The 115343-nt window shown below is 33.8% G+C and carries 119 protein-coding genes, 1 tRNA gene and 1 pseudogene (1 of these 121 running past the window's edge); 39 read left to right on the forward strand and 82 right to left on the reverse strand.

Annotated elements, in window-relative coordinates:
* The first annotated feature begins 402 nt into the window (after positions 1 to 402).
* Positions 403 to 1221: a protein-glutamine gamma-glutamyltransferase gene (locus tag JM172_RS04695; protein WP_250886516.1), complete on the forward strand. Its 819-nt coding sequence runs from the start codon at positions 403 to 405 to the stop codon at positions 1219 to 1221.
* Between the two features lie 124 nt (positions 1222 to 1345).
* On the opposite strand, the gene JM172_RS04700 is transcribed toward JM172_RS04695, so the two are convergent.
* From JM172_RS04700 to JM172_RS04715, 4 genes are all read right to left on the reverse strand, one after another.
* Complete coding sequence (locus JM172_RS04700; RefSeq protein WP_214480944.1) at positions 1346 to 2242, reverse strand: DMT family transporter; 897 nt, start codon at positions 2240 to 2242, stop codon at positions 1346 to 1348.
* Between the two features lie 457 nt (positions 2243 to 2699).
* The gene (locus JM172_RS04705; protein ID WP_214480945.1) at positions 2700 to 4853 is read right to left on the reverse strand and encodes a beta-propeller domain-containing protein; all 2154 of its coding nucleotides are present in this window, start codon (positions 4851 to 4853) and stop codon (positions 2700 to 2702) included.
* 78 nt (positions 4854 to 4931) lie between these two features.
* Complete coding sequence (locus tag JM172_RS04710) at positions 4932 to 6515, reverse strand: aminotransferase class V-fold PLP-dependent enzyme (RefSeq protein WP_214480946.1); 1584 nt, start codon at positions 6513 to 6515, stop codon at positions 4932 to 4934.
* Positions 6516 to 6604: 89 nt separating this feature from the next.
* Positions 6605 to 7174, reverse strand: a complete 570-nt coding sequence (locus tag JM172_RS04715; RefSeq protein WP_214480947.1) for a glycerol-3-phosphate acyltransferase — start codon at positions 7172 to 7174, stop codon at positions 6605 to 6607.
* Between the two features lie 317 nt (positions 7175 to 7491).
* Here JM172_RS04715 and JM172_RS04720 point away from each other — a divergent pair, with 317 nt between their 5' ends.
* On the forward strand, positions 7492 to 8169 hold the full coding sequence (locus tag JM172_RS04720) for an MgtC/SapB family protein (protein ID WP_214480948.1): 678 nt from the start codon (positions 7492 to 7494) through the stop codon (positions 8167 to 8169).
* A gap of 59 nt (positions 8170 to 8228) precedes the next feature.
* Positions 8229 to 8301: transfer RNA gene (locus tag JM172_RS04725), tRNA-Ala, on the forward strand.
* 364 nt (positions 8302 to 8665) lie between these two features.
* Here JM172_RS04725 and JM172_RS04730 read toward each other — a convergent pair.
* Genes JM172_RS04730 through JM172_RS04740 form a run of 3 tightly spaced genes read right to left on the reverse strand, consistent with a single transcriptional unit; the run spans position 8666 to position 9575 of the window.
* Positions 8666 to 8902 carry a hypothetical protein gene (locus JM172_RS04730; protein ID WP_214480949.1) on the reverse strand — a complete coding sequence of 79 codons (237 nt, stop codon included), beginning with the start codon at positions 8900 to 8902 and terminating at the stop codon, positions 8666 to 8668.
* A gap of 47 nt (positions 8903 to 8949) precedes the next feature.
* Positions 8950 to 9324 (reverse strand): hypothetical protein, encoded by a 375-nt coding sequence (locus JM172_RS04735; RefSeq protein WP_214480950.1) that lies wholly within the window; start codon positions 9322 to 9324, stop codon positions 8950 to 8952.
* Positions 9324 to 9575, reverse strand: a complete 252-nt coding sequence (locus tag JM172_RS04740) for a hypothetical protein (protein WP_214480951.1) — start codon at positions 9573 to 9575, stop codon at positions 9324 to 9326. The genes JM172_RS04735 and JM172_RS04740 overlap by 1 nt, the downstream gene beginning before the upstream one ends.
* Positions 9576 to 9755: 180 nt before the next feature.
* On the opposite strand from JM172_RS04740, the gene JM172_RS04745 reads away from it, so the two are divergent.
* Positions 9756 to 9989 (forward strand): helix-turn-helix domain-containing protein, encoded by a 234-nt coding sequence (locus JM172_RS04745; protein WP_352222911.1) that lies wholly within the window; start codon positions 9756 to 9758, stop codon positions 9987 to 9989.
* Positions 9990 to 10059: 70 nt separating this feature from the next.
* Here JM172_RS04745 and JM172_RS04750 read toward each other — a convergent pair whose 3' ends face one another.
* From JM172_RS04750 to JM172_RS04770, 5 genes are all read right to left on the reverse strand, one after another.
* Complete coding sequence (locus JM172_RS04750) at positions 10060 to 10224, reverse strand: hypothetical protein (RefSeq protein ID WP_214480952.1); 165 nt, start codon at positions 10222 to 10224, stop codon at positions 10060 to 10062.
* A gap of 24 nt (positions 10225 to 10248) precedes the next feature.
* Entirely contained in the window at positions 10249 to 11430 is a 1182-nt protein-coding gene (locus JM172_RS04755; protein ID WP_214480953.1) for an AimR family lysis-lysogeny pheromone receptor, read from the reverse strand.
* A 339-nt stretch (positions 11431 to 11769) separates the two neighbouring features.
* Positions 11770 to 12192: a hypothetical protein gene (locus tag JM172_RS04760; RefSeq protein WP_214480954.1), complete on the reverse strand. Its 423-nt coding sequence runs from the start codon at positions 12190 to 12192 to the stop codon at positions 11770 to 11772.
* 17 nt (positions 12193 to 12209) lie between these two features.
* Positions 12210 to 12809, reverse strand: a complete 600-nt coding sequence (locus JM172_RS04765) for a replication-relaxation family protein (RefSeq protein ID WP_250886518.1) — start codon at positions 12807 to 12809, stop codon at positions 12210 to 12212.
* Complete coding sequence (locus tag JM172_RS04770) at positions 12742 to 14016, reverse strand: FtsK/SpoIIIE domain-containing protein (protein WP_214480955.1); 1275 nt, start codon at positions 14014 to 14016, stop codon at positions 12742 to 12744. The genes JM172_RS04765 and JM172_RS04770 overlap by 68 nt, the downstream gene beginning before the upstream one ends.
* A 167-nt stretch (positions 14017 to 14183) precedes the next feature.
* Here JM172_RS04770 and JM172_RS04775 point away from each other — a divergent pair, with 167 nt between their 5' ends.
* Positions 14184 to 14501, forward strand: a complete 318-nt coding sequence (locus JM172_RS04775; protein ID WP_352222914.1) for a transcriptional regulator — start codon at positions 14184 to 14186, stop codon at positions 14499 to 14501.
* 28 nt (positions 14502 to 14529) lie between these two features.
* Here the strand turns inward: JM172_RS04775 and JM172_RS04780 are convergent, their stop codons facing one another.
* The 3 genes from JM172_RS04780 to JM172_RS04790 are packed head-to-tail and all read right to left on the reverse strand — an operon-like array spanning position 14530 to position 16546.
* Complete coding sequence (locus JM172_RS04780; protein WP_214480956.1) at positions 14530 to 15402, reverse strand: FRG domain-containing protein; 873 nt, start codon at positions 15400 to 15402, stop codon at positions 14530 to 14532.
* Entirely contained in the window at positions 15384 to 15908 is a 525-nt protein-coding gene (locus JM172_RS04785; protein WP_250886519.1) for a GNAT family N-acetyltransferase, read from the reverse strand. Before JM172_RS04785 ends, JM172_RS04780 begins: the two co-directional genes overlap by 19 nt.
* A 2-nt stretch (positions 15909 to 15910) precedes the next feature.
* Positions 15911 to 16546, reverse strand: a complete 636-nt coding sequence (locus JM172_RS04790; RefSeq protein WP_214480957.1) for a hypothetical protein — start codon at positions 16544 to 16546, stop codon at positions 15911 to 15913.
* A gap of 158 nt (positions 16547 to 16704) precedes the next feature.
* Between JM172_RS04790 and JM172_RS04795 the strand changes: the two genes are divergently transcribed.
* The 3 genes from JM172_RS04795 to JM172_RS04805 all read left to right on the forward strand — a co-directional run bounded on the left by JM172_RS04795 (position 16705) and on the right by JM172_RS04805 (position 18384).
* Positions 16705 to 16887, forward strand: a complete 183-nt coding sequence (locus tag JM172_RS04795) for a hypothetical protein (RefSeq protein WP_214480958.1) — start codon at positions 16705 to 16707, stop codon at positions 16885 to 16887.
* 129 nt (positions 16888 to 17016) lie between these two features.
* Positions 17017 to 17535: a hypothetical protein gene (locus tag JM172_RS04800; protein ID WP_214480959.1), complete on the forward strand. Its 519-nt coding sequence runs from the start codon at positions 17017 to 17019 to the stop codon at positions 17533 to 17535.
* Positions 17536 to 17550: 15 nt separating this feature from the next.
* A complete protein-coding gene (locus JM172_RS04805) occupies positions 17551 to 18384 on the forward strand; it encodes a YecA family protein (protein WP_214480960.1) in 834 nt (277 codons plus the stop codon).
* A gap of 190 nt (positions 18385 to 18574) precedes the next feature.
* Here the strand turns inward: JM172_RS04805 and JM172_RS04810 are convergent, their stop codons facing one another.
* The 30 genes from JM172_RS04810 to JM172_RS04955 form a co-directional block, all read right to left on the reverse strand.
* Positions 18575 to 18892 carry a hypothetical protein gene (locus JM172_RS04810; protein WP_214480961.1) on the reverse strand — a complete coding sequence of 106 codons (318 nt, stop codon included), beginning with the start codon at positions 18890 to 18892 and terminating at the stop codon, positions 18575 to 18577.
* Positions 18893 to 18984: 92 nt separating this feature from the next.
* Entirely contained in the window at positions 18985 to 19779 is a 795-nt protein-coding gene (locus JM172_RS04815; RefSeq protein WP_214480962.1) for a matrixin family metalloprotease, read from the reverse strand.
* 144 nt (positions 19780 to 19923) lie between these two features.
* Complete coding sequence (locus tag JM172_RS04820) at positions 19924 to 24864, reverse strand: phage tail tape measure protein (RefSeq protein ID WP_214480963.1); 4941 nt, start codon at positions 24862 to 24864, stop codon at positions 19924 to 19926.
* A 50-nt stretch (positions 24865 to 24914) separates the two neighbouring features.
* A complete protein-coding gene (locus JM172_RS04825) occupies positions 24915 to 25094 on the reverse strand; it encodes a hypothetical protein (protein WP_214480964.1) in 180 nt (59 codons plus the stop codon).
* Positions 25095 to 25240: 146 nt separating this feature from the next.
* Positions 25241 to 25627, reverse strand: a complete 387-nt coding sequence (locus tag JM172_RS04830; protein WP_214480965.1) for a hypothetical protein — start codon at positions 25625 to 25627, stop codon at positions 25241 to 25243.
* A gap of 15 nt (positions 25628 to 25642) precedes the next feature.
* Positions 25643 to 26155, reverse strand: coding sequence for a hypothetical protein (locus JM172_RS04835; RefSeq protein ID WP_214480966.1), 513 nt, complete (start codon positions 26153 to 26155; stop codon positions 25643 to 25645).
* 22 nt (positions 26156 to 26177) lie between these two features.
* A complete protein-coding gene (locus JM172_RS04840; protein WP_214480967.1) occupies positions 26178 to 26555 on the reverse strand; it encodes a minor capsid protein in 378 nt (125 codons plus the stop codon).
* Positions 26552 to 27109 (reverse strand): hypothetical protein, encoded by a 558-nt coding sequence (locus JM172_RS04845; protein WP_214480968.1) that lies wholly within the window; start codon positions 27107 to 27109, stop codon positions 26552 to 26554. Before JM172_RS04845 ends, JM172_RS04840 begins: the two co-directional genes overlap by 4 nt.
* Entirely contained in the window at positions 27054 to 27458 is a 405-nt protein-coding gene (locus JM172_RS04850; protein WP_214480969.1) for a hypothetical protein, read from the reverse strand. Before JM172_RS04850 ends, JM172_RS04845 begins: the two co-directional genes overlap by 56 nt.
* A complete protein-coding gene (locus JM172_RS04855) occupies positions 27455 to 27754 on the reverse strand; it encodes a hypothetical protein (protein WP_214480970.1) in 300 nt (99 codons plus the stop codon). The genes JM172_RS04850 and JM172_RS04855 overlap by 4 nt, the downstream gene beginning before the upstream one ends.
* A complete protein-coding gene (locus JM172_RS04860; protein WP_214480971.1) occupies positions 27751 to 28104 on the reverse strand; it encodes a hypothetical protein in 354 nt (117 codons plus the stop codon). The genes JM172_RS04855 and JM172_RS04860 overlap by 4 nt, the downstream gene beginning before the upstream one ends.
* A complete protein-coding gene (locus tag JM172_RS04865; RefSeq protein WP_214480972.1) occupies positions 28082 to 28282 on the reverse strand; it encodes a hypothetical protein in 201 nt (66 codons plus the stop codon). Before JM172_RS04865 ends, JM172_RS04860 begins: the two co-directional genes overlap by 23 nt.
* 1 nt (position 28283) lies before the next feature.
* Positions 28284 to 29258, reverse strand: coding sequence for a major capsid protein (locus JM172_RS04870; protein ID WP_214480973.1), 975 nt, complete (start codon positions 29256 to 29258; stop codon positions 28284 to 28286).
* Between the two features lie 30 nt (positions 29259 to 29288).
* The gene (locus JM172_RS04875) at positions 29289 to 29831 is read right to left on the reverse strand and encodes a hypothetical protein (RefSeq protein WP_214480974.1); all 543 of its coding nucleotides are present in this window, start codon (positions 29829 to 29831) and stop codon (positions 29289 to 29291) included.
* A gap of 58 nt (positions 29832 to 29889) precedes the next feature.
* Complete coding sequence (locus JM172_RS04880) at positions 29890 to 30798, reverse strand: phage minor capsid protein (RefSeq protein ID WP_214480975.1); 909 nt, start codon at positions 30796 to 30798, stop codon at positions 29890 to 29892.
* Entirely contained in the window at positions 30791 to 32152 is a 1362-nt protein-coding gene (locus JM172_RS04885; protein WP_214480976.1) for a phage portal protein, read from the reverse strand. The genes JM172_RS04880 and JM172_RS04885 overlap by 8 nt, the downstream gene beginning before the upstream one ends.
* On the reverse strand, positions 32133 to 33794 hold the full coding sequence (gene terL, locus JM172_RS04890; protein WP_214480977.1) for a phage terminase large subunit: 1662 nt from the start codon (positions 33792 to 33794) through the stop codon (positions 32133 to 32135). The genes JM172_RS04885 and terL overlap by 20 nt, the downstream gene beginning before the upstream one ends.
* 423 nt (positions 33795 to 34217) lie before the next feature.
* Positions 34218 to 34622: a phBC6A51 family helix-turn-helix protein gene (locus JM172_RS04895; RefSeq protein WP_214480978.1), complete on the reverse strand. Its 405-nt coding sequence runs from the start codon at positions 34620 to 34622 to the stop codon at positions 34218 to 34220.
* 200 nt (positions 34623 to 34822) lie between these two features.
* Positions 34823 to 35740 carry a hypothetical protein gene (locus tag JM172_RS04900; protein WP_214480979.1) on the reverse strand — a complete coding sequence of 306 codons (918 nt, stop codon included), beginning with the start codon at positions 35738 to 35740 and terminating at the stop codon, positions 34823 to 34825.
* A gap of 812 nt (positions 35741 to 36552) precedes the next feature.
* The gene (locus JM172_RS04905; RefSeq protein ID WP_214480980.1) at positions 36553 to 36792 is read right to left on the reverse strand and encodes a hypothetical protein; all 240 of its coding nucleotides are present in this window, start codon (positions 36790 to 36792) and stop codon (positions 36553 to 36555) included.
* 58 nt (positions 36793 to 36850) lie between these two features.
* The gene (locus tag JM172_RS04910; RefSeq protein WP_214480981.1) at positions 36851 to 37027 is read right to left on the reverse strand and encodes a hypothetical protein; all 177 of its coding nucleotides are present in this window, start codon (positions 37025 to 37027) and stop codon (positions 36851 to 36853) included.
* A gap of 174 nt (positions 37028 to 37201) precedes the next feature.
* On the reverse strand, positions 37202 to 38050 hold the full coding sequence (locus JM172_RS04915) for a hypothetical protein (RefSeq protein ID WP_214480982.1): 849 nt from the start codon (positions 38048 to 38050) through the stop codon (positions 37202 to 37204).
* 208 nt (positions 38051 to 38258) lie between these two features.
* Positions 38259 to 38555 carry a hypothetical protein gene (locus JM172_RS04920; RefSeq protein WP_214480983.1) on the reverse strand — a complete coding sequence of 99 codons (297 nt, stop codon included), beginning with the start codon at positions 38553 to 38555 and terminating at the stop codon, positions 38259 to 38261.
* Positions 38556 to 38619: 64 nt separating this feature from the next.
* On the reverse strand, positions 38620 to 38919 hold the full coding sequence (locus JM172_RS04925; RefSeq protein WP_214480984.1) for a hypothetical protein: 300 nt from the start codon (positions 38917 to 38919) through the stop codon (positions 38620 to 38622).
* An 82-nt stretch (positions 38920 to 39001) separates the two neighbouring features.
* Positions 39002 to 39214 carry a helix-turn-helix domain-containing protein gene (locus JM172_RS04930; protein ID WP_214480985.1) on the reverse strand — a complete coding sequence of 71 codons (213 nt, stop codon included), beginning with the start codon at positions 39212 to 39214 and terminating at the stop codon, positions 39002 to 39004.
* Positions 39215 to 39555: 341 nt separating this feature from the next.
* Positions 39556 to 42234: a hypothetical protein gene (locus JM172_RS04935; RefSeq protein WP_214480986.1), complete on the reverse strand. Its 2679-nt coding sequence runs from the start codon at positions 42232 to 42234 to the stop codon at positions 39556 to 39558.
* Between the two features lie 383 nt (positions 42235 to 42617).
* A complete protein-coding gene (locus JM172_RS04940) occupies positions 42618 to 44123 on the reverse strand; it encodes a DEAD/DEAH box helicase (protein WP_352222983.1) in 1506 nt (501 codons plus the stop codon).
* 64 nt (positions 44124 to 44187) lie between these two features.
* A complete protein-coding gene (locus JM172_RS04945; RefSeq protein WP_214480988.1) occupies positions 44188 to 44367 on the reverse strand; it encodes a helix-turn-helix domain-containing protein in 180 nt (59 codons plus the stop codon).
* Between the two features lie 113 nt (positions 44368 to 44480).
* Positions 44481 to 44654: a hypothetical protein gene (locus JM172_RS04950; protein WP_214480989.1), complete on the reverse strand. Its 174-nt coding sequence runs from the start codon at positions 44652 to 44654 to the stop codon at positions 44481 to 44483.
* A 58-nt stretch (positions 44655 to 44712) separates the two neighbouring features.
* Entirely contained in the window at positions 44713 to 44895 is a 183-nt protein-coding gene (locus JM172_RS04955; protein WP_214480990.1) for a helix-turn-helix domain-containing protein, read from the reverse strand.
* Positions 44896 to 45067: 172 nt separating this feature from the next.
* Here JM172_RS04955 and JM172_RS04960 point away from each other — a divergent pair, with 172 nt between their 5' ends.
* The 4 genes from JM172_RS04960 to JM172_RS04975 all read left to right on the forward strand — a co-directional run bounded on the left by JM172_RS04960 (position 45068) and on the right by JM172_RS04975 (position 48521).
* Complete coding sequence (locus JM172_RS04960; protein WP_214480991.1) at positions 45068 to 45796, forward strand: helix-turn-helix domain-containing protein; 729 nt, start codon at positions 45068 to 45070, stop codon at positions 45794 to 45796.
* 18 nt (positions 45797 to 45814) lie between these two features.
* A complete protein-coding gene (locus tag JM172_RS04965; protein ID WP_214480992.1) occupies positions 45815 to 46945 on the forward strand; it encodes a site-specific integrase in 1131 nt (376 codons plus the stop codon).
* A gap of 344 nt (positions 46946 to 47289) precedes the next feature.
* The gene (locus tag JM172_RS25085; protein ID WP_352222985.1) at positions 47290 to 47403 is read left to right on the forward strand and encodes a hypothetical protein; all 114 of its coding nucleotides are present in this window, start codon (positions 47290 to 47292) and stop codon (positions 47401 to 47403) included.
* 80 nt (positions 47404 to 47483) lie between these two features.
* Entirely contained in the window at positions 47484 to 48521 is a 1038-nt protein-coding gene (locus tag JM172_RS04975; protein WP_214480994.1) for a cytochrome D1 domain-containing protein, read from the forward strand.
* Positions 48522 to 48775: 254 nt separating this feature from the next.
* Here JM172_RS04975 and JM172_RS04980 read toward each other — a convergent pair whose 3' ends face one another.
* A complete protein-coding gene (locus JM172_RS04980; RefSeq protein WP_214480995.1) occupies positions 48776 to 49162 on the reverse strand; it encodes a hypothetical protein in 387 nt (128 codons plus the stop codon).
* A gap of 512 nt (positions 49163 to 49674) precedes the next feature.
* On the opposite strand from JM172_RS04980, the gene JM172_RS04985 reads away from it, so the two are divergent.
* The 3 genes from JM172_RS04985 to JM172_RS04995 all read left to right on the forward strand — a co-directional run bounded on the left by JM172_RS04985 (position 49675) and on the right by JM172_RS04995 (position 53052).
* Complete coding sequence (locus tag JM172_RS04985) at positions 49675 to 50709, forward strand: cytochrome D1 domain-containing protein (protein WP_214480996.1); 1035 nt, start codon at positions 49675 to 49677, stop codon at positions 50707 to 50709.
* A gap of 336 nt (positions 50710 to 51045) precedes the next feature.
* Positions 51046 to 51585: a YncE family protein gene (locus JM172_RS04990; RefSeq protein WP_214480997.1), complete on the forward strand. Its 540-nt coding sequence runs from the start codon at positions 51046 to 51048 to the stop codon at positions 51583 to 51585.
* Positions 51586 to 51978: 393 nt separating this feature from the next.
* A complete protein-coding gene (locus JM172_RS04995) occupies positions 51979 to 53052 on the forward strand; it encodes a cytochrome D1 domain-containing protein (RefSeq protein ID WP_214480998.1) in 1074 nt (357 codons plus the stop codon).
* Positions 53053 to 53239: 187 nt separating this feature from the next.
* On the opposite strand, the gene JM172_RS05000 is transcribed toward JM172_RS04995, so the two are convergent.
* The 4 genes from JM172_RS05000 to JM172_RS05015 form a co-directional block, all read right to left on the reverse strand.
* Positions 53240 to 55186, reverse strand: a complete 1947-nt coding sequence (locus tag JM172_RS05000; RefSeq protein WP_214480999.1) for an HBL/NHE enterotoxin family protein — start codon at positions 55184 to 55186, stop codon at positions 53240 to 53242.
* Positions 55187 to 55230: 44 nt separating this feature from the next.
* Entirely contained in the window at positions 55231 to 55500 is a 270-nt protein-coding gene (locus JM172_RS05005) for a hypothetical protein (RefSeq protein WP_214481000.1), read from the reverse strand.
* Between the two features lie 107 nt (positions 55501 to 55607).
* The gene (locus JM172_RS05010; protein ID WP_214481001.1) at positions 55608 to 57095 is read right to left on the reverse strand and encodes an HBL/NHE enterotoxin family protein; all 1488 of its coding nucleotides are present in this window, start codon (positions 57093 to 57095) and stop codon (positions 55608 to 55610) included.
* 164 nt (positions 57096 to 57259) lie between these two features.
* A complete protein-coding gene (locus JM172_RS05015; RefSeq protein ID WP_214481002.1) occupies positions 57260 to 58456 on the reverse strand; it encodes an HBL/NHE enterotoxin family protein in 1197 nt (398 codons plus the stop codon).
* Positions 58457 to 58950: 494 nt separating this feature from the next.
* Here JM172_RS05015 and JM172_RS05020 point away from each other — a divergent pair, with 494 nt between their 5' ends.
* The 4 genes from JM172_RS05020 to JM172_RS05035 all read left to right on the forward strand — a co-directional run bounded on the left by JM172_RS05020 (position 58951) and on the right by JM172_RS05035 (position 62116).
* Positions 58951 to 59091 (forward strand): hypothetical protein, encoded by a 141-nt coding sequence (locus JM172_RS05020; RefSeq protein WP_214481003.1) that lies wholly within the window; start codon positions 58951 to 58953, stop codon positions 59089 to 59091.
* Positions 59092 to 59741: 650 nt separating this feature from the next.
* The gene (locus JM172_RS05025; protein WP_214481004.1) at positions 59742 to 60293 is read left to right on the forward strand and encodes an RNA polymerase sigma factor SigV; all 552 of its coding nucleotides are present in this window, start codon (positions 59742 to 59744) and stop codon (positions 60291 to 60293) included.
* Positions 60256 to 61131, forward strand: a complete 876-nt coding sequence (rsiV, locus tag JM172_RS05030) for an anti-sigma-V factor RsiV (RefSeq protein WP_214481005.1) — start codon at positions 60256 to 60258, stop codon at positions 61129 to 61131. Before JM172_RS05025 ends, rsiV begins: the two co-directional genes overlap by 38 nt.
* 232 nt (positions 61132 to 61363) lie before the next feature.
* Positions 61364 to 62116: a GTP pyrophosphokinase gene (locus tag JM172_RS05035; protein ID WP_214481006.1), complete on the forward strand. Its 753-nt coding sequence runs from the start codon at positions 61364 to 61366 to the stop codon at positions 62114 to 62116.
* A 105-nt stretch (positions 62117 to 62221) separates the two neighbouring features.
* On the opposite strand, the gene JM172_RS05040 is transcribed toward JM172_RS05035, so the two are convergent.
* From JM172_RS05040 to JM172_RS05050, 3 genes are all read right to left on the reverse strand, one after another.
* A complete protein-coding gene (locus tag JM172_RS05040; protein ID WP_214481007.1) occupies positions 62222 to 62656 on the reverse strand; it encodes a DUF6526 family protein in 435 nt (144 codons plus the stop codon).
* A 111-nt stretch (positions 62657 to 62767) separates the two neighbouring features.
* Complete coding sequence (locus tag JM172_RS05045; protein WP_214481008.1) at positions 62768 to 63130, reverse strand: VOC family protein; 363 nt, start codon at positions 63128 to 63130, stop codon at positions 62768 to 62770.
* A gap of 257 nt (positions 63131 to 63387) precedes the next feature.
* Positions 63388 to 63567 carry an H-type small acid-soluble spore protein gene (locus JM172_RS05050; protein ID WP_214481009.1) on the reverse strand — a complete coding sequence of 60 codons (180 nt, stop codon included), beginning with the start codon at positions 63565 to 63567 and terminating at the stop codon, positions 63388 to 63390.
* A gap of 278 nt (positions 63568 to 63845) precedes the next feature.
* On the opposite strand from JM172_RS05050, the gene JM172_RS05055 reads away from it, so the two are divergent.
* Together JM172_RS05055 and JM172_RS05060 are read left to right on the forward strand one after the other, a co-directional pair.
* Complete coding sequence (locus JM172_RS05055; protein WP_214481010.1) at positions 63846 to 64079, forward strand: hypothetical protein; 234 nt, start codon at positions 63846 to 63848, stop codon at positions 64077 to 64079.
* A 72-nt stretch (positions 64080 to 64151) separates the two neighbouring features.
* Complete coding sequence (locus JM172_RS05060) at positions 64152 to 65147, forward strand: potassium channel family protein (protein ID WP_320257858.1); 996 nt, start codon at positions 64152 to 64154, stop codon at positions 65145 to 65147.
* Here JM172_RS05060 and JM172_RS05065 read toward each other — a convergent pair.
* The 4 genes from JM172_RS05065 to JM172_RS05080 all read right to left on the reverse strand — a co-directional run bounded on the left by JM172_RS05065 (position 65144) and on the right by JM172_RS05080 (position 70173).
* On the reverse strand, positions 65144 to 65548 hold the full coding sequence (locus JM172_RS05065) for a YugN-like family protein (protein WP_214481011.1): 405 nt from the start codon (positions 65546 to 65548) through the stop codon (positions 65144 to 65146). The two genes, JM172_RS05060 and JM172_RS05065, sit on opposite strands and share 4 nt — an antisense overlap.
* 359 nt (positions 65549 to 65907) lie before the next feature.
* The gene (locus tag JM172_RS05070) at positions 65908 to 67260 is read right to left on the reverse strand and encodes a glucose-6-phosphate isomerase (RefSeq protein ID WP_214481012.1); all 1353 of its coding nucleotides are present in this window, start codon (positions 67258 to 67260) and stop codon (positions 65908 to 65910) included.
* Between the two features lie 983 nt (positions 67261 to 68243).
* Entirely contained in the window at positions 68244 to 68513 is a 270-nt protein-coding gene (locus JM172_RS05075; protein WP_214481013.1) for a hypothetical protein, read from the reverse strand.
* Positions 68514 to 69009: 496 nt separating this feature from the next.
* The gene (locus JM172_RS05080) at positions 69010 to 70173 is read right to left on the reverse strand and encodes an iron-containing alcohol dehydrogenase (protein WP_214481014.1); all 1164 of its coding nucleotides are present in this window, start codon (positions 70171 to 70173) and stop codon (positions 69010 to 69012) included.
* A gap of 776 nt (positions 70174 to 70949) precedes the next feature.
* On the opposite strand from JM172_RS05080, the gene JM172_RS05085 reads away from it, so the two are divergent.
* Positions 70950 to 71183 carry a DUF378 domain-containing protein gene (locus JM172_RS05085; RefSeq protein ID WP_214481015.1) on the forward strand — a complete coding sequence of 78 codons (234 nt, stop codon included), beginning with the start codon at positions 70950 to 70952 and terminating at the stop codon, positions 71181 to 71183.
* A gap of 183 nt (positions 71184 to 71366) precedes the next feature.
* Here JM172_RS05085 and yugI read toward each other — a convergent pair whose 3' ends face one another.
* A complete protein-coding gene (yugI, locus tag JM172_RS05090; RefSeq protein ID WP_214481016.1) occupies positions 71367 to 71765 on the reverse strand; it encodes a S1 domain-containing post-transcriptional regulator GSP13 in 399 nt (132 codons plus the stop codon).
* 333 nt (positions 71766 to 72098) lie between these two features.
* On the opposite strand from yugI, the gene JM172_RS05095 reads away from it, so the two are divergent.
* Positions 72099 to 72458 carry a helix-turn-helix domain-containing protein gene (locus tag JM172_RS05095; protein WP_214481017.1) on the forward strand — a complete coding sequence of 120 codons (360 nt, stop codon included), beginning with the start codon at positions 72099 to 72101 and terminating at the stop codon, positions 72456 to 72458.
* A 208-nt stretch (positions 72459 to 72666) separates the two neighbouring features.
* On the opposite strand, the gene JM172_RS05100 is transcribed toward JM172_RS05095, so the two are convergent.
* The 5 genes from JM172_RS05100 to JM172_RS05120 all read right to left on the reverse strand — a co-directional run bounded on the left by JM172_RS05100 (position 72667) and on the right by JM172_RS05120 (position 77494).
* Positions 72667 to 73833: an aminotransferase gene (locus tag JM172_RS05100; protein ID WP_214481018.1), complete on the reverse strand. Its 1167-nt coding sequence runs from the start codon at positions 73831 to 73833 to the stop codon at positions 72667 to 72669.
* A complete protein-coding gene (locus JM172_RS05105) occupies positions 73830 to 74330 on the reverse strand; it encodes an Lrp/AsnC family transcriptional regulator (RefSeq protein ID WP_214481019.1) in 501 nt (166 codons plus the stop codon). The genes JM172_RS05100 and JM172_RS05105 overlap by 4 nt, the downstream gene beginning before the upstream one ends.
* A 77-nt stretch (positions 74331 to 74407) precedes the next feature.
* Positions 74408 to 75820 carry a sensor histidine kinase gene (locus tag JM172_RS05110; protein WP_352222933.1) on the reverse strand — a complete coding sequence of 471 codons (1413 nt, stop codon included), beginning with the start codon at positions 75818 to 75820 and terminating at the stop codon, positions 74408 to 74410.
* Positions 75821 to 75824: 4 nt separating this feature from the next.
* Positions 75825 to 76511 carry a response regulator transcription factor gene (locus tag JM172_RS05115; protein WP_214481020.1) on the reverse strand — a complete coding sequence of 229 codons (687 nt, stop codon included), beginning with the start codon at positions 76509 to 76511 and terminating at the stop codon, positions 75825 to 75827.
* Complete coding sequence (locus JM172_RS05120) at positions 76508 to 77494, reverse strand: YncE family protein (protein ID WP_214481021.1); 987 nt, start codon at positions 77492 to 77494, stop codon at positions 76508 to 76510. Before JM172_RS05120 ends, JM172_RS05115 begins: the two co-directional genes overlap by 4 nt.
* A 472-nt stretch (positions 77495 to 77966) precedes the next feature.
* Between JM172_RS05120 and JM172_RS05125 the strand changes: the two genes are divergently transcribed.
* Positions 77967 to 79133 (forward strand): MalY/PatB family protein, encoded by a 1167-nt coding sequence (locus tag JM172_RS05125; RefSeq protein ID WP_214481022.1) that lies wholly within the window; start codon positions 77967 to 77969, stop codon positions 79131 to 79133.
* Positions 79134 to 79406: 273 nt separating this feature from the next.
* Here JM172_RS05125 and JM172_RS05130 read toward each other — a convergent pair whose 3' ends face one another.
* From JM172_RS05130 to JM172_RS05140, 3 genes are all read right to left on the reverse strand, one after another.
* Positions 79407 to 79988 (reverse strand): superoxide dismutase family protein, encoded by a 582-nt coding sequence (locus JM172_RS05130; RefSeq protein ID WP_214481023.1) that lies wholly within the window; start codon positions 79986 to 79988, stop codon positions 79407 to 79409.
* 240 nt (positions 79989 to 80228) lie between these two features.
* Positions 80229 to 80429 (reverse strand): hypothetical protein, encoded by a 201-nt coding sequence (locus tag JM172_RS05135; RefSeq protein WP_214481024.1) that lies wholly within the window; start codon positions 80427 to 80429, stop codon positions 80229 to 80231.
* An 18-nt stretch (positions 80430 to 80447) separates the two neighbouring features.
* Complete coding sequence (locus JM172_RS05140) at positions 80448 to 81206, reverse strand: peptidylprolyl isomerase (RefSeq protein ID WP_214481025.1); 759 nt, start codon at positions 81204 to 81206, stop codon at positions 80448 to 80450.
* A 280-nt stretch (positions 81207 to 81486) separates the two neighbouring features.
* Between JM172_RS05140 and kapB the strand changes: the two genes are divergently transcribed.
* The 7 genes from kapB to JM172_RS05175 all read left to right on the forward strand — a co-directional run bounded on the left by kapB (position 81487) and on the right by JM172_RS05175 (position 91585).
* Positions 81487 to 81870: a kinase-associated lipoprotein KapB gene (gene kapB / locus JM172_RS05145; RefSeq protein WP_250886520.1), complete on the forward strand. Its 384-nt coding sequence runs from the start codon at positions 81487 to 81489 to the stop codon at positions 81868 to 81870.
* Between the two features lie 476 nt (positions 81871 to 82346).
* Positions 82347 to 83531, forward strand: coding sequence for an MFS transporter (locus JM172_RS05150; protein ID WP_214481027.1), 1185 nt, complete (start codon positions 82347 to 82349; stop codon positions 83529 to 83531).
* A gap of 358 nt (positions 83532 to 83889) precedes the next feature.
* Positions 83890 to 84324, forward strand: coding sequence for a hypothetical protein (locus tag JM172_RS05155; protein ID WP_214481028.1), 435 nt, complete (start codon positions 83890 to 83892; stop codon positions 84322 to 84324).
* A gap of 34 nt (positions 84325 to 84358) precedes the next feature.
* Positions 84359 to 85687: an ArsB/NhaD family transporter gene (locus JM172_RS05160; protein WP_214481029.1), complete on the forward strand. Its 1329-nt coding sequence runs from the start codon at positions 84359 to 84361 to the stop codon at positions 85685 to 85687.
* Positions 85688 to 86639: 952 nt separating this feature from the next.
* A complete protein-coding gene (locus JM172_RS05165; protein ID WP_214481030.1) occupies positions 86640 to 87311 on the forward strand; it encodes a response regulator transcription factor in 672 nt (223 codons plus the stop codon).
* Complete coding sequence (locus tag JM172_RS05170; protein ID WP_214481031.1) at positions 87308 to 88663, forward strand: sensor histidine kinase; 1356 nt, start codon at positions 87308 to 87310, stop codon at positions 88661 to 88663. The genes JM172_RS05165 and JM172_RS05170 overlap by 4 nt, the downstream gene beginning before the upstream one ends.
* A 399-nt stretch (positions 88664 to 89062) precedes the next feature.
* Entirely contained in the window at positions 89063 to 91585 is a 2523-nt protein-coding gene (locus tag JM172_RS05175) for an EAL domain-containing protein (protein ID WP_214481032.1), read from the forward strand.
* Positions 91586 to 91650: 65 nt separating this feature from the next.
* Here JM172_RS05175 and JM172_RS05180 read toward each other — a convergent pair whose 3' ends face one another.
* The 3 genes from JM172_RS05180 to JM172_RS05190 all read right to left on the reverse strand — a co-directional run bounded on the left by JM172_RS05180 (position 91651) and on the right by JM172_RS05190 (position 95103).
* On the reverse strand, positions 91651 to 92769 hold the full coding sequence (locus JM172_RS05180; protein ID WP_214481033.1) for a hypothetical protein: 1119 nt from the start codon (positions 92767 to 92769) through the stop codon (positions 91651 to 91653).
* Between the two features lie 379 nt (positions 92770 to 93148).
* Positions 93149 to 94654, reverse strand: coding sequence for a leucyl aminopeptidase (locus tag JM172_RS05185; protein WP_214481034.1), 1506 nt, complete (start codon positions 94652 to 94654; stop codon positions 93149 to 93151).
* A 59-nt stretch (positions 94655 to 94713) separates the two neighbouring features.
* A complete protein-coding gene (locus JM172_RS05190; protein ID WP_214481035.1) occupies positions 94714 to 95103 on the reverse strand; it encodes a DUF309 domain-containing protein in 390 nt (129 codons plus the stop codon).
* A 164-nt stretch (positions 95104 to 95267) separates the two neighbouring features.
* Here JM172_RS05190 and JM172_RS05195 point away from each other — a divergent pair, with 164 nt between their 5' ends.
* Entirely contained in the window at positions 95268 to 95747 is a 480-nt protein-coding gene (locus tag JM172_RS05195; protein ID WP_214481036.1) for a divergent PAP2 family protein, read from the forward strand.
* A 179-nt stretch (positions 95748 to 95926) separates the two neighbouring features.
* Here the strand turns inward: JM172_RS05195 and JM172_RS05200 are convergent, their stop codons facing one another.
* From JM172_RS05200 to JM172_RS05220, 5 genes are all read right to left on the reverse strand, one after another.
* The gene (locus JM172_RS05200) at positions 95927 to 96640 is read right to left on the reverse strand and encodes a 3D domain-containing protein (RefSeq protein WP_214481037.1); all 714 of its coding nucleotides are present in this window, start codon (positions 96638 to 96640) and stop codon (positions 95927 to 95929) included.
* Positions 96641 to 96866: 226 nt separating this feature from the next.
* A complete protein-coding gene (locus JM172_RS05205) occupies positions 96867 to 97190 on the reverse strand; it encodes a YuiB family protein (RefSeq protein WP_214481038.1) in 324 nt (107 codons plus the stop codon).
* A 170-nt stretch (positions 97191 to 97360) separates the two neighbouring features.
* Complete coding sequence (locus JM172_RS05210) at positions 97361 to 97480, reverse strand: YuiA family protein (RefSeq protein WP_214481039.1); 120 nt, start codon at positions 97478 to 97480, stop codon at positions 97361 to 97363.
* 224 nt (positions 97481 to 97704) lie between these two features.
* Complete coding sequence (locus JM172_RS05215; RefSeq protein ID WP_214481040.1) at positions 97705 to 98187, reverse strand: NUDIX domain-containing protein; 483 nt, start codon at positions 98185 to 98187, stop codon at positions 97705 to 97707.
* 245 nt (positions 98188 to 98432) lie between these two features.
* Entirely contained in the window at positions 98433 to 99656 is a 1224-nt protein-coding gene (locus JM172_RS05220) for an NAD(P)/FAD-dependent oxidoreductase (protein ID WP_214481041.1), read from the reverse strand.
* A gap of 495 nt (positions 99657 to 100151) precedes the next feature.
* Between JM172_RS05220 and JM172_RS05225 the strand changes: the two genes are divergently transcribed.
* Positions 100152 to 101144: an NAD(P)/FAD-dependent oxidoreductase gene (locus JM172_RS05225; protein ID WP_214481042.1), complete on the forward strand. Its 993-nt coding sequence runs from the start codon at positions 100152 to 100154 to the stop codon at positions 101142 to 101144.
* Between the two features lie 418 nt (positions 101145 to 101562).
* Positions 101563 to 102438, forward strand: coding sequence for a vanadium-dependent haloperoxidase (locus tag JM172_RS05230; RefSeq protein ID WP_214481043.1), 876 nt, complete (start codon positions 101563 to 101565; stop codon positions 102436 to 102438).
* Positions 102439 to 103176: 738 nt separating this feature from the next.
* Here the strand turns inward: JM172_RS05230 and JM172_RS05235 are convergent.
* Positions 103177 to 104886: a glycosyltransferase family 4 protein gene (locus tag JM172_RS05235; RefSeq protein ID WP_214481044.1), complete on the reverse strand. Its 1710-nt coding sequence runs from the start codon at positions 104884 to 104886 to the stop codon at positions 103177 to 103179.
* Positions 104887 to 105043: 157 nt separating this feature from the next.
* On the opposite strand from JM172_RS05235, the gene JM172_RS05240 reads away from it, so the two are divergent.
* Both JM172_RS05240 and JM172_RS05245 read left to right on the forward strand, forming a co-directional pair.
* Complete coding sequence (locus JM172_RS05240; RefSeq protein ID WP_214481045.1) at positions 105044 to 106150, forward strand: tetratricopeptide repeat-containing glycosyltransferase family 2 protein; 1107 nt, start codon at positions 105044 to 105046, stop codon at positions 106148 to 106150.
* 562 nt (positions 106151 to 106712) lie between these two features.
* Positions 106713 to 107303 carry a hypothetical protein gene (locus JM172_RS05245; RefSeq protein ID WP_214481046.1) on the forward strand — a complete coding sequence of 197 codons (591 nt, stop codon included), beginning with the start codon at positions 106713 to 106715 and terminating at the stop codon, positions 107301 to 107303.
* Between the two features lie 490 nt (positions 107304 to 107793).
* Here the strand turns inward: JM172_RS05245 and JM172_RS05250 are convergent, their stop codons facing one another.
* Positions 107794 to 108156 carry a HesB/IscA family protein gene (locus JM172_RS05250; RefSeq protein WP_214481047.1) on the reverse strand — a complete coding sequence of 121 codons (363 nt, stop codon included), beginning with the start codon at positions 108154 to 108156 and terminating at the stop codon, positions 107794 to 107796.
* Between the two features lie 183 nt (positions 108157 to 108339).
* The gene (gene dapF / locus JM172_RS05255) at positions 108340 to 109194 is read right to left on the reverse strand and encodes a diaminopimelate epimerase (protein WP_214481048.1); all 855 of its coding nucleotides are present in this window, start codon (positions 109192 to 109194) and stop codon (positions 108340 to 108342) included.
* Positions 109195 to 109433: 239 nt separating this feature from the next.
* Here dapF and JM172_RS05260 point away from each other — a divergent pair, with 239 nt between their 5' ends.
* Positions 109434 to 110132, forward strand: coding sequence for a DUF2225 domain-containing protein (locus JM172_RS05260; RefSeq protein ID WP_214481049.1), 699 nt, complete (start codon positions 109434 to 109436; stop codon positions 110130 to 110132).
* A gap of 284 nt (positions 110133 to 110416) precedes the next feature.
* Here JM172_RS05260 and JM172_RS05265 read toward each other — a convergent pair whose 3' ends face one another.
* Positions 110417 to 110653: a YuzB family protein gene (locus JM172_RS05265; RefSeq protein WP_214481050.1), complete on the reverse strand. Its 237-nt coding sequence runs from the start codon at positions 110651 to 110653 to the stop codon at positions 110417 to 110419.
* Between the two features lie 248 nt (positions 110654 to 110901).
* Between JM172_RS05265 and JM172_RS05270 the strand changes: the two genes are divergently transcribed.
* Entirely contained in the window at positions 110902 to 111969 is a 1068-nt protein-coding gene (locus JM172_RS05270) for an NAD(P)/FAD-dependent oxidoreductase (RefSeq protein ID WP_214481051.1), read from the forward strand.
* Between the two features lie 274 nt (positions 111970 to 112243).
* Here JM172_RS05270 and JM172_RS05275 read toward each other — a convergent pair whose 3' ends face one another.
* Positions 112244 to 112573: a YuzD family protein gene (locus JM172_RS05275; protein ID WP_214481052.1), complete on the reverse strand. Its 330-nt coding sequence runs from the start codon at positions 112571 to 112573 to the stop codon at positions 112244 to 112246.
* A gap of 53 nt (positions 112574 to 112626) precedes the next feature.
* Between JM172_RS05275 and JM172_RS25610 the strand changes: the two are divergent.
* Positions 112627 to 112974: pseudogene (locus JM172_RS25610) on the forward strand (NifU family protein).
* Between the two features lie 322 nt (positions 112975 to 113296).
* On the opposite strand, the gene thrB reads toward JM172_RS25610, so the two are convergent.
* The 3 genes in view from thrB to JM172_RS05295 are tightly spaced (at most 2 nt apart) and all read right to left on the reverse strand, a layout consistent with a single transcriptional unit that may run on beyond the window.
* On the reverse strand, positions 113297 to 114217 hold the full coding sequence (gene thrB, locus JM172_RS05285) for a homoserine kinase (RefSeq protein WP_214481182.1): 921 nt from the start codon (positions 114215 to 114217) through the stop codon (positions 113297 to 113299).
* 2 nt (positions 114218 to 114219) lie between these two features.
* The gene (thrC, locus tag JM172_RS05290; protein ID WP_214481054.1) at positions 114220 to 115281 is read right to left on the reverse strand and encodes a threonine synthase; all 1062 of its coding nucleotides are present in this window, start codon (positions 115279 to 115281) and stop codon (positions 114220 to 114222) included.
* A protein-coding gene (locus JM172_RS05295; protein WP_214481055.1) for a homoserine dehydrogenase crosses the window boundary here: on the reverse strand, positions 115281 to 115343 show its 3' portion. The gene runs 1236 nt beyond the window's last position; 63 of the gene's 1299 nt are visible here — the last part of the coding sequence; its start codon lies beyond the right edge, outside the window; the stop codon is at positions 115281 to 115283. The genes thrC and JM172_RS05295 overlap by 1 nt, the downstream gene beginning before the upstream one ends.

Here is a 115343-nt window from a genome sequence, read left to right on the forward strand (position 1 = left end):
TTAGGCACGCCGCCAGCGTTCGTCCTGAGCCAGGATCAAACTCTCCAATAAAGTTTGATTGCTCATTTGTTCAAAAATTAACGTTGACGCTTTTGCTTTGTTTAGTTTTCAAAGAACATTGTTCTGTGTTATCGCTCAGAGGCGACTTAATTAATATAACATCTTCAACACTTGAGTGTCAATATGTTTTTTTATTTTTTCTTAAGTAGCTGTTTACTAGCAGCGACAAGAAATAATATATCACGATAATTATCTTAATGCAACATGTTTTTAAAGAAAAAGAATAATGTTTTAAAAAAGTGTAACTCAATTTATAACATTAAATCTTGTAGTAACTATCTTTTTATATCATATATATAATATGTAAGCACTAAAAGCTATTTTGTATAAGGGGGAGATAAAATGATTATTATAAACGATACGCTATTTGACCCAATCGATTTAGATATAAATTATTTCTCTGGTCCACAACAAGAGATCATTAATAAAATGGCTTACTATCCAGAAAGATATGTATATGATAATATTAAACAGTTTCAATTTGAAATACATGTTAGAAGTGAAACTGTTAAAGCAGCAAAAGATTTGTTTGAAAGTGGTGTAAAGTTTGCCACATTTGCAAATTCAAAATGTAATGAAGAGTATTGGGATCTTACAGATATGGGTGCCTTTGAATTAAAAGAAGGAATTAAACCATCGACAGGGATTCGAGATATTTTTAACAACGGGGTAAAATATGCTTTTGAATGTGCAACGGCTATGGTCATAACCTTTTATAAAGCACTATTAGAATCAATTGATGAACAAGATTTCAATAGATTATTTGCGAACCTTACCCTTTATGATTGGCATTACGATAAAGATTTAGGTTTAATAACGAAAGCAGGGAATGACTTTCTACCAGGTGATTGTATTTATTTTAACAACCCAGACTATAATCCTGCTACACCTGAGTGGCAAGGTGAAAACGCGATTGTTCTCGAAGACGATTTATATTTCGGGCATGGGATTGGAATAAAGACTGCTGAAGAAATGATAGAAGCTCTAAATAAAAGAAGGAGAATGGGATCACTCGAGTCTGCATACCTGTTATCTCAAACATCAAGACCTAATTACAAAGCTTTGTCAGTGTATCGAAAAGAAATAAGACTTACTCATTCCATTAACTCATTTAAAATGATTATTGCTAACATAGGTAATAAAAACTATATAATGTTATGACTCTTTTCAATAACTTTGTTGCTATTGTTTTAATACATGTTTATTTCCTCGTAACAAAATCAACAAGCAATGCGAAAACAGCCTTCTCAAATGTACTACAGCTTTTACTTGATATCAAAAACTACTATTTGATTGACTTTCCAAACCTTCTTGCATTGCTTTCTACTATAAAATACGCAATTGCAAAAATGATAATGGCACCACCTATTACTTGTGTCCAAATCACTTGTTCACCTAGAATGAAGTATGCCAAAATTGAGGCTCCTACTGGTTCGAATAAAATACCTATTGAAACAGTTGCCGTACTTAACCACTTTAACGTCCAATTAAAAAGGCTATGTCCAAGCAAGGTTGGAACAATTGCCAACAATAAAAAGTAATACCAATCAGCCGTCGGGTATTGCAATAATGGATAACCTAGTAACACTACATAAATAAATAATGTGATCGTACTCACTCCGTAAACAACAAAAGTATACGTAATGACTGCTAAGCGTTTTCTAGTATACTGACCTAATAACAAATAAGCTGTAACCATAACACACGCAAAGATAGCTAGTATATCTCCAAGCAGTGCACTACTATTTAGTCTTAAATCCCCTATGCTAATAATAAAGCTACCGATAATAGCTAACAAACCAGTCATAAATGCTTTAAATGTTATTCTTTCTTGAAAAAACACCATTGTTCCTACAAATGCAAATAACGGTTGAAGTGATACAAATACAACAGAACTCGCTACAGATGTATACTGCAGAGATTCAAACCAAAGGATAAAATGAAAAGCTAAAAAAATACCTGCTCCAATTGAATATATCCATTCTCGCTTAGACATGAGAGCCATTTCTTTCACATTTTTAATCAAGAAAATTGGCGAAATAAATAGAACTGCAAACAGCATCCTATAAAATGCGATAACAGGTGCCGGTGCTGTAATGACTTTTACGATTACCGCAGAAGTAGAAACAGAAATAACCCCTATAATAAGTGCAGCATAAGGATTTAAGATTAATTTTTTCATAATAATCCTTTCTTAACTTATTGAACAATAAACATAAACTAGACTAGCACACACATATTCCCATTCAATAACTAAAGAGCTAAGCTAAAGGGTCTATACCAAAATTGGTTCAGACCCTCAGCTAACTTATTTTTACTTAACGTTCTTCTCATAAACTTTGTTGCTAATATTATCAAATTGGTACCAAAAAAGTGGTTTTACATGGTTAGTCATTGTTGTACAGTAGAAAAGGTGCCACGAACGCTAGTTGACTACGTGCTTATTTCTTCATATGAAAAACAACAATCACTGCGAAAGCAGCATTACTATACAAACAAGATGAAATATTTTAAGAGCTCAACAATTATAATAGTAGAAAAGATGCACGAACATAAGACATATACGCGCTCATACCATAGAACGAAAAGCAATAATCAATACGAAAAACAGCTTTATTAAAATACTAACTGATCACACACTACTTCACTAGAACCTTATTAATCTCTTCATGCGTACCTAAATTGTGTGCTGTAATGGTTGAAGGGGATAGAGCATATAGAACATTATCAATATAGATAAGTCGGTATATTTCGTTCTCCCAATCTGGGTACAAAATATTATCTTGTTGATGTGTTACCGTTGAATTTAACTGGAAACCATTCTCCAAATCTAAATGATATATATATCCACCTTGAAATGAAAAGATTTGTTCAAATTCACTATCTACTTTGTTATCATAAACTGCAATTGGAAACGCGAATAAGTTCATATCCTTGTTAAATAATAATGCTTTATGGTCATAATTCAATGGTGAGTAAGTTCCCCTACCTCCAATAATTTCTGTGAATTTTTCTTGTGGATTTGTTACATCAGTAATATCGAAAAGTGAAATTTTCACTCCATCTGTTATAACTCTAGGCTCTAAATTCGGATCTTTATTCGCAATGAGTGTAGTATTTTGCCCAAAGCCGATAATATGATTTTCGTCATAAGGATGTAAATAGTTACTGAATCCAGGGATTTTTAATTCTCCCAATACAGCTGGCTTATTAGGATTACTCAAATCGAGAACAAATAATGGATCTACTTGTTTAAATGTGACAACATAAGCTCTGTCATTCATAAACCTAACTGAATAAATTCGCTCACCCATTGCTAAATCCTCTAATGAACCTACTGTGGTCATTTTGTCGTCCAAAACATATAAGTTATTTGAGGACGGGCGTTCATCACTCCACACCTGGCCTGAAGTTGTAGCAATGCGAAAATACCCTTCAGCTTCATCCATAGAAAACTGATTTAATACTGTTCCAGGAACTTCACCATAGCTATAAAACTTTACATCTGAACCATCAATTGAGAATTTATATATTTCAGTACTTTGTGTAAATGTTTCTTCCATGAGCCTTTCGAAATTAGTTATCATCGGAAACTTAGTAACCGCTACATAGAGATTATCCTTAGACATATAGATATTGTGTCCACTACCCAACCAAGTTGTTACTTTCATCTCTTCATCAGGTTTTTTTACATCAAACGTTCCTATCATCATATAATTGGCTTCTTTTGAATCCGGAATATAACTTATTTCATCATAATTCACCATTTGTAAATCATCACTCACAGCTGAATCATAATAACTTGGTCGTAAATCAATTGGCTCCTCATCTTCCATTATCCAATAATGAGGATATTGATTAGCCACGAGATAGATAATTGAATCCACTTTCCTCGCTGTTACATAACTTCCTTCTAAAGAAACTGCTCTCACTTCTATTGGGTTATCACGTTTAGTTATATCATATACATATGCGTTTGTGACCTGCTCTATAGGAGCAATTAAACTCCTTTTTGCTTCCTCATAATATTGTGTACCGTAAGTTGAGCCAATCACAATTAGTTTGTCACCTTCAATAAATAATTGTGAAGGAGAAAACTCCTTGTTAGAAATAGTCGCCACTACCTCCATATCATCCGCTGGAACGGCCTTTGTAATGATCACATCCTGGTTAGAAATATGGTAAATAAATTCTCCATCAGTTTTTACTCTATCCGCCTCATCTACACCTTGTACTTGATTATTCGTTTCTGAATACGAATTGCCTTCTGATAATGTAGATACTTCAGCATCTGCCTTTTCTTCCATAACTGTCATATCTCTGTTCGTTTCATAGAAATCAATAATGTCTTGGAAATATTCATGTAGCTCTTCCTTCGATCCAATTGTAGGGATTTCAGGTATGACTGTGAAAGAAAAGTTCGTATTAGAAGGTAATCGTTTCCCGGACTCTAGAGCAACTTCCGAAGTAATAACAAGTGTATAGTCCCCCTTCACTTCATAGCCGTCTGCTGGAGCAGTAATCGTTAATAGCTTATTATCTTCACTTAACAGTAGACTAACGTCAGCCTTTTTATTCTGGCTATTTTTTATATAGACAGATTGTGAAGAAATGGTTGATTCATCCACTGGTGATGAAAATGAAATTTCCCACATTTTATTTGGTAAGACGACTGATTGTTCATTAAGATCTATTAAGTCACTCGCAATGGCTGGACGAAATTGATAAAAGAACAAGCCAAACAGAAAGCTTAACGCTACTATACAAAAGCTAATTACAGAGAACTTCTTCATTTCTGTTCCACCTTTCTGAAAATTGTCTAAGGGCACCCCTATACTCTCATAACAATAGACGACAGTTGGTGGGAAATGTTACACACAATGGTTAATATGACCTATCCCGTTTTTTAAATGTTTTATCATATTCTCTAGGTCTTGGTCATCATATCTATTCATACAGGCAATTTGTAGCCAATTATTCGCTTTTAAATAGCTACTTTCATAATGAAGATAGTATCCCTGCATATATAATTCATCTCCTATATCGGTAGAAAGCAAGTGCGAGGGAACAACGATTGTCATAATACCTGGTGATGAAAACTCTTCATCTACCAAAATCTTCAAGCCTATGCGCTCCACTTGGGATCGTATGAACGAATATTGTTTACGTATATGAGTGAACTTTTCTAATGTTTCATAGCTATCTAATGCAGTATGAAGTGCATGTAATAAATTGGATGAGTAAGAGAAAGCCACTCCTTCATTTTCGATATAAATACCTAAATCTAAGTATTTCGGAATAAGTGGAGAAGATTTTATTGATTTATTGTGATAGACAAACGATATGCCAGTGTAAGCTCCTAATCCCTTCCCACTTACCCCTGAGGCTAAAAAAACATCCTCCAAATCTACAGGTATGATCCCGACCGTACTTATACAATCTAAACACAGTCTAATATTATGTGTTGTGCTCAGTTCTTTAAGTGCGTCAATATCATTTATCATTCCTGTAGATGTTTCACAATGAACTGCCCATAACCATGAATATTCTGATTGGTGTATTTTTCTTTTAATTTCTTCTGAGCAAAACGGTTCTCCCCACGTTTTTTCTATCATATCAAATTGCAGCCCACATCTATTAGCATGGTCTACTAACCTGTTTCCGAACTCACCATTTACAAGAATTAGCCCTTTTCCTCTGTTTAGCTTTAATTGCATAGCTATCATGTCATTTGCTAGTGTCCCCGTCCCCATTAGCAACTGCACATTCATAGCATTCGTTAAATGACATAGTTTCCCTTTTACTTTACTCAATAATTTATGAAATTCAGTAGATCGATGAGAAATCGGCCTTTCATTTAACGCTTCTGTAACTTCATCTCTAATAGATACAGGTCCGGGTAGAAACGATTTCATTGTCGGCATCAAACGTCCAGCCACTGATTCTTCAAATGTATCTCTAGTTAAATACATCGGTTGGAAATAAGCATCTTCTTTCCCTACGAGCTGTGAAAATGGCTGAAAGCCCAATTGAGCATATAATTTAGCTCTGCGAGTTGTTCCCGATATTACAGCTAGATCATACCCTTTTTTCAAACAATACCTAGCTAATAATTGAGCAATCCCTACAAACACCCGCCCATTACGATACTCTTTTTTTACAGCTAACAACCTTATTTCACATGGAAAAGAAGCATTAACAGGTAACTGTCCTTCTATTTTCCCTATCTTTTTGTCTAATGAAAATGGCCTATTATGTCGCAAAGCAACCATCCCAATTACTTCATCTCGGTGCTTACATATTAGGTATGTATTTTCATCATGAAATTGGTCTACTAATTCCTTTGATGTATTCGAACCATGTTGTGGAATTTCCTCTACAAAAGTTTCATAGTTTAAGGAATGAATTTGATTCAATTCATCAGCGTTTTTTGCAACTTTATAAATGTATCCCATATCCATCAGCTCCGTTTATAAATTATGAGGTTGTTAATAACGGGAAAAATATAATTAACTTTCTTTATCTTGGATCGACACCTTAAGTTTTAATACCTATTTCTCCATTTTAAGGAAATATTATCTCTATGAGCAAAAATAATAATAAAAACAATAAATATTGCAATAACAACACTCAGTATTGAATAATTTAGAAATAACAATATTAGTGGCAACAGAGAAATTGCGCCTAAACCAGCAAGTGTAAAACTACGCATAACTAAATAACAAACGAAAAAGAATATTAACAACAATAAACAAATTAGCTCATCAAACACAATCAATCCACCTAATAATGTTGATATTCCCTTTCCACCCTTGAAACGAAGTGTTATAGGCCAAATATGACCTATTACTACAAGTAGTAGGCAAAGCAATTGAAATTCTAGTGAAAATGACAGCAGTTTTGCAATTCCAACAACAACTGCTCCTTTTAATGCATCACCACAGAACGTAAGAATAAAACCTTTTTTTCCAACTATACGTCCGGTGTTCCGCGCACCAATATTTCCACTTCCATGATCTCGTATATCAACACCTGCGTAAAACTTGGTTACAAAAAGGCCTGTCATGATCGTACCAAGTAAATATGACACAAGACCAAAGATCAAAATATTCATCCAATGCCTCCTAAATAAAATCGTATATTTTATTAATTGGCTCTTTTCGTTAACATTGTTACTATTGTTATTAAATTAGAAATTGTTAAATAGTTTTGTTACTTGAGTCAGCCTTTTGAGTTAGAGTTGCTTCCATGCTTAAGTATTAATACGTTTAACAACAAGCGTTGCGAAAAAAGCCTATTGAATGCTCAATCCCCTAAATAATATCTGAATGATTAGAAAATTCTTATCATTACAAATACTGTACTTGTAAAATATTTTAACATACGAATGTATATTTCTCTTCTAAAATACTTATCTAAAGGTGATGCTTTATGATTGAAACTTCTCATTTGTTACAACTAGGCTTATCCGCCATTTTAGGCTTGATTATAGGTTTAGAGCGGGAACTAAAAAGGAAACCCGTTGGATTAAAGACAAGTCTTGTTATATCTATTGTAAGTTGTTTATTAACGATTGTATCGATTGAATCTGCTTATCAATTTCCAGACAGCAATCGCATCACGATGGACCCATTGCGCTTAGCTGCTCAAATCGTTTCAGGGATTGGCTTTTTAGGTGCTGGTGTTATATTACGGAGAGGAAATGACAGTATTTCAGGATTAACGACAGCTGCAATGATATGGGGAGCTGCTGGCATAGGTATCGCTGTAGGAGCAGGCTTTTATTGGGCAGCAATTGCTGGCGTTATCTTACTCATCATTAGTGTTGAAATCGTACCCATCTTAATAGGCTTACTAGGTCCAAAAAAACTACGTGAAAAAGAAATTCTACTTAAACTCATCGTTCAAGACAATACCCAAGTTTCAAACATACTAACTAACCTTCAACAGGAAGAAATCACACTAAAGCATATTCGGATTAAAGATTCTGAAGAAACTAAGTTGATCCAAATGAAAATAACCGTCGATCAAAAACGCTATACAACAGATGTGTACTATACAGTTCAAAAAATCCCAGGTGTGAGCAGTATTGAAATAGAGAGCTTGTAACGTCACTAAATATGGGTATTGATCTATGTTCAGAATTCATGCTATCATTTTCCATATAAGGGGCATTAGCTTAGCTGGGAGAGCGCTACACTGGCAGTGTAGAGGTCAGCGGTTCGAGCCCGCTATGCTCCATTAACCAGAACCCTTTATATATTAGGGTTCTTTATTATTTTACACTTTGCAAAATAATGATTATTATCTCAGTTGGGAACAAATCGGGAACAAACATATTTAATTTTTTATCGGTAACAGTTGGGAACAAAAGTGATGATTATGTATTAAATTGTTAAGGTATATAAAAAAGCTACCAACAATAGTTAGCAACTTTTTTAACTTCTTGTACATTTAGTTTTAATCTGATAATATTTTCATTGAAATGCTGCAACATTTCAATTTGTGAAACAAGATATATTCCAGAACATCTGACTGAACTATCCATGAACTATTAATGTGGGTAGTTTTTTCTTTATTTATTACATATGTCCTAGAACATTTCTTAAGATTCATCATATACTCCCACAATCTCACTTTCTAAATCATATACTTTCGGTATAGTTACTTTTCCTTTAGAAGAAATGAGCATTAACATCACTTGTTGTATATCAAAATTATTTAAAGCAATTGATGCTTTATCTTTTGCTTCTAAACTGTCCTCTGCTTCTACTTTAAGAGAAATTGGTAACGATATATCAGCATGCACCGTAAATTCTTGTTTGATTTTTGGTTGTGTCATTATGTAACTCCTCCTTTTCTTTTGTAGATTAATAAGACAAAATACACTTACCATTCAAGCATTGAATCAATTATATCAAGCACAAAGTAATTATTATATGTTTCAATGCAAAGTAAATTCATTGATTTTATTTGTTCAGTAATAAATGCTTCTTGTTCCGAAACCCCAATACTTTCATAAGAAACAAACATTTTAATCCCCAATGTATTATCACAAGTGTTTTTATTTATGATTTCAATTTCTTCAACATTCACCTTAACTAATTGTTTTGATTCCTCATCAATAAATTTTAAAGGCTTAATCAAAATGTACTCTGAGTATAAATTTTCGATTGGTTGATGAGATTTTACTGATAAATTTAATTCTCCAATCATTCTGATGACATTCTTTATGCTTAAATGACCATATGTAGATATACTCATTATAAATTTTCTCCTTTTGTATAATTGTGTACATCAACAATCTCAATGCCTGTCTCAGGATCAAGCAACATTAAATCAAAGTCATTCATTCTATTCACTTCTGCTTTAAGCACCTCTCCATTAGCCAATTGGAACGTAACTTTACCGCCAATCAATAAGTCAGGATGTAAATACAATTTCATTTTTTCAGCATTCATGTTTGAATTAATTGAGACATTTAACGCAACATTTCCATTAAGTAGGGTATTCAAATTAGCTCACTCCTTCATATTTATTATATTTAACCACTTTACGCATTTACGATATTTCGTAATTATAAATATATTATAATTTCGTTATTTAGTAATTGCAAGCAAAATAATTACGAAATTGCGAAATTATATAACATAATGTATAATTATAATCATAAACGACTGACAGGAGAGGTTATAGTGGAGATTCAATTAAGAGTAACGCTCGATACGATTTTAAAAGAAAGAGGTATCACTCAAAAAGATTTAATTCAACTTATTAAAGAAAAAACAGGTAAGGATGTAAGAGCTGCATCGATAAGCGAACTATACAATAATCAACGAAAAACTCTTAATAAAGACTTAATTAATTTGATAGCCAATACGTTAGAAATTAAAGAAGTTAATGATTTAATACGTTTTGTAGAGAAATAGAATCCGTCATAAACTTAATAGATGGATTCTATTTTTAATTTTATGAATTCTAAATAGCTAATTTACATTATTACTCTCCACCACTTGAATCTGACTCGACAATCATAATAGATGTCGTAGTAGGTCGTCCACCTCCTGGATCAGCCATATCTTGACTATTAATGTTGGTCAACACAACACTGGCAGTAGAAATGATCAATGTAGCACATGCAATTGAAGCTATTAGTTTTTTCATTTATCTCACCTCCTATTATTAATTTTAACTGATGGATAATAAATTGATAATACATGCTTCTACATTCAACTTTTCAAGCTCCAATATCGGTAGTTTACGAAAATACGTATCACCAGAATTTCTAAAAGCTTTTACCGATTCACAAAAGTCCTCTATATCTTTGGTAATCAATCCTTTAAGGTAATAATGGAATCCTCTTTCATTATCGGTTAATTTATTTATAGGTTCTGATTCTAACAGTTCCATAGCTTTTCTGTTTTGTTTATTATTAATGTAGTAATGAACAACATCATGTATATCAGTTGGATGAGAACTCTTTAAATTCAAATATCTTGGCTGTTTATTCCATAGATTATCTAAAAAGGCCATGCTACGCTCCACATTAATTTGCAGTATTTCCAAACCATCTTGTGACATGTAAAACGCTCTTTGTAAATATCTATTAGCCTTATCAAAGTCCTCAAACATATGTGAATTTCCTTGATGTATGTAAGCCCAGGTTTTAAAAAGTGGTTCTTGAATTTCTTCATTAATTTTATTACAAACATCTCTTGCTAATTGAAGATTATTCATTCGAACATAATATTCTGCTTTGATTAATAGGAATCTAGCATAATAAATATCCCTAATGTACTTTTCTCCAATTTTATAAAAATCTTCATCATTTAATATAGCTACTATGTCAAATGCAATTTCATACTTTTTCTTATCAAGATAGCAATATGCTTTAAAGATAGTTTTAATAATATGCACTTCAAAACATTTATCTTTCAATTCATCAAATTTTTTTAGTGCTTCCAAATAATCGTATTTCCCATTCACATACCTATCATCAATTTGATAAAGTTTCCCCCACTCACGACTCGTAGCATTATTACAATTGATCATTCGTTGAATTAATGCTCTCTTTTCACTTTTAAGTTGATTGACTTCAAGATACTCTAACATGTATCGTGCAGTTTTTTTTGTTGGCTCTATGCTTCTTGCATATTTACATATCAATTCTTTTTCTTCATCTTTATTTGGGAATAATTCTTGTACTAATTTTGTTAATCCAAAAAAATTATCGAACTCTCTACTTTCATCACTTAATACTTTAGTCAAACCTCCTGCCTGTTTATAGTTGGCGATGTTTGCCATCTTCGTTTTGCATCCTCTTCCTTGAGCTTCAATTTCATTTGAGATAGTTTCCTTGAATGTTGGCAAGTTATACACCTCGATATTTGTAAATAAATAGTTATGTTAATTAAAATTTACTAACAATTAACAATTATTTCAATTGTTTCTTTTTGTATTAATATATTGATACAATTTGTTGGATTTAATAGAAAACAGGAGATAATTATAAGATATCTTCTAATTGTGAAGAATTTAATTTTAATTTGATTACCTAATTGTAAATAATTACAAGGTTTTTATTATTTACTTTAAATCCAATATTAGTAAAATGAAATATTGGAATGTTAATTATCTTAAATACTATTTCAAAACAAAGAAAAAAGGCCATCATGACCTTTTCAGTAAATAGTACTTCACTTACTTAATTCACACAGCTTCTCCAACTTGTTTTAATACATTCAATATTAAAGGTGATACTTGAATTAAAATATACCCCAACCCTGCATTTTGAATCATTGTCCAGGCTCTCTCAGCTTTACCAAACATGAACAAAAAACATGCTCCAACAATTACTACACTTGCAACAGGAAAGCTAAGGGCTACTAAAATGTCTACCACAGGATCTAACAAATGTGCGATTGCTGATAGTGTTTGTTCAGACATCCATTCTTTAGCCCCTACTGTTACAGCTTCATGAGAAGTTGCGAATACAGGCTGTGCTATAACTAAAGGTACTGTTACCGAAGTTCCAATTTTTCTAATCAATCTATTTGCTTTCAACTTATTCTTTTCTTTCTTACAACCACTACTCATGAACTCATTAAAACTTATTGTTTGTGTTCTTCTCATAGTTCTTCCTCCCCTTTTCATTTGATGTCATCCAGAGTATAAACAGCAGTTGAAGGAATATCCTTGCATAGTTCATTGAGTTGTTTTCTTCTATATTCAGTTGAAGTTAGCCATATTAATTGAGGAAAGTAACCGAGATACTTTTTTACAGACTGACATTTCATTAACCCATAGTAGTTTTCAATCTTCTTCCTGTTCTCACTCATTTTCTGTGTGAGATCTACCTCAAGAAAATGATACCTCTTTCTTACTTTGAAATATGTGTCACAAATGATAGTGTAAGTACCGTCATATACTTTGATTTCATTTTTCCAATCTGAGGGCATACCAGTATAAATGTAAAAATAGTTACGCATAATCACATGATTTATAAAACTATTTTTCTTACGCTTCTTCTGAGAATTAACATACTCTCTTCCATCCTTATTTAAATAGTAGATTGTGGAGTATTCTTCTCTAAAGCTTGATAAATAATTAGACAACCCTTTAAGTATCCGATTAGTATTTCTAACCGAGCCTAAACGATGAATTATTTGAAGTTGGTCACGATTAAGATAGTCCAGTTTCTTCAAAGACAGCAATATTTTCTCTTCTCTCTCTGTTAATAACTGGTTCAATTATATTCTCCTCCTCAATACAATGTGGTTTAACAGTTTCTTTTATGATTTCAGGAGTGATGAGAGGCGTTTGTAATTCAATTAAGCGTAGGTCTTTATATAAGGCTCTACCTTGTATTTCTGGCAGGTTTTCTGCTCCAGTTTGATCTAATACAACTTTGCTTGCAGTACCTGTATCCAATACAAAACATAACCTTCCTATGCAGTTTCTTTTCACCTGAGAGCTTATAGTCTCTGTCGTTGGATACTGAGTAGTGTAGATCAATCGTAATCCTGCTGCCCTTCCCTTACGTGCTATATCTTTCAATAGTCTTTGGCATTCTTTATCATCAGCAATATCAGCAGCTTCATCAATAATGATGAAATGTCGGTCTTTAAGCCCTGCCTCTTTCACATTTGAATATTCATTTTTCAGCAAGTAGTTTGTAACTTCATCCATTTTCTCAACAGCACATTTTAAAGCCTCTTTGGTTTCTTCGGGACTTGTTGCATATGTTTTAACTTGTTTTAACCTTCTATAACGGTTGAACTCTAATCCACCTTTTAAATCAATCAGAGTAAATGAAACATTCTCAGGTTTATTCATAATTAAAGTGTTTATAGTACAGTTCACCCAATTTGATTTACCAAAGTCAGTTGTACCAGCTACAATAATATGAGCTTTCTTTTCAAAGTCGTATTTTACTATTCCATGTCTGCTTATTCCAACAGGGACTTGCCATTCTCTACATAATTTCACCAAAGAACTGTCATACTTGAATTGGTTTGTTAATGGCTCATTGTAAACTCTAACCTTTAAAACACCATCGTATGATAGGTCAATTTCTTTCTTGTGGGTGAGTTTCTTAGTGTATAGACTTCTTATATTCTGAATGATATTACGGTCTAATTGAAGGTCTCTGAGGTCTTTTAATTGGATAGTTACTGTACGTGAATTTATCCCTGCTTCAATCGTTTTTTGCTTAGCAACATAGTCCTCGAAACTTCTACCTAATGGAATACGATAACGATATTCAGATCCCCATGTATAATCCTTTTTCTTCAATAATTGAGTGGTCAAAGTTTGACTTCCATCCTTTACATTAAGACCACTCAAAGCAAATATTTTATTTAGTTTTTTGGAGTCATTACTTACTTGGTTCTTAGCAAGATGAGCTTTTACAGCCAAGCTACCCATGAGTGTCGAAGTTACAATTTCAAAGAACAATGATCTTCCTCCTTTCCACGCCACCTCTTAATGAATACTTTAGTATTCCTCCCACACATCTAGCATGATGAAAATAGAGTGCAAAACATTGTAATAAGTGGATCTGGAATATTCCAGATTAGACTACTAGGGTGTAAATTAACTAGGGCAAATATCTAGTATGGTAAATGGTATGCGTGCCAGTTTGTCCAAAATCACAGTTTTTTGCCTTATGTTTAAAAATTGTGATTTTGGACAAGAATGGTTTTGAGGTGATACAAATGTTTGGATTAGGAAAAAAAAGAAGTAAATTTGGAAAGTGGATTGATAAAACAGGAATAAAACAAACTGATATTCAGAAGAAGTCGAAAGTAGGGCAAGGTACAATGACATCATTGTGTAATGACCCTGATTACGTTCCTAAGATTTCCACATGGGTGAAAATTGAAAGAGCGTTGAATAAAATGGGGCATAACGTACACAGGGATGACTTTTTTGACATGTAAGAGGACTGCACTAGCTGATACAGTCCTCTTACCATCTCCACATTTTACGTGAGGAAATATTTGCTCCATTATATTTACTAAAGCCATCCAAGTCAGGGAAAAGGGTCGGGTATCTAATGTCAAATGTTTCTTCTAAAATAACAAGTGATTGTTTTTTAAACTCAGGAGTAATAGCAATAAAGATTGTTGCAAATTCCTCTTCTGTTAGTTTTAAACTACCATACTTCAAGTTTTCATCAACTGCACTATATAAGAAAACTCCATGTTGAGAAGATATCCTTGGTGATACAACTGGAGGCTCAATAAACAATGGGAAATTATATTTATCTAAATCACTTACAATATCACTATAGGTGCTTATATCTTCTATAGTTCCCTCACTATCACCACCGATAAAAGAGCTATGAAGTCCTAACATTAGCCCTGTTTTATCAGGATTTTCATTTACACAAAACCACAGACCAACTAAAAAGTTTTTCGAAAAGTCTACAAGTCTGGTTGCAGCTCCATGATGCTGTAATTTTGCCAACAACTCAAAATCATTTAATTGAATGCCATTAGAGATCCTGAAACCCTTATGAGTTGCTTGATTAAGTAGATTTTTTTCATAATGGATTATATCCTTTTCGTCAATAACTTTCTTATCAAGTAGCAATCTCCTATAAGCTCCACTATCAATTGACCATGCTATATTGCTTTGCCCTCTCCACATCCAAACATTCCTACTTCCCAATCGGTTTGAAAGTAAGAAGTCCATTAATTCAGTAAAATTATTAGGGGAATAAATCTCCCCATACTGCTTGGTTTCTATTGCATCCATAAAATATGTATCTCCTATTAGCTGTAATAAATTTATTAATATTAGCGAAAAAAGTTCTACACCTAAATATCCGTTCTCCATACAATTCTTGACTTATGTAAATTTACTTCAAAGCCATGCTTTTCATAAAAATGTTTTAGCCTATCTACGTGGTCACGATCAGCAGGTGATATCCATCCTGTAATCTCTTTCACACCTTTTTCAATAGCAATTTCCTTTAAAGTTTTCAGCAAAATACTTCCATAACCCTTATTAATATATTGCTTTTGCACTTGAATATCAGCTAAATCTAATATTTTGCAATCTGTTGAAGGTATTGCATATAAACGAGAGTCTGGATAAAAAACTCCTTCTTTACTTATGGATCTTATATTAAGGATAATGTCATCGTCGTCTTTTTCTGTATCATCAATTAAAGCCCTAAATAATATCAACACATCGTTTTTTCTTTCTATAATTTTAAGTATCTTATCACCTTTGGATTCAATGATAGACTTCTGCACTTCTACTTCATACATAACATCACTTTCCTTTTTTAAAGATTCAGTATGTACCAAACTAATACCCAGCATCTCTGCTAGATCCATTACTATCCCTCCTTCACATTAACCTGTTTTTTATAAATTATCTTTTGTATCTCATCACGATTAATGAGTATTTCTGTATTCTCATCTTCAGGGAATCTCACTATATAATCCCCTCTTTTAGTAATAGAAAGAAGTTTAATATTTAATTCCTTTGAATCGCTCAGTACTATTGTCATAGTGTGCTCTTTTCTCATAGTTAGCGCTTCTTTTATTAATTCATACATTGTATAATACAAAACAAACATCAAGCTAATTACAATCCCAAAGAAAATCAAATATTCATATCTAAAATGAATAAAAATTGCTAAAATTGCTATTGAATTAAAGAAAAATGGTACATATATTTGAATTATTACTACTGATATTAAATCAACATATTTCGTTTTATCTAATGCCCAAGCTACCACAAACATTATTAACAAAGTAATAAAACCTATAGAGAGCATTTTCTCTTCATATTTTATTGTAAAAAAATACGCTGCTCCAATGATAACTGTTAGATAGAGTGTAAACAAAAAGACAGCGAATAATGTCCTCTTCCTATCCAACTTATATTGATTTTCAACCTTTTCAACTTCAGTTATATTCGTCTCCAAACTAAATGCTTTTTCAATAATAAGCTTAATTAGATCGGTCATTTGGATTCACTTCTCTCTGAGTATGTTACAAATCAATTAATCTATTATAACAAATTTTACCTACTAAATTATAATTTGTCGATATATGAAAAAAGTGATAGATTAATTGTTGGACATTTTTCACTTGAAGTAAATGAAGACAACACGGGGGATTACATATGAACTACAAAAAGCACAACTATACAATAAGTGATCATTATTTTGAAATTGATGAAGCTCACTCAGTAATTATTGTTTCAAAGAATAATATAGAGATAGCTAATATTCCGAACAACTATAACCGAGAGCTAACAGTAAATGAATTTTTTCAAATAGTGAGTGATTATAAAAGTAAACATTAACCAATAAACGCTTATATAATGAGCGTTTTTTCTCATATTATAATAATATTGATTATTTTCCTTGTGAAATTATGAAACCAAAAAGCAGTTTAAAACGTAGTACAAGTATAACTTCAAGGAGGTAAAAAAATGTTGCATGAAAGCGATAAAATTAAACAATTAGACATTACAGAGAGTACCTTAACTTTCTCTGAGATATATAATAAACCATATTTCCCAAAGGAACTAGATGAGGATATAAAAAAATCCAATTTACTACTATTGCCACACGAAGGTTTTAGAGATTTCGAAAAACCAGTATTCCCAGAGCAAACAATGGAATTCTTTAATTATGTTAAGGCCTTTGATAATGAGAATTTCCATAGTGAGATTTGTATTTCCGATGATGATTATTATGAACTTGAACTTCATTCTGCTTTAATAACTATTCCAACATTAATCTTGGACAAGGTTGTATTACCATTGGCAATCAGTATTATTGCATCATACGCACTAGAATTAAAGCAAAAACGTAAAAAAGATGTAAAAATAAAAGTAAATATGACAGTTGTAGATGGTGAAAAATCCAAAAACTTATCTTATGAGGGAGATTCTGAAAATCTCAACGAAACACTAAAAGCTGCAAATGATGAATTTTTCAACTCATAATGGAAAGGAAAAGTTATGGAATTTAACGAGATAAAACAATATTTGATGAATTTTGATGGCAGCCAATTAAAACCCAATATCCTAAATTCTCTCTCTTCTCTAAAAAAAAGAGCCGTTTCGGAAAACAATCAAATACTTGCAAAAGAAATATGGTGTATTGAACAGGTGTATAAAGTATTAAATCATTATTTAGGTGCATACAAAGACATGAAAAATAATGATTTTTACAATGCGTGGAATGAGCTAGATAGGGCTGATATTGAGTTATTCTTTTTGAGAAAACACTTTAATTACACAAATAATCAGTATAGGTTAGATTCAATAGAAAAAAACATTTATCAACTTCAAAAGTTATTTCCTTATAAACATTTTTTCAGCAGAGAATCTATTGTAAAAAAATGGAAGTTTAGTATTTGTAACAAAACTATTTCTGTAAGAAAATCATGCTCACATAGAATTGGAGAGATATACAACGGGGAACAGTGTGTTAGAATTGCACAAGATTTTGAGTTTATAGGTGTAGCTATTGTTACCGACCCTTTTGATAAGTATACGGTCGTTTTTCCAGAAGACCTTGAATACAATTACGCTATGTTAGAAAATTTAATGAAATATTTATCACACCCCTTTGAAAAATGGGAACTTGAAATAAGTAAAGAAACACTTCCACAATTTAAGAACCTAGGCAGAAATCATTCATGCCTCTGTCAATCTGGGAAAAAATATAAAAATTGTTGTTTAAAGTCCGGTGAAGACCTTTTTGACCATTATCAAATGAACTTTTTAGAAAAGTCCTCCAAAGGCATACCAACAGAACCAATACAACTAATTAATACTTGGAAAAACTAACATTGCATATTTTAACAATATACGTCTAAGCAATATTAGCCAAATGGAATGAAGACGTTTTCGATTAACCGTACTTTATATTGAATTCCTATCAATCTATCAAACTGAAAATATTCAGCCATTATGTCAAAGTCATGATAAGAACGTTTAATTCTACTCATGACTTTTTTGTTGGAGTTAATTTTTCATGCTAAGTTAAAAAGTTTTCATCATTCCCCTTATTAATATCACTACTAATAGAACCCATTTTATTTATCGGTGTTGGTAACAAGTTATTTGAAATTTCTCCAACATTTTTTATTTCTACCGCATTAGTCCTGGTGTTTGTTGATACCACAAGTAGCTCTCCATCATCATATTGATTAAAGAAAATCTTTTCTGTACGAAGTGGGTAGTGCCCGACATTCATTAGCTCAGTTTTATAAATATCCGTTGGTGATTCATTTATTTCTATGCTATGAAATTCTCCATTTATAATTACTCCAAAGTTATAGGTATGTTCATTCATTATTTTTGCTCCTTTTCTATATAAAAAATACCAAATCACAGATGAAGAATATAAATTAATCTGATAAGAAAATATGAAATAATTTAGTTTAACTAGTGTGATCCATACAAATCTTGAACAGCTAATATATCATCTTGGGTTAGCGAACGTTTGACAGTATTTGAACTAACTCTTGGGTACATAATAGCCCCAAAAACATTAGAATGTGCTATTCCTAAAATATGACCAATTTCATGAACTGCAACAGTCTCTATATCAAATTGACCCGGAAATGCCCCAATACACCATGTATGCTCAGAATCATCAAAGTGAACCGGTAAAGGTAGACTATTTACTACTACTGAACAACCGGGAGGAAAGTCTGCATGTGCTAATACATCTCCTACCATACTGTGATCTGGATCATTCGCATCTCTCCACCCAATCAAAATATCTGGCTCGTCTGCTGATGACACCTCAAGAAATCTTAGAGGAGAGACGCTTGACCAAGTATTGAAGGCATTCTTTATAGCATTTATTCCATCTTCTCTAGAAACATCTGTAGTAACCTCATCAATCGCATACCTTAAAGTAGTTCTATCCCAGTCACATACTGTTGAAAAAGCAACACTATTATTCAAGTCAGGTAAGCCACAACGGGGAGCATTCATCAAATCCCGAGTTTCTTGATCGAATTCTCCAGTTTCTTCTATTTTATAGAAATGCTGATACTTTTTTAGTGCTTCTGATGTGTTTTCATCTAAAAGAGAAGGCGAGTAAGATTGTTTGTCTAAATAACCATATTCTGATAAAAATTCTTGAACTATTTGAATTTGACTATTCTCTTCTCCAATTTTTGTTAAATTGACTTTTTCCAATTCATGTGAAAAACCATCGCTATTCTTCATATAACCACCCCTTCATAAATTTTTGAAACAGTAATTATCCTTTGTTCTTCACTTAAAAATTATGTAAAAGGTCTTTTCACTTCCAAAATAAAAAAACAGCCCTCCAAATGGAAGGCTTACAAATATATATTTAAAATAACAGCACTACTTAAGTCCTCTTTTTTCCATTCCTTTTGAAAACTCTTTAATTGTATATTTCGCATATTGTTCAGCCATTTTTCGATCAAACTTCTGATGTTGTTTAACTTCATACTGTTGATTGATTATTATTTCATATTTATCTCCTGGTTGATCAGATTTTGATGAGTTATTTTTATTAAACTCGAACTCACTCAATCTATTTGAAAAATCACTAATACCATGCACCATCACATCACTTAGTACAAATTCACCTTGTTTTAGAATAGCCGGTATTTTATCAGGCTCTAAGTTTAATGGTGCATCTCCAACCCAACCGCCATCATGATATTTCTTATATCCTAACCGTTGATTAGTCTCATGCATATCTTCAGCAATAACAAGATCAACATCATGTTCACGAGCAATTCTGCGTATTTCTGCATAGTCGTCATCTTCAATATTAGGGATATCTTGTGTATAATCATGATGGTTATCGTTGCTACTTGAACTAGAACTCCTATTAGACACTGAATCCTGTGCATCTTTTACTTTGTCAATGAGATTTAAAAACTCTTGCCAACTACCACCTAACTCCTTGATAGTTTCCTCATTCATTCCTGAGAAGTCTTCTAGAAATTCAGCAAGCTTATCTTTAACATTATCAACATTGTCATTTAGTATTTGCTCACGAACATTAGCAAAATAACGTTCATCATTCATTAACTCGTTGTAATGATACTCGGTCTCTTGACGAATACGTTCAAGTCGCTCTTTTTCAGTATCGTATTTTTCATCTTCAGCTTCTTTCTTTTCTTCTATTTCTTCCTGATAATCTTCTAATTGATCACTAAGGCTACGTTTTCTTAATTCACGAACACGGTCATTCTGCAAAGATTCAATATCTAAAATTGTTTCAGATAATTCTTCCTCAAGTTCTATCCGTTTTGCTTGACCCTCAAAAGAATTATCTAGAGCTAGATTTTTTATTCGATCCTGTAACTCTAACTTTTCATTTTGTAACTGTTGTAATGTATCCTCATAATCTTCATCATCTGCCTGACGGTCAATGAGCTTTAACTTTTCATTGATCATGGACTCATATGCATTTAATTCTTCATCATACATATCAATTTTCTTTTTGTGAGCCTTCTCTAGTTCGTCTAGTTCATCGTCAATTGTATCAAGAGCAATATCCTTTTGCTGTTCATAGACTTGCTTATATGTATCAATAATTTCATCTGCTAACCCATTAGCGTTGCGTAATCGTTCTTCATTCTCATAATCAGCCATAGATGTGATTTCCGATTCTAAGGTTAATATATTATTACTGTAGTCTAAATAAGCTAATGATAAATCATTCATTTGGTCAGTTAATTCTTTCTTTTGTGCGATTGTTAGACTTTCGGTTGCGTTAAGTACCTTTAACAATTCAATTTCCTTTTGTGTTTCATGTTGTTTTTTCTTGTATAAATCAATCTGCTGATACAATAACTTTTGGTATTCAACAGAATCTTTTTCATGTAAATGCATCGTTTTTTGTAGCTTCTCCATTTCAAAATTCAAGCCACTAGTGACAGCTTGTTGTTCTTCAATTGAACTTGTAACCTTATCCCAAGTTGAGGAATATATCTTACTTTCGGCATTCCACCATGCATTAGATAGCGAATTGATACTACTTGTTGTTTCGTCTAACTCTTGAGCTAATGCGTTATAAACTTCTTTCTGGTCATTCGTTAGCTTAGAGACATCCCCTAGTGCTTGAACCTGAGATTGTAATTCAATTTCTTTCAATTTTAGTTTTTCAGATTCTTCATGAATTAATTGTTGCTTTTCACGCTCAATATCAGTTTGTTTTTGTAATTCTATACGATAATCAGCAGAAGTGCTTGTTAATTGTTGTAGCCTACCATTTGATTCTGCGAGTAGTGTATCTAATCGATCTAATTCTTTTGCTGTGTTGTCAGATATATATAAGTCTATTTCTCTTTCTTCTGTTACACGTTCAGTTGAAGTCTTTGGAGTGGATGATTTAGTTGACTTAGGAATATTTAGACCAATAGAAGAAAAATCAACTTTAACTGGACTAAGAACAATATCTCTAAATCTATTGACAACACCTTCATACTTCTTAATGTCATCCCACATTCGCATTGCCATTTTTGGATCAGTCTCAAATAACATGGCAGCCCGGTCATTAAATTGTTGAGTTTCTACATCATAATAATCTGACCATTTTTTAGCTATGGAGTTGATTAATTTATCTTCTATGGCTGCTTTCTTTTCTGCTAAGGTAGCGAATTGTGTTAGGTCTATACCATACATTTCAACAAGCTCATTTATCCACGTCTCATGTCCTCGTAACGATTCATTGATGAATGTCTCATTAGCTTCTAACTCTTCATGTAAAGCATTCTGAGCAACCTGAGACTTCTCATTAATGACTATTTTTAATTGCTCTTGAAGGGCTGTTTCGTCACCGATAAACTGTAATAGTTGGGGATAATCGGACATGATAATTTTTAATGCTTCATCAGATAACATGTGATTTTCATTTAATTCTTGAACAATAGAATTGAGTGCTTTAATTTCATTGGTTGCTGTTTCATATTGCTTCATTAATTCTTCATGAGATAATATATTTTCATCAACTGCATCAGTATTAGCATGCATAAGATTAGTCATATGATCAATCACTTGACTAGCAATCGTTACCGAACTAAACGCATTTGTTAAAGAGTATTGCCAATTTGAAAAATCAGTTTCACCTTTGATTAAGGCTGTGTTCATTTCTCGTAACACATTAACTTGTTCCTCATCTAGCCCCTGTATATCTTCAATAGAAAATATGTCAGCAATATTTGCTGGTAGACTCGTTAGTGTCTCACCAAGATCCGTTACAGCGTGAGTTGTATTATTAAGAAATTCTTCATACTTAAACCCTTCATCTGCTATGTCAACAAGTGCAACCTTTTCATCAATAAACATCTGAAGGAGTTGTTTTTGATCATCAGTTAGATTTTGAGATGCTCCTGATACAGCTAAATATGCATTGGCTTTTTCACGTATGAAATCGCTACTGTTTGATAATATAAGGCTTAATTCTCGCTCTGTTTCAAGCATTTTTCTATTGTTGAGTATGGTTTTTTCTTGCAATTGAGTTTCTGTAAAATTAATTCGAGGATGCTTTATTGGTCGATTTAATTTTACTATTTCCTTTTGAAGATTCTTGACTTCTTTTGCTCGGTCTTTAAGATCCGATTCAAATTTAGCAATTGTCATTTCATCGTAACTTTTCTTGAGCTTTTGAGCATACTCTAGTTCTTGCTTTACAACATCAACACTTCGTAAATGAGCTTGACCTCGTTCGTCTACTTCTCTTGTTAATATTGGGAATATCTCATTAAGTTTATTTTGTACATCAAGGTATTCTTGAGCATCTTTTGACATTTCACCGTTGTTAACTTTTTCAGTGAGAATTTCATACTGGAGAGCTAATGATTTTATTTGTTCAGAGTTCTCACGATACAACTCATTAATATTATCCTGTTCTGCTTTCAACTTTTTCTGTTCAGTTCTGTATTTAGATATCGAACCAATTAATTTTTCAATAGCAAATGTCGCTGCAAATATAGCTGCAAGTGGAAGGAATGTAGTTGAGAGAAAAGTTTTTAATCCTTTGAATGCATTGGTTAAAGTAATCGTTGAGGACTGTAATATTTTCTGTGAAGCAACTAGTCTTGTATTTTCCATAATTGTAGCTTTGATATTTTTGTTTAATCCTAAAACAGATAGTGCTAATGCTGTCACCAATGGAGCTAGTAAACCTGTTTTATCAATGACTGATACAAAACCTTCAATGGATGCAACATATGCTTTTCTACTAAGTTGTTGGAACTGATCAATTAATGAGTCATAACGTACTTCATTTAACTCATCTAATGCACCTGAAGTCATTGATACATGATCTTGAACATTTGCAAGTGATAAGTATACGTCAGCTTCTAAATCCTCAAATTTCGCACCAAACAAAGGAACAGAAATAAGATTTCGTTGTAAGTTAGAATCCAAATCACCCAATGCTTTGAATACTTGACTAAGTGCTTCTTGTGCTTGATCTCCACCATTGGCAAACATATTCATCATCTTATCAGCATTAAGTCCCAATGCTTCATATGCTTCAATCGTTGATTTAGAAGCATCCTTACTCCGGATAACCATCTCTTTAAGTCCGTCCAACAAAAAGTCAATCGACCATGCTCCGTTCTGAGAGCCCTCAATCATGACATTAAACATCTGTTCCGCATCATAACCTAAAGTTTTAAGGTGAACAGAATACTCAGCAATTGAATCACTTAGTTCACCTCGCTTATCTAATCCCGACTGAACACCTTGTACGTATAAATTAAATGCATCATTAGCACCAATACCAAACTGCTTCATCAATTGGTCAATAGCTTGCATTGTTTCTTGAACAGGCTTACCAAATGTATCTTCAAGAATTAAAGCTTGCTTAGTCATGTACTCTAATTCTTCCCCTGTTTGTTGGGTAATCTGCTTAACATAAGCCATAGCATCACCGACATGAGTTAGTGATTGACCTACATTCCCTCCATAAATTGCTTTCATGGAATTACTCAATTGTTCCATTTCTTTTGTTGAAGCACCAGTGGCAGCCTGTAATCTATTTAATTCTTGGTTAAACTGTTCTAACGCAACCGTAGCACCTGCAAAACCAGTAGCAAATGCAAGACTCATCGTTCTGATAGATTTATTAATCTTTTCAATATTAGGTTTTACTTTAACTAGTTCTTCATTAAACCCCTTGAAGTCATCCTGTGCCTTTTTCACATTTGTTTTAAATTCCTTGGAGAAGTCAGCAATAGTGACTTTTGCTTCTTTCATGCTATCCTGAAATTGTTTAATATCGATAACCAAATCAGACTTTACTTTATAGTTTTTAGCCATTTCATCACCTTCCTTACACAAAAAAAAGGACACCCCATGAAAGAGTATCCCTACATTGTTTTTAACATTTGTTTTGCTCGTTTAATAGCATCAAAATCAGTCTCTGCATTTAATGATAGAGTAGCTTCTTGTTCACCCATTAGATTATTAAGAAACTCTTTTCTAGCTTCACTTTCCATATTAGGCAGTAAAGCAATCTGAGCTTGCATGATGTATTCTTGACGTTTCACCTTTTCTGCTTCACGTTTAAGATAGAAAAATTCATCAAGTGGATAATTTAGAATGTCGTTTCTACTCCAATGATAGGTTGAAGCAAATAAACTTATTATTCTTGTAGTCGATAAAAGTTCCTTATCTATGTACTCGGATTCTTCAGTTACTTCGTCTGAGCCTGAAACAACGTCATCAGAATCTTGAAGGACTTTTTTACCTCTTCAATTATCACCTTTAAGTTATTAATTTCTAAGATAGCATTGAATAATGGTAAGAATTCATCTAATCCAATCTCTTCAATTATTTCTTTATCAATATCAGAAGCCACAGAAACAAACTCAAAAACTTCATCATTAAATAGATGCTGTATTGCTGAGGATGTTTCATTAATCATATTGTTATCTTCATTGGTATCAATGTTCATAATCACATCGATAATTTTGTTAGGTAATCCACTTATTGCTTTCATTACTTGAGAGTATTTTTTCATGGGAATCTTATTTATTTCATAAGTCTTACCTTGTACGTATACTTTTTTCATATCCTTCAACTACATCACCCTCCTTTATTCTGATGCTTCACCAATTCTAAAATAGTTACCTGCTGTTGACGGATCCCCAGTACGTGCTAATGCCTGAAACTCCACTTCAATTTTTGATGTATCTTTTCCGTATCTACGTTTATACTCTGTGTTAGGAAATGCTTTAAAGATAGTAATGTCATATGATTTATCATCAACAGGAAGTTTACGAGGATGAACAGTAATTTCTTTTGCTTTTTCTCTTGCACTCTGCCACAACTTTCCGTCCTGGATACCTTTAGTCGTTACCCCATCTTTGATTTCTTCAGCAAATGGTAAGATCATCATAATCTTGTCATAGTCTTCTTCATGCATGGCACACTTCAAACGAACATCCCATGCTTCAATTAATTTATCGTAGTGTTTTAATTCATACAGATCTATATCAATAAGTTCTGGTTTGGCTATGAATTCAGCCGCATCAGCCTGCACACCAATATTCATACCATCTACTAAAATGTCACTCATTCCATATAAAACTTTAATATCTTCTGCCATATTTAAAACATCCTTTCAATTTTCATTTTTGTATTAGAAATGCTAAATCTAGTGAAAACTCATCCCTATTTTCAGAATCAGCATAGAGATAAGATATTTCGGTATATGCGTATGAACGCAAAATAAAAAAACTATCCAATTGATAGTTCTCTTTGTCGTGGAATAGATTGAAAATGTTATTACATATATTCATTCCATCATTATAATTGGTGGATCTTACTTTAATTTCTAATGTTAATTCTCTTGTTGGCTCGTACAGCTTAGGAGGAAAACCACCACTTGCAATGACTGAGGCAATTTCATCAGGCTCATCAGGATAGTAGTTGACGAACAATTTATTGCTATCGACAATGTTATTACTTTCAATATGGCCTACTATTGCATCTATTAAATGACTCAAGGTATCACCCCTTCAGCTTCCCAATCACCAATATAGAAATAACGTAATAGCTCACTGTCTCCCTTATCCATAGGCACTCCAATAAAGCGTAATTGTAGATTATCTAACTTTTTATCATACACCTTTATAAACTCCTGTTCTGGATCAACTATAGCTCTAAACACCACTATGTCATGTTCCTTTGATTCACCTTTTTGCTTGGGATGGATAATTAGAGGCTTTCCTGTTGTGTCTACATTTTGAGGAGTAGCATAAAAGCCATTCTCGTTAGATTCATGACTTAAAGCTAATTTTAAGTTATTATACGATTCTTCATGTAAAGATAAATCTAATGACACGTTATATTCATCAAGTAAGTATTTTTGTATTGCTTTACCTTTACCACCATATACCTTTTGATATTTTGGAATTGCTGAGAACACACACTTATCTGCTAGATATGTTAACGTCATGTCTCCATATGTTACTTCACATAGACCAATACTAAATTTAATATCTTCAATCATCATCGTATACCTCGTATGCAGAACCGATATGATCCATGTATCTGTCATTGTATTTCTTTAATGGGCGTTCGAGATACTTACGACCAACTTTCATCCCATCGAAACTAGGTTTCTGTTTAGACCTTTCACCTAGCTCATAAAAGTCTTCATGCATTTTCAAAGCATACTCTTCTGTATATCCAACACTAGCGACAATCTTATCTCCTTGCCTTGATGCAGGAGTTACAGAACCACTTGCTGTTAAATCACCTTCATCAATGGAAGTAAGGTTTTGAGAAGCATTAAGTAAATCTTCAGCCACTTCATTAGTTTTGACAATCACTTCATCAACTACATCATCAGTAAAATTATCAAGAAACATTTCAAATTGATCTAAATTTAATTCTTTATCACTCATACGAACACCACCCTCCGAGTGACATTACCCAACATATCTTTCTTAGGCTTAGTAGCTATTATAGTGTAATCATTCTCGTTGTACTCAATAACGTTATCTTCGTCAATGTCAACATCAGAACTCAACCAAAATTCAATTGAAGAAACTACTTCCTCTGCTGCTTTATTCTTTACTTTCCTGTATTCTTCTCTGGCTCTACACTTCGTATAGACAGGATTCCCTTTAGTAAATTTACCGTAACGATCCTTTACCATTTCCCATACTACACAGTCCTCATTGAGTAAATCATTAATCATACAATTTTACCCCAATGACGTTTAATTAATGGACGTAAGAATTTTTTTGCAATAGGTGAGATAATCGTATTATCCATTGAGACTGACACATCATCTACACCGTATGACTTAACTCCTTCTTGTTGTAATCTATATCTATCTTTCGAGAACATTAGAAGATGAATAGCTTGCTCATAAACAGCAAAATGAAAGTTGTTACTATCAGCGTAATTTGGACGTAAAGTGAAAGAATTAACTAACATTGTTTCGGCTGTATTTAATGCAGATTGTTGTTTATCATTTGTGAATGTCATCCAGTCATCATATGAAAGATGATTTATAAAATAATCATTTGCCTTTTGAAGTTCCACCATTATCTTTCACCTGCTTATTACCTTTTGGCTTCTTTTTCACATCTTCAATGGTGTAGCCTTTACGTTTGAAATAATCAAGGAGATAAGGGAAATCAGTTTCCCCTACTCCATTGACAAATTTCACTTTCGCTACTTCTCCATTGAATAGCTTGTTTGGAGAGTATATTTTTTTCATATTACTGTACCTTCACATTTCGGAATACACCAGCAGCCTTTTGCTTTTTAAGTACAACTGAAGCAACCATTTCAACCTCACCAGTTTTAATAGCACCTGGATCATCGAAGTTAGATAAGTAAACTTTTACAAGGTCAGTGTTAGCAAGTGACACGCCATGGAATGCATCAAGTCCGAAACGAACAGCATAAATATCTGTTAGACCTGTAACTTCTGATCCTACTGTTCTAGTTTCAATAGCTACGACTGGATTCATAGATGCTGGTTTTGCACCAAGGTCAATTAATGGAATATTGTCATATCCAACCACACTTTGACCAAATGAATTTTCATTTTTGGTTAAATACCCTGCACGTCTTGCCACTTGTTTAATACGAGTAATTAACTTAGAATTACCTGCTATGACTGAAGGCTTCTCATCTAGTTCAGCTAACCAGTTTTCAAACTCATCTAAAAATACTACATAATTATCATCTAAAGCTTGAGTAGATGATAAATCTATAAAGCTATTTGTGTTGTATTCAGTACTTGATCCTGTTACAGCTACATCTAAGCCATCGAAGGAATTTTCATTTTCAGCAACTGAACCATTGATAACTGTGTCATGGAATAGTGTTGTTGCTGCTTTTACTTTTTGCTCTAGTTGAAATTCTAATTCATCTACAAGTCCTCCTGTGTTGGCTAGAACACGATCAATTTCAAATTTACCTCCAAGAATCTTTAGTTCTGTTGTCTTACGCTCTTTAGTTGCCTCACTTGCATTATACTCATCATTTATTTTACGGAAATTCGCCCCTGCTTCTGTTAGGACACGTTGATAACCGTATGTCAATGTTGCACCCGATGTACCAGGACTAACAGCATCATCGAAGGTTAGATTGTTTAATATATATGAACTCTTACGAAATTCGTCTATAACTCCTATCTGTATATCATCTTGACTGTTAAGTTTGACTTGTTCGAGACTTACTGGCATATATAAATCATCCTTTCAAATTTGTACTAATTATTTTTTAAACTTTAATGCTAATGCTTCTCTTAAATTCTCTGCTTTCTTATCGTTGTTCGGATTGTTGCCTTTGTTTCCAAAGTCCTGTTGTTTCTGCTTACCAAATAAATTCTTTGCTTGTGCTTGCTCGATCCACTGTAATTGTTCTAGTTCACTACCTTTTGGAATCAACTCTTTATATTCTTCTGGAACTGATTCAAGTTTTGTTGCTAGAATAGATTTAAAAGTAGATTCATACTGGCCATACTTTTCTTTAAGTGGATCATGCTCTGATTTTAAAGTTTCGTATAATGATTGAAATTCACCTTGTTTCTTTTTCGCTTCTTCCTCGGCTGTTTGTTGTTTCTGTATAAGTTCATCATACTTTTGCTTCACTGATTTATAATTATCATTGACCTCTTTAAATCGTGAATAAGGAATACTCTCCGTTTTTTTCGTCTCGTCAGACTCGTCCTTATTATTTTTTTTGAGATCATCTTGTTCATTATCATCAGAGAAAAATTGTAAATTCAAAGGCATATAAAATTTAGTTTCTGGCATATATAATCTTCCTTCCCATTTTTACGTCTTTTGTGACGAATAATTTTGTATTAAAAAATCACTTAGCCTTTTTAACCAAGTGATAGTACTCACGATTGAGTTGTTTGACTGACTTACCTATAAAGCTACGTGAGATAACTTTCCCCTCACCTCTTAAACTCTCTATGTATGGCTTAAATGTATGGCGACACTTTGGATGTAATGTTGCGTATCCGTTTGGCAATTCGCTAACAGGTGGATAAACTTTTGATTCTCCTGATATGCTCCAAACAGTATTCTCGTAATGTTTACACCAATCCTTGGCACCGTGTCGACTTATTTGGATTAAATCAAAGTTGTTCTTGCTCTTTGGATTAGCCTCACCATACTCTATTAACCTAGACATCGTACCCTCGTTAGCCAATATCCTACCTTTTGTACCCAGTAACATATCAGCATATCTAGCAATATTCCAACGTCTATTACCTGCATCTACAAACGAATGAACACCCTGTTGTTGCAATTCTTCAGCAAGTTCTTTTTGAACAGTTTTTCTACTCTCACCAGTTATTTTCTGTCTGTCAATAATATCCTTTGAAGTAGCTTGTAACACTTTTTTCATTTCATCAGCCATATAACGAGTATTTCTAGCTAGATCTTGATACATGTCATTCGCTGCTTTCTTAATAGCATTTTGATGAAGAGTAGTCTGAAAACCGACAATTGCTTTGTACCCTGCCTGTTCAACTTCTTCATCCACTAATTCACCTGTAACTTTGTAATACTCAGGAAATACAACTTTACAATACTCATAAGTGTCCCTATCCAATACAAATAAAGCTTCATCTATTTCCTTTAATATTGCTGTAGTATGCCTTGTTGAAAGTCCTAGACTAACCTTATCTTTTAGGGATTGCATTAAGTATTCATATGTTTTCACATAGAGTTGAATTAATTTAATGGTTTCAGTGTCTATTTCTTTATACACTAGTACTTTCCTCGTTCGTTAAACTAAATGGCAAAGCAAAAGATGAGTTATTAATTTCTGCTTGCTCGTCAACAATACGCTGATATTCCTCGTCAATTTCCTTTGAAGTGTAATGTGGATTTAAACGTGCTATTGCAGACTTAATAGATGATAAATGCGAGCCTACTTTTAGTTGTTCAGCTTGTGCCATTTCGTAATGATCTAGTGGGAGATTGATTGTAAGTTCAACGAGTGGAACCTGAGGTGTATATTTCTTTCTTGTTGCGTTTACATCTAATACTTGTGCTAAATATAGAATCTTTTTCAGTGCTGTAGTCCAGTATCGATGTGATCGTTTAACGGTACATTGGGTACGCCAACTTTTCATTAGAATTGCCCGTCCTGAGGATTGCGATGCTCTATCCATCCCATACAATGCAGGAGCCAACGGACTGACATAGTGTAGGGCTTGAAAAATAACTTCCTTGATAAATTGGAAATTCCACTGTGCAGACCAATCCCATGTTTCGTAACCAAAAGGTTTACTTTTACTTGTATCTTCGTCATCGTCTACTTCCACTACTCTATTTTCATTTATGTTAAAGTTCCCCTCATCATCGAACGTTGACGATTTCGCCCATAGAATTGGATCACTGTGCACATTCAAGACATTAGATATTTGAGTGATACGATTATTCAGCTCGTCAAATAGTGGTGTTAATGCTGCATATAGACTGTCACCAAAAAAGTTCCCTCCACTTCTCATAAAAGGTATATAAGTTAATGGTGACGTAGTGAGTACAGTTTCAACTACTTTCTCATTAATTACTGAACCAACTTTTTGATTCTTGTATTTATAGGTGCTAGTTTTCCAAGTGTATAACCCTTCTGCATTCGGCTCTACAGTATCAATGTGAATTACATTATTATTGTAATCAGGGATAGCAACTGTTTCTTTGATGATTTTACGTTGGTCAATGGGATCAAACTCAGGAAAATAATAATCAGGTTGAATAAATGTAATTTTTGATTCACCATTGTCAACATAATTCTTTGCAACAATTCCACCTTTGACTGCTGTAGTAATTGCAGCTTCATACAATTGCATATCTAAATCATTCGCTTCAATGAGATCATCAATGGCATTGTCAGTTGCAGGATTATCTTTAACAAAGGAGTTTAGGGGGGCACTGAAAGCTAAATCGGAATATAAATTCGCAACCTCTCTGGCTAATGCAATTGGAAGATATGGGCTAGTTGATGAATCAAGATTTAATTGTTTTACACCTAGCCACTCATCTTCGTAATTGTTGTACATATCACTATATTCTTTATATCTTGTATGACGCTTTGAATTAAAGTCTACTACGTGCAAATAGCTTCCTCCTTCCTTTGTGGACTTTGAAAGCTTCTGGTTTATTTATTATTCTGCGAGGTGGTTTAATTTTTTCTACAAGTTCAAATCCAAGTTGTAAACTATCTGCTGCATCATCATTTTTACATCCATTTCTAAACTCTTTAATCTGAGCATTATAAGCTAATGAACTTTGATTAAATAGAATCTCACCTCTTGTAATGAAAGGCTCTAAGTTTACTATTCTCTCAAATTTGTTGCTTCTACTAGACTTTGGTTTAACCAAAACATGATACAACTCTTTTTCCTTTAGCATTTTCTTCAAATCATCTGCAACATATTCCTGGAATGCAACAGACTCAAAACCAATAGTAGTTATAGGATATTTTTTACACAAGTCCACTACACGTTTAATTAATTTACTTGGATGAAGTTTCTCTATGATACCCTCAATTACATATTTATAACCGGTAACTTTATGCTTTCCGATGACAGTGATTCCTGAATAATCACCATCTTTTTTACCCATCGAGGGATCTACGGAACAAACAATATCCATTTCCTCAAACTTAGGTAACTCTTCCCAAAATAATAAGTCCTTAAATATAAACTCTTTACTTGAACGAGGTTCATTTTGATCCTCTTTCCAGAATGAAGTTTCTCCCCATTTCTCACGATTCAACATGACATTGTAATAAGCACCCTCGTATCTCACTTCATCACTTGGGAAGCGACCATCCCATAAGACATTCGCACCTTCTAACATGTCAGCTTTATTATTTAGATAAAACTCATAAGCCTCATCTTTTCTATTTTCATTAGTACGGTCACGATAGACTTTTCTCCATTCATCCCATAACTCTTCATTATCAGAAAAGCTAGTTACACATTGATAAAATAATGTATCCCAAGATGGTTCATTCATTACTTTAGCTAATAAGCTATCTTCTGCTAAAAGAGTACCAATATAAAACATGTCAGTCGTGTGAGTACCTAATCGACCTATTTCATCTCTAAATGCACCCTCTAATTTTTTCCTTAATGAATCAGAAGCAATTGTATCCTTATCTTCTAAATCATCTAGGCAAATTAGATCTGGTCTACCAACATCAGGCTTATTCATTCCTCGAATACCAGCTTTCCAACCACTACAAGCAATCCAAACACCGTTAGATGTTTCAATTTCATCTGCATTCCAAGTTCTCTTTTTATCTCGTTGCTTACCAAAATCCTCAGTGATTTCAGCATTTTCTAATGTCCGTTTAACTTTAGCTAAGAAGTTTTGGGCTGTGTCCGCATTTGCTGAAATGAATAAGATAAATTTTTTCTTATCGTACAGTGCTGAATATACAGGAGTAGCAACAGAGGACATTGTAGACTTTCCATGCTCACGAGGGCATATTACACAAACATTTTCTTGTCGATCTGATTCAATGGAATCTTTTAGAGTTGTAAGTATTTCCTTTGCATACTCCCCAAATTCCTTTGTGAATTCTGATGGTATGTAAGCTTTACAGAAATACATTGGATCAATTTCACCTAGCATTCGTCTAAGTCCATTTTCACCAGTTAAGGGATGGTTATTTAATAAATCTTCTATTTCGTCATCATCAAAATGTTTATGAAGATAGTGGTATAGAAGTTTCAATTGTTGATCATTCATTTATTCACCACATTTCTAATTCAAAAGTTTTCAACATATCACGAATTTTTTTGTAACCTAGTAGGCCAAATTTCCGACCCCCTAAACTAAATGGTAGGAGGGGATAGCAAACTCAAATAAGCCTCCTAAATTAGAGAGACTTTTATACATGTTTTTATTCATTTGACTCATTCAACTAAGCTCGTTATTTATACAAAAATGTTGGATAATACTAATCTACATCACTTTATAAATGTTGATATGATAAGGATGTATAAAACTATGCATAAACGATAAATTACACATCTTCAAAAACACTGTCATATCAACAATTACCGAAAGTCTTTGCTTCCTATAGTAAACATTATGTAAACTAAAAATGAATGTAAAATACACAGTTATGCAATTAATTCATACAGGTTAATTAATTATTATGCAATCAAATTACTCCTTATCCTTCTTAGCCTTCAACATTTCAATAAGCTTATTTTTAGACTTGGATTCATCTTTCTTACCGTTGTCATTATCCTCATCTTCTAAACCACCAAGACTAATAATCTTACCAATAGCATTTACTTTAGCATTCTCATTTTGTCCCTTTTCTGCAACTCGTTCTAATAGCTTTATATAATGTTCAGTCTTACTTTTGATGTTCTGTTTTGCTATCTTATGTTTGAGATCAAGAGCCTCCTGTAAGGTTTGGTTAAACAGCTCATTATCACGTTTCCAATCGTAATAGGTTCGCCTACCAACTTCGCACTCTTCACATATTTGTGTGATACTTTTATCACCAGTAACTAATTCCTCAATCACTTTTAGTTGCTTTTCATGTAATGGTTTTCTAGCCAATACAATCACCTCCTATTTAGTGTATAAAATTATTGACACTGTAAAGATTTGTTTGTAGTTTCTAACATTGAAGAATAGTAAGTATCTCTATTAATTTGTAATGCTTTTAAAACTACATCAAACTTATATTGTGAATTTAATTCTTATTATTCGTTGTCTTCTATACTGTCAAGCTATGTAAAAGACGCCATATGGACGTCTCACTTGCAACATAGATCATCTGGACTAACGATGGTTGTTTGGATTGAAATATCAACTCGATAATTATCTATCAAGGGGCCATTGAAAGTTAAACCGTTAATAAATGCTGTTGTACCATTAGCAATATTTACAAACCCAAATGCTTCAATACCAAAAATCACCACTTCACCTATCATTGCACCCTTCTTGACCCAAGAGTTAAAAACCAGTGTTGGACAAAAATTCAATGAACGTATACGTTGGGGGTCAAAATTTTCAATCTCAAAAAAATAATCATCAAATACTGCAAAAATTTGCTGCCCATCAGGGACAATAAAGGTTAAAAATGTGCCTGGTGGAAGAGTTGAACTATTAATATTTTCAATACTCACTTCAGCATTATTGCTCATCAAATTTCCTTCTAGGGCGTCCAAGGCAATGAATCCTGAAGATCCAAATTGTGAATCTAGTGTCATTTTAGTGTACAATTCATAATTGAATTTTTGACCTGGGCACAATACAGGAGGACTCACCAGTACCCACGGTGCTTCATCTCCAAAGATCTCAAACTTAACAGTCCTACAACTGCATTCTGGAGGCAAACGTTTTGCACCCTCAGGACAAGGTTGACATGTATCTTCTATCAACTGTAAGAACATAGCACACTCATTACATTCAGCTACTACCTGATCATTTGGACAACCATCATTTTTACATGGAATGCAAACTGTATCACCTATAGAAAAGTCAGTACAACTACTAACTGTGGATAAACTATTTACACATATCTCAACTATTTCATATAACATTTGGCAAGTTACTTTTGTTTCAGCACATGCAATAGCCTTTTTACCCTTTGCTACTGTTGTGGTAGTGATAGCTACTGGTGTATTAACACCTTGATTAACAATTGCAGTAGTTTCAAAGGCGCCTTTCAAGTCAATAATTGCTGGATTGGGTTCAAATGTAACTATAGAAGGATCACTCTCAAAAAATACCTCTGTACCACTAATTCTGTTTCCGCAAGATTTAGTGACCGTTCCACTAACCGTACCTTCACATATAATTTCATCAGGTACTTCAATAGTAATGTTGAGTTTATTACATGGATTATGGCAGCATTTTGATTGTGATTTACATTTACTTTGTTTAGTTTTCAGTACTTTTTTCTGTTGATGTTGGGATTTATAATGTGCTATTATAATTCACTCCCTTAACCTACAATAAATTCACGCAGTATTGTTTGTACAGGATATGAATCTATTAAATGAATAGTGAGATGTTGTAAATTAAATGTGCTCTTGTACAATAAAGTGGATATTTTTATAGACCAAACCAAACTATTGTTTTAGAAGTCAACTTAACAATAACTCATCAATCTATAATCAACTCACGTCTAACCTCTTCATGAACCCTATCCAACTCCCTCACAGCAACCTCACATTCTTTCTCGAGTTGCTTAACCTTACACTCATCATTCCTATGCATAATCAGGTCGAACTTCAAACTCATCACCTTGTCGTAATAATGATTAATATACTCATTGTAGTACATCACCGTATGCTTATAACCACACTGTACACAAGGATAATACCAATGAAATACAAGCTTTCCCTTATACATTCCAACGAAAGGTTTATGTATCTTAGCTGCTCTAAATTCATATGGGCAAATCTCACATTTAACTGTTTGAATCGGCAATTAAATCCCCATTCTACTCATTAAATAATTCCTCCTAGTTATCGTTTTACTACTTCTCCCCAAACACTTTGTTTACAATATTAAAAAAGCGATCTCTAAGATAGTCACCAAAATACGAATATTTACTACCACTCTCAAACTCGATGCTACCTAAACAACTTTTACATACATGTTTTTGCGCATCATAAGTATGACCTGGATAAACCACAGAAAGCTTAATAGGCGTTAAATATCTATCGTTTTCCACCTCTTCCTTACAACTATCACAGTAATAATGAGTTATATGCATTCGTGAATCCCCTCATATAATATTAATTCAAATAAAAAAAGACCACCTAAATAGTCGTCTAACTTGCTACATCCTCAACGCTACATATATTAGCTGTATTTACCATCACATCATCACTAATGCGTAACCATTTATTAACTATCGCATCAAACTTATTCACTGAATAATCCCTTATATCACCTATATGAGCATCAACAAAATACTCTTTGCCATTGTTCATGATAATTTTGATCATGTTAGTTCCTCCCCATAATAAAAAGCCTATTCCAATGGATAGACTTTGTTGTTATTAATCAATTAGTATTGTATCATTACAAAAAACTGAGCTTATACCTCACAGTCACTGACTGTTATTGTTGGTTCCGATATTTAATCCCTCTCTTTAACGATGAAAAAGAGCATAATCAAATTATTGTGGTGAGTATCTCCCTGCCATAATATGCTTAATTACTTGACTAACCCTATCTATATTTACATTATAACCTTTGTCTTTTAAAATTTTTGTAACTTCCATCGTAGAAAACCCACCATCTTCCTTGTTTAAATCTGTTATTATCGATGCTACTTTTTGATACAATTCTGATTCCTTTTCTACTCGTGTTTTTTCTAATTGCATAAAGTAGCTATTCATGTTTTCATCGGCGTTCTTTGTAATTAATTCATCCTTATCAGCATAAACCTTGTTACCCCTACCATTGATAGCCTTCATTATTTTACTTTCTAATCCATCCATTTTTTTAACCAAATACTTTTCAGCATTAGTTATCTCAATACTGGTACTATTAATGATTGCTTCACTTTGTATAGCTCTAAATATTGGATTATCTGGCTTTTCATCTTCAATTGCTTTAGATACCATTAATTCAAAATTTTCCTTTAATTCAACCGTCCCTTGCATATCATTAGTATAAAAAATCGTCCTTTGTTCACTGATATCAAAAGGAAGTGAAGTACCTCTTTCACATATTTGAACAATTGGCTTTCTAATAGCATGTCGTATTGCTAATTCGTACATTACATTAGGGTTTAAATTTGTTAAATTCGCAACAACTAGTTCAGAATCAATTATATTCTGGATGACTTGATTCGTTATTGAACCTCCTTCACTCATTCTATGAGCTACAGTAACTTCAAATCCTAATTTAGCTAATACAGGTTCTATTGCAGCATCAATCACACCATCAGCATGTCTTCTTATTGGTGAATCATCAGAGCCTAATGGAGTAATAACAAAGCATTTTTGTTTTTGATCAGTCATTTAGTTATCTCCTTTCACCATCTACAATTCGACAAAAGGAGATTTTTTCCTGCAACAAAACCCCACTCATTTAATGAGCCGAAATTTTCCGCCTATAAAATTCAAAGGTAATATGTATAAAAATAAACAAACCATCATATTTATCCACAACTTATTAACAATATCCACAAAATTAAAACACCCCAACTGGGATGTTTTAGTTAATTAGCTATTCCTTCTCAAGAAGGCTAACTCCTGTTTGAGTTATATGAATTTTTTCCCAAAGAATTAACACTGTGTTGTTCTTATATTCACTATGCTTACGACCACCAGTAGTAAAAGGAGAACCATCAAATCGAACCAAATTTAAATCCTTCAATTTTTCAAGATGGTATGTTGCATGTTGCTTTATTTCATTTCCATATCCTTCAAAACCTAGATTAACAGGATTTGGCCTATCTCCCCCCTCATAATCAGCTTTATATAAAGCTAATAACACGTTCTTTTCGATTTGTTCAAGCACCATCGACTCACTCCTTTTTAAGTAATAAACCAAATTAAATATTCAACAAAGGTTTTCATATTTCCTTCTATTTCAATTCATAACTACCAACCATCGCCATCTTCAACTTCTCAACTAACTCCTGTTTCTCATTATCTGACATGCTCTTAAATAGCTTATTAGCCTTTATATCAATGTTAATACCCTTACTATCATTGTCCTGCTGCAACATCAATTCAATGCGTTCTAATCTCTCTAACATGTTTCTAAAATCATCTTCAAATCTATATAAGAAGTTTGCCAATCCTTTATATAAATTATCATTCGCACGTCTTGATTGCTTATATATAGCATCCTCAACATCCATACGACTCATATTTGGATTCATAATAAATCAACCCTTTCAGATATATTTCTCATAAATGAACAGAGAGCGCAATTTTGCGCTTTCCTATCTCTATGCACACTACTTATTCAACTACAACCTTTACCCACTTATACTCTTTAGCATCATTTACAATCTGTTTAAACTTCGAAATATTTTCATCAGACATATTACATTTATAATTTAAAAACTGACTTAATAATGGTGCTGTTACACCCATTTCAGCAGCAATTTTTTTCAATGTTAATTCTTTCTTTTTTATTTCAACTAATAATTGCAAGCGCTCATCCCTTGTCATCATCAACCCTCACTTTCTCGTTATATTTTATTTATCGAAATAATTAAGCATAATAAACTAAAAAAAGTTAGCACAACATTTTAGTCATGCTAATAAAAATTAATTACATATTAGGAGATACAATACGATTCTCGAATTGTAGAAGCATTTTCATACTCCACAAATCATCTAATTGTTTAGCTGATTTATGCAATGTGAAAATCAACACTTGAGTTGTAATAATCATAATGATATGATTTAATTGGATATTTTTATTTTAAAATAGAAAAAATAATAAAGTATGAGGAAGAAATACTCTATTGGGTGTAAGATAGTATCCCTTCCTTCTATATAGCAAACCTTTAAGATGCTGTCATATCAACGGTTCGAGTAGAATTAGTGTGGACTTTTTTGTTGTGTATAAATGCATTTAGAAATGTTTGTCGTTGTGTTGTATAAAGGACATTCATTAACTTTGTTGTCATGTGGCTTTTGTTATTTATTGCTTCTCTCAGCAACGCATACATTGTATTTGGCTTGACGGTTAACTTTTGCATCCGATAATTAAAATACTTAACTTTATTATCGAGTATATTATTCCTTTCATTCTCATCTGTAACTTTTGCATATATCCCCTTTATATCTCTATTCATTACTTCAACGTAATTTAATATTTTTGCTTTTTGCTTCCGATCAGCCTTTATTATGTTCTGTTTAACAACCAAATCAAGTAATCTAACATCTTCTCGTTTCTCTCCGTATTTCAAATCACTCATATCTATTATTAAATAATCCATAGGACAATCATACTTTATCACTCGATCTCTAATTGTTTCGCTTTTACTTACATATTGCCAAAACAAAGGCTTTTCCCTCTTCAACTCAGGAATTTTAGCAACATTTCTTACTTCATTTTCAATATCGGTGTCATAAAACTTTTTAGCTAAGTCGATACAAATACAGCTTAAAACGGTCATCACATCAACCTTTTTCATTAGCTTATTTAATACGTTCTCACTCTCTCCTTTTTTCAACATATCCCAATAAATAGACATACACAATTGACCTATATTCACTACTTGTCCTATTTTCTTTTGACTTGTTGCAAGTTGATTATCAATGATACTCATATTCTCGTTATTCATCTTATACTTTTTCGGCTCACTCTCCACATCATTGATGCAAACTAGATAATTATCTGGACACTGTTTTGCAATTCCTAAAAGGTTAACATCATCAAACAATAAACAGGTATCACTGTCATAATCACAACCAGATAATATGTCCTGGAGTGCAAATTTAATAGCATTCACACAGACCACATTGTCGGTTAAATTAAAGTAGTCTTTTATCTCCTTAACATACTTATTTTTAGCTATAAGTACATTTGATGGACTTGTATTTGGATTCCTAAAGCCTACTAACTCCTTTTCAAACTCATGAAGTGTGGTATATATTTCATTACCTGTTAGACTTAAATTATGTATATCTTCAACATCAAATTGACCAATGGCATGATATAAAAATTCCATCGGATTTCCCAATAGCACACAATAATCACCTTTTAGCCTAACTTTCCCATTCTTTACATGAGTAACATATTTATTAATCTCAGCTTTCCTGAAGTCTCTGAATAGCTTTGTATTAACAATCTGGTCATTCCTATTATATAAATCAACAAACATCAAGTTACTATTAATACTATTAGCACTTTGAGTTATATGCTGAATGAAAAAGTCATCATCAGATTTAAGCTTATGTATATATTCCTTTTCAAATACAGTTAATTTAGTTATGTCTTCCCCTTCCATAGGCAAACAATTTAACATTTGATATGAGGTCTGTTGAAGAATATCTCCGTTGTCATCTACTCCACGTTTTGATTTCTTTTCATGCTTACAAACACCGAACATTGAATCCTCATCACTAACTAGTCGCTTCCAGTAGTTCCACATATCTTGCTTTGAATCTAAAACATCACTAAACTTCAATGCCTTTAATGAAGATGGAGTAAAAATAAACTGTATGTCTTTGGCTAACATTGACTCACCGAACATATTATCAATTTTCCAATTATCATAGTTAACACCTTCTGGACAATAATCACGTAAGAACTTTTGAATATTACAATTGAATGCTGCTGACTTGAACATGTGATTCCGAAGCAATTTCATTGATTGTCCTTCTGCAAAGTATTCACTATCTAACAATGATTCTCCATCAAAAAGACTATTTTTCACTTGCGTATTTTCAGTAATGCTATCCAAAAAGCCATCTTCACCCTTACGAACCACATTACACAATTGATTAAATCTACTTTCTACATCATCAACTATAAGCATGTTATTAGGGTTAATTTTTATAGTATCTTCCAATGAACTACCAACTAGTGATTCATATGCTAACAGACTTGCATAATCAAACTTACTCTCTTTATCAAATGACAAATACATCCTACTCCAATTAATCATTTCATTGTATAAGTCCTCTTTGATAAATAAGCACTGACCAGTTCGACTTTTGCTACTGGATCTCTTATACACTACATATTTATCAGTTGTAACTTCTCCTGTTTTATCATTTACAGTTGTAATGGTAAATCCATTTAAGTATAGATACTCCCTCAGTTTGTCATTTTTGACTTCTTTCCATTTATCCATGTCTATTTCAAATTGTATAACCTTCATATATGTATTTATTTTATTATTATAATTAGCTAACTTAACCCTTTTTTCCTCGGATTGTTCATCCAGATTAGATAATTGGTCATTAATTTTATATACCTTTTCAGATAATATTTTAAGTATTTCTTCACCCGACCGTACTCTTTGATTAAATTTCACATTAATAATATCATCTGAAAATTGCTTATCACTATGCTTAACTATATGTACTGTAAGACCTTCTTTGAGTAGTTTGATTAGTTCTAGGCTGTAAGGGATCATGCCATTATATTCTGATTTAAGTACCTTATCCCTAATCATATGACTATATATATCTGAACCTTCAATACTACGAATATATACATTATTATTTGTCAATAAATATTTCTCCTTTATATATGATTAATTTCTTAATATACCGAGCACAGAAAGCGTTTTTCTTTCTGGGTGAGAAGACTGACCGAAAGGGAAGTCTATATCCTCGCAGTTAAGAGTTACACATGAGTTTGACTATCTTAACAAACCGCGGGGGAAACGCTAGTTAATAATTACTCCATTCCGCATACGCTTCATTCCATAATTTTTAACTTTTTGCGTTCGTTCCCCCCCCCCCCTTCAACGCCTTATATTATTTTTTTACCTATCCTTAAATATCAAATTAATAGACTTATTACTATGTAAAATTTAATATTCTATATAAATTACCACCCTTTTTTGCATAAAGCTCTATATAGGTAACATGCATTTTTGGGTGGTAGAAATTAATAATCACACAATCTCCTAATTCTCCAAGCAGACTTAAAATTCTTCTTTTTACCATCCACATTTCTGCTTGTTTGAAATTGTTCTATTATGTAATCCAACCCAATTTCCCTCAATTTACTGTTTAGAGTATCTATGTGTTTAAGTAACCTATTGTTATTACCATCTCTAACGTTTACTTTCTCGATTAACTCCTTCCTATCTTTTACTTGAAGCATCACATTACCGACCATATCTCCTAAGTACTTTTCTAACTCAACATTTCTATCCTCTTCTTCGATTATTCTATATGTGTATCCAATTTCATTATAAGCACCAAATTTTCTAGCTATATATTTACAATATCCAAACCCACCATATTCCTGAATCAAATCAATCTCACTTGAATCAATCACACACTTCATGTAAATTAAATCATTAATTTTTTTCGTACCCTTATCTTTCTCTTCTACGGTTTCATCATATACTATGTGAGAATAATCTATATCCCGTTGATATTTTCTTATGTACTCTTTGACTCCATTCTTTCTTAAAAAACGTGCCATTTCTAATCTCTTTGTTAATTTAGTTTTTGTACGTGCAAGTTCTTGATTAGTAATTGTTTTTATGTATAAATACAAATGGTCTTCCTCATCTTCCAACCTTTTTCTTCCTATACACTGAATAAGGGTTCCTGTATCTTTCACATCACATACTATATGTAATAGCTCTTTATCTTTTATATTCACTCCAGCATCCATACAAGTTGTGGTAATTAAAATCAATTCATCAAATTTTTCATTTTTAAGTATTGATTCAATCTTTTCACTATCAACATATTTATAGAATTTATCATTGTTTCTACTACAATTAAAAATGCAATGTTCTTTGTATTTACTATACAATCCATATGCTTTTTCTACTGATTGAATAAATAAAATGGCCTTTTTTTTAGTTTCAACTGCTTCACGTATAAATGCATCTAGGGTACTGTCTTTGTTGTAAAAGGTAAGTTCTTCAATAAACTTAAAATTAATCGGTAACTCATAACTTATCGTTTCTAATTCCTTGTAATTAATTATGTATTTTTCCATATAATCACCAGTTGCGCTCATAAAAATTCTAATGTGGTTGTTTTGTGATAATATTGCATTGAGTGACATATCTGTAGTTTTATTAAATCCTGCATCGGACATGAAGTAATGAAATTCGTCACAAATTATGTAGTCATATTCACTGAATTGAAATAACTGATTATGTTTTACCAATGTTTCAATATGTTGATATGTCTTGAGGGAAATTACATCTGTTTTATTATCATTTTCAATTTCAAGTTGAAACTGATCTAGACAATTTTTTCTATGTAAAAGCATGAGGATTTTTTGATCATTCTTTTTAGCTATTGCGTACAGGTTATTTTTTATAAAGTAACTTTTACCTGCGCCAGTCCCAGCTTTTATTGTTATGATTTCTCCTGGTTTCCATTTCTTTATTTCTTCAAGTGTTACAAGTTCGCTAACCCTCAGTTGTTAATCACCTCCTTTATATAATTCAAGCCTGGGTGTTCTTGACTTTTTTACATACTTCACGTTAATACCATAAATCTAACCCAAGAAAACTACATAAACGATAATACTTGGACTTGTTAAGCTCCACTTCGCCATTTAAAAACCTACCCAGTGTTGACGCTGACACACCTATTTCCTTAGCTACATAAGCGTTTGTATAGCCTTGTTGCTTTAATAAATCTTTAAATTGCCAACCTGTCATTAAGTAACACTTTACCTCCTAATCTATTAAAATATAGAAATATAACATGCCTTGTAATATGCACAAAGCATGTATTGTTATGTATAGAGCTCTCTTAAAAACTTATTATGTAATTATTTCTTATTAATATTTTGGCTGAGAAGTCTGATCCATGCTGAAGTATATGTATTATGAAGATCTTTTCTTTGGTGAGGTTGTGTATCATTCGCAAGGACTAAATTCCCTTGCTTGTAGTAGTCTACGTATTGTTTTTGATGTTTATGAGATTGTAAGTTTACTATCTGCATAGTGTTTCTCCTTATGAAACTATGTTATGGACTTCTATTAAGCTATTAAACTATTTAATTACTTGTTGCCATTAAGCCAATTAAGTAAAACATTTTTGGAAATTTTCCATCTGCGACCAACTTTTACTGCATATAGTTCTCCTGATGCAACCAGATTGTATGCTGAATTACGACTAATACCAAGATATTTCTGAATATCTTCTACATCTAGTACATCCTTTTCATGAATATCTGCACTCATTTAATCCCCTCCCTTCTATGTGTTAATCAAATAATATCATGAACTATAATCAAATTCAATATAGTGTTGTATATTTTTTGAATTTAATTTTATATATTATATATTTAATATAGAAGATATTTGAAATATAGGTTACTATATGTTAATATTCACGCAGAGAGGTGAATTAATCATGCAAAGATATGTACTTGATTTTGACGGAAATATAGGCGATTTCATAAAAATAATGAGAAAAAGTAAAAAAATAAACTCTATTGAATTGTCTAAAAAAGTTGGTAAAAGTGATGCATACATAAGTCATATTGAAAATGGTCGAAATAAAAACCCTGATTATAGCACACTATATAATATATTCAAGATTATAGGCACTGAAGAGAAGAAAATTGAGGACTACTTAGAACATTTTGGTATTCTTTCTCCTGAAAGATTAGCTCATGAAGAAGCAATGATGATAGCACGAATGAATCCAACTGAAGAGGATTTAAAGCACATGGAAAAAGAAGTTGAGTATCATAATCAGCTTCAAGAAGAGTATGGAATTCAGATGGAGACAGCAGGAACAAATGATGACTCATCTTCATCAGACAGTAGTGACCTTGTATATGATGTTATCGATAAAAATTTGAAAACCATCAATGATGTATTGAGAAATATGCAAGAAGATGATATAAGCAATGCCTTTGAACTCATAGACGGTTTAAGCAAAACATTCAATGAAATGAGAACAAAATTACCTTTATATAGATTTATGATTAAATTTTTTTCAGAAAATATATCTTCATTAGACAACAAGGGGCTTACAAGAGTTTTAAATATATTATATGAAGAAGAAAATAGAGTTCATAATGAAAATATGGCATTTGGAAAGCCACGACGAAAAAAGGTAATAAATGAATTATAAATAGGAAGGAGTATGTGCATGGCTGGCTCTGTCCATAAAGATCCGCAATCAAAAAAATGGTACTATATGCTATCTATTTATGATGAAAACGGTAAGAGGAGACAAAAAAAGAAAAGAGGATTTAAGACTAAAGGGGAAGCTAAAGCTGCTTTAATCGCTGCTGAAAATGAAGTGAATAAGGGTACTTATGTAGAGCCATCAAATGAAATATTTATTAACTATATTAATGATTGGTTTGAAATCAAACAGAAAAGCATACCGAGAAGTGCCGAAACCACAAGAAGATATATTGATACTTACATCATCCCAATGTTTGATGACAAAGTGACACTTGGTAATTTGAAACTAGTTCATATAGATAATTTTATTAATAAAATGCACAATCATCCACGAGGTGAGAAAATAGGATATGCTCCTAGTACTATTAAAAGAGCAGTTGATGTAATTAAAGCCTCTTTAGAATACGCTGTTGACAGTGGTTTAGTTACAAAGAATATAGCCAGGAAAGCAACATTGCCAAAAAGTAAAGGAAATGAAATGAAGGTCTGGGATGAGGATGAGATTGAGAAATTTCTATGTGTAGCCGAAGGTGATAGATTATACATGTTATATTACCTTGCCCTAATGACAGGAATGCGACAAGGGGAACTGTTAGGATTAAGGTGGAAAGATATAGATTTTAAAAAGTACACTGTCACTGTCAATCAAGTATTATCACACAGTGGAAAAGAATTTTACTCTGGAGCTAAAACAGAGGCAGGAAATAGAACCATTGACATACATGATAGGACTATCCAAAAGCTATTAGATCTTAAAAAGCAAATTGACTCCGAGAAAGAATCACATGGACAAGCCTATATAGATAATGACTTAGTTATTTGTACAACAATAGGAACACAATATAACCCATCAAATATATTAAATAGATCATTTAAGCCACTTATTGAAGAAGCTAAAGTCACACCTATTCGCTTCCACGATCTTCGGCATACACACGCTACTATTTTGTTAAAACTTGGAGAAAATCCTAAGGTAATTCAAGAACGATTGGGTCACGCTAATATAAAAATTACTCTAGAAACTTACTCACATGTACTTCCTTCAATGCAAAAACAAGTTGTCACAAAATTAGATTCATTAAACTTTTAATGTCTGCATATAATGGTATACTGGGAACAAAAACGGGAACAAAATATTTATAATTATTTAAAATTCAATGGGATTAGATAGCATAAAAACACTGATTTAAAGGGGTTTATTATTACTAAAGAAGATTATCTAATCCTGTTGAGCTACACTGGCAGTGTAGAGGTCAGCGGTTCGAGCCCGCTATGCTCCATTATACGATAAGCCAAACTTAACGGAAAGCCTGTCATCGCTTGTATGACGGGCTTTTTACGTACATTGACTCAACGGTGACTTAAGTGATGACTTACCATTGGTTTGGGGTAGAAAACAGCTTTTGTTAATTCCTTAACAACCTTTTTGTGTATGTGGGTAACGAGGGCGAAAACACTATAAATGTAATTGATACGAAAACTCATTCGGTAATCTCAACCGTTTCTGTCGGGAGTAATCCAGTTGCTATCGCGTTCACACGGGATTAATATTATCTAACCTATTAAAAATCACTTTGACCTTATGCTCGCATACATTGGTAAGAACGAATTAAGGAGGTCGGTACGATATGGTACTGGCTTACGTGGTTAGTTTCTCTTTTTTAGCGCCTGTTACTGTAATTGACACTAAAACCCATTCGATTATCGCAAATATACCTGTACAACAAAATGGGATTGATAAAATCGCCATAACACCGGATGGAAAACTTGCTTATGTAACAAGTAGTATTACAACTTTCCAAAGCAACGTTACAGTGATAGACACGAAAACGCATTCTGTAATTGCATCCGTTCTTGCCGGCATTCAGCAGAGTGATATAGCGATTACGCCGGATGGAAAACTTGTATATATCACGAACTCAACATCAGGAACTGTGTCCGTAATTGACACGAAGACCCACAGTGTAATAGCAACTATAACTGTAGGTGTTTTTCCAAGTAATGTTAAGATAACCCCGGATGGAAAACTCGCATATGTCACACACAACACAAATCCGGGCAGTATATCAGTTCTCGATGTTAAGACCCACAGTGTAATAGCAACTATAGATTTAGGAGTTAACACATTGGAAAACGATATTACGTTAACACCAGATGGAAAACTCGCTTATGCTACAAATAACAGCGTTCCAGGGACTGTAACTGCCATAGATATCAAAACTCATTCAGTTATTGCTTCTATAAACGTGGGAAACGGACCATTTAGTGCTGCTATTACTCCTGATGGAAAATCACTTTATGTTTCGAATATATTTTCAAATAACGTGTCTGTTATTGATACGAAGACACATTCGTTGATTGCTACAGTAAGTGTAGACGGATTTCCTCGAAACATTACGATATCACCTGATGGAAAAATTGCTTATGTAATAACACAAAGTAATGGTACAGGGGTAATTGATCTAAAGACGAACTCTCTTATAGCAACAATCCAAACAGGAAGCGATCAGCAATTTGTAGCATTCACTCCGAATGGAAAATTCGCTTATATCGGCGGGGATAACACTGTCTCGGTTATTGATGTGAAAACACATACAGTTGTAGCGTCTGTAATTGTTAATCCTCCAGCGACGGAAATAAGATCTATAGCGTTTACCCCGAACTAATATAACGCAATTTTATTAGCTCAATAAGCTCGCTCATCAATCAGCGAGCTTTTTGGCGTGCACTAAAACGGAAGGGAGGACGATTTATTGGCGTGGGAAAAAGACGGTTAGTATTGAATTCATCCCCATATACGTCCACTTCAATGCCAACTAACTCGCCAACCACTACGTCAATAAAAATAGTGCATACGATTAACCTTCCGTTTTAAGGCGAAAGTGTTCGAGGTACCGCGCGTCGGGTGCGTCGTGTAGACTTATTTACAAGTTTCTGTCATACCAAGGAAGTTAACTGAACCTGTACATCCAGATCCTCCTTGCGCTATACAGATCACTTCTACTCTTGTTACATTTTGAAATGAAAAGACTTTAATTGGATCATTATCGTTTAAAGTTATAGGCTGAACAATACCGTTCGAGGTAAAATTTATTACAACTTCATCTACAGGATTCTGAATAGTTAATTGGGCATTACCATGGAACCCTACTACTCTACCGTTGTATATCTCTTGAGTGGCGTTTGTGTCTAACTCATTAAAAGGTATACTAAAGTTATCAACTATTAACTGACACAGACAATCACACATTTTTCCTTCCTTGATTGTACTCCCGCAACACGTTGTTACCTTCTTATATTGACTCATTGTTATTCCTCCATAATCACAGTTTAATATGGTATTTTATGCCGATATTTATAACCATGATTGGACGTACGACTTCAACCGACATCAAGTCCGCCCTATAAGCGTAAAAACTTACTTAAGTTATTGAGTTGTAAAAAACAGTACCAATGTCAATCTAAATGACACTTTTATCTTTTGCTCTATAAATTTACAATTAATCGTAGACTTTCATTATGAATCTGAGATTTAGCGAGCGAATGATTAAGAATGGGGTAAAAACGTAATTGAACACGGGAAGAAGGTCACAAGTGTGGTTTACGGAAAGAATTTAAGTAAAAATTTTGCTACTGTTAGTTATTAATACAAACAAAGGCAAGTCTTAGAACATACATAATATGTAGCGAAGGAAAACTTCGCCTTGCTGAACTAGTAATTTACCCCGTTTAATTATGAACGGGGCTTTTTTAATACTCACGATTAATATTTGAGCATATATTGAAACATACGAATTAGTAAAGGAGGTCGGTCGCTCGGTGGTACTGGCTTATGTAACAAATATAGACGGTGGTAGTATCTCGGTTATTGATACGAAAACTCATAGCGTGATTGCTACAATGTCAGTCGGTATGAATCCTCAAGATGTTGCATTCACACCGGACGGTAAAATCGCTTATGTCACCAATAGTGGTGGTGTGACTGTTTCCGTTATTGATACGAAAACTCATAGCGTTATCTCTTCTGTTCAAGTAGGTGCGAGGCCAGCTTTCGTTGAATTTACACCTGATGGTAAATTTGCTTATGTGACGGGACGTGGAGATACTGTAGTTTCGGTAATTGATGTAAAAACACATAGTGTGGTTGCTACTGTGGAGGTTGGTGATGGCCCATTTTTTATTTCGTTTACTCCTGATGGAAAACTCGCCTATGTGACAAATCCGAGTACTGTATGCGTTATTGACGTGAAAACTCATTCCGTTATAGCAACTATAAATGTTGAAGGAACCCCGCAAGATACAAAACTTTCTCCCAATGGTAAACTCGCTTATGTAACTGGCTCTAATGGAAATGACCCTTCTACAGTTTCAGTTATCGATGTAAAGACGCATTCTGTTATTGCTTCTATTTCAGTTGGAATCATGTCGTTTAGAGTAGCATTTACACCAGATGGAAAGCTTGCTTATGTCACTAATATATTTGATAACACTGTGTCAGTCATCGATGTTAAAACGCATAGCGTAATTGCAACGCTTCAGACAGGAGGCTTTGTATTTGATGTCTCTGTAACACCCGATGGAAAATTTGCTTATTTATCAGTAATAAGTAATAACGTTACTAATGCTATCTGTGTTATTGATACGAAAACACACATAATTATTTCTAACATAGATACAGACGTTTTATCCGGTACTGGTCTTTTTATCAATTTCACTCCGGATGGAAAATTAGCATATCTCCCGAATAATAATAACCCGGGCACTGTAACAGCCATTGACGTTAAAACGCACTCTATCATCGCCTCCATTCCAGTTGGCTCTGTTCCATTTATTTTAGCATTCACACCGAATTAACCCCGCTCATTATGTACGGCTTTTTCAATACTCACAAGTGAAAGAAAAATAGTGTATTAGAAGGTTAGTATTCAAATAACTCGTCATACACGTCCACCTCAAGGATGTCCAACCGTTGTTTAAATGCATGAGGGCACAACACACCTTTAACTCCCCTATCCGTAATTGCATCAAACGAACGGTCTTGTAACGAATGACAGTTACCAATGGGAAAAGGTCGCTCGTTTCAAACCGACTAGACAGATCACAATAGGAAAATAATATAGAGTCAAAAATCACTTCGACCTTACATTGCATATATTGGTAGAAACAAATTTAAGGGGGGCAGTACGATTAATGGTATTGGCTTATGTAGTAAACAATGATGACAATGGAAACTCAGGTTCTGTGTCTGTTATTGATACAAGGACACACTCCGTCATTGTAACAGTACCAACAACAGTGGGGGCTCCGTCTACTGTTGGTAATAATAACATTGCGATTACACCGAACGGTAAATATGCTTATGTAACAGAATTTAATCAAGGCAATGTAATTGTTATTGATACAAAAACTCATTCTATAATCGCAAACGTAGATATAGGAGCAGGGCCGTTAAAAGTCGCATTTTCTCCAAATGGAAAAATTGCTTACGCTGTAAATGGAGGTATAACCAATGATGTTTCTGTCATCAATACAAAGACGCATTCCGTCATTGCTACTGTTGACGTAGGTAGAGACCCGCAGGATGTCGCTTTTACACCTGATGGCAAGTTAGCCTATGTTGCAAATAATGGCGCTGCAACTGTATCCGTCATTGACGTAAAAACGCATTCAGTTATCGCAACTGTTCCTGTCGGTATTAATCCAGTTGCTATCGCATTCACGCCGGATTAAAATAAATTAACCTTATTAATTTTGAACCCACTCCGTTATTGCTACTATTCAAACTGAGGGACGTGTTACAGCTATCTCATTCAACCCAATTTGACATATAACAATAAAAATCTCATAAACGGAATAAAAAAATCGATTGCATTCTCAGAAAATAGCGCCCCACTCAATACGAACGGGGCTTTTTCCGGAGGGAGTCCGAAAAGGCTCTTACCAACCAGTAAATCAGTATATCCTGTCTATCTAACTCTTATTCACAGCCCGATACAAAACGACCAAGTACACGCCTCACACTACCGTTTGCCTTTTGAAATTCCTAATCCTACTCCCAGTCCAGGCTAACTCTTGATCTATATTCATGTATGAGCATTGCACATTTGAAAGGAGGTAAGTATGATGGTTTTGGCTTATGTAGTAAACAACGATAACCTTAGAAACTCAGGTTTTGTGTCTGTTATTGATATTAAAAAGCACTCCACAATCGCCACAATCCCTTTAAGTAATATTCCAACTAATATTAACATCACTCCGAACGGAAAGCTTGCTTATGTATTAATTACAGATATAACTAATGAAGTTAGTTTAGTATCCGTCATTGACATTAAAACACATTCCATAATTGCTACTATCCAAATTGGTAGTACTGCTGGTTTCTTCTCCCAAAACGTTATTATATCTTTCACACCTGATGGAAAGCTCGCCTATGCGACTATTAGTGGGACAAATATCGTTTCAGCTATAGACACCAAAACACACTCAGTTATTGCAACTGTGCCCGTAAATATACGTCCAGAAGCTTTTGCCTTTACACCTAATGGGAAGTTAGCTTATGTAGTGAATAATGCTAATATAGGTAGTGTATCGGTCATCGACACGAAGACACATTCAGTGATTGCGAATGTAGCCGTTGGAGCTAGACCGATTGGTGCAGCAATAACACCTGACGGAAAGCTCGTTTATGTTATAAACTTTTCATCTAACAACGTATCTGTTATTGATGCGAAAACGCAAACTCATATAACTACGGTACGCGTCGGAATAGAACCTGCCAGTTTAGCTATTACACCAGATGGAAAACTAACCTATGTTGTAAATTCAAATTCAAATGATATAGGTTCTGTTTCAGTAATTGACGTAAAGACTCAATCCGTTATCCGTACTATTCCTGTAGGAAATAATGATAACCGACCAAATATTATTGCTATATCGCCAAATGGAAATTTTGCATATGTTGGTACTTTCAGTGGCACAACAGTCACTGTCATAGATTCACAATCTCATTTAGTTATAGCGACAATCCAATTAGACAGCAGTCAACGTTTTGTGGAATTTACTCCTGATGGGAATTTAGCATACGTTGGGTGTGATTCGCAAAATACTGTCGCGGTTATAGATACAAAATCTCATTCAATCATTGCAAACGTTCTTGTTGGAGGTACTCCAGAAGCTATTGCTTTTACATCAAACTAACCTCTTCGTAATAAGGTGAATTTTTGGCTAAGGACACCAACTCACTAGCGGATTATTCACACCACCATTATCGAGTACAAAATCGTCAACACATAGCATGTCATACACAAACATTCAAAAGAACTCCGCTCAATTAAGAACGGAGCGTTATATTTTACTTAGAATATCAATTTCTCCTTTATCTAGGTTATGCAGTAGGATAAGAGTTATAAGGAACAGTATAAATATACTGGTCCGTATGTTCATTGTACTGAAGTCCATTTTCGTTTAATCCGTAAGAAAATGAATATTTTATCCTATCCCCATCTTTTATAGGTGCATAATAGACCCATGTCCCATCAGGCATTTGCTGCATACGTTCATTTATCACAGTATCATTATTTAACCGATAGCTAATGCTAACTCCAGATAAATCTTTATTATCTTTTGGTGTAAAAACAAATTTTACAGCATCGACATAATAATAACTTACCGCTTTCTGTGACTTTGATACATCAATTGTACTATCTGTATCCGTTTGATGACTTTCATTATAAGTAATATCTAGTTTATTGTCTGAATTCATATAGACAATGGTGTTAATATCTTTGCTCATTCCTTTTTCATAATCTGCTTTTATATCATTTTCAGTACGAGCAATATTTGATATGCTCAGGTTGTTAAACGATCCACTAAAGACATTCGTTTTTCCATCGGTTGACCCTATATACATAACATCGTCAATATAAGATAATGATGATGAAACTGTCTCACCTATTTTTTCGCCATTAACAAAAGCTTTAGTTACATGCTGTCCATCATCATTCATACTATAAGTCATAGCTACAAAAATTTGATGTCCAACTTGTGCAACACCATCGCTAGAGTTGATTCTATCATAAGAATTTCCAACCGCTTCAAAAGAAATCCTACCATTGCTATTAAAAAATATAGTTGTTTTCTTTCCATTATTTTCATTATGAGCCTGGAAAACACGTTCAAAATCTGTTAATTCATAGGGTGTTACCACAGCTTCAATCGTATACTCATTTGGATTAACGAGCACATTTCGAAAATGATCTATCGATTGGGGCGTAAATTTATTATACGGTTCATTAAAAACCATACTTTCCTGAAGTGTGAGAGCAACTTCCTTTATGTCTTTCCATCTAGAGTTGGCAATGTCCATTTGTGGGTTTAATAGAGCCTGATGATTATCAACATCGGTCTTATTTAAGACATTAATTAATTGTTCAAAGCTATAATCAAGAACTACCCATGCATCCCTAATATTTGTAAGTGTCAGGTTATTTGCAACAGTATTTATTTTGTCGATCAGAGATTGTATTTTATTTTGAAAGTTACTTAATGTGTTAATTTCATCATTTAATTTGTCAATATCATTTTGATCACTTATTTTGTCCTTCTGTAATTGAGTATTATCATATTTTTGTACATATGTTACGGTACACCCGTAATAGTTACAAGTTGTAACAGGTGTTTTCTCTTTCATTTTCTTATTTAGATCATCTATTTCATTCTGAAGTGCTTTAATCTCATTTTGATCATGAGATATTTGCGAGCCTACCTCATTATAGTCATCTGTAAAGTTAGTAACATCATTCGTTAAATCAGCATCAAAACTATTTAACTTAGGTTGAACTTCATCAATTGTTGCTAGTTTCTCAGCAACTTTACCTTTCATTTCCGTTAGTAATGATATTAACTGATTACTAGCATCAGCATTATCATTCAGTTCACTAATAAGCTCCTTAACTTGTGTATAAGCTTGCTCAAAATCGTTGCTATAATCGACCACATCACTAACAACCTTATACATTTGATTATTTATATCGTATAACCATGTATCAGCATGCTCTTTAGAGGCTAGTTGATGGTCTGCAAAACTAGCACTTGAACCTAGTTCATCTTCAATCGTTTTTTCTTTAATTGCTAGTGCATATTCTTCTACCTGTTGAATCATATGAGACAAATTATTAACATTATCTTGTATTTGTACAGGGTCTATAGATATATCATTTTCAGCATTTGTTACTACAGTAGTATCACTCTCAGCAGCATATGAATGATTTGTTATCACTGTATTAAAAAGAACTAATGTAACTAACAATAATGGAAAAAACTTTCTCCCCAACAACCTCACCCCTTCGTAAAAATGGACTCTTTCAAATCAACGTATTAATAAATTTTAGCTAGACTCCATACACTAAAAGAAACAAGGATAATAGTAATTAATAATTGAAGGAATATAATAGGAAACTTCTTTGTAAAATTCCGGCTCGTATCCTTAACTAAATAAATCAAAATTAATACATAAATGAAAGCCAATAATAAACCAAGTACACCTACAATTTCATTCATTCGGACAAAAGATATGGAGATCACCCATGCGATAAGTAACCCGTACTTCAGAGACACTAACATGCTGTAATACCGATTATTTTCCATATACCTTATCTCCTTTTCACTATTTAAACTGGGCTTATCCATGCAATGAATAATTTATAGCTGCCCCTTACTTTCAATTAAAGTTGTATACGGGGCAGCTCATATTGTTAATTTGTAATTGTTATTGTTGCTACATCTGAATAAACTGTGCCATCAAATGCCCTAACTGTATAAGTGTGTTCACCTGAAGGAGCATTATCTCCTGATAATACAACACTTGTATTAGTTAGTTTACTCTGTTTTACTACGCCATCAAGTGAGACATCATACGTAATATTATCTCCGTTAATTTTTGAAGCAAAAGTCGGCTTGTCCCAATTTAAAGTAACTGAAGAGTTACTACTATTTGCTGTTAAATTTGTTGGTGCATCAAATTGGTAAGCGTCAAGATCAGCAACAGATACAGCTTGGCCAAATGTGTTTAGTAAATTTGTATCTGCATAAACAGCTGCCCATTTACTTTGAGATATCTTAAGCTCTGCTTTAGCTCTTGAGATTTTATCTTCTACATTAGTATCAGCAGTTGTCAGATGATCAAGTAAATAACCTAAGTCATTTTGTAAAGTAACCCACGTATCTTTTACATCATTAAGTGCTACAATCGCCTTGTCTATTTTATCAACCATTAAACTAACTTGTTCTTCGGCAATTTTAAATCCTGCTGATTGTTTTTGTAAATCAGTTAATTCATCCATTGCTGCGATATACTCCCGCTTAACATCATTAATTTTTGATTGATATACACCAACTGATGTACCGACTCCTCCCCCAACTGCTAGTATCCCACCAGCAGCCATACCTCCAATAATCCATGGAGATGTTTCAGGCGCAACAGCTAGCACTACCCCTGCTCCTATCCATAACGCTACTCCAGCTCCAGCAGAAGCGAGAGCAACATCTAATTCTTGTTGTCTAAGTGAATCCATCTGTTTTTCAAAGTTTGCAATATCTTTATTTAATTGATCAATTGCATAACCATCTTCCCCATTTTTCCCTAGCCATGTATCAAGTTGGTCTTTGTCACTTTTTAAATCTGTTGAATCCTTAGTAAGGTCAGTACTAAAGGCTTTCATGTCTTCAATCGTGTTATTTACATTTGTTACGTTGTCATTCGTTTCATCAATCATAGCTTCTATCATTTCTTTTGCACTATCTATATCTGATGAATTTAAATATTCAATCGCATAATCAGAATAGTACTGAAAGTCATCAGCAGAAGACCTTATATCGTTGTTCAGTTTAATCATTTTGGGTTCAAGGTCATCTCTCCAATAAGAGGCATTTTGTTTGGCTGTTGCTTGATGTATATCAATAGGAACTGTTACTAGTTTCCCATCATCGTCATTAAACTGAATCTGTTTAATAGTTCCTTGTGCTAATATTGTGTTTGCATAAATATCAAGTGCAAGTTTATCAGAAATCAACTGTTGTGCCCGATTCTGAAACAAATCAATATTGTCTCCCATCTCAGAATCTTGCAGCTGAGTATCTTCAACTGTAACTACTTCCTCTGCAAATACATTATATGGGATTGAATTCCCTGCAATTGTTAATGCTAGTAAAGATGCCGTAACTACTTTTGTTGTCTTTTTCATTGTAAGCCTCTCCCTTTATTAGTATCATTTTTTTCATACTTTTCGTAAACATTGTTTTGACCTAATTACATCAATTAAGACGTTGCCATAGCTTAAGAAAATCATAGATTTTAGTACAAAAAACAACATGTTATTTAAAAGCGAAGTAATTTACTCTAATTAATTCAGCTTCCAGTAGTAGCATTTTCAACAGAATTTTTTAAATGAAGTTGATTGTTAATATAGCTAGCTTGGGCACCATTGTTTTGCCAACTCTGTTTAGCGTTAAGTAATATATTACGTATTTCTTGAATACTAATATCACCCTGTTCAAATTTATCTTTTAAGTTTTGAATTCCAACATAAGCGGAATCCCATTCCTTATATAGATTTCTAGTTGATTGAATAATACCATCATTAGCATTATAGAAATTACTAAGCTGTAGCTGTATGCCAGCTAAAATTGCAGCTTGACTTTGTATTCCTTTTAACCCTAGGACAATATCATTATATTGTTCGGTCAGTTCTTTTACCTTTTCTTGTTTTTCCTGCAATTCCTTATTTCCATTCACCGCACCATATATGATCGTAAATGTAGCTAAAGCAATTCCTATCGGGGTTGGGGTCAGCTCGAATTCCACAGCCATTTCTAGTAAATAGGTCGTGAGTTCAAGCCCTACAACTCCAGCTTCTATATACTCTCCAGTTAAGATTGTATTTTCATTAGAAATTTCAACTCCTAAGTCCTGAAGCTGTTCAAGAACCAGTTTACTTTTTTCATCTTCTAATTCAATTGTATTCAGTGCTGTGGTAGCTGCATTTTGAAAATTAAAGTGATCTTCCTGCAAATCGTCTTTATACACTTGATATGAATACATCGTATCGTTTGCATCGTCCCGATAGTATTGTATATCTGACTGCAATAAATCTAATAAATCTTTGAAGTCATTACGCGCTTGTTCATCCCCAGCTTCAATGCTATCTAAAGCCTCAATAAGAAGATCATAATAAACAGTGAATTCGTCAGCAAAATCTACAACATCAAGGTCCCTATCAATTAATAATTCATTTAAATTATTCGTATAATCACTAGCATGATCTCTAGCAATTTGTTGATAGGTAGGTAAATCTGGAAGTATGTCTGATTGAATCGTTCCTTGTGTTGATATTGCTGTTTTATATGAATCCATAATCACTTTACTAGCAGCAATTTCGTTTAATACTTTTTGCATATTAACAGGTGCAAGAATGATATCCTCTGCAGTTACATCAGAAACTACGCCTTGATTTGCTTGAGCAAACGCATAATTTGGCAAGATTGTGCTCGTAGCTAAAGTTGCCGCTAATGCTGTAGCAGCTATTGACTTCGTTGATAATCTCAAATTATTTTTCCTCCTATCTTGTAGAATAGATTTGAAATTCATTTAATAGATAACTTGTTTAACACTGTAGATATATGATAAATAATAAAATTGTTGAAAGTTTGATAGGAGTGTGAAGGAAGAAAGAAAGATTATGTGATAATGATGTGATTTTAACATTTACAAAATATGACAATACTAATATTAGCAAAGCAGGAATGCTCATTATGTATTCTAGCTGTCTGAATTTGACGTGAGTCGATTTACTTGAGCAAATAAATTAAATGAGCCCTGCTCATACCAAACAGGGCTTTACGGAGGATATCAATGAATTGTGTCTTATTATTCCGCACATGGTCGCTTATTATACTAGACAATATAGATCATCATTTTATCAACTATACACACCTTTTCAGACAATTAGTCATTACCAGCTTTTATGTTCATATGTTGTTACTAGGAATTTAATATCAAGTCTAATATAATGATTTTAAAAGCTCTGTAGGAGGATCGATATGTCCATTTATAAAGCAGGGAAAAATTTGTATAGATTAACTAAAGTTCTTAGAAGCAGCAAATCAATTAACAAAGGGACAGTTGGAAAAAAAATGATATTTAAATTAGGAAAGAAAGCACTAAGGAAAATGTTGAAATAAAGAATGAACAAAAGCGTTGATACATTTATATCAGCGCCTTTTCTCTCTCAACCTCCTTCACTTTTCCTTTGGCTGTTTTGCATTGATTGTTGCTTTTCCTACTAAGAACTAAATACGTAAAAACCAGCTATTCGTGACACCTTTTCTCATTTAAAATGAGGTCAATTGCCAAAAAAAGATTAATTTCTTTTCTTAAATAGTCTTGATAGCAACAAAGTTTACGAAAAGAGCCTTTTCTTTAAATATCCACCACTTTCTCTTCGATTTGTAGGACACACCATTTCATAACCCTCTCATTAGCTCTTTGATTCTATACTTGGTAACTTCTCCGATCAAATTTAGTTTGAGAATTATAAACTGCCGATTAGGAAGATTTTTTAAAGACTTCTTTTGAAATCTTTGTTAAGTTTTTCACTAAATTAGTACCATCAGGAGTGACTTGATCATATTAGTCATTATGCTACTTAAGAAAAGATATCAGTGTTTATTCCCTTTGAAAAACAACAAGCTTTGCTAAAACAGCATTTTGGTCTTAGCATTTATAAGAATTAGAGAGCTTAAATAAATTTTTTCATTTCATTCAACTTTTCATCCACCTTGATACGTCTATATCGTATAGGGCAAAAAACACCAAAGGAGGGAAGAATGTTATGAACAAGAGAAAAGGAATATCAGAACAACAACTGACGGAATTCATCTTGGAACACAAACAGAAATGCTATAGGTTAGCCTATAGTTATGTAAAAAACTCTGAGGATGCATTAGATATTGTTCACGAATCGATACAGAAAGCCCTAACATCCATTCATACTCTCCAAGATAAAAATTCTTTGAAAAGTTGGTACTATCGTATAGTCGTTAATACCTCTTTGGATTTTATAAGGAAGAAGAAAAAAGTTAGCGTAGTTGATACACATACAATGGAGTTAATAAGTCCAAGCAAATACGACAACTATGAACAGCTTAATTTGGAAATGATCATCGAGTACTTACCGGATAAATATAAAACTATTATCATTCTTAAATATTTTGAAGACTTAACATTAGAACAGGTTGCAAATGTGTTAAATGAGAATGTGAGCACGATCAAATCCCGCTTATACAAGGCTCTACAATTATTACGTATAAAAATTGACGATGATTATTTAGAGGAGGCAAATATAGATGAAAAAACACTTTACCAAAGCACAAGAAGAGTATAATCGCATTCCGGTCCCTAAAGAGTTAGATGACGTCGTTAATAAGGCATTAAAGCAAGGTAGGAAGAAAAAGAAAAAGTGGTATTTCGCTGGATTAGCTGCAGCAACGATACTTTTTGTAACTAGCCTTAATATTAATCCAACAGTTGCTAGTACATTATCAGAAACTCCCATCATTGGTAGTATAGTGAAGGTACTTACTTTTAGAGAGTATGAAGTAACGGATGAAAAATTTAGTGTAGATATTAAAGTACCTGCCGTTCAAGATATGGAAGATTCCTCATTAGAAACAACCTTAAATGAAAAATACCTTGAAGAAAGCCAACAGCTATTTAATGATTTTATGGCAAAAATGGAAGATGAAAAGGATTCTGGAGGGAATTTCGCTCTTTCCAGTGATTATAAAGTTAAGACAGATAATGAACAAATTTTATCTATAGGTAGAATCGTTGTTGATGTCGCAGGATCAGCTCAACAAACAATTCAATATGATACAATTGATAAAGAAAATGAATTACTAATCACCCTCCCTAGCCTGTTTAAAGATGAAAGCTATGTGGACGTGATAAGTGAAAATATTTTAAATCAAATGACAAACTTGATTGAAAACGAAGAACTTACGTTTTGGATTTCACATCCAGATGTCAACATGCAATATTTAAGACAAGATCCGTGGGAAAAAATTCAACCTGACCAACAATTTTATATAAACAACGATGGTAAGTTAGTCATTTCGTTTGATGAATCAGCAGTTGCCCCTGCTTACTATGGAATAGTATGGTTTGAAATCCCAACTGAAGTACTTTCTGATATACTCGTCTCTAATACGTACTTAAAATAGCTATATTAAATTAAATTGCTTGAGGGCTTTGTTAGACTCCATATATAAATGTATATGGAGTCTAATTATTAGTTTTAATATTTCTATACAGTCCTTTTACATCATCCATTTTTGACATATTACAAACTGTCATTTATTATTTCTACATGGATTAATCGATACTTAAGAACAAAGATCACCAAATGACAAACAGCTATCCAGATAGGTACAAAACACGAAAAGGACGACGACTATGGATGCAAAATCACAAAATAATATAGAGCAAATGAGATCATTCAAAAAAGATTTAATTCGCTTTATGATGTCTTACAAGTTTGCTTTAGCTGAAGTGAATACGAAAATTGATATATTAAAACAAGAATTTCAATATATACACGACTATAACCCCATTGAGCATACTAACTCTCGCTTGAAGTCCCCAGAAAGCATATTAAGGAAGATCGATAGAAAAGGTATTGGCCTTTCACTACCTTATATAAGCGAAAACATTAAGGATATTGCAGGAATTCGTATTACTTGTTCTTTTATATCTGATATTTACAAAATAAAAGACATGCTAGAACAACAAAAAGATATAACAGTCATTGAGTGTAAGGATTATATCGAATATCCAAAACCAAATGGCTACCAAAGCCTTCATTTAATTATCCAAATTCCTATCTTCATGTCTGATAGAGAAGATCTAGTTCCTGTAGAAATTCAAATTCGTACGATTGCCATGGATTTCTGGGCAAGTTTAGAGCACAAAATATATTATAAATATAATAAGGAAATTCCAGAAAGAATCAAAAATGAGCTCAAAGAAGCAGCTGATACCGCTGCTAAATTAGATAAGAAAATGGAAGATTTACACAAAGAAATGAATCAAATTAAACAATTATCGCAGCATGAGGATATTCTTGGGGAACAACTGGCAAACAATGACACATTTAAGCTAATACCAGCCATGTTTATGTCGGAATTTAATAAGAACAATAAGAACTAGCTATTTTAAGCCTTCCTTTAAATTAGGAGGAGTATCGTCTCCTCCTAATTTCACCATAAATATAATAGTACGTTAACTTAATTATTGTTCATAAGAGTTGGAGTGTTAAGCTCGAAAATAATCCCCTCTCCAATTAACAATGTCCTTCTTAATTTGTTTCCTTTTCAAATTTTCTTTTACGGCTTTCTCACAAAGTGTAGGAAATTCTTCGTCGCTAGCAAATCGTAACGCAATAATTTGATCGATTGTCAAATTAGAATCTAATAACCTACCTGTTAACACATACGCTCTTAAATTCTCTTCTGTTCGAATGACACGATCTTGTAATTTCAAAATATACTCTCGAACGAGAATAAACGTGATCACTAATCCAACTACCCCTACTAACATTAATGTTGCAGGCCAAACTGACTCACCATCTGATAAAGCAAACACTAAATTTACAATGACTCCAATTAATGCAGCAAGAATAATTGGTAGACCTATAAAATGGTATGGTACATGGTAGCGAGTATGGTTTTTGAAATTCTGTTCTTTCAAATAAAGCGCTCCTTTACTGTTGAAATATTCTATAAATTCAGAATATCACAACGGTGACAATAATGGAACAATTTACTAAACTTATCTTAACTGCTAGATAATAATTTGATACTACCCTTTAAGTAAAAAATCATTACCATCAAGATCTTTAAACTGAACAAATGTCCCCCATTCCATTTTTTTCGGTTCATCTAAAAACTCTACGCCATTTGTTTTTAACATTTCGTATGTAGCTTGTACATTGTCACACTCAAACACAATGGATGCCTGCTTCTCATTCCAATCTTTCATCATGACCTTCGGATATATTACTAAATGAGATTGCGCACCTTTTGGAGCTACTTCTAGCCAATTAGCATTTGGTCCCATTGGGAATTCTGCCACTACTTCAAATCCTACTTGTTCTGTCCAAAAGTGTTTTGCTTTTTGCTGATCATCTACATACACTGCAACTGTTGCAATCTTATTAATCATTGATTCTAACCTCCATTCTTCTTACCTACCACCATTGTAACTTATATGATCAAGATGACAACGGTTTTAATTTGCTTCTCTTCGTAAGCTTTGCTATTATCTATGGCTATAAGTAAAGTTTTATCGGCGTACTTTTGTAATACCACGAATGCTAGATGCTTACATATTTTATTTCTTAGACCCCAAAAACCTACTTATGCAAAAAAAGTGGGAATCTCATCATTGAGAGTTCACCACTTTGCGTGAATCCTATTCGTTTAAACCTCTTCTAACTCAGCAATCGGTACAGACCGTTTTTCATGATGATTACCTCTCATATGGACTGTAGCAACATTCCCTTGCTCATCACAACTATCAATCCAAACAGACACGCCGTTATAATGAACAGTTATATCATTTGGTGATGAAATGATTTGTTTCGCTCGTTTTATATCCATTACTATGCCTCCATCTTTTTAAAAGACTTATTTTCGTAGAAATTAACGCGTTACAACTAGAAATCATGTCATCTAATTAATATTAAAGTAAAACCATTTCTAGCTGTTTTACTGTCGTAAAAATAATTACAACGATTACGAAAAGAGTCTTTTGTAATTTTTACTCCACCAATATCATTACAAAAAAAAGAAAAATTTATGCAAAATTGTCCAAATATCGAACACACTATTAGCATACATATTATTTTTCTAGACTAAATTTGAAAGGGCGAACAGCAATGAAAATGACAAATGATGAGAAACAAGTGCTAAGCGATACGATTGATCGCTTAAATGAAGGGCTTGATTCAATCATTGCTCTATATAACGAATCAGAGACAGACAAGCCAATTCTTGACTTTGAGGATGATGTGATTACCGCTATTGAACAAGCAAAGGAAAAGTATGGAGACCAAAATATAAATGATCATCTTAATAATATTATGAGAGAAATTCTCTCCATGATGACGTGACTCAGCTTCTGAATGAAATACTTATAGGCTTCAAAAAATTGAGAGGTGTACTTTTAGATTGGAGGTTAGGCCGTGAAAGTTGGTGGGCTATTAGCATCGTACTTACGTTGGCATGTTGTTTATAGGATACTATCCATTATTATTATAATGATTATCCTATTCGGTACAATTATTCATTTACTTGAACCAAACCAATTTCCTACAATATTTGATGGAATTTGGTGGGCAATCATCACTACTTCAACTGTTGGTTACGGTGACTTCGTTCCAGCTTCTACGATTGGAAGGCTGGTCGCTATTATTCTCATCTTAGCTGGGACAGGCTTTGTTACAACATATTTTGTTACTCTTGCGGCTACAGCAGTTGCTAAGGAGAACGAATTTATGGAGGGAAAAATCTCGTTTAAAGGAGAACATCAAATTATTATTATAGGCTGGAATGGTCGTGCGTACGAAACGATCACTCACCTTTCAAAACTTAAGCCAGCGATTGAAATTATCTTAATAGACGAGTCATTAGAGCACAATCCATTACCAAACAAAAATGTTCATTTTATAAAAGGAAACCCTTCACAGGATGATACTCTAAAAAAAGCAAATGTTAATTCAGCAATTATGGCGTTAATTACTGCTGATCAAAGCAAGGATGAATTAACTGCAGATATGAATTCTATCCTAACACTTTTAGCAATCAAGGGGTTGAATTGTAACATATATAGTATTGTTGAAATCTTAACATCACATCACGTGAACAACGCTGAACGTGCAGGTGCAGATGAGATAGTCGAAACGACCAAGTTATCAAGTTATGTAATGGTTAATAGTCTACTATCACATGGTATGGCCCACACATTACTCAAAATGCTCGATCATTTAAAAGGCAGTAAAATCATGTACATACAAACGACAACAGACCTAATTAATCAAACATTCCGTGATGTTAGCCACAGTTTACTTTGCAAACGTATTTTATTAATAGGAGTCAAAAGAGGAGATGAATCTTATGTCAATCCCTCTCACTCTTTTCTAATTAAGGCACAAGACGAACTGTTAGTCATAATGGATTAGTGAAGTAACCTCTCTTCTAAATCTTTAATGAGGGACTTCCCCATATCTACATATTTCGTTGGGACAGTTGCATCAGGATCTTCTGGCTCTGAAAACTGATTAAATGAAGCATTCACATTTCCAACATGTACGTTATCATCTAAACCAACTTGGTATTTATGTGTCAATAAGAATGGGGTACCAAGTTCAACGGTTGCTCCTTCTGAATCTAATTGACCATCGACAGCTTCAAAAGGAATACGAAGAAAATGATAGCCGACCTCGTTGGCAATTTTATAATCAAATGAGCCATGATCATAATCCCAATTTCCACCAATAACATAACCTAAAGGTTTTAGCTCTTGTTCCAACTTAAATAATTTAAAAGTTGTACCCGTTATCTTTGATGATAATTCAATCATTTTGTAACACGTCCTTTAGCTTTTGCTGTTTTCTATTAGCTTGTTGCTTTTTATGACTAGATGACAACCCCCATAGCTGTTATCACGTTCGTTGTCACTATCCTTACTTAGAAAAACTTATCATAGCTTGTTTAAAATGATGTAACTGAATTAAATAATATGTTGCTGTAATTGCAATAGCAATAAAGTTCACGAATTGGTGCCTTAGTAATAATAGCAACAACATTGTCAAAAAGAGCCTTACTCTTGTATTAGGTTAACCATCTATATATCATTCATCCATATGTATAATTGAACAAAAATAAAAAAGCTTGAGGAAAATCCCCTCAAGCTTCATTCATAATTATTACATTAATTCATTAGTCATTAAGTCGCTTTTCTAGCTCAGCCTTCTTCTCTTCGAAACCAGGCTTCCCTAATAGTGCAAACATGTTTACTTTGTAAGCTTCAACACCTGGTTGATCAAATGGATTTACACCTAATAAATATCCACTCATGGCGCAAGCTTTTTCAAAGAAGTATACTAAATAACCGAATGAATACTCATTAAGCTCTGGAATTGAAACAGTTAAATTTGGTACTCCCCCATCTGTGTGAGCAAGCATGGTACCTTCAAATGCCTTTTTATTAACGAAATCGACTGTTTTACCAGCAAGGTAGTTTAAGCCATCTAAATCACTACTTGCCTCTTCAATCGTTAATTCATGACGAGGTTTCTCCACATGAAGAATCGTTTCAAATAAATCACGACGACCTTCTTGGACATATTGTCCTAATGAATGTAAATCAGTAGAGAAGTTTGCTGATGAAGGGAAAATACCTTTTTGATCCTTCCCTTCACTTTCACCAAACAACTGCTTCCACCATTCAGCAAAGTATTGAAGCGATGGTTCATAATTTATTAACATTTCTATCGTTTTACCTTTATTGTAAAGTACATTCCGAACAACTGCATATTGATAAGCACCGTTTTCTTCTAACTCTGAGTTAGAAAATTCGTTGCTAGCATCTTGAGCTCCTCGCATCATTTCTTCAATATTAGCACCACTAACTGCGATTGGTAATAATCCAACAGCAGTGAGTACTGAATAGCGCCCACCTACATCATCAGGAATGATAAATGATTCATATCCTTCTTCAGTAGCCAGAGTTTTCAATGCACCTTTAGCTTGATCGGTGGTAGCATAAATTCTTTTTCTTGCCTCGTCAATTCCATATTTTTCTTCAAGCATTTTTCGGAAAATACGGAAAGCAATAGCTGGCTCAGTTGTCGTACCAGATTTTGAAATGACATTAATAGAGAAATCTTTGCCCTCTAATACGTCCATCACATCTTTCATATACGACGAGCTAATATTATTACCTACAAAAATAATTTGTGGTGTAGTTCTTTGCTCTTTTGATAGCGATGAATAGAACGAATGATTTAACATATCAATGGCAGCTCGTGCACCTAAATATGATCCACCAATTCCGATGACTAACAATATTTCAGAATCACCTTTAATTTTTTCTGCGCTTTTTTGAATGCGTGAGAATTCCTCTTTATTATAATCTGTAGGTAAATCAACCCACCCTAAAAAATCATTTCCTGCACCAGTTTTTTCATGCAAAGAATGATGAGCTACTTTTACCGCATCACGTAAATATGTAATTTCATGTTCTGAAAAAAACGATAATGCTTTTGAATAATCAAACTTAATATATGACATCTTGTTAACCTCCAAACTGAATAATAAATCTTTATAAATACCACTTTAGCGAAAGGCTGTGAGTAAATCAAGAACACCACCCTTATGTAAGCGTCTCCAAAATAAAATATTTTATGACAATATAGAAAAGTGGAGCCGACTGTTTAACCTCGACAAGCGTTGGAACATTTTCAACTGAAGACGCTTTTTGTCTTCTGATGAAAATGTGAAACGTCTCGAGAGGTTAGGAGGCGGAGCTAGACAATATAGAAAAGCGGAAGGTGCCTGTTTATCGGTGACAAGCATAAGACGATTCGGCTAGAAGGTTTGGACTTTACCTTGACGTATTGGCTTATGACCTCGAGCCGATGGTACCTGAAGCTGGAGAAAAAGAAAAGCGAAAGTGCCTTGTTTATCCCCGACAAGCGCTGGAAGCATTTCACTTGAAGTCGCTTTTTGACTTCATGAGAAATGGTGAAGCGACTCGAGGGGATAGGCACTGTAGCTAGACAACTAGAAAAGCGAAAGTGCCTTGTTTATCCCCGACAAGCACTGGAGCCTTTTCACTTGAAGGCGCTTTTTGCCTTCGGGTGAAATGGTGAAGCGACTCGAGGGGATAGGAGCTGAAGCTGGATAACTAGAAAAGCCGAGCCGACTGTTCAACCTCGACAGCGTTAGAACATTTTCAACTGAAGACGCTTTTGGTCTTCGGGTGAAATGGTGAAGCGACTCGAGGGGATAGGAGCTGAAGCTGGATAACTAGAAAAGCCGAGCCGACTGTTCAACCTCGACAGCGTTAGAACATTTTCAACTGAAGACGCTTTTGGTCTTCTGGTGAAAGGACGAAGGTGCTGAAGCTAGATAAACGCAAATAATATGTTAATCACTCGTTTTGTTATAAGGGATTAAGTGCGTTAACTTTACAAATAGTAAGCGAAGGCACCTCATTCTCCTTATATTAAGCTAAATGAGTTTGTCTAAAATTAGTAAAACCCTTTCACCATCTATTCTTCTAATTGCTTCTCTTTTTTATTAAAACGGCTCATAATTATAAAAATCAGCCAACATATGATTACGATAATACCCGATAACATTCCTGTACCTAATATCACCCATCCACCAACTATTGTTAGAAAGAATAAATGAATTGCAAGTACAATATTTGCAATAATTAGAGGGTAGGTTAATCTTCTTCTCGTTTCAATATTATCCGCAATGAAATACAAACCAAGAACAAAAAGAATAATTGGCAGTGCATAAATGACAAACTCCATATTTTTTCCTCCTAACACTAATGAGTATTTGTTAAAAAATTTACAGCTATTTTTATAACAGTAAACTGAGCTCTTACGATAGTTATTGTTTAAAGAAGAAAAGGTTTCAAATGCTCTAGTTGTATACATGTTTATGTCTTTTCCAACATTTAATGAGAGGAAAGCTCATTATAATACTCTCACCAATATTACAATTACTTCATCAAATAATACTAGATAAAAAAGCTCAAATTCACATAGATGCATAAGGATCGTACAAAAGTAACGACTTTTTTTGAAACTTGTTTTTTACCTATCTTTTAGTAACTGATATTTATAATATGATTGCTATAATCTCTAGAGAAGAAAAGATGCCACGAACGTTAGCAACATACGTGGGCTAATATCTAAGACGAATAGCAATAATTAATGCGAATACAACCAATAGTAAAAGACCAATTACAATCGTAATTGGTCTATACTTATTTATGCTACTCATTATTTTTAGCTAACTATTTTATAGTGACATTTTTAAAATGGTTAGTACATTCTCTTTGTTTAGCTTTTTAAAATTACCAAAATCACCATAAACAACAGTTTTTTCAGCCATTACTTCAAGGTTCGAATCATCAATGTCATAATCCGCAAGTCGTGAAGGTGCGCCAATACTTGACCAGAATGCACTAAGTTTATCAATGCCTTCCAATGCGATTTCACGATCACTCTTACCTTCTGGATTTACTTCAAATACTCTTATCGCTAATTGTTTAAATCTACCTACATTTTCATCAAGGACATGTCTCATCCAGTTTGGAAATAAAATCGCTAAACCGCCTGCATGTGGAATATCGTATACAGCTGATACAGCGTGCTCAATATTATGAGTTGCCCAATCTCCACGATAACCCATGCTTAACATACCATTTAAGGCAATCGTACCATTGTATAATATCGTTTCTCTATGCTCGTAGCTCTCTAAGTCTTCAAGCAGTTTCGGAGCTGTATCGATGACAGTTTTTAGTACTGCTTCACACATTTGATCTTGCAAAGGTGTATTTGAAACGTTATGAAAATATTGCTCAAATACATGACTCATCATATCAACCATACCATAAATTGTTTGATCTCTAGGTACTGAAAATGTATTGGTCGGATCAAGAATGGAGAATTTAGGGAATACTAAAGGACTTCCCCAGCCATATTTTTCTTGAGTTTCCCAATTTGTTATTACAGAACCTGCGTTCATTTCTGACCCAGTTGCAGCAAGTGTTAACACAGTTCCTAATGGTAATGCAGCTTCAGGAACTGCTTTTCTACTCATAAAATCCCATACATCTCCATCATATTTCGCACCAGCAGCAATAGCCTTTGAACAATCAATTACACTGCCGCCACCTACAGCTAATATAAATTCAATACCTTCATTCTTACAAATCTCCACACCTTTTCTTACTGTTGATAAACGTGGATTCGGTTCAACTCCTGCTAATTCAACAAACTCAGCATCAATTTCCGAGAAAATTGCTGTAACTTTTTCATAAATACCGTTGCGCTTAATACTTCCCCCACCATAAACGAGCAGTACTTTTTTTCCATATTGAGGTATTTCTGTTTTCAATTGTTCTAATTGATCTTTACCAAAAATTAGTTTTGTTGGATTAAAAAACGTGAAATTATTCATAACATCCTTCCTTTCACTAACATTATGATTTAAGGAATACAAAATCGCAAGCTCCCTGCTCAGTCCAAGACAAGACTAATCGCCCGAGCATTTCCAGAAATAAAGTGAAAGGTTTTCACTCTAAAATAAGCTTGTCACCTTCTGATATGTGAATTGACCCCTACAGTTATACTTATCTTTTTATAAAGCTCTATTCATAAACTTTGCTGCTATTGTTATTAGTTAAGGCTCTTTTCGTATATTTTGTTGCTTATATTATTAATTTAGGACAATAAAATAAGATATTCGGTATCATCGTATAAATTAGAAAAGAAAAGATGCCACGAACTAGCATGAAATACGTGTTTATATTCTATGTACGAAAAACAACTATTGGTTTGAAAACGAAGTTGAAAAAGGCTCTTTTCGTTTACTTGTTGCTTATATGATTAATTTAGGACAATAAAATATGGGTATCATCGTATAAATTAGAAAAGAAAAGATGCCACGAACTAGCTTGAAATACGTGTTTAATTTCTATGTACGAAAAGCAACTATTAGTTGAGAACGAAGTTGAAAAAGGCTCTTTTCGTATATTTTGTTGCTTGTATTATTAAATTAGAACAACAAAATAAAACATAAGATGGCATCGTATAGAGAAAAATAAAAGATGCCAACGACACCTGTATATCCAATACAAGTGCAAACAGTCAAATAAAAAAATTAAAGATCATGAATATTTTTCCTTATATATGCCAAAATATATATTAATTAAGATAAAAAGGAGGCAACATATTATGGGTACTATGCAACGAATCGCACTTGTTTTTACTATTATTGGGGCTATAAATTGGGGGCTAATTGGATTTTTTCAATTCGACTTAGTTGGAGCAATCTTTAATGGACAAGGTTCCGCTCTTTCAAGAATTATTTTTGGTATCGTTGGAATTGCAGGCCTCATTAATTTAGGGATATTATTCAAGCCTACTGAGGAATTTGGAACAAGTACCGAGCCTAGAACGACTAGATGATATCACTTATTTCATGAAACTTATGTTAAATCAAAAAATCGCCTTAAAAGGTAGGCGATTTTTTGATTTGAACTGAGCTGTTTTTATGACTAAAGATCCCCACATTAATAACGAGGGGATCTTTCATCGAATGGATAGAGCTCCCACAAGATTCACTGATGCTCAAGTTTACTTATGTGGGGTTTATTTTTTTATTAAATCTTCTCGCTTAGACTGTTCAATCCATTCTTCAAGTTTCTCTTTTAAAGTATTAAAGCCTTGTTGTTCATCCATTTCCGTTACTGGCATTTGTATTTGACGTTTTTTAGGTTTTTTAGGTTTTTCAGTTTCAGCAGGTGCCTCTTGCGTCGCACGGATAGATAACCCTATTTTACCTGCTCCCTCATCAATGGATAGAACTTTAACATTAACTTCGTCTCCAACCTTCACATGGTCATTAATATCTTTGACATATCCGTGAGTAATTTCAGAGATATGAACTAACCCTTGTGTATTTTCATCTAAGGCAACAAACGCTCCATAAGGTTGAACACCTGTAACTTTACCTACAACAACACTTCCAATTGCAAATTTTTCAGACATGAAAACACTCCTAAACCGATATTCTTATTTCGTTTATACGCAATTAAACATTATATCATAAACAATAAGTTACCTCAAAGCAAATTTTCTATCTATTTTTTTATAATTTGCAAATTGGACTAAAAATATGAGCATAACAAAGAAAACCATTTTAGACGTATCCTTCATCAATAACTAATATATTTTGTATATACCTAACAAGTTGAAGCCTTTACACTCCTAAAAAAATCACACCTACATTTAATCACTAAATATTCATATTTATAGTGATTTTTTTACTTTCAATCATGGTAAAATATTTATAAGAAATGAATGTGCTAGGAGGGAGCTAAAATGGGTACACTCGGATCAAACATTAAAATGTACAGAATGCAAAAAAAGCTAAGCCAGCGGGAATTGGCTATGAAGATTCGTGTCGGTACTGGTACGATTGAGAAATATGAATCTGGTGCACAACTCCCTGACACCCAAACAATTTTAAAAATATCAACTGTACTAGATATCCCAGCACCAGAACTGTTAGAACAAATTTATCAAATAAATTCGGGGTTTGACGAAGAAATTGAACACCTTATAAAAGAAGTTGGCACTGAAAAATCAAAGCTCATATTACGTAAAGCAAAAGAATTTAGCGAGGAAGATTTCTTAAAAGTGATGCAAATGCTTTATGATATAAAATATGAACAGAAATAACAAAATGACGATAGATTTTAACCGCACTTGAACACATACTACGATTATTATCTTACACAAAATATATTCAGACAAAACCATAATGGTTTTGTCTTTTTATTACGCTCTATTGGCAACCTTTGTTGTTATTTAATACCTTAATATCAAATTAGGAAAACAACGATTGATAAGAAACAACTTTCTAATAATGGCTATGCAGCCAGCCAAGTTAGCTATTTATAAAGCGATTAATACGTTTGATTGCTTCTTGCAATTGTTCCATTGATGAAGCATACGAACAACGGATATGCCCTTCTCCGCTCTCACCAAACACATCTCCAGGTACAACAGCGACCTTTTCTTGTATCAATAATTTTTCAGCAAATTGTTCAGAGGTCAACCCAGTACTTTTTATGGAAGGAAATGCATAAAATGCTCCCCCTGGTAGATGGCAATCGAGACCGATATCGACTAATGATTGCACAAAGTAGTTACGACGACGTCTATAGCTTTTTTTCATTCCATCAACATCCTGACGTCCATTTTTTAATGCTTCAATCGCACCGTATTGAACTGGAGTCGGTGCACACATCATGGAATACTGATGAATTTTGAGCATAGCCTGTAAAAGTTCAGCAGGAGCAGCAACATATCCTAATCGCCAGCCTGTCATTGCAAAACCTTTAGAAAAACCGTTTATTACAATCGTACGCTCTCTCATGCCATTTACATTTGCTATACTATAGTGCTGCTCATCGTAGGAAAGTTCAGAATATATTTCATCTGATATAACTACTAAATTGTACTGATCAACAATTTCTGCTATAGCTTCAAGCTCTTCTTTTGTTAACACCGCTCCTGTAGGATTGTTTGGTGAGCAAATCATAATCGCTTTAGTTTTCTCAGATATCACTTTTTCAATATGCTCTGGCTTTAGCTTAAATTGATCAGTTTCCGTTGTTTGTATAGCGATTGGTTTACCACCAGCTAATGTAACTAATGGTGCATACGAGACAAAACTCGGTTCAACAACAATCACTTCATCTCCTTGATTAACAATAGCTCTTAAAGCAAGATCAAGAGCTTGACTTGCTCCAACTGTAACAAGAATCTCTTGATCTGGGTTATACTGGAGCATATATTGGCTCTTTAAATATGATGCTATTTCCTGTCTCAGTTCAATTAACCCTGCATTAGCAGTATATGACGTATACCCTTGTTCCAATGATAGTATACACGCCTCACGTATACTCCACCCTGTCACAAAATCAGGTTCGCCAACCCCTAATGAAATAACTCCATCCATACTAGCAGCTAGATCAAAAAAACGACGAATCCCAGATGGTTTTACACTTAAAACTGTATCTGATAAAAATGATTTTTCTGTATGAATCATGGTGACACCACGATACGCTGATCTTTATCATCCTGATCGAACACTGTACCATCATGTTTATATTTTTTTAACATAAAATGAGTCGTCGTTGAGATTACAGAATCAAGTGTAGACAACTTTTCAGAAACAAAGTTGGCGACCTCTGGCATTGATCGACCTTCAATGACGACTGATAAATCATACGCTCCACTCATTAAATAGACAGATTTCACTTCCGGATAACGATATATACGTTCAGCAACTTCGTCAAAACCAACCCCACGCTTAGGAGTTACTTTTACGTCGATCATTGCAGTTACATTTTCGAGACCGTTGACTTTATTCCAATCTATCATTGGAACATATTGGACAATAACTTTAGAATTTTCTAATTTTTTAATACTTGCTTCAACTTCCTCTGTTGACAAAGAAACCATTTTTGCGATTGTTTGCGCAGGTAAACGACAATCAGCTTCTAGAACCTCAAGAATCTCAATTTCTTTTTGTGATAATTTCACGCATATCTCCTCCGCTTTTTTACGTATACACTGTTAGAATTTCTTCTGTTAATTTATTTATTATAGCATTTCGGCAATTAATTCGTTAATACCTGAAATGCAATATGAACTTGAGTACCTTCTCCTACTTTACTGTAAAATGATATATTTCCATTATGGGCTACAACAATTTGTTTAACAATCGCTAAGCCGAGGCCGGTTCCTCCATCTTTCCGAGTACGCGCTTTATTTATACGATAAAACCTTTCACCTAATTGATTTAGATGCTTTTCATCCATTCCTATCCCTGTATCTGAAATGATTAGCTCACATTGATTATTTTTTGCTTTCTTTAACTGAACTGAAATATTACCACCTTTTTCAGTATAATGAATAGCATTATCTATAAGGTTATGAATGATTTGTTCAATACGATCTTCATCAGCATAAATAATAATTTCTGGATCCAACATCATGTTAAGTGAAATTTCACTTTCAAGCAAAATTGGTTCGTAAATTGCTAACGATTCTTCAATTAATTGTGAAAATACTAGTGGTACCTTTGTTAAGTTGTACACACTACTCTCTAGCTTTGATAAGTCAAGTAAATCATGCACGAGTCGTTGCATTCGAGCAGCCTCACGATGAATCAATTTAAGGTATCGCTGTACATCCTCCTGTTTTTTTACGACGCCATCGACAATTGCTTCACTATAACCTTTTACATAACTAATAGGTGTGCGTAACTCATGGGAAACATTGGCTAGAAATTCTTTCTTACGCTCATCCTCTTTTGCAATAGCACATGCCATATCGTTAAAAGCTTGTGCAAGCTTACCGATTTCGTCATTTGTTGTAATTTCTACTCGTTCTGTATAATTCCCCTTAGACATGTGTTGGGCAGCTTGCTCAAGTTGCTTGAGCGGCTTAATCAGTTTTGTAATAATTTTCCTTCCAATGAGAATGGATAAAATGACAAATAAAATAGCAACTGGAATCCATAAGTTAGTAATATCATTGATCATATCAGTAATATTCGCTAAAGGGGTATATAAATAAACAATGCCTTCTAGTCTATTTCCATCTAATAGAGGAATGATAACACCTAAAATTTGATGTCCCATTTTTTGTTCATATCCTATTTTGGATATGTGTTCACCTCTTAATAGTCGCTCTCTATCTTCTTCATCAATATAAGATTCATAATCAATATCAAACGGTAGACACGCACTTAATTCTCGAGGGTTTGTTATTAGCAACACTTCCGGCTCAGACATTTGGTTGTACCAATTAATTTGGTCAATAAATTGGTCTGTTATTTCTCCACCATTATAATTAGTCGCAAGTTGAGAGCCTTCTTCTTGAAGCGTTTTTCTTACATTTTCAACATAGTATTTTTCATAAAAATAATTTGATAATATATATGAAAAAAAAATTGTCCCAATAATGGCGAGACTAATAGTAATCCAAATTTTATGTGCTAACGTCAAATTCCTGATCATTGTAAACATCTTTTCACACCTCTAACTTATAACCGATACCCCATACAGTTCTAATCGAATCTCCAAACTCACCCAACTTTATTCTAAGCGTTTTAATATGTGTATCGACTGTTCTTACACCACCCTTATAATCAAAGCCCCAAACCCCTTCTAATAATTGCTCTCTACTCAATGCTTGACCTAGATGTTTACAAAAGAATAACAATAAATCAAACTCTTTAAGTGTTAACCCAATAGAGCTACCATTTATGCGCACTTTGCGACCTTTTTCGTTAATTTCTAATGAGCCAAATTTAACAAATAAACCCTCTTCATTATGCATGCCTTGATTTGTTCTACGTAAAACTGCATCAATTCGAGCAATTAATTCACTTGGACTAAAGGGCTTTACAATATAATCATCCGCCCCCATTTTCAAACCGTATACACGATCCCACTCTTCACCTCTAGCAGTTAAAAAGATAATCGGTATGTTGGAGGTTTGACGTAGCTTCTCGCAAAATGTAAAGCCATCGATATCAGGCATCATTACATCAAGAATGATGATATCAATATTAGTCTTATCGAGTATGTTAAATGCCTCATTACCATCAGATGCATGGTATGTTTCAAAATTATCGCGCTCAACATACATTTGAATAAGGTTTCTCATATCCTCTTCATCATCAACGATCATTACTTTCTTCTTCTCAGTCATCATCGTTCACCTTCTCTTTTAATTAATTGAAATGGCCCTTTGCCTACTTTGATAGTGCTTGTTATTTCCATTGTTTTTTGGTCAATAACATACACCTCATCACTATCATAGCTGGTAATATAAAGCTCATCATTCATTGCAACCATTTCAACAGGATTCACACCTACATTTATTGCTGATATCTCTTCATATGTACTTGGATTGAATTTGCGAATCATGCTTGATCCATGACTGAGGACAAAAATCCCCTCTTTTGTTTCTGAGAAAAATATTGGCATTGTTGGAGCTGCAATTTCCTCCTTCAGTTTTCCTGATTCTAGTGAAAACACGCTAATATTCGTCTCAATTTTATTTGCATTACCATGCCCCCCTAGCCACAATTCTTTTTCCGCTTCTCGTAATAGTCCTCCAGTAGGCAAAGGATTTATGTTAAACGTATCGATAACCACATTATGAATAGCATCTATGACGGATAAACTTGTATCATCTATATTAACGACATATATTCTTTCTCCATCATTTGATTCAAACATACTAAATGGACGCTTCCCAATTTTTATTTCATTAAGCTCCTCACCAGTTAGAGAAAATTTTCGGATAGAATTTCTATTTTGGTCAACAAGATAAATACTGTTTTTATCAGAGGAAAGAATTCCATTTACAATTCCTGTTCCAGTTTTCCAAGGGGTTAATTCTTTCCCTGTGGATAATTCATACAAATAAGCACTTTCTTCATTCTTCCCATATAACATTAGTGTATCTTGATCAGGGAACATCAGCCCTCCTGTAACTGCTCTATTTATTTCCCAAGACTCAGTCTGTTCCTTATTAGAAATATCTATAAAAGATAGACTTGCATCCTTTATATTTACCGATAGTACAGATGATTGATGAGGGTTAATTGGCTTAAATTGTTGTGTGTTACTGCATCCTACAAGTAAAATGATTAGCATAACAGTAAGCATCAATAATTTTCGTTGAAACATATTTTTCACTCCTATATAGGGTTCAAACAATGAATCTTAGTTTGTATAATGAGTTATAGGTGGAATCTGTCAATCAGTCAAATAAGAATCCAACCTGCTATGTTCAAATATACTTAAGCTAATAGTTGTTCTTGCAATCATTATACATTTAAATTGTGTTCAAACAGTGAAGTTCATCTGCTATTGTTTAAGCAAATGGTTCTTAGTTCAACAACTAATTGACTTAATCAAGATGATTCGTATGCCTTTGAACCGGTGTATAAATATTTACATACTCTAAAAGCAATGTTGTTGCTCGTACTAAGAAATTAAACACGCACACAACTAGCGTTCGTGGCATCTTTTCATCTTTACAACGATGACTAACATATAAAACCACTTTTTATGGTGCTAATTTAAAACAATAGCAAAGAGTTTACAAAAAGAGCCTTTTTAAAAAGAAGTATACTAAAAAGAGGTAGGTGTGAAGAGCATGGATAATCATTTTTTTGATCAAGTCACTGATCGGAGACATTCAAATTCTATTAAGTGGGATGGTACTAAACGTGTTTTTGGTGTAGATGATGTGTTGCCAATGTGGGTTGCAGATATGGATTTCAAGGCACCCCCACAAGTATTAAAAGCAATACAGTCTAGAGTAGAGCACGGTATTTTTGGCTACTCAGAACCACCTCTATCAACGAAAAAAGCTATTCAAAAATGGGTAAACAATAGGCATCATTGGAATATCCGAGATAGCTGGATAATTTACTCGTCAGGTATTGTACCCGCATTGGCAACTGCCATAGAAGCGTACACAAAACCTGGGGATAAGGTTTTGATGCAAACACCAGTCTATCCACCGTTCTTTGACCTAGTCATAAAAAATAACCGAATTCCAGTCTATCATTCTTTTGATTTAGACGATGGCAAATTCGAAATTAACTTTGACAAACTAGAACAATTAATTGATAAACAAACAAAATTGTTCTTTCTATGCAATCCTCACAACCCTGGTGGAAAAGTTTGGACTAAAGGTGAGCTAACAAAACTTGGTGAAATATGCTCATTACATAACATTACCATTATCTCAGATGAAATTCATTCAGATATTATTTTAGCAGGCACCCATATTCCAATTGCATCAATTGATGAAAAGTTTGCTCAGCGAACTATTACTTGTATCGCACCAAGTAAAACATTTAACCTTGCGGGTCTTCAAACAGCTGCTATTATTACACCTAATACTCAGCTAAGATTAGCTTTTCAAAAAGTACAACAAAGGCAAGGGTTTTATACAGTAAATGCACTGGGCATGGTTGCTATGGAAGCAGCCTATCATTATGGAGAAGTTTGGCTAGAGAGCTTGATTGCATACTTGAAGGAAAATATTATGATTGTTGATCGTTATCTCAAACAACATCTACCTAGCCTAAAAATGATTAAGCCCGATGCTTCATATTTGATCTGGATAGATTGCCGTAATCTACACATGACAGATGAACAACTTAAGAGAGAATTATTAGTAGAAGGTAAACTAGCTTTGGAACCAGGCAGTAAGTTTGGTATTGCTGGTAATGGATTTGTTAGAATGAACATTGGTTGCCCAAAACAAACTTTATATGATGGATTAAATAGACTAAAGAAAGCACTAGGATAAGTAACAAACATTTATAAAATCCTTTAATTTTACAAGCAATTATTTCATGTATTTCTTTTAAAATCAGGTGGGGTAAATTCTCCACCTGATTTACATATCAACATTTATTAATGACTTTTTTGTCTCATTTTGTTCCCTAAATCACTAAGTAACAAGTATGTAAAAACTAAGTGTTCACGGCACCTTTGCTTCCTTATCTACTTACTGTGGTCATTTAATCACACTAGCAATTTTATAATATAACACTAAACAGCAATCTTAGTTATCATCCATTTATTCCTCTTCCTTCTCTTCTTTATCTTTTTCATTTTTATCAGATGTTTCTTCACCTTTGCTTTGCTCTTTAGAAATAACCCCACAAGCAATTCTTTCACCTGCATCCCCTGCTGGCTGACTCATTCCATCATCCTTATCTTGATGAATAACGAGCGCTGTACCTTCCATAGTAAGTAATGAATTTTTATCTTCTTTTAACGTAACTTCTGGGGCAGTAATATCTACTTTTACATTTCCATCATCTTTAACGGTAATATTGGGTAAGTCTCCTGCATGTGGGCCTTCAGGCTGTAACAGACCATGGTCTTTATCTTCTGGATTAAAATGATTACCCGCTGACTTAAAATCTGGAGGTTCACATTTACCAGTTTCATGTATATGTATTGCATGCTCGCCTTCAGGTAAGCCCTCTAAATCAAGCTCTATTTTTACACCTTTGCTTTGCTCTGAAAATTTTGCTGTTCCAAGTGAATCTCCATCAGCATTATACATTTCTACATCTACCTTTGTTGGGTTTTCTTCTGTACAACCTATCGTCAAAACAGAAATAAATAACAAAGGAAATAGTACTTTATACATTGTTACCTCCAAAAACACATTTTTCTTATATATTTCCCGCTATCCATTCCAAATATACAAAGGCTTATTGCGTAATTTTCTTGCTTTTGTAGCTAAATTAGAAAAGCTACTAATGGATTTATTCCGCTGACATCATCGTTAGAATAGAAAAGATGCCACATGAGCTTAGTTTAAACATTTTTTTGGATAGTACAAAAAAATAAGGCGATAACAGCCTATACAAAAAAAACCTACTGAAATTTACTCAGTAGGGTCTTTAATTTGGTGTTTCTCCTCTAATATTTTTGCTCTTTGTTCCTCACGTGCTGAAACTTTTTTAAATATAACGAATGTGACAAAAGCACCGATGGCAAATATAACAAAGGTTAACACTGCCGGTATATACTCCGTTTTATCTTCAGGGAAATACAAAAACAAATATAAAATAGCGAGTATTTTCATCTACACAACCCTTTCCAGCTACTCAATCACGCTAATTGATTCGATAATTACCGGTTCAATTGGTTTATCATTCTCTCCAACTTCAACGTTAGCAATTGCATCGACAATATCCATTCCTTCTATTACTTGTCCAAAAACAGTATGTTTAAAATCTAAATGTGGGGTTCCACCATTTTCAACATAGTATGCGATTATTTCTTTAGGAAAACCTGCTTTTTCCAATTCCGCTTCAAACCCAGAAGTAAGATTCTTATTTTGAACGATAAAAAATTGACTACCATTCGTATTTGGTCCACTGTTTGCCATTGATAGTGCTCCTCTAATATTAAAAAGCTGACGTGAAAATTCATCTTCAAAAGGTTGACCGTAAATACTCTCTCCGCCATACCCATTCCCTTCTGGGTCGCCACCTTGAATCATAAAATCATTAATAACTCGATGGAATGTTACTCCATCATAATAGCCATTTTCACTATGTGTAAGGAAATTTTCAACTGTCTTTGGCGCCATCTCTGGAAATAGCTTGATTGTAATTATACCCATTGTTGTTTTCATTTCTACAACTGGAAAATTTGTAGTCTCATCCGATAATTGAGGATACTCAACCTGATCCTCAGTTTCTTCTTCGTTGTTTTCTTCTTGTTGTTCATCATTTTCCTCATCGACTTGTTCTTGTTGTACTTGATCTGATGAAGTATTTTCCTCCTTCACTTCCGCAGTGCCACAGGCAGCAAGTATGAAAAATAGACTTGATATCATAACAATCATTTTTTTCATGGTTTTAGTCTCCCTCTTTTTTTATATCAACTATTATCATATAAAAAAAGCAAGTCCACCACCAGTAAAAACTAATCTTTTGTCAAGATGCACTTTTTACTTCATAATTAAAATTAAATATGAAAGCTCTTTTCGTATACTTTGTTGCTATATTATTTGAATGATGTTGGTTATCTAAGTATGTCATCATTTTTACGATGATTAAATGCTACATAAGCTAACCTTGATAAACTAGAAACAATGCGAAAACAGCAAATATAAATGAATGGAGGAATCAGTTTTGACACAAAATCACTTCCAAACCGGCGACATTGTTACGGCGATATATAAGACTGGGAAATATGTTGGAGAAATTACTAACATTCGGGAAAATCATTATTTAGTCAAGATTAAAGCTGTTATTATCCACCCAATGCAAGGGGATCTACATAATCCTAAACAAATTAACGTCCCATTGTTTCATGAACGTCGCGCGTTAGCCTTTGGTGAACAAGCAAATATCCCCAAGAAGATGGTAAAGCAATATAACGGTAACATCCTAGACTATGAAAAATCTTTACGCACAGCTCTTGAGCTTATGAAAGAACAACTGCAAGAAGACAACAGTGCATGGGCACTTCAAAGTATTGATAACTTATTAAATCTAGAAAAAGAATATTTTTAAAAAGGGTCTGTCACCACGGTTATTTTACAGCTAAAGAATGTTACAAATACCATTTGTAACCATGTGCCAATATTAACATAAATAACACCCGGTTATGCTTTAATCATAGTTAACATGAGTACCCTAGATAACCTCTAACCTTAAGAGTCCATTAATTTCTTTTAAGCATCTTTCTTTTAAAAAGGCTGTTTTCGCATTGATTGTTGCTTTTCGTTCAAAGGTATAGGCACGTATACACCTAGCGTTCGTGGCATTAGCTCTCATAAAACTCATCATACTGTCGAATTTTAGTGAAAATAACAACAAAGTTTACGAAAAGAGCCTAAAAATAGCTAAATATAAGCAATTTTCCGTCAACTTAGCGATCGTATTAAATGATTTCTTTCTGTAGCTTTCTCATATATAATATGTTGATAACAATATCTTACATCTAAGAGGTGTTTGTCATTTCAATTAAAAATAGAAATCTACTAATCATGTGGTTTGCAAACTTTTTTGTTGCTGCAAGTGCCACAATGATCATGCCATTCTTATCCCTTTTCATTGAAACGATGGGGGATTTTTCTGCTGACTATGTACAACGTTGGGCTGGTTTTGTATTTGGAATAACTTTTTTAACTGCTTTTTTTATGTCTCCCATATGGGGAAGGTTCGGAGATAAACATGGTCATAAAAAGGTTCTGTTAATATCGGGGTCAGGAATTGCGCTATGTACTCTATTAATAGCATTTGTTCAAAGTGTTGAGCAACTTTTTACTTTACGTCTTTTGATGGGCGTAGTGACAGGCTTTATCCCCACCTCCTTAGCTCTTATATCTGCACAAACTCCAAAAGAAGAAGCAGGTAAGACTTTAGGCACATTACAAATGGGTACTGTTTCAGGTGGGCTCTTCGGTCCTTTGTTAGGTGGTTTATTAGCTGATTCAGTGGGCTTCCAATATACTTTCATTCTTACATCAGCTGGTATATTACTAGCTACGATCGTCGTTTTACTTGGAATTAAAGAAGTTAGACAAAGTAAGAAGAAAGATAAACAACAAACATACTCTAGAAAAGAGGTACTTACCCATATCTTACACCAGCCAATACTCATTACCATTCTCTTAGTAACTACGTTGATCCAAATTGCGAATTTCAGTGTTCAGCCTTTGCTAGCATTATACGTCATTGACCTTACCAATGGATCAAATATAGCATTTTTGGCAGGTATGGCTTTTTCTGCAACGGGCTTCGGCAACTTACTAGCAACAAGACAGTGGGGTAATTTAGGTGATAAAATTGGTCATGAAAAAGTACTTGTCCTTCTGCTAGTATTTTCTTCTATTACGTTTATTCCTCAAGGATTTGCACATTCATTTTGGCAGCTTGTTGTTGCTAGATTCATTTTCGGTATAGCAGTAGGTGGTTTAATCCCCTGTACAACTGCATATATCCGTCAAGTTGCACCAGTTGCTATGCAAGGTGAAGTACTCGGATACAATGTTAGTTTTCGGTTTTTAGGTAATGTCATCGGACCAATGATGGGTGGCGTGTTATCTGGTTATTTTGGCATATCTTCTGTATTTTTTACTACTTCAGTATTATTTTTACTTGCTGCATTTATACTGTGGGGAGCTATTCATTATGTAAATAGACACTCCGAAAAGGCTCACTATTCATAGTGAATAGATTAGTTTTTTTCAAAATGCTGTTTTTGCATTAATTTGATTGCTGCTTTTCATCTATAGATATTAGCACGTATACAATCACATTCGTGGCATCTTTTTCTACATTTAATATTAAAGAGTTCTCATAATAATGTTCATTTTTAGGAAAAATAGTAACAAAGGTGACGAAAAGAGCCTTAAGAAAAAAAAATATGTTCATAAATGAACCAGGCTAATAGCCTACTTTCTTCCTATATAAAGAGAGGTTATTAGCCTAAAAAAAAACAAAGAATAAATTTATTCTTTGTTTGAGTCTAACAGTAAAAACACATATAATGTTCTTTAGAGAACTGAGGACATAAGGAGGAAAGTTATGAAAAACGTTGTCATTCATAAAATGGTGAAGTTTATTTTAACCGAAGGACACCTTAAGGGCTACTGGGATAAACATGGTCATGATTTAGATTTTGGTTCTTTAACGAATGAGCAACTCGTAAGCTTGGCGAAAAAAGTTTTGAATAATGCCTCTCATAGTCAACTTGAGCAACATGTTGTTGGCCGTGGCTGGCGGACGGAAGATGAAACAGTTGGAAAGCTTTTACTGGAAGATAATTCAGAAAAAGATGAACATATTGAAGTGATTGATACATCCGTCTCTGGCTCTAAATCAAAAAAACTACTAATCGACAGATTGTTAAAAGTCGATTGTGAGAAAGGCGACTTTTCTTTTTTTGTCGAAGACTTAAATATTGATGTAACAGCACTTGTATGTCCAAAATGTGGTGGAAAAGTTATCGCTGACAACTAGAAGCTACAGATAAATATTAGAGGAGTGAATATCATTGTATGAAGCAGTAACAACGGGAGTAAGTGACTTCCAATATTTTGCAGCTATTGCGATATTTCTAATATCGTATGCATTTATCATTACAGAAAAAATTAACCGTGCTGTCATCGCCCTTTTAGGTGCTGGATTAATGATCTTCTTAGGCATTGTTGATTTAGAAGCAGCTTATGAGCACCATATTGAATGGGAAACTATTACCTTATTAATTGGTATGATGATTCTTGTTTCTATTACGAGTCAATCAGGAGTTTTCCAATATGTTGCCATTAAAACGGCAAAACTAGCTAAAGGGAAGCCGATGAATATCCTACTTGCGCTTTCGCTGTTGACTGCAGTAGGCTCAGCATTTTTAGATAATGTAACGACAGTATTACTAATCGTACCTGTTACATTTTCTATTACACGAATTTTGAAAGTAAATCCAGTTCCTTTTTTAATTTCAGAAATCATCTTTTCGAATATCGGTGGTACTGCAACACTTGTTGGTGACCCTCCGAACATTATGATTGGTTCAGCAAACTCACATTTAACGTTTAATATGTTTTTAGTTAATTTAGCTCCAATCGTGCTTGTAATTATGGCTGTTACTTTTGTTATTATCTACTTTATCTATCGAAAACAAATGAAGGCAGACCCAGCTCTTATTGATAAATTAATGAACTTAAACGAAAAAGATTACATAAAAGACACTGTTTTAATGAAAAAATCATTATCAGTGCTTCTTTTAACAATCTTAGGTTTCTTTGTACTTCATAGTATCTTCCATATTCCTGCGGCAGTTATTGCAATGGCAGGAGCAACATTGTTAATGCTAATTGGTGTGAAAGAGCATGATTTAGAAGAAGTGTTTGCATCTGTTGAATGGGTAACAATCTTCTTCTTCGTAGGTTTGTTTACATTAGTAGGTGGACTTATTGATATTGGTTTAATTGGAAGCTTAGCTGAAAAAGCACTAGAGGTAACAGGTGGAGATATTGGTACAGCATCTCTTTTAATACTTTGGGTATCAGGTGTTGCTTCTGCAACAATTGATAACATTCCTTTTGTTGCTACGATGATTCCATTAATTCAAGATATGGCAGTTGGAATGGGCTTAACTCCAGCTTCACCGGAAATAGATGTATTATGGTGGTCACTCGCTCTTGGTGCTTGTTTAGGTGGAAATGGTACACTTATTGGAGCATCTGCAAACGTGATTGTAGCTGGTATGGCATCTAGAGAAGGTAAAGGATTTAGCTATATTGAATTCTTAAAAATTGGTGCACCGATTACAATCGTTTCACTTATCATCGCACATGCATATGTTTGGTTGAGATTTTTATAATATCTAAAAGCCTTTTTAAGAGGAGATTGGTCACTTATTATTGATCAATTTCCTCTTTTTATTGCGTTGGGGGTAATCATAAAGCTTTGTTGCTATTGTTAGTAATTAGTAAACTAGTTAAGACACATATCACACAACAGTCATCGTTTTAAAGAAGAAAAGATGCCGCGAACTCGCATTACATACCGTATTTTTGCTTAATACGAACAACTACAATTAGTTCGAAAACAGGTTTAGCTAAGGCTCTTTTCTTATACTTTTTGCTATTGTTATTAAATTTAAACAAGTGCTTAGATGTATTAAGCTATGTCGTCTTACAAGAAAGAAAAGATGCCACGAACTCGCATTATATATCGTATTTAATTACTTAGTACGAACAACTACAATTAGTTCGGGAACAGGTTTAGCTAAGGCTCTTTTCTTATATTTTTTGCTATTGTAATTAAATTTAAATAGGTGCTTAGCTATATTAAGCTATATTAAGCTATGTCGTCTTACAAGAAAGAAAAGATGCCACGAACTCGCATTATTTACCGTATTTAATTACTTAGTACGAACAACTACAATTAGTTCGAGAACAGGTATAGCTAAGGCTCTTTTCTTATACTTTGTTGATATCTAAGCTAAATTAAAGCAGCTAGATGGTTATTTTTTATACAATGTAACACCTCAACAACACCAAATGATTACGCTTTATCACAACGAAAGAATACAGTGAAAACACACTTCATTTGTAGCATCACATAATTTCCCACAATTCCTTGATAATTCTTTGACAATATTGCCTATAATATAAAATATAAGTAATGTCTAAGCCCACAATGTCACGATTGAAAAGGAGGTTAGCCCTTTTCTTAACACCTAAGAAAAAGTTATAATGAAAATACCTTAAGGGGCGTAAATACATACGCCTCTTATGGTTGTGAAGACATATATGAGGAGGCTTTTTCCATTGAGTTATTCAATATATCTAGTTGAGGATGAAATGAATTTAAACCAAATATTAACAACGTATTTACAAAATGAGGGGTGGCATGTAACATCGTTTCATACAGGACTTGACGCTAAGAACTCAATTAAAGAGCAGCCAAACCTATGGATTTTAGATATAATGCTCCCTGATATAGATGGCTATGAATTAATTAAAGCCATTAAAGAGCATGATGAGCAAACACCGGTTATTTTTATTTCAGCTCGTGATGAGGATCTAGACCGTATCATCGGTTTGGAATTAGGAAGCGATGATTACTTAGCTAAACCGTTTTTACCAAAGGAGTTAGTTATCCGCACAAAAAAGCTATTAACTAGAGTTTATGGCAAGCAAACAGTCCATAATGCCATTCATTATGGAAATTATGTGATTAACGAAGAAAAGCGAACCGTACACATAGAGAATGAAGAGGTTGTACTATCATCAAAGGAATTTGATTTATTATTATTGTTCGTTAAAAACATAGGCCAAGCATTTTCCCGTGAACAGGTTCTTGATTATATTTGGGGGAGTGATTACTTCGGTTCAGACAGAGTTGTTGATGATTTAGTACGGAGAGTTCGTAAAAAGGTTACAGAATTGCGTGTAGAAACATTATATGGCTTCGGATATCGAACGGTTGAATCAACATGAAAAATTGGCCCCTGTCAATTCAAATTTCTATTGTATTTGCTGGATTAATCATTTTTATCGGAGTGACATTAGTTACATTTATTCCTAACACATTAAACTCTTTTTTTACAAACGAAATTTTCACGACAATTGAAAACTCACAGCTACAGATGACCAATGATTATACACCTTCAGAAAACTCACTTGAACAACAACAAAGTGAACAAAATGCGCGCTCCGTAAACCACGTTGTGTTAGATTTTAAGGGGAACATTGTAGAAAACGCTATCCTTCCAAAACAAACATTAGCCAACATGTACATTAATGCTCGGAGACAAAAGGAAGGAACTGCTCGTTATGAAACCCTTGTTCAAGGACAGACAATCTATTACACGATTAGTAAAATACAGATATTGCGACAACCAAGGGTTGTTGAACAAGGTTTTATTATTTCTTTTATGTGGGATTCATACCGTAAAGAGCTAGTGCACACACTATTTTCTCGGTTAGTACAGTTAATGTTATTCGTCTTAATTGGTGGACTCTTATTAGCATTTTTGTTTGCAAAATGGGTATCAAAACCTATTGTTCAAATGAAAGAGCATGTACATCATATTGCAAACAGACAGTGGGATGAACCAATGGTTGTTGAACGACGAGATGAAATAGGAGTTTTATCTCAATCGATAGAAAAAATGAGAGTACAGCTAAAAGAGCAGGATACAGCGCAACAAACCATGCTTCAACACGTATCTCACGATTTAAAAACACCTGTGATGGTCATACGAAGCTTTGCTCAAGCAATTCGTGACGGAATTTATCCAAATGGTACGATAGAACAAACTGCTGAAACGATTGAAAACGAATCGAAAAGATTGGAAACAAAAATCAAGGACTTACTGTATCTTACTAAGCTCAATTATCTCGCCCAGCAGCAAACTATGGATGAAACATTTAACGTAAAAGAGATCATTGAAGAGGTTTATTCGCAATTCCAGCTTCAACGTTCAGATATTCAATTTGAACTATCTCTTTTAAGCATTACGATAACTGGTGATCGTGAGCAATGGAGAATAGCCTTTGAAAATATTATTGATAATGCCTTAAGATATGTGAACAATATAATCAAAATTACTATGAATAGAGAATATGGACAAATAATTATTTCAATTTGGAACGATGGACCCACTATTCCAGATGATGAGATCGAAGACTTATTTAAGCCCTATACAAAAGGTAAGCAAGGAAATTTTGGCCTTGGGTTGACCATTGTAAAACGAATCGTAGATATACACAATGCAGAGATTACTGTCTTTAATAGAAATCATGGTGTGGAGTTTTTATTTCGAATTCCTCTATCGAAAAATGAATAAGTTATTTTTTTCGCAATAACACCACTGCAAATAACAGATAAAATAAAAGAAATATAAGGACTGGGATAACTACCTTAAGTTCCACCATTATAACTCTCCTTATCACTTTGTATGAGGGACCACACCCTTAGTTTAACAAACAGTATTAAGGAGAGTATAAACCATTTGTAAGAATATTATTAAGATGGTTAATTTTTGTCTCGTCCTCCATTCCTAATATATATGTCGTAAGTTTCCTTCCTTAAAAACAATGACAACTATACAATCTAGAAATTTAAGTAAATAACAACAGAACCTCATACATCTTCTCGAAAAAACAAAATTCGCAATATTTGACATTTTTCTTCGTTTAAAATATAATAAATTCTGGGAATATATTTTTTCCGAGGAGATCGATATATGACAATGAATAAATTTAACATTCATTTAAACAAAGAAGAACAACAATTCTCTGTTTTTACTTTTATCGCTTCTGTTATTTTTATGATAGCAGTGTTTTTTTTTAATAATACCCATGTCATCTCTGAACAATTTTACTTTCCTATTTATATTATTGTCGGATTTATTTGTATAGCAGTTACCACTACTATCTCAACACAAAACGGATTTATTCCTCCCTCAAAAATGTCACGGCGACAATTATACATAAGTACTACTTTTTGGACTCTCTCATTATTAAATCTATTTAGACTCTTGTCTTATGATGGAATGCCTCAGTTTATAGTCACCCATTCCATAGAAACTTCTGCATGGTTCTGGATAATCATCCAAGTGTTATTAGCTTCATCATTATTTGTTATTTATTATTCTAATGATTTAGTACTGATCACACCTAAAAAGTGGATTATTTATAGTATTTCTACACTAGTATCAATTATCTTATTTATGTCACTTTCTAAATGGGCTATTCATTTTCCTAAGTTATACGACATGAATGGTGGCATAACACCGATACATAGACTTTTAACATACTTTGTATGCTTGTTCTATTTTGCAACTATTGTTATACTCCACAAACGTTACCGATCTGTTAAGATGTATTCATATTTAATAATCATAAACGCACTAATCTTATTTATACTGGGTCAATTGTTGGTCATTTTTTCGCAATATCACCATGATTTCATAACCCTTCTTGGACACATATATTTTCTTATCGGAACTCTTTTCATGTTGAAAGGAATATACCTTACAACAATAGCAGGGCCAATGAATCAACAGCGAAGAGTAGAAAAGGCACTCTATACAAATGAAAAAAAATTATCCGTTATTGTTGAAACAATTCCAAGTTCAATTATTATTGTAAATCGAGAGGGCGACCTTACATTTATAAACCCTGCCTTTGAAAACTTAATTGGTTTAAAAAAAGAAGATATTCTACAAAAAAACGTAGCTGATCCTTTTTGGAAAATATCCAAACTAGATGGTACACCCATCCTTAGTAGTCAATTTATTTATGAACCCATATTAGCAACCAAAACTGCTATTATGAATAAACACTGCTTTCTTGAACATAGTGATGGTCATAAACTAGTTCTTTCTGTTAATGCTGCTCCTATATTTGATGACAATCAAGAAATTACGAATATTATATATTCACTAAATGATATTACTGCTTATTGGAAAGCCCAAAACAAGATTAATGAACTTGCTTTTTACGATGAATTGACACACCTACCCAACCGACAATTATTTATTAATAAAGTCAGTCAAGCAATAAAGAATCAGTTACTCGGCAAGAATATTGTCATATTGTATATAAATTTAGATCGCTTCGAAAACGTAAATCATTCGCTTGGACATGATTTAGGTGATTTGTTTTTACAAACGATTGCCAAAAGGCTTAATTCATTAACAAATGATCAAATTTCGGTTGCAAAGGTTAGTGCTGCTTTTGCAGTCTTGATTGAGGACATTCATGAACAACATGCAGATCAATATGCACAAGATATATTATCAACAATCCAAGAACCAATTGTAGCCAAAGGCTTCACCTTCCATATTACAGCTAGTATTGGTATCTCAATATATCCAAAACATGGAACAGATGTAGACACTCTTATAAAAAATGCTAGTACTGCACTATACAAGGCAAAAGAGGTTGGGAATACATATAAGACTTTTGATCAAGAAATGACGAAAGAGGCATATGAACAGATCATGATCGAAAGTGAATTAAGAACTGCTATTGAAAAAAATGAATTAACATTGCATTATCAGCCTCAAATTAATGTTCTATCTGGAGAAATAGTTGGTGTAGAAGCATTGATACGATGGGTTCATCCACAAAAAGGGTACATATCTCCTGCAACTTTCATTCCTATTGCTGAAAAGACAGGATTAATCGTACCTTTAGGACAATGGGTATTAGAAACAACTTGCCAACAACTGAAAAAATGGCATAACAAAGGATTTAATACATTAAAGGCATCGGTTAATTTGTCAATGCGCCAATTTTTTCAACATAATCTAAGGGACACAGTTCAACATGCTTTAATTAAGTCACAGCTTGACCCACATTTCCTAGAACTAGAAGTAACAGAAAGTGTAACAATTGATATAGATAGAGCACTTAATGTACTTGATGATTTAAAAAAAATCGGGGTTCAAATCGCAATTGATGATTTCGGAACAGGTTATAGTTCTCTTAGTCATATAAAAAATTTTCCAGTAGATAAATTAAAAATTGATAAATCTTTTATATGTGATATAACAAATAACCCGAAGGATGCTGCTATTGTCTCTAGTATTACAACAATGGCCCAACAGTTAAACCTTAAGGTCATAGCAGAAGGCGTTGAAACTGAGGAACAAGTAAAATACTTAAATAAATTACGATGCCATACAATTCAAGGTTATTACTATAGTAAACCTATAACAGCAGAGTCTTTTGAAGATTTGCTAAAACCTAAAGTATCATAAGTGAACTGAAGAAAACTTGAATAGTAGTAAATCAGGTGGGAAGCCTACTCCACCTGATTGAAAAATCAATCAAAAAAAATCTGCTTCCTTATCTCTTCAATCTCAAGTTTCCAAGGATCAATAAATGAGTTTCTTGTAACATAGAAATGTATAATTTTTTGAACCGCCCCTAAGTCTTCTCCATAATATTCAATTTTTAGAGGAATGTCTACAACAAGAGATCCAGTGCTGTTTTCAGAAGGTATGGGTGATGTTCGGGCAATCCCTTCTAATGAATTAAATTTGTTGAAATAGTCCTCTGCAACCATTCTTTTATCTCCTATTATACTTGCTGAAAATATATGTAAGTCGCGTTGGTTGACACTAAACAAAAAAGAATCAATTAGCTCCATTGGAGATATAGATAAAAAATATTCACCAGTGATGCCTGCTGCTTTTCGAACCATTAATTGATGAGAGAAATCTTCACTTCTTGATGAATGGGTTGTACTAGATTTGAAATGTATACAAAAGTGCCCGGGGAATCCATTGATTAAAGCACCACTTCCGTGAGGCATACCATGCATTGAAGCAGCAATTTTCTGATGATCAGCCATAATAATGATTGCACGTCTATTCCAGCTCCACTTCCCATTAAATATTTGTTTCATGATTTTGGTATCCTCTTTTGTAATTGGCTGGACGTCAGCATGCTTACTTCCTGCTCTTCGTTGACCATTGAAGGATAAACCTGTTTCAATATCAATAATTTTAAACGTACTATACTTTGGAATTATCTCATTAACTTGTTCCCAGGGGATGATCGTACCATAGTGCTGAGCTTTAAGTTTTTGTTGTATATCTTTAAGTTGTGAAACTAACTTACTTGGAATATTCCACTTTTTTTGTTGTTTAATATTGTAAAGTTGCCAGTTGCTATTTACATAAAACTTTTGGTTCACTCCATTACTTTTTATTACGACAAAAGTATCTGTTAACGGCATATGCTCTGTTGTATGCACACCTTTACTGTCTTTTAACTTTGAAATAATTTCCTTTGATTTTATCGTCATTTTACTTTCGTAAAGAGATGTTGGTGAGGATTTCACAATAATTGTTACTGTATGATTTTGCTTGGCCGCAGCAATTGAACTTGACATTCCAAAACTAATAAATAATATTACAAAGAAAATTGTTAATCTCATGCTCTTCCCTCTTCAAATATTAATATGTATACCCAATTATTATTTACAAGAACATGACTGATACTCATAGTAAAACTTGGTCACTCGAAAAAAGCTTGTAGAACTTTCGCTCTACAAGCTTTTAATTACTTCCTCATTCGTACCCTATACTGTAATTGCTGTTTCAATTCTTTGCTACATGCTGTTTTCGTATTAATTGTTGTTTTTCGTACTAGTTAATAAACACGGATACAACTAAAGCTTCGTATCATCTTTTCTTCTAAAAAATGATGATACATTTTTTGTAAATAACAACAAAGGTTACGAAAGAAGCTTGCGAAAAACAATCACAAAATATTTGATTTAGTAACAGTAGCGATGAAGCTTGGGCATCAAACCTTTAGTCATTACTGTCACTAAATCGTTCAACAAATGTTGCTAGTGTTCTTACCATTACTCCTGTAGGACCTGCAGGACCTAATTCATGTTGAGACCTAGTTGTTGCAGTTCCAGCAATATCAAGATGAACCCAAGGTGTATCCTCTGCAAATTCACCAATGAACGTTCCTGCCATAATGGCATGACCTTCCCGCCCAGGTGAGTTATTTAAATCTGCCATTTTACTATTACGTACTCTTTCTTTGTCTTTTTCTGTAATTGGTAAACGCCAAATTGGTTCGCTAGCTTCATAAGACGCTTCAAGTAGCTTTTCAAACAGCGGTTCATTATTTGTCATTGCACCTGTCATATCTTCGCCTAAAGCAACGATAACACCACCAGTTAATGTAGCAACATCAATAAGGTAATTAGCTCCGTGCTGCTTTGCATATGTTATTCCATCTGCCAACGCTAATCTACCTTCTGCATCTGTATTTAGTACTTCAATAGTCTTCCCACTCATTGCAGTAATGACATCATCAGGTTTCAGTGCGTTACCACTAATCATGTTGTCAGTTGATGGTATAACAGCAACTACATTTTGATCTGGACGTAACTCTCCAATCACTTCCATAGCACCAAGTACAGATGCTGCCCCACCCATATCTGATTTCATACCTACAATTCCATTTTTAGGTTTAATTGAGTAACCACCTGTATCAAAAGTTATACCTTTCCCGATTAAGCCAATCACGTTTTCCCATTTCTCTTGTGCTTGATATTTTAGTACAATCATTTTAGGTGGTTCAACAGAGCCTTGATTTACCGCAAGAAATGCGCCCATACCTAATTTTTCCATATCTTCTTTTTCTAAAATCTCATACTCAAATTCATACCTTTTTGCTAGTTCAATAGCATAATTTGCCATATCAGTTGCAGTTAGCATATTTCCAGGTAAATTTACAAGTGTGCGTGCAGAGTTTGTACCTTTTCCATATGCATATCCAACTGCCAGACTAGCCTCAATTTCCTTAATATCATGTTCGCTGTATACTGTTATATGTGTTATTTCTTTTTTAGGTTCATTCGCCTTTTGTTTATAGTTAGCAAATTGATATGTAGCTAGTGGTAACGCTTCACCTATGGCATGTGATGTATCAAATACATCGATATTTTTTGTTGCAAACGAATCTACTGCAATTGCGACCTCTTCAAATTTCTCATTTCTTAGTTGTTTAAATAATTTACCAAAAGCTTGTTGAGCAATCTCAAATGTAAGTTGTTCTTCTTTTCCTAAGCCAACGAAATAAAAACGCTTTATAGGTGATTTTCCTAGTGTATGTACTTTTGAAATAACCTTCTTCTTTGCTGAAATATCCCCATCCTTTAACATGTTAGTAATTTGACCTTCCAGAACAGTGTCAACCTCAGCAGCTAAGCCACTCAACTGTTTATTTTTCTCAAATAAACCGATGACAATGACTTCACATGATTGAGTAAAATCTAAATCATTTTTCACAATAAACATTGTAATACACCTCCACATATATGATAACGAATAAATTTACAAAAAGAAAACATTTCAAATTATTCTTCTCGTTCCTCATTTAAGTATAATAATAATGTAGGTAGTTTAGGCAAACCATCAATGTGTTCGAAAGAAACCCGATCCACATCTTGTGGTATAATAATAAGGCATTTTTCAATAAATTCATTGACTTCTTCCAAATTAATACCCCAATAAGATGGACGGTATTTCTGAATATATTGATGCCCTGCTCTCATCATTAAACGTGCGCCTTCTACATTTCCATAGCCATAATGATAAAGCGCTACTGTCATTTGAAGAAGTCCTTTTAAAAAGTAATTATGCTTTTCAGTCATCCATATTTCTTCAAGAAGGTCATGACATGTGTAATAATCTCCTTCATTAAATTTAATAAAAAATTGATAGTATTCTAATGGATAATTGGCCAAAGTATTTTACCTCCAAAAAGCGTAAGCGCTCGCACTTCTAAATGGGTGAGCACTTTAGCTAGATCTTTTAAGGTATCCCTTGGGGATGAATGGTGAAACTGGACATTTAGAAAAGCGTATCATATTCTTTTAATTATATCAGCAAGAAAGGGCGTTTTAGTCAAATGGAATTAATGTCAAATTTTCCTTTATGGTCTGCATTACTTGCAATCTTCTTTGCACAATTTGTCAAAGTTCCAATTCAGTTTTTTGCTACTAAAAAAATTGATTGGTCATTACTAACTAGTACAGGAGGAATGCCCAGCTCTCATTCGGCTGCTGTAACAGCATTAACGACAGGCATTGCTATAGAAGAGGGGTTTGGTTCACCTATATTTGCACTATCGACTGTATTTGCAATTATCGTTATGTTTGATGCAACTGGTGTCAGACGCCACGCCGGTGAACAAGCAACTGTGTTAAATCAACTAGTGTCAGACTTCAATAAATTCGTTGGAGAAGCAAAATTATGGCCTAAAAAACCTCAAGAAGAAAAGCGTAAGGAGTTGAAAGAATTATTAGGTCACCAGCCTATTGAAGTGTTCTTTGGTGGCTTAACTGGAATTTTTTTAACGCTCCTTTTACAATATTTGATTAGCATGTAAAAAATGGTGACTCAATAATTTATGAGTCACCATCACCTTTATGTTAGGCTAATTATATTGATTATTATTTTTTGTATAACCAAATCAATTTGTACAAAACTAAAATTCATGGTCCCATGGCATACGTTTAAAACTACCTCTTGCTGTTCTAACAACAAAACTTTTGAAAAAAACTTATATTAATTTTTTGAGTTTATATATTGTTGTCTAAACACTTGCATAGATTCATTTTCATTTAAGACCGTTAAATCTTGCTCAGTAAGCTTACCTGATCCTCGCTCAATAATATAAACTTCAACAGTTTTTTTACCCCATTCTTCATACACTTCTTCAACAGTTTCGTAGTACAAATCAATTTTATTACCTTTAATGGCACCGCCTTTATCCGCAACAACACCATACCCATAATCCGGGATAAATAAAATTGTTCCAATTGGAAAAACTCTAAGGTCTGCAGCTACAGTTGAATATAAATCTCTTTTCACCTTCACCCCAGAGTATGTAATACCATATTGTGGATGACTTGGTGTTTTTCCAGTTGACTCAAAGCCTGCAGTATATCCTGTTGCTGTCACCTTCATTGAAGGATATTTACTCCAGTCAAGATCCTCAAGACTTAGTTCCGCATTTACCTCTTCACTTGATGAAATTTCAGTTGGATTTACAGCAATTCTGTTTAACAATTTTGAAGGTAAACTTATGTCCCTCTGTAAATAATTATATTCCGGTAAAAACTCTTCCTGTACTAAAGTAGATTTATGATAGTTATTTTGCACCCAACCGATAATTGACTTAGCCTCAACACCGGAAAATGACTGAAAAGTAACAAATAACGCAGCAACCAACAGCATAGTCATTACTGCTCTTCTAGTAATAGTTCTTAGTAAACTCATTTTTTATTTTTCACTCCTCTCACGAATCTATTACTTTCCAAAAAGAGAAAGAAATATTCATGAGAGAGGAAAAATTATTGTAACTATAGCATATCGATTGAAATTTGATTGACGATGTCACTTAGTTAAAACAATGAAATTATCACGTTATTGTTGAGATATTCGATATGTGAAAATAACAAAAATTAACAACAAAAAAAAGACCTCAAAATTTTGAGATCTCCATTTAGAACATTTGGTAACCTTTTGCCCGTAATATTTTTATTGTAATTCCTGAGCAAATAGCACCAATTAAACCGCTAGCTAATATGATAACATCAGCTGGAGCTAACGATATAAAATTTTCATATAAATCTGTAAATGATGCACTTGGTTCAGTAAAATAATCTATAAATCTGACCTTGTCAATAATTAGTATAAAAATAAGTGGGCTAATAATTGCCATAATCCAAGTCATTCGTAAAACCATATTTAGAAGGAATCCAATTCCAAAGAATAAAATAAAAAATAACAGTATTGAAATGATTAAAACCGGTACACTCATTTCCATCCTACTCACCTCCAGCTACCACCATTAAGTGTACTGAATGATGGTATAGGGGTCAAGTACAAAACTACTTTACAATAAGCTTTCATTCAAACTATGAAGATTAAAGTACCATTATAATGTGAACGTATTAATCTGTTTATTCATTTTACTGTCGTGTAATGTTCATTGTTCTATTTCTTGCCACTACCACCACAGTTAGTACATGTTTCTGATCCACCTAATAATAGTTGAATATAACCTTTGCCAGAGCAATATGGGCATTCTTTTTTGTCTGTTGAAATAGCTTCCATTAATAACACCCTCCATTAAGTTTTTATTTTAATTTAAATTTTCTGATAATATTACCAACAATTTTATAATAAGGAAAGGTACGTTATTGACGAAAAAGTACTTATGTAAGCGATTACAAAGGTCTTATACAACTGTATCCTTCTTTAATCACACTTTTTCAAATAATTAAAGATGGCTAAAGTACGTCGATGAGAAAAATAAGAGAAATTTATACGATCAGAACTTAAAGAAACAATTTATATTTTGTATAACCAAATTGACTACCAGGGTTTATGTCGTCATACATCTTTCTGTTTTGCAATTCCTTTTGTGAAAAACGGATGAGTAATATTGATGAATCTGGATCTTTCACTAAGTCATCAGGTGAGATAAATGCTGCGTCATACAACTCTTTTTCTTGAATAACGATTTCCTCACTCTGAGCTTTTAATGAGAACAACACCATATTATCACTTATGTCATTACTTATAACACCTGTTCTCAAGCCAATCATTCCTTCTATTTCGCAAGCAATTCCCGTTTCTTCATAAACCTCTCGCAAAATAGCTTCATCTAATGTTTCATTATGTTCTACAAATCCAGCAGGAAAGGACCATTTATTTTTGAGTCCACCGTATTTCTTCTTAACAACTAGCCATTCCCCATTACTTGATGTCACTACACCTGCAACTGCTAGCCATACTTTACCTCTATCTTCTCTCCCCATATTTATACAACTCCCATGTTATTTATCGTCTTACTATACAAACCACATGCATGTATCTTATCGGACGCAAATATTAATTTTACATACTCTTTGTAATTTTAGGTAATGATGGTAATAAGTTCACCAAAAGAACCTAAAAAAAGCAATAGCACAAGTTTTATGCAATTGCTTTTTTTAGGTTTAGCTATTTTCGCATAGATTGTTGCTTTTAGTTAGTAGCACATTATACGAAAAGAGCCTTATGTTTAAAATATATTAAATTTTCCTTTTTTCATTACTAATGACGGTCCGCCTACTAAAAATAGCGCGCGATTATCTACCATTTTTTTCATAAATGAAGCTTTTGAGCCTGTGATTTTCTTACCGAATACAACACCAATGGCATCATCTTCACCCAATGAACATACTGTTCCTTTTATATCTGGTTTAAATTGTTCTAATTCTCCTTGTTCTCTTACGAGGACAGCTAAATTTTTCGCACATGTTTCTCCTTGTTGCATTGCAATTTGGGCTGTCGGTGGATATGGTCGATTAATTTCTTCGTTTATCATTAATGAACAATCACCTACGATAAATACATCATCATGTCCAGGAGCACGTAAATCAGCTTCTACCTTTACTCGACCACGCATTGATTCAAAGCCTGAATTTTCAACGATACTATTTCCACGAACACCCGCTGCCCATACAACAGTTTCTGACTTAATTTCTTCTACTTCGTCGCCTTTTGCAACAATAATACCTTCTGTTGTACATTCTTTTATAGCAGTACCTATTTTAAATTCTACACCTTTACGTTCTAAATGACCTACCGCATATTCAACTAACTCTGGATCAAATCCTGGTAATACAGTTGGTGCTGCTTCTACACATATAATACGTGGTTTATGTTCATCAATATCATATTCACGACATAACTCAGGTATACGATTTGCTAGTTCTCCAACAAACTCAATACCGGTGAAGCCAGCTCCCCCTACAACGATCGTTAAACGTTCATCACGATCTTCACTGTCATTATTATAGTTAGCAAATTGATATTCAATATGTTCTCTTATTCGACGAGCAGCATTTATATTTGCAATTGAAAAAGCATGCTCTTTTAAGCCTTTAATACCGAAAGTTTCAGACTCAAATCCTAATCCGACAACCAAATAATCATAAGTTATTTCATTATTCTCAAGTACAACCAACTTCTCTTCACGCTTAATTTCTACAACTGTATCTTGGATAAAGTTAACTTTTCTGTTATCTATTACATTATTAATTGGATAACGTACACGATCATGATGTAATGTACCAGCCGATGCCTCATGTAACCACGTACTTTCATAGTGATAGCTATTTTTATTTATTAACGTAATTTCAGCTTCATTAACTCCTAAATATTTTTGGAGACGAACTGTTGTCATTAATCCACCATAACCTGCACCTAATATAACTATTTTTGGTTTTCTCAACCGTATCACATCCACCTTTAATAAATTATATTGCGGTTATACTTATCATTCACCGCTATGAGATTTTTTATCGTTTTTTCTTTATGAAAAGCTTGGTATCTACCAATATAGTAATTTTTTCCAAGTTCATGAACAAAGAACAATGTGAATTTCTTCACTTACTAACTCAAAACACTATCAAAAAATATAGGTATGATAAGGGTTAAATTTGTCACAAAAATTTAACATATTTCCTATATTACATAATATTCTTTTTATACATGTTTTTCAAGCACAAATTCTACATTTATAAACTTAAGAATATTTAAAAAATAACCTTTTTCTTCAACGTTTCGACAAATTTTACACTTTAGTCCAATAATGGAGTTTTTTAAACTGTCACAATTTAATAAATCAAAAATTTCTGCATTTATGCTTAAGATATTTTTGAATGCATGTGGTATGATAAATAGTGCAAAAACAAATATACTATTAAATGTAGCTTCACATATGGGGGGATTTGGTTTGAAAGAAGATCAAAAAGTGTATGACATTACCATTATTGGTGGAGGTCCTTCAGGATTGTTTACGGCTTTCTACGGGGGAATGCGGCAGGCTAGTGTAAAAATTATCGAAAGCCTTCCACAATTAGGTGGACAATTATCAGCACTATATCCAGAAAAGTACATTTATGATGTAGCTGGATTCCCGAAAATCCGGGCTCAAGAGCTAATTGATAATCTAAAAGAGCAAATGGAAAAGTTTTCACCAACCATTTGTTTAGATCAATCTGTAGACAAGCTAGAGAAGCAAGAAGACGGAATTTTTAAGCTAAAAACAAATAGTGAGATACATTATTCTAAAACAATTATCATTACTGCTGGTAATGGTGCGTTTCAGCCTCGTAGAATTGACCTTGAAAAAGCTACAGAATATGAAGGGAAAAACCTTCACTACTTTATAGATGATTTACAAAAATTCAAAGGTAAAAAAGTAGTCGTGTGTGGTGGAGGAGACTCAGCTGTAGATTGGTCACTAATGTTAGAGCCAATTGCAGAGGAAGTATCCATTATTCACCGCCGTGATAAATTCCGTGCACATGAACACAGTGTAGAAAATTTAATAAATTCTAAGGTTGACATAAAAACACCTTATGTTCCTGTTGAAATTATTGGTGATGAAAAGGCTATTAAACAAATTGTCTTAGAGAAAGTTAAAGAAGGAACAAAAGAAGTGATTGATGTAGATGACGTTATTGTTAACTTTGGCTTCGTTTCATCTCTTGGTCCTATTAAAGAATGGGGGCTTGAAATCGAAAAAAATTCTATCGTTGTAAACTCTAAGCAGGAAACCAATATTCAAGGTATTTATGCTGCTGGAGATATTTGTACGTATGACGGCAAAGTAAAGCTAATTGCTTCTGGCTTTGGTGAAGCACCTACCGCTGTTAATAACGCAAAGTCATACATTGATCCAAAAGCAAAGCTACAGCCATTACACAGTTCATCTATGTTCTAAAATGAACGCTCTTTTCGTTAACTGAAATTTACCAAATAATATACTTTATTAAAATCAGCGATCATAAAAAACATAACAACCATTTTTCCAATGTAGGAAAGATGGTTGTTTTTTTAATTATTACTTATCGCACTAAGATTTAAACACGTAAGCATCTATAGCGATCGTGACATCTTTTCTACTTTGCTAATGATGGGATTTGTAAAAAACTTATCATACTGTCCATTTTTAGTAATAATAGCAACAAAGTTTACGAAAAAAACCTTTCATAAAGGATAGTCCATTTCTTAATATGAGCAACTACGTTACTGTGCACCTATTAGCCGATTTTATCAATTTATCGCACGATAGACTAATGAATCAAACCTCTATGTTTATTATTGAATAGACTAGTAATAAAAGAAAAGAGGTGAATTCATTGAACTGTAACTGTCTATTTAATTCTTGTGAATGTAAATGTACGTATGAAAGATGGAATGAGATTCCTTATGCTGGAGAAAGTGAGCCTCCTAAAAACCCAGAAGAACCATATGCAGGATCATGGTCAACCTACTATATAAAGCGATGTGGCAATCAGTTTATTACTCTTCCAAATAAAGAACCTATCTATTTCTCTATTAAAAACCCAAACTATATTGATTGGAATGAACAACTAGAGAAAGTATTAGAAGTAAGAGATAATCTAGATGATCATAAAAAAACTGTAGCGAAATATTGGGGTACAGGTGTTGCGACAAAGCAATGGACACCAATAATTGACCGACTCATTGACACATATGGTGTTACAGCCCCTAGAGCTGCTAGAATATTGGGTGCAGTACAAAGTGCTATAAATGATGCATTTGTCATTACTTGGTTTTATAAATTCTTATGGCTTGTCGCAAGGCCTGATCAGCTAGACCAAGAGTTAGCAACCGTTGTTTGTACACCAAGACACCCTACGTATCCTTCAGGCCATGCCGCTGTTGCTGGTTGTGCTGCAGAGTTATTAAAATATTTCTTCCCAGGGGAATCGTTAAGATTAGACGAATTAGCTGAAGAATGTGCCATTTCTCGATTATATGGACTCGTTCATTTCCCTATTGACAATGATGAAGGACTAAGCCTTGGTAGACAAATCGGTCAAGTTGTTGTTAACAATCTCAAGAAGGAAGTTGACTCACAATGTGACCCAATTGATACGCCATATGAGGATAACCTACACGCAGATCTCATGCCACCTCCGTATGAACAAGTCATTCCATTTGATTTCAATACTGAGTGCCAATCATTAGTCATACCTGACGATGACTAATTGAATAACATACAACAATCCACAATACCCCAGTAAAACCACTGTATAGGAGAGCTCCTATACAGTTTTTATGTAAATATTGTGGATATTGTGAATAAACTGTGGATAAAACTGTTAAAAAGTTAACTCTTTTGATAAATACTAGGCAAAGTAAATGAACTAAGATGTGACAGATTCATCAAAAGGTTTTACCATCTTAGACTTTATTAATGAATTTTCTATATATTAATAATTTTTATTAATAATTATCTATATTCTTTTTCCCTTCAAAAAGTTATATTGATGCTGTTTTTGTGCCACTTCAATATCTTTATGTATGAATAATAATGCTATTGATGAGCTTTGAGAATATATTAGTTCCGTAGAAAGGTTGAATTTCATTATACATTCTCAATATATATTTTTTAAAGCTGTGGACATTGTGTGTAAACTGTGGATAAAATTGTTAATAACTTCAACCTGCTAAAGGATAGCGTCGGCAGCTTAGGGTAAATATTTACTTTACCTTTTATACAAATGTGTTCACATTAATTATTATTTTTCGTAAATAGAGCTAAATACTACTATAAAAATCATATTTCACACCAGTTACCCAAATGTAGGTGATAAAAAGCAGCAAAGTTTACAAAAAGAGCCTTTAAATAATATCAATATATTCAATGAGAACAAAAGAGTGTAGTAAATACCTTTCTCTACACTCCAAGGATGAATTTTTTTTTTGTGGTTAAGAGTTACTTATTACACTGATAGTTTATTAATTTGATAAATGTATTCAGGATACGATACTGCATCTCCTAAAACGGACATATTCCAAGTAGCTGTTTCATTTGAATTTTTGTTCTCAAGAAGTTTTTTTAGAAAATATATTTCAGAGAAGTGCGTATCTTGAAATGAATGGTTTCTTAATTTCTTTTTTGCTTCAAATCTCCTTTGAAGGCGGTATAAACATAATAACATCCAACGAAAGTATATTGCTTGAAGCTGGGGATCCTTCGTTTCATCATATAGCGAAGTAAAGTCCTTTAATGCTTCTTCAAACTCTCTTTCAATAAAAGGACGATACCCTTTATGATTGACAAATATTTCATTATTATCGGATTGAACTGGACTATAGCAAATATCTTCAACATGATTTTGTATATTTTTATGGTATGCGACGACTTCCCAACGAGCAATTTTTAAGGAGCTATCAATTTCGTATACGACTGGAACTTTTATTACAGATGCTTTTGTTATATTTAATAGTTTAAGAAATTTAATGTAATCGCTTGGATTAATAAATGCATCTTCTGAAATTCCTATGTTCCAATCTTCCTCTGTATGTTGTCGCTTTACTTTAAATGATGCAACCTTCTTATAATAATCATAAATTTCATCTATAGTCACATGCCATTTAAATTGCTTGGCGGTAGAAAGTCCATTCGTTATAAGTAAATCAACTAATTCATCGTCATCTAGCACTTTTTTGATTTTACTAGTTAAGTCTATCGGATCCCTAATTCTACATACTAGAACATTCTCTCGGTCAATAGCATATTCTAGTACGCCATCATTTTCCGTCGTAACGACAGGACAACCACAAGACATGGCTTCTAATGGTGGAAGAGAAAAGCTTTCATAATGAGACGCAGATACATATAATCTCGCACCTCTATATAAATCTGCGATTGTACTTTGACTAGGTTGAACGAAGGCTTTTGTAACCTTATTTCTCATGTCGTTTGACGGCTCCTCAGGCGTTATCCAAAACAACGATATATCGTATTCTTGTTGAATGACTTGATACGCTTCAATAATTTCACGTATACCTTTAAAAGAGGCAGATTCTGCACCCACCATTAGCATATACCGCTTCTCTGATTTGAATGAAGAACTTCCATCGTAAAAGATGCTTTCATCTATTGCGTTATGAATGACACTTGCTTCTCGACCATAGTTTTTATTAATTAATTTAGCTGCATTTTTCGATACTGTATATATAAATGTTGGCAGTTCATATTGACGTTTAATAAATACCTTTAACGCGTCATTCATACTTTCATAATCAAACAAGTGAAAGTCACCTTGTTCAAAATAAACAACTGGCGCAATACCTGTGTCTATACAGGATTGAATATGATCCCAGTAGGTTGCAACAATAACATCACAATTTGGTATTCCTTTTGCTAATTCGATCGTAAATGGAACTTGTATATAGGTAGCATCAATTGGATACCAATGAGGTTTTTCAAAATGTGTCACAATTGTAACTTTAATGCCAAGGCGTGTTAAACGATTAACATGCTCAAAAATAATTTTTACTCCCCCACTTACAGCTACACTAGACATCACATAAACGATATGAAATGAGTCTTCGGTTTTGTCCTTTTGGCATAAGACCTGTTTTTCAGACATGTGTTGTTGAGCTAATCGCTTGTTAAATTCTTTTAATTTTAGTTCTTCGTACATACTAGCCTCCTTACATATAGTTGATGAAAAATTATATTTCGTATGATCTATCATATTAGTAAAAATGATAAGGGTGTTGTCTTGAGGCTCAAAGATCACGTAAGAATACTGCAAACATATTATGTTGTATTGATAAATCAAAACAGGAGGGCGATCTGTGGTTACAATCAGTTTATGTATGATCGTTAAAGATGAAGAACAAACACTTGAGAATTGTTTAATCAGTGTCAAGGACGCTTGTGAGGAAATCATTATTGTGGACACTGGATCTACAGATAAAACGAAAGAAATCGCTTCAAAATATACAGACAAAATCATTGATTATGAATGGATTGATGATTTTGCTGATGCAAGAAACTTTGCTTTTAGCCATGCTACTAAAGAATACATCCTTTGGTTAGATGCAGATGATGTGGTTCATCAAGAAGATTTAAAAAAATTATTACAGCTTAAACAGACACTTGACGAGTCTATAGATGCTGTATCTATGATCTACAATATCGCCTTTGATGAGTATGGGAATCCAACGTTTAGTTATAGAAGAAATCGTTTAGTAAAACGAGTAAATCAGTTTAAGTGGTTCGGAGTTGTGCATGAGTATTTATCAGTATCAGGAAATACTATACAATCAGATATTGCGATCAGTCACCATAAGCATCTAAAGAAGAATGATGTGAGTGAAGGTAGGAATCTAAGAATCTATGAAAACCGTATTAAAAAAGGGGAAAACTTTACTCCGAGAGATTTGTATTACTATGCTAATGAGTTAAAAGATCACCAGTTCTACAATAAAGCCATTAGTTATTATGAGGAATTTTTAGCTACTGAAGAAGGTTGGATAGAGGATGAAATTAGGGCTTGTCTTAATTTAGCTGACTGTTATATCCACTTTGGAGACAAAGATGAAGAATTGAACGCTTTATTAAAATCGTTAAAGTATGACTATCCACGTCCAGAAATTTGCTGTCGTTTAGGGAGCTACTTCATGGAAAAGAATGCTTATGAAACAGCAACATTTTGGTTTCACACAGCTCTTCATAAAAGAGATACAAATACCGACGGATTTCAACAACCTGCATACTCTACTTGGTTTCCTCATTTGCAATTATGTGTATGCTATTGGAATTTAGGTGATGTAGATCAGTCTATAAAACATAATAAGGAGGCTGAGAAATACCGTCCGAATGATGAAAGTGTAACATATAATAACAAATTCTTTTCAGAATACATGAAGGAAAATACAGCTAAACATATAGATGGATAGGCCATTAAACACTATGAGTATTTCACAATTCAAAATTAACCTACAAAATTCCCCAACATTTGAAGTTGTAATAAATATATAGCCATTCGATAAGAGATTATACCTTTATATAGAATCTACATCACTTCCTTCCATATACAATACTGTGGGGAAGCTTTGTTGCATCAGCACAAATATAATGAAACGTACATTCACTTTTTAAATGCACTAAAGCCCAAAGCTGATTATGTGACACCTATGCAAAACTTAAAAGCAATAGGTCAAATGATAGGTCTTAATTTACTATATAAATATAGAAATAAATATTACAAGGGTAGCTACCCGGTTAATAGTAATTTTTGTACTAAGAAAGATGGTGTATATAACTTGTATTCATGGCCTTTGCAATATTCTTTTGTACTGTGAAACAAATTTAAAAACCCCATCAAAAATTATTAGTTAAGTTCTGTTTATATGCCTTTTTTTAAGTCATGCAAGCCTTTTTAAGTAAGAATATGGATATTACACCCAACCAATTTTATAAAACGAGCATAAATATAAATAGAATAAGGAGGTGTCAAGAATGTATAATTACGATGAAGATTGCACGTGTAGAGTCGTTCCACAACCAAAACCTGGACCACAAGGACCTCCAGGAAAACCTGGACCACAAGGACCAATGGGTGCTACGGGCGCTATGGGTCCCACTGGTGCTACTGGGATGACTGGTGCTACTGGGATGACTGGTGCTACTGGAATGACTGGTGCTACTGGGATGGGTCCGACGACGATATTTTTAGGTACAGACCAATCACTCTCCCCTCCATTCCAGAATTTTATAGGGTTAGGTATAACAGGTACTTTTGAACAAACTGCTGTAGCTGTACCGCGGGCTGCTACTACTATAGAACTTACATTTAGCGTGAAGCGCGGTAATGTTTTAAACATTAACCAAACGGCAACTGCTAACGTTTTTATGGATAACATGTGTACCGGTGCCCCTCAACAGCCCCCTCTCGTTTCTGTTCAGATAACTGGTGATGGTAGTACTTGTTGTGCTTCTGCTATGGCTCCTGTTACTCTTATGGGATGTGAATCTCTATCCGTACAAATTGATATAGGTGCTGGTGGCAACCTAACCAATGGTGTTGCTGCAACTATCACATTGACCTAACTGATTAAAAAAGGGCACAATAGGAATTACCATACTCCTATTGTGCTTTCTTTAAGTGTTTTTTAATAAATATTGAATTAACAAATTTTATATAGATTAATTTTTCCCTCTAAACTGAAAGTATTAAAGCCATGTCTCTTACCCTTATACCGACATTTTCGTTTACGATTAATCCAGTATTAAATAATTCATCAGCCTTTTCCAAATCCCTATAGAATATAATTGGTACACTCAAAGTTCATTTTAGCCAGTCAATATATAACTTCGCTTTTCATGAGACAACAAAACTCTACGTTGAACATTTTTTCTTGTATCATTATATTTACTTTCATTATGGTTGCTTCAATGACATAGAAAAGGCCTCTTAACGGTTGTAGATACCATTCGCCGTTAAGAAGCCTATTATATTTACAACCATCAATCGTCGTTTTAGGGGTTGTTATTAATACCACAACAAGTAACATCTATAAACCTGATGCTCTTTTATCAACTAACACTCCTCAGGTGCACCCTCATTCGTTGCTGTACGGAACGATGAACCACAGCCACAATTCGCAATGGCATTCGGATTATCGATCGTAAAGCCCCCGCCCATTAAAGATTGTTTGTAATCAATTTTTACTCCCTTTAATATTGGTGCGCTTTCCTCATCAATGACCATTTGAATCCCGTGTTGTTCGAATTGGATGTCACCTTCTGCTACCTCATGTTCAAAGCCCATGCCATACGATAGTCCACTACATCCACCACCTTGGACTCCGATGCGCAGAAGAGCTCCTTCTTCTTCATTTTCTTTCTTCATCGCATTGATTTGATGTGCTGCTGATTCAGTTATTTCTAATATATCACTCATTCATCTTCCCTCCAATCTGAGTTATTACTTGTCTAGCTTTGCCTCATAGCCGTGCAAGTCGATTCAACTTAAAGATGACTATTGTACTTTTATTTCCTTTTAGTATACCTTTCCCGTTTTGGCTATACAAATAATTAGTCCTGTCATAGCATGGGATTCTAAAGGTAGAAATTGATATATCTTCTAGTAGTAATACGTGCCCGTACAAATTGTTTCAGCAGGTCCTGTCATCATGACATTCCCTTCATTTGTCCATGTGATGCGTAAATCTCCACCTGCTAAATGTACAAGTGTTTCTTTATTACGTATCGTCTTTTCATTTAATACAGATGCGACTACTGCTGCGCATGCACCTGTTCCACAAGCTTGAGTAATACCTGATCCTCTCTCCCAAACTCGGAAATGAAGTTCGTGATCATTAACGACTTCAACATACTCAACATTAATTCCTTCTGGGAACCTTGCATCCTTCTCTATTAATGGTCCTTCTGACGTTAATGGAGCCTCATCAATATGTTCAACGTAAAAAATAGCATGTGGGTTCCCCATAGAGACAAGTGTCACTTCTCGCTCTTCACCAGCAAAAATATTTTTCTCACTTACAACAGCTTCCTTCTCATCACCAACCATAGGAATTTGAGAACGTTTTAGTTGTGGTTTGCCCATATCTATCGTTATACTAATGACCTTGCCTTCCTCTTCTTGAATTTGTGCATGTACAACACCTGATAGTGTTTCGATTGGAAATGCCTTGTCACTCACTATTTTATGTTCGTACACATATTTCGCAACACATCTGAGACCATTTCCGCAGTTTTTCCCTTCTGAACCGTCATTATTAAAAATTCTCATTTTCACAGCTGCTACTTCTGACGGACAAATTAAAATCATTCCGTCTGATCCAATTCCTGTATTCACATTAGAAATTTTTATTGCAAGCTCAGCTAATTGTGATTCTTTAAGATTTTCCTCGAACATATTTACATATATATAATTATTGCCTAGACCATGCATTTTAGTGAAAGTCAGTTGATTCATTGCAACATACCCTCCATATATTTTTTCGTTCCGTTAGTCTTCATGTATATTGTACTCATTTTTTGTTCATACTGGAATTATCCCCCGTATGATATCGTCCTTCATATTATTTGAAGGACTTCTTTTTGTTTCTTTCGACTCATTATTAGCAGTACTAATTTCATATGTTTTACGATATAATTATATAAATATTATTTTGTGCTTAGGAAATATAAACTGCTAGTTAGGAAGGAAGCAACATGAATACTATCCCTCCATTCTATGATTATAAACCTACATGCTTGCTATGTAAAAAAACTTATACTACTAAAAAGGTTAGATCACGTTATACGAAGGTTTCTCTTCATGAGTCAGATTTCTGTCCTCAATATAAAAATAAAGAATACGATCCTTCACTTTATTATATTTGTGTGTGCCCTCATTGTGGGTTTTCTAGTTCAAATAAGTTTGAAGCGGCTTTCCCGCCTTTAACGATAGAAACGATTGAAAAAAATATTTGTGACAACTGGGCAGGTAAAAATTACTGTGGGATTCGGACAAAGAAAGATGCCATTGATACATATAAGTTAGCAATATATAGTGCATTACTTAAGAAAGAAAAACATATAACAATTGCTGGGATGTATCTTCGTACAGCTTGGTTATATCGTAAATTAACAAATCAAAAACAAGAACAACGTTTTATGAAGTTAGCACTAGAGGAGTATATTCAGTCGTATATGACCCACGACTTTAACTTTACCCAAATGTCTGAAATTCGTATCTTGTATATGATTGGAGAATTGAATCGAAGACTTGGTAACGATGAACAAGCTATTCGATATTTTTCAAAAGTTCTTGAACAGCAAAATAACACGATTGAATACGGAATCATTAACATGACGAGAGAAAGTTGGTATGAAATCCGCCAGGATCGCCAAATGGTCACTCTCGATTAGGACAGTTGTTGTTGGATTATTAATCTTAGAGCATGAAGATTAAAGCAAATTGACCAGATACCTTATCAATTTAAGAAAGCTATAGCATGACCAAACATAATAGAAATCAAAAAAAGTGCACTAATAAATGAGTGCACTTTGTTTATTCTGTTACGACATATATTATTTTTTGTACCAAGAATTAAATACGAATTACGAAGCACTTTTCCTTCAATAAAATGACGGCAGTCAAATTAATTTTCAATTTAGAACCATTAGCAACAGAATTTACGAAAAGAGTCTCATTAAAACATCGGATTATCCTCTAAATATTGATTTATATTATTTACGAGTTCATCAGCATCTTTTCCTACAACAATCTCTCCGTTGACAAGTGCAAACAAGGATTGGGCACATTTACCACAATAGCCTAAACATCCATACTCAATGATATCTAAATTTGGATCCTTCTCAAGCCTTTCACGTGCTTGTTGACCACCATTAGCTAAATTACTAATACAAAATTCAATAATAGGCTTCATTTTTTTCACCTCTCATCGATTTTATATGCTACTCATTTTTTGCTGTTTCGTCAACAATATTGCTCAAATTTTGTCAAGAAATATGGAATATTTGTTGTTATTTTGTCGTAATTTAGTTATACTTTTTTATGGTTTCATCATTATTTAGTTATTAACCATATTAATATGTATAACATTATATATTTTATAGAAAATTTATGAAGTACGTATCGTAATCTCTTACTTTTTTAACAAAGGGGAAGTCAACAATGAAAAACCTTGTCATTCTTGGTGGCGGATACGGTGGTATGCGTATCCTTCATCGCCTTTTACCCAACGAACTACCAAATGATGTCCAAGTTACTCTAGTTGATCGCATTCCATATCATTGTTTAAAAACCGAATACTATGCTCTGGCAGCTGGTACCATTTCAGATACGCATGTACGAGTATCTTTTCCTGAGCACGATCGGTTGAACCTCTTATATGGAGAAGTTACGAACATTAATTTGGAAGATAAAACCGTTGAATTTCAAGATCGAGAACCGTTATCTTATGATGATTTAATCATTGGTTTAGGCTGTGAAGACAAATATCATGGCGTTCCTGGAGCGCAAGAATATACGTACAGTATTCAAACAATTGATAATTCACGAGACACTTACCAAAAGCTTAATAACTTACCAGCAGGTTCCACTGTCTCTATTGTAGGTGCAGGACTAAGCGGCGTAGAGTTAGCAAGTGAATTACATGAAAGCCGCGTTGATTTAAACATCAAACTATTCGATCGTGGAAAACACATTTTATCGATGTTCCCTGAACGTTTAAGTAAGTATGTTGAATCATGGTTTTTAGAACATAACATAGAGTTAATTAACAATGCTTGTATTACGAAAGTAGAAGAAAATGTCTTATATAATCATGATGAAGGTATCTCAAGTGATGCAATTGTTTGGACAGCAGGCATTCAGCCAAATAAAGTCGTTCAAGCTTTACCTGCCGAAAAAGATGCACAAGGACGCGTAGTATTAACGAACCAGCATAACATTCCTGAAAATGAAAATGTCTATGTAGTTGGTGATTGTGCAAGCCTGCCACACGCACCTAGCGCACAACTCGCTGAAGGGCAAGCTGAACAAATCGTTCAAGTGCTTCTAAAGCGCTGGAATAATGAAGAACCACCAAGCGAATTCCCACCAATTAAATTAAAGGGTGTTCTAGGTTCTTTAGGTAAAAAACATGGTTTCGGTTTACTTGCAGATAGACCTCTCATGGGAAGAGTTCCTCGCCTATTAAAATCAGGAATTCTTTGGATGTATAAAAATCACAGGGGATAAACTTGGCCTCTGATTATCATCCAACATACCTCGAGCTACATTTAGAATGTCACAAGCGGGTTGACCACCCTAGTGCATATCAATACCAGAGGCTTTTGCCTCTGATTTTAATAAAACGTCATCAATGGCTGGCTATAACTATGCCAGGAGATTGACTAAATTACATGGTACATTAAACAAGAAAAGACGGGCTGTTACCCGTCTTTTAACTGTATTTTTTGCTATTAACCTTAATAAACGAGCTTTGGATTGCCTTCACTTAGTCATATGCTTGTTATCCTTGTTGATAGCCGTATTTCTCCATTTCTTCAAATACAGTTTTTAATTTAGGGTTCCCTTCACCAACAATATTGTCATTAATAACAACTACTGGATAAAACATATCCTCTTCTATCACTCTAGTAGCGAAGCTCTGTTTGTCCTTCTTTGAAGGGGGAGCATATATATCAACATATGATATTATAAATGGCTGATTAGGAAATTTTCTCGTTATTGCAGCATCCAACCATTCATATGTTTCTTTCGAAGATGGTAAGTTTACACAACTAGGACATAATACTTCCGTACCGTATACACAAACTTCTACTTGTTGTAATATAGTCATAGGGTAAGACACTCCTCTTTTTCAGTGTTCTTATCTTATTGTACAAGAAAACGATTGCTAACGAAACTTTTTCTGTAACCCAATCGGTAAATATCCAAGTTCGTACGATAGATTTTTTTCATTACACTGTTTATAATAGATAATAAGGAAAGGAGTCGATAATCTTGGCTGAATTAGCAATGGAAGAACAAGTACAAGAAGTTTTAGATAAACTTCGCCCATTTCTTTTACGTGACGGAGGAGATTGTGAATTAGTTGACGTAGAAGAAGGTATTGTAAAGTTACGTTTATTAGGTGCATGTGGTAGTTGTCCGAGTTCCACAATTACATTAAAAGCAGGTATTGAGCGTGCACTTCTAGAGGAAGTACCAGGTGTAGTAGAAGTAGAACAGGTTTTCTAACCTGATATAATATGTCATATTGGTCATCCACCACTAGTTCACTAGTGCTAGAGCAAGACAATATGAAAAGCGAAACCTTCCTGAATGGAGGTTTCGCTTTTTTATTATATTGTTTTTGCATTGATTTTTTTGTTGTTCATAGTAAAATATAAACACGGAAAATACCTGTGATCTCGTCGCAATTTTTCTTCTATAAGACGATACCATTCGCTTACGACCTCACTGTGTTGCAATTTTATATAAATAACAACAAAATCTTATGAAAAGAACTTTTATTTACAGTAGACCGAGCTTTTATGGTCAGTTAATCTTTACAGTATAGTCAGTTCACTTCTTCCTTTTCTTTCGATGTTTGAACTACCGTGCTCCCTTGATTGTCTACAGAAAGAAATTCTATTTTATGTTGAGAAAAGCTGCTTTGTAGGGATTTTTGAAGATTTGCACCTTTACCTTTTTCAGCAAAACAAATAATTGTTGGTCCAGCTCCACTTAATGCTGTACCAAAGGCACCGTATCTTCTCGCACAAGAGCTAATTTCGTCTATGTCAGGAACGAGCTTTGATCGATATGGTTGATGAAAAAGGTCTAGCTCCATCATTTTTCCCGCAAGCGTCCAATTTTTAGTCAATAAAGAGCTTATTAACACATTACTAATTGAGCTTGCTTCAACAGCCTTTGAGAATGCAAAATCACTTGGAAGGACACTTCTAGCTTCAGCAGTTTTCAATTCAAATCCAGGTATCACGACTACAATATCGACATCAAAATCATGTACTGCGATAATGTCAGTTTCATGTTGACGGTGGCTACCAATAATTAACCCTCCATAAATGGATGCACCAACATTATCAGGGTGCCCTTCATATAAGCTAGCAAATCTAAGCTTTTCATCATTTGTCATATGCAAATCACATAACACATTCGCTAGTTCGATTCCTGCAACAATGGCAGCTGCGCTACTACCAAGCCCTCTAGCAAGTGGAATTTCACCAGTAACGTCTACATAGCATGGAGTTAACTCTTTTTCATGTATATCAGCTACTTTTTGTGCAACTTGAAATATGAGATTATCTTTACCCGTCGGAATATCTCTTAACTCGTCTGTCAGCGAATGAAATAACCATTGTGTACTTCTCTGTACTTCAAGTGTTAAGTAGCGTGAAACAGCTAAGCCGATAGAATCAAACCCTGGTCCTAAGTTGGACGTACTGCCTGGTACTTTTATCACGATCCGTTCATTCATAGTCACGAATGAACAGCTCCTTGAATATGATCAAATACAACTTTCTCGTCATTCGGCAATACAACAGGCTTAATTTCCGTTGAATCAATGGCAACATTTGGATCCTTTAAGCCATTCCCAGTCAAAACAGCCACAACTTTGCTTCCTTTGATCATTTCTCCACTCTTTAGTTGTTTTATTACTCCTGCTATTGAGGCACAAGATGCAGGCTCTGCAAAGATACCTTCACTACGTGCTAACAAACGATATGCTGCTAAAATCTCATCATCTGTTACTTCATCAATTTTACCGTTTGATGATTTAGCTGCATCAACTGCATAATCCCAGCTAGCTGGATTTCCGATCCGGATCGCTGTAGCAATAGTTTCTGGGTTTTTAATTACTTCACCTCTTACAATCGCAGCTGATCCTTCTGCTTCGAAACCTCTCATTTGTGGTAAACCTGTCTCATGCTTTTCATTGTATTCTTTAAAACCTTTCCAATATGCGGTAATATTTCCTGCGTTACCGACAGGGATAGCTAGCACATCAGGGGCAGAACCTAATTGGTCACATATTTCAAATGCTGACGTTTTTTGCCCTTCTATTCTATATGGATTCACCGAGTTCACTAGCGTAACTGGCGCAATTTCACTAAGCTTACGAACCATTGTTAGCGCATGGTCAAAGTTTCCTTCAATTGCAAATATCTCTGCCCCATACATGACTGCTTGAGCAAGTTTCCCCATCGCAATTTTCCCATCAGGAATGACAATAATACATCGCATACCAGCACGAGATGCATATGCGGCAGCTGCGGCTGAAGTATTTCCAGTGGAAGCACAAATCACTGTGTCACTGCCTTCCTCTTTTGCTTTTGCTACAGCCATTACCATCCCTCGATCTTTAAATGAACCAGTTGGATTTGCACCTTCTACTTTGACATATAGGTCAATTCCTAGCTCCTTTGAGAGATTGTCAGCTCGGATTAATGGTGTATTACCTTCATGTAAACTTAGTAATGGTGTCTTATCAGTAATCGGCAAATAATCCTTGTAATGATGTAATAATCCTTTCCAAGCCATTATACATTCTCTCCCTCTATGCGATATGAACTTTTCACTTCATATATAACATCTAAATCCCT

Source organism: Bacillus sp. SM2101, assembly GCF_018588585.1.
Classification (GTDB): domain Bacteria; phylum Bacillota; class Bacilli; order Bacillales; family SM2101; genus Nanhaiella; species Nanhaiella sioensis.

Bases quoted from the DNA above. Each gene is read 5' to 3' on its own strand.
- JM172_RS04815 (WP_214480962.1), bottom strand. From the start codon at position 19,779: ATGAAGAATAGCGATGGTTTTTCACATGAATTGGAAAAAGTCAATTTA.
- JM172_RS05095 (WP_214481017.1), top strand. From the start codon at position 72,099: ATGGGTACACTCGGATCAAACATTAAAATGTACAGAATGCAAAAAAAG.
- JM172_RS04920 (WP_214480983.1), bottom strand. From the start codon at position 38,555: ATGGTGCTTGAACAAATCGAAAAGAACGTGTTATTAGCTTTATATAAA.
- JM172_RS04975 (WP_214480994.1), top strand. From the start codon at position 47,484: ATGGTACTGGCTTACGTGGTTAGTTTCTCTTTTTTAGCGCCTGTTACT.
- JM172_RS05125 (WP_214481022.1), top strand. From the start codon at position 77,967: ATGGATAATCATTTTTTTGATCAAGTCACTGATCGGAGACATTCAAAT.
- JM172_RS05235 (WP_214481044.1), bottom strand. From the start codon at position 104,886: ATGTACGAAGAACTAAAATTAAAAGAATTTAACAAGCGATTAGCTCAA.
- JM172_RS04965 (WP_214480992.1), top strand. From the start codon at position 45,815: ATGGCTGGCTCTGTCCATAAAGATCCGCAATCAAAAAAATGGTACTAT.
- JM172_RS05270 (WP_214481051.1), top strand. From the start codon at position 110,902: ATGAAAAACCTTGTCATTCTTGGTGGCGGATACGGTGGTATGCGTATC.
- JM172_RS05170 (WP_214481031.1), top strand. From the start codon at position 87,308: ATGAAAAATTGGCCCCTGTCAATTCAAATTTCTATTGTATTTGCTGGA.
- JM172_RS05080 (WP_214481014.1), bottom strand. From the start codon at position 70,173: ATGAATAATTTCACGTTTTTTAATCCAACAAAACTAATTTTTGGTAAA.
- JM172_RS05135 (WP_214481024.1), bottom strand. From the start codon at position 80,429: ATGAAAATACTCGCTATTTTATATTTGTTTTTGTATTTCCCTGAAGAT.
- JM172_RS05215 (WP_214481040.1), bottom strand. From the start codon at position 98,187: ATGGGGAGAGAAGATAGAGGTAAAGTATGGCTAGCAGTTGCAGGTGTA.
- JM172_RS04930 (WP_214480985.1), bottom strand. From the start codon at position 39,214: ATGACAAGGGATGAGCGCTTGCAATTATTAGTTGAAATAAAAAAGAAA.
- JM172_RS05100 (WP_214481018.1), bottom strand. From the start codon at position 73,833: ATGATTCATACAGAAAAATCATTTTTATCAGATACAGTTTTAAGTGTA.
- JM172_RS04865 (WP_214480972.1), bottom strand. From the start codon at position 28,282: ATGAAAAAAATATACTCTCCAAACAAGCTATTCAATGGAGAAGTAGCG.
- JM172_RS04695 (WP_250886516.1), top strand. From the start codon at position 403: ATGATTATTATAAACGATACGCTATTTGACCCAATCGATTTAGATATA.
- JM172_RS05055 (WP_214481010.1), top strand. From the start codon at position 63,846: ATGAAAATGACAAATGATGAGAAACAAGTGCTAAGCGATACGATTGAT.
- JM172_RS04835 (WP_214480966.1), bottom strand. From the start codon at position 26,155: ATGGCAGAAGATATTAAAGTTTTATATGGAATGAGTGACATTTTAGTA.
- JM172_RS05115 (WP_214481020.1), bottom strand. From the start codon at position 76,511: ATGATGACTGAGAAGAAGAAAGTAATGATCGTTGATGATGAAGAGGAT.
- JM172_RS05175 (WP_214481032.1), top strand. From the start codon at position 89,063: ATGACAATGAATAAATTTAACATTCATTTAAACAAAGAAGAACAACAA.
- JM172_RS04950 (WP_214480989.1), bottom strand. From the start codon at position 44,654: ATGCAGATAGTAAACTTACAATCTCATAAACATCAAAAACAATACGTA.
- JM172_RS05265 (WP_214481050.1), bottom strand. From the start codon at position 110,653: ATGAAGCCTATTATTGAATTTTGTATTAGTAATTTAGCTAATGGTGGT.
- JM172_RS04795 (WP_214480958.1), top strand. From the start codon at position 16,705: ATGAACTACAAAAAGCACAACTATACAATAAGTGATCATTATTTTGAA.
- JM172_RS04980 (WP_214480995.1), bottom strand. From the start codon at position 49,162: ATGAGTCAATATAAGAAGGTAACAACGTGTTGCGGGAGTACAATCAAG.
- rsiV (WP_214481005.1), top strand. From the start codon at position 60,256: ATGAAAAAACACTTTACCAAAGCACAAGAAGAGTATAATCGCATTCCG.
- JM172_RS04925 (WP_214480984.1), bottom strand. From the start codon at position 38,919: ATGAATCCAAATATGAGTCGTATGGATGTTGAGGATGCTATATATAAG.
- JM172_RS04875 (WP_214480974.1), bottom strand. From the start codon at position 29,831: ATGCCAGAAACTAAATTTTATATGCCTTTGAATTTACAATTTTTCTCT.
- JM172_RS04700 (WP_214480944.1), bottom strand. From the start codon at position 2,242: ATGAAAAAATTAATCTTAAATCCTTATGCTGCACTTATTATAGGGGTT.
- JM172_RS05005 (WP_214481000.1), bottom strand. From the start codon at position 55,500: ATGGAAAATAATCGGTATTACAGCATGTTAGTGTCTCTGAAGTACGGG.
- JM172_RS05020 (WP_214481003.1), top strand. From the start codon at position 58,951: ATGTCCATTTATAAAGCAGGGAAAAATTTGTATAGATTAACTAAAGTT.
- JM172_RS05035 (WP_214481006.1), top strand. From the start codon at position 61,364: ATGGATGCAAAATCACAAAATAATATAGAGCAAATGAGATCATTCAAA.
- JM172_RS05205 (WP_214481038.1), bottom strand. From the start codon at position 97,190: ATGGAAATGAGTGTACCGGTTTTAATCATTTCAATACTGTTATTTTTT.
- JM172_RS05070 (WP_214481012.1), bottom strand. From the start codon at position 67,260: ATGTCATATATTAAGTTTGATTATTCAAAAGCATTATCGTTTTTTTCA.
- JM172_RS04915 (WP_214480982.1), bottom strand. From the start codon at position 38,050: ATGACTGATCAAAAACAAAAATGCTTTGTTATTACTCCATTAGGCTCT.
- JM172_RS04960 (WP_214480991.1), top strand. From the start codon at position 45,068: ATGCAAAGATATGTACTTGATTTTGACGGAAATATAGGCGATTTCATA.
- JM172_RS04990 (WP_214480997.1), top strand. From the start codon at position 51,046: ATGGTATTGGCTTATGTAGTAAACAATGATGACAATGGAAACTCAGGT.
- JM172_RS05110 (WP_352222933.1), bottom strand. From the start codon at position 75,820: ATGTTTACAATGATCAGGAATTTGACGTTAGCACATAAAATTTGGATT.
- dapF (WP_214481048.1), bottom strand. From the start codon at position 109,194: ATGAATCAACTGACTTTCACTAAAATGCATGGTCTAGGCAATAATTAT.
- JM172_RS05200 (WP_214481037.1), bottom strand. From the start codon at position 96,640: ATGAGTTTACTAAGAACTATTACTAGAAGAGCAGTAATGACTATGCTG.
- JM172_RS05045 (WP_214481008.1), bottom strand. From the start codon at position 63,130: ATGATTAATAAGATTGCAACAGTTGCAGTGTATGTAGATGATCAGCAA.
- JM172_RS04750 (WP_214480952.1), bottom strand. From the start codon at position 10,224: ATGAAAAAACTAATAGCTTCAATTGCATGTGCTACATTGATCATTTCT.
- JM172_RS05120 (WP_214481021.1), bottom strand. From the start codon at position 77,494: ATGTTTCAACGAAAATTATTGATGCTTACTGTTATGCTAATCATTTTA.
- terL (WP_214480977.1), bottom strand. From the start codon at position 33,794: ATGAATGATCAACAATTGAAACTTCTATACCACTATCTTCATAAACAT.
- JM172_RS04780 (WP_214480956.1), bottom strand. From the start codon at position 15,402: ATGGAGAACGGATATTTAGGTGTAGAACTTTTTTCGCTAATATTAATA.
- JM172_RS05275 (WP_214481052.1), bottom strand. From the start codon at position 112,573: ATGACTATATTACAACAAGTAGAAGTTTGTGTATACGGTACGGAAGTA.
- JM172_RS04730 (WP_214480949.1), bottom strand. From the start codon at position 8,902: ATGACACAACCAAAAATCAAACAAGAATTTACGGTGCATGCTGATATA.
- JM172_RS04870 (WP_214480973.1), bottom strand. From the start codon at position 29,258: ATGCCAGTAAGTCTCGAACAAGTCAAACTTAACAGTCAAGATGATATA.
- JM172_RS04760 (WP_214480954.1), bottom strand. From the start codon at position 12,192: ATGAGAAGAACACAAACAATAAGTTTTAATGAGTTCATGAGTAGTGGT.
- JM172_RS04775 (WP_352222914.1), top strand. From the start codon at position 14,184: ATGGTATGCGTGCCAGTTTGTCCAAAATCACAGTTTTTTGCCTTATGT.
- JM172_RS05185 (WP_214481034.1), bottom strand. From the start codon at position 94,654: ATGTTTATTGTGAAAAATGATTTAGATTTTACTCAATCATGTGAAGTC.
- JM172_RS04855 (WP_214480970.1), bottom strand. From the start codon at position 27,754: ATGATTAATGATTTACTCAATGAGGACTGTGTAGTATGGGAAATGGTA.
- JM172_RS05130 (WP_214481023.1), bottom strand. From the start codon at position 79,988: ATGTATAAAGTACTATTTCCTTTGTTATTTATTTCTGTTTTGACGATA.
- thrB (WP_214481182.1), bottom strand. From the start codon at position 114,217: ATGAATGAACGGATCGTGATAAAAGTACCAGGCAGTACGTCCAACTTA.
- JM172_RS04995 (WP_214480998.1), top strand. From the start codon at position 51,979: ATGGTTTTGGCTTATGTAGTAAACAACGATAACCTTAGAAACTCAGGT.
- JM172_RS05155 (WP_214481028.1), top strand. From the start codon at position 83,890: ATGAAAAACGTTGTCATTCATAAAATGGTGAAGTTTATTTTAACCGAA.
- JM172_RS04810 (WP_214480961.1), bottom strand. From the start codon at position 18,892: ATGAATGAACATACCTATAACTTTGGAGTAATTATAAATGGAGAATTT.
- JM172_RS05250 (WP_214481047.1), bottom strand. From the start codon at position 108,156: ATGAGTGATATATTAGAAATAACTGAATCAGCAGCACATCAAATCAAT.
- JM172_RS04705 (WP_214480945.1), bottom strand. From the start codon at position 4,853: ATGAAGAAGTTCTCTGTAATTAGCTTTTGTATAGTAGCGTTAAGCTTT.
- JM172_RS05085 (WP_214481015.1), top strand. From the start codon at position 70,950: ATGGGTACTATGCAACGAATCGCACTTGTTTTTACTATTATTGGGGCT.
- JM172_RS05195 (WP_214481036.1), top strand. From the start codon at position 95,268: ATGGAATTAATGTCAAATTTTCCTTTATGGTCTGCATTACTTGCAATC.
- JM172_RS04720 (WP_214480948.1), top strand. From the start codon at position 7,492: ATGATTGAAACTTCTCATTTGTTACAACTAGGCTTATCCGCCATTTTA.
- JM172_RS05010 (WP_214481001.1), bottom strand. From the start codon at position 57,095: ATGAAAAAGACAACAAAAGTAGTTACGGCATCTTTACTAGCATTAACA.
- JM172_RS04735 (WP_214480950.1), bottom strand. From the start codon at position 9,324: ATGAGTATATCTACATATGGTCATTTAAGCATAAAGAATGTCATCAGA.
- JM172_RS05140 (WP_214481025.1), bottom strand. From the start codon at position 81,206: ATGAAAAAAATGATTGTTATGATATCAAGTCTATTTTTCATACTTGCT.
- JM172_RS05210 (WP_214481039.1), bottom strand. From the start codon at position 97,480: ATGGAAGCTATTTCAACAGACAAAAAAGAATGCCCATATTGCTCTGGC.
- JM172_RS05075 (WP_214481013.1), bottom strand. From the start codon at position 68,513: ATGGAGTTTGTCATTTATGCACTGCCAATTATTCTTTTTGTTCTTGGT.
- JM172_RS05245 (WP_214481046.1), top strand. From the start codon at position 106,713: ATGTATAATTACGATGAAGATTGCACGTGTAGAGTCGTTCCACAACCA.
- JM172_RS04850 (WP_214480969.1), bottom strand. From the start codon at position 27,458: ATGAGTGATAAAGAATTAAATTTAGATCAATTTGAAATGTTTCTTGAT.
- JM172_RS04955 (WP_214480990.1), bottom strand. From the start codon at position 44,895: ATGAGTGCAGATATTCATGAAAAGGATGTACTAGATGTAGAAGATATT.
- JM172_RS05260 (WP_214481049.1), top strand. From the start codon at position 109,434: ATGAATACTATCCCTCCATTCTATGATTATAAACCTACATGCTTGCTA.
- JM172_RS05025 (WP_214481004.1), top strand. From the start codon at position 59,742: ATGAACAAGAGAAAAGGAATATCAGAACAACAACTGACGGAATTCATC.
- JM172_RS05050 (WP_214481009.1), bottom strand. From the start codon at position 63,567: ATGGATATAAAACGAGCGAAACAAATCATTTCATCACCAAATGATATA.
- JM172_RS04715 (WP_214480947.1), bottom strand. From the start codon at position 7,174: ATGAATATTTTGATCTTTGGTCTTGTGTCATATTTACTTGGTACGATC.
- JM172_RS04710 (WP_214480946.1), bottom strand. From the start codon at position 6,515: ATGGGATACATTTATAAAGTTGCAAAAAACGCTGATGAATTGAATCAA.
- JM172_RS04820 (WP_214480963.1), bottom strand. From the start codon at position 24,864: ATGGCTAAAAACTATAAAGTAAAGTCTGATTTGGTTATCGATATTAAA.
- JM172_RS04845 (WP_214480968.1), bottom strand. From the start codon at position 27,109: ATGACAGATACATGGATCATATCGGTTCTGCATACGAGGTATACGATG.
- JM172_RS04790 (WP_214480957.1), bottom strand. From the start codon at position 16,546: ATGACCGATCTAATTAAGCTTATTATTGAAAAAGCATTTAGTTTGGAG.
- thrC (WP_214481054.1), bottom strand. From the start codon at position 115,281: ATGGCTTGGAAAGGATTATTACATCATTACAAGGATTATTTGCCGATT.
- JM172_RS04805 (WP_214480960.1), top strand. From the start codon at position 17,551: ATGGAATTTAACGAGATAAAACAATATTTGATGAATTTTGATGGCAGC.
- JM172_RS05150 (WP_214481027.1), top strand. From the start codon at position 82,347: ATGTGGTTTGCAAACTTTTTTGTTGCTGCAAGTGCCACAATGATCATG.
- JM172_RS04905 (WP_214480980.1), bottom strand. From the start codon at position 36,792: ATGCATATAACTCATTATTACTGTGATAGTTGTAAGGAAGAGGTGGAA.
- JM172_RS04945 (WP_214480988.1), bottom strand. From the start codon at position 44,367: ATGACAGGTTGGCAATTTAAAGATTTATTAAAGCAACAAGGCTATACA.
- yugI (WP_214481016.1), bottom strand. From the start codon at position 71,765: ATGTCTGAAAAATTTGCAATTGGAAGTGTTGTTGTAGGTAAAGTTACA.
- JM172_RS04910 (WP_214480981.1), bottom strand. From the start codon at position 37,027: ATGATCAAAATTATCATGAACAATGGCAAAGAGTATTTTGTTGATGCT.
- JM172_RS04800 (WP_214480959.1), top strand. From the start codon at position 17,017: ATGTTGCATGAAAGCGATAAAATTAAACAATTAGACATTACAGAGAGT.
- JM172_RS04785 (WP_250886519.1), bottom strand. From the start codon at position 15,908: ATGGATCTAGCAGAGATGCTGGGTATTAGTTTGGTACATACTGAATCT.
- JM172_RS05065 (WP_214481011.1), bottom strand. From the start codon at position 65,548: ATGATTGAATTATCATCAAAGATAACGGGTACAACTTTTAAATTATTT.
- JM172_RS05180 (WP_214481033.1), bottom strand. From the start codon at position 92,769: ATGAGATTAACAATTTTCTTTGTAATATTATTTATTAGTTTTGGAATG.